The organism is Hymenobacter montanus (genome assembly GCF_014699115.1).
GTDB lineage: Bacteria > Bacteroidota > Bacteroidia > Cytophagales > Hymenobacteraceae > Hymenobacter > Hymenobacter montanus.
Window position 1 is genome coordinate 115344 of record NZ_JACXAD010000003.1, and the last position, 113144, is coordinate 228487.

Sequence of the window (113144 nt, forward strand, 5' to 3'; positions counted from 1 at the left end):
CGGGATGCGGTAAGTGACATTATGGGCTCCGCCAAATACCCCGAAGCCGGACTGTATGTTGGAGTACACCGGGGCGGGCTCGGTAAAAGGATTTTCCTTATTATCAAGATAACGCCGCTTAGACAGCAGAAAGCGGTAGGCATCCTGGGTGAGGGTACTGATGGTCACTTCCATGTAAGCCGGGCATCTTTGGTTTCGGTCACACTTGTCTTTGTCATACAACACGTTGGAAGCAAATGTGAAGCGCTGGCCATTGACATCGGTATCAGCATAAGGGAAAATGTTGGCATCATCACTGAAGGAGGTAGTAAGCTGGAGCCCGCCAACCTTAATAGGATTGTCCGGGCTCGTAAAGTCGGGGTCTACTCCCCAGAAAGGCCCGTAGTTGCCCTGGGCGTCGAGCAGGCGAGCGGTGGCCATGTAGTAATCGGTGGTCGCGGCATTGTCCTGAATCGTTACTGATAGGCGGGCTCGGGTACGACCGGGGGCCCTTGTTGAGCTAGGGAGGGGGGTGAGGCTGGCGCTCTCGACCACCGTGGGGAAAGGCATGGTTAGCTTACCTTCCACCGGCTCCAGCCCAGGCACCCTGGCCCGTAGCGTATACGTCTGGCCCGGCTGGGCCCGCAGCTTTCGCTCCGGTCGGTAGAAGCCCCGGCGCCCGAGGCCATAGTACGGGCTGGTAGGGGGCGCAACCGGTTGGAACTCCTCTATCGTCTGGCCCGTCTGGTCCACGATCGTAACGGTGGCATCGTCGCGGCCCAGATCGTCCTGAAGACTGAAGACTCCCTGGCTCGCGCCAACGTAGAGCCAGCCTTCGGAGCCCGAATACTGATCAACCATGGGCTCATTACGTAGCAGATACTGCAGCGACACGCTGGGGGTATGCGCGGGAGCAGGGACATTCACTGAGGTTTCGCAGCCCGTAACCAGCCCACCAATGACAGTGAGTAAGAGCAGAAAGCCGTGGTTTAATCGAAGCAGGTTCATGAGGTGAATTCCTTGAGGTTAAAATATTTGTAAGCAGGCAGTTAGCGCTTAAATTAGAATCGGAAGCTTTTGCTGAAGGAGGGAATAATCGGGAATAAGGAAACCTGCTTGTAGGTTGATTCCTCGAGGTTCCCGGCCGCGTCTACCTTACCTTCCTTAAGGTAGAGGTAATAGGGGTTGCGGCGGCTGTAGGCGTTGTAGAGGCTGAAGCTGTTCACTACTTCGCCCCACTTCTTCTTCTTGGTTTTGCTCAGGTCGAGGTCGAGGCGGTGGTAGGCCGCCATGCGGTAGTTGTTGCGGCCGCCGTAGTCCTGGTAGTTATCCTGCGAATTGCCGAGCGAGAAGCGGCCCTGGGCCAGGGTGGTGGCATTACCGGTGCCGTACACCCAGGAGCCCGACAGCGTCAGGTTGTCTTTTAGCTTGTGAATGATGACCAGCGAAGCGTCGTGCCGCCGGTCGTACTTGTAGGGGAAGAGGCGGCCCTGGTTCAGTTCCGGGAAGCAGCGCGTGCTCCAGGCCAGCGTGTAGCCGATCCAGCCGGTGGTGCGGCCCGATTTTTTCTGCAGAAACAGCTCACCGCCGTAAGCCCAGCCGTTGCCGCTGGTCACCTTGTCTTCCCAGTTAGTTTCGGTATTGCCTAAGAAGTTGGCCCCTTCCTGGTATTCAATCAGGTTGCGCATGGGCTTGTAGTAGCTCTCGAAGCTGAGCTCGTAGTCCTCACCTTTAAACCGCAGGGCGCGGGCCGCGCCCAGGCCAAACTGCTGGGCCTGCTGCGGCTTGATGCGGGCGGTGGCCGGCACCCACAGGTCGGTGGGCAGCCCGATGCCGCTGTTGGCGAGCAGGTGAATAAACTGGCTGGTGCGGGCGTAGGACGCTTTCAACGACCAGTCTTCGGTGAGCAGGTAACGGGCCGCCAGCCGCGGCTCCAGGGAGGGATAGAGCTTCTTGGCGATTACAAAGCTGTTGAACCGCAAGCCAACATTCACCTTCAGCCGCTCGCTGAGGCGGTAATCATCTTCCAGGTACAGGTTGGCTTCGTTGCCCAACTGCCGGTTTACCGTGTTGATTTGGCTACTCACACCGCCGATATTGTCGTTACTCTGCAGGGCGCCGGGCCGAAACACGTGCCGGATGAACTGCCCGCCGAAGCGGATATAGTGGTTGGGGTTGGGCGCGTATTCAAAGTCCGATTTCAGGCTCAGGTCCCGAATGTTGGAGAGGTAGCTTAGGCTAAACCGGTCGCTGCGCAACTCATCGTTAACGCGGTAGCGGCTGCTTTGGTCCACCCCCACGTCGAGTTGGTACTGACTGTAAGTGAAGTGGGTGTTCACGAATAGCCGGTCGTTGATAATCCGGTTCCAGCGCAGGGCGGCCGTCAGGTTGCCCCAGCCCAATTCCGAACTGCTTTGATCGAAGGTTTCACCAGCCTCCCGTCTGGAGTTGGAGTAGAACGCATCCTGGCCGGTATAGGCGCTCAGGTAAAGCCGGTCGCGGGGGCTGACCTTCCAGTTGAGCTTGCCATTCAGGTCGTAGAAATAATACCCCAGCGAACCTTCTTCCCCCTCTGACCGAAGCTGCGCCTTGATAATAGGGCGGGCCAGGATGTCGATGTAGGTGCGCCGGCCCGAGACGATGAACGAGGCCACGTCTTTCTTAATCGGGCCTTCCAGCGTGAGCTTCGACGCGACCAGGCCGATGGCACCCTCGCCGTGGAACTTCTGCATGTTGCCCTCCTTCATCGAGATGTCCAGCACCGACGACAAGCGTCCGCCGTACCGGGCCGGGAAGCCGCCCTTGATGAGGTCCACGTTGTTGATGGCATCGGCGTTGAACACCGAAAAGAAGCCGAACAGGTGGGCCGCGTTGTATACGGGCGCGCCGTCGAGCAGAATGAGGTTCTGGTCGGGCGAGCCGCCGCGCACGTACAAGCCGCTCTGGCCTTCGCTGCCGCTTTGCACCCCGGGCAGCAGCTGCAGCACCTTCAGCACGTCGGTTTCGCCAAAGAGCCGGGGCAGGCTCTTAATTTGGGTAATGGGCACGTTGATGGTGCCCATGCGGGTGCTCTGCACGATTTTCTCTTCCCGGCTGCCCACCACTTCCACGGCGGCCAGCTCGTTGGTGGCCACTGGCAGGCCGAAGTCGTGGCGCACGTTGCCGGTGCCCGAGGCGGTCCATTGCGCCTGCTGGTAGCCCAGGTACGAGACCAGCAGCCGTACCGTGTCGGCCGCGGGCAGCGTGAGCGAGTAGAAGCCGTAGGTGTTGGTGGCCGTGCCCAGGCCCGTGCCCGGCTGCACCACGGTCACCCCAATCAGGTTTTCGCCCGTGGCCGCGTCGCGCACGTAGCCGCTGAAGGTGATGGTTTTGGACTTGGTCGCCGCTGGCTTCTTCCGAATAATGATTTGCTGGTCCAGCAGCGTATAAGAGAGCCCTCTGGCCGAGAGCACCGCATCGAGAATGCTCTTGACCGTTTGAGGCCCGGCGGGAATTCGCACCGGCGCGGCAGCCGCAACCACGTCGTTGCTGTACCCGAAGCTTAGCCCGGTCTGCTGGCTGATTTCGGCCAGTACGCTGCCCAGCGTGCCGGTGGGGTTATTCAGGCGAATAGTCCTGGCCAGCGGCGAAGCCGGCGGCGCCTGGCCGAGCCCCGGGAAGCTGGCCCAGCAGCCCAGCAAAAAGACAAAGCAGACCAGCCTGCCCACTGCATTAGTGGTAGTAAACATAAAAACCAATTGATGATGAATGAATTAAAAACCGGGCGCCGCTACTGGCAGCTGCCGCCCTCAAGGGCAGTGAATCCGGGTTCGGTAACGGCCTTGGCGTCGAAGGCCAAGGCCAGGGTTTGCAGCACTTTATCGAGGGGTTGCCGCTCAAATGTGCCCGTGAAATGGCAGGTTCCCAGGGCCGAGGCCCGCAGGCGCAAGTCGTGGTGATAGTACTCGGTTAGGGTAGCAACTACTTCGCTTACGGGGGTGTTGCGAAAGGTGAGCACGCCGGTTTTCCACGCCAGAAAGTTTAAGTCACTGGTTGAGTCGCGTCGCACCTGCTGGGTAGCCGGATCGTACATGCCCGTCCAGCCCTTGGTGAGCAGCACCTGCTGGCCGGACCGGGCTAGCCTCACCCGCCCCGTAACCACGCTCACCTGCACGCCGCTCGTACGGGCCGTCACGTTAAAAGAAGTGCCCAACACGGTGGTTTCGGTGCCCTGGGCCTGAATCACGAACGGTTGGTGCTCGCGCAGGTGCACCACTTCGAAGTACGCCTCGCCCTCGAGCGTTACCTGGCGGCGCTCGGCGGCGAATGCGGTAGGGTAGGAGAGCCGGCTACCCTCATTGAGCCACACCCGGGTGCCGTCGGGCAAAGTCAGCACCTTTTGCTGCTGATTCTGCGTCTGCTGCGTTATCAGCGTGGGCTGCTGCCAGTAGTATACCCCCGTGCCCAGCCCCAGGGTAAGGAGGATCGAGGCGGCGATGCGCAGCCCCCAGTGTTGCCAGGCGGGCCGCTGCGGGCGGGCTATCGGCGCCGCCTGGGGGTTCACGTGCACGGCTACGAAAGGATTATCCCGCCGCATACCGGCTTGCAGGCGTTGCCAAAGGGCCGCCGAATCTGGCTGAGCCTGGGAGTAGTCCTGGCGCGACTGCTCCCACACCCGCGCCAAGTGCTCGAACAGGCGCTGGTTGCGGGCATCGGCTTGGCACCAGTCCCGTATTTGTTGCTGCTCCGCTTCGGTGCATTCGCCCGCCAGGTATTTGGTCAGCAGGTCCCAGTTGGCCTCGGTGTTCATGCCTGCCCGCGAGCAAAGGTGAGAAATCTAGAGCGGGCGAGTCTGAAAAAAGGATGGTAATTCATGAGCAGGCAAATAAGGTAGCGTGCAGATGTGAGAGTGAAGACGTCTTAAGCTGTTTATCCCGGGTTCTGTAGCTAAGGCGATAAAATGGACCGGCACCCCTAAGCCAGCTTTAATTTTTTTTGAGAAATCTGGCAGACTGCCCGAAAAACGTGTTTTCAATAGAGCGCTTACCCCCAAAATGGCAGCATTAATCCCCAGAGCAGCAGCAACTCATAGCCTCGTAGCCCCGCCCTGAGCTTACGCAGGGCAATGCCCATCTGGGCCTCCACGGTTTTAACGGAGAGATCGAGCTGAGCGGCAATTTCGTGGTAGGTAAGCTCCGCGTTGCGGCTTAGGTTATAAATGACCCGACACTTTTCGGGCAGCTCGGCCACGGCCCGGTGGATGGCTTCCGCCAGCTGCTGTACCTGCAGCGGCGTATCGGCCTGCATGGGCGCGGGCAGATCCTCCGGTAAGTCGCCAGCGGGCACCTGCTTGGCATACTGGCTTTTCAGGTAGTCCAGCGAGCGGTGCTTAACGGCCGCGTACAGATACGACTTGAGCGAAGCCGAAATGACCAGCTCCTGCCGGCGCTCCCATAAGTACAGCAACACATCCTGGATAATGTCTTCGGCGAGTGCGGGTAGCTGCACATATTTCAGCGCGAACCGGAATAGCTCGACGTGGTAGCGATCGAATATCAAGGCAAATGCCCGCTCACTGCCCTGTTGGAGCTGAACGAGCAATTCCGCCTCCGGATAATCAATGGCGTCGGACATTATCGCATAAGGATTTAGAAACGGAAAATGCTGAAATGCTGATAAGAGGGTAGTGGGAGTTGGCTGAGTATTCGTAGGAAGTCTTTGCCGGGTTATAACGGAAGTTCTGATAGCCAAGGCCCAGGCACGGTAAGCTGGAGCCGGAGTGCCTGGGCCAAAGAAATTACCTGAGCTACCTCGGCAACTCCTGTTAAATATAAGACTAAGAGGCTCTGATTTCCGTGCCCCGGTCGACTCCTGCGCTGCTCCTGGGCTTTGCGCCCTGAGCAAACCGGGAGCATACCCGGTAGGGCTCGCCCGGCCCACGGGACATTTCACCAGTCGGGCCCGAAACACGGAATAGAATAACTATCCCCGGGGCATCGACGTGCCTGGCTTGCCGGTTTTAGCCGCCGGGCGGAACATGGGGTCCACGGCATCCATGTCGAGGAAGTGCGAGAAGGTGTCGCCGCGCAAGCCCAGGCGGATGGTTTCGAGGCTTACCACTTCGTTGGGCGCGATGTTGCCCAGGTTCACGTTGGCCCCCAGCAGCTTGATAAACCACACCTGCTGCGCTTTTTGCGGGGCCTCCCACAGAATCTTCTCGGAGGGAATTTTGGTCAGAATCTCTTCGACCAGGCCCGAGCGCACCTCGCCGGTACTGCGAAACAAGCCCACGTTGCCGCCCTCGCGGGCTTCCCCAATGACCTTGATGGCCCCGGCCGAGAGCTCGGTTTCCATCTGAGAAATCCACTTGTAGGGGGGGATAATCTTCTCGGCATCCTTCGAGCCTACCTCGCTCAGCACCCGCACCGACTTGCTTAGCTCGCGGATGTACTCGCACTTACGCTCGTGGTCGAGGTCGATGCTGCCGTCGGATACTTCGGCGTATTCCATGCCCATGGTGTCGAGCAAGCGGCGATAATCGTCGAACTGATTCCGAATGATGAACGCCTCAAACAGCGTGCCGCCGAAGTAAACCGGGATGCCGGCCGCCCGGTAGATTTCGAGCTTACGCTTCAGGTTAGGCACCACGTAGGAGGTGGCCCAGCCCAGCTTTACCACATCGGTGTAGGTACCGCTCACTTCAATAAAGTCTTCCACTTCGCGCAGGCTCATGCCCTTGTCCATGACCATGGTATAGCCTTGCTCGCGCGGTTTGAGGGTGCGTTCCGGGAGTTGGGAAAGATCGTAATTCATTTGTGGGAGCGCTGATTTTAGGATGTATTAACAGGCTGATGGGCCGAACCGACCGTATGCTACGGAACAGCAAGGCATCCGCAAGCTCAAAAAAAACCGCCCGCGTTGGCGCGGGCGGTTGCAAAAGTAAGGCAATATTACGAGGTGGTATAGGATGAGTGCGGGTAAGGCTCCTTCACCGCACGAGGGCCTAGTCGTCAGAGCGAACGGCAACTCCTACGTGTCTTTTTGGAATTGCTCAATCAGTTTCTGCAGTCCGGGCTGGTTGCGGAGCTCCGGAAAATAGTCAAACAAGAGCACGTGCTGCTCGTAGTTGAGCGTGAGCGCCGTTTCCAGGGTAGTGTAGGCTTCGCGGAGGCGGCCATCCGCCAGCAGGTAAGCGCACAGCATGTAATGGAAATGCGCTTCGTGCGGGTGCAGGTTCACGGCGTGCCGCACGAGGTCCACCGCTTCGGAGTAGTGCCCTTGCTCGTAGAGAATGGCGCTCCAGCTAACCCAGCCCTGGACCTCGTCGGGGGCTACCTCCGTGGCCTTTTCGTACGATTCAAGCGCGCTAACCACGTTGCCCACCTGGTTCTCGGCGGCCCCGAGGGCCGACCAGTACTCGCCGCTTTCGGCGTAGAGCTCGGTGGCCTTGCGGAAGTAGTGAATGGCCTCGAACCACCGCCCTTGCTCTTGCAGCAGCACGCCCTGGCCAAACCAGGCCTCGTCCATCTCGGGGTTTAGCTCGAGGGCCTTGCGGTAGTAGCGGCGGGCGGGCTCCCAGTCGCGGAGCTTTTCGTAGCATTCGCCGATGTTGCACAGGGCCTCATCCGTGGGCTCGCCGGGGGGGTAAGCCAACTCAAACTCCGCGATGGCTTTCTGGTATTCCTGCTGGCACACGAAGGTATCGGCCAGCCAGTGGTGGGCATCGTGAAAATCGGGGCTGATGACCACCGCATAGTCGAACGCCTCGGCGGCCTTCGTAAAGTCCTCGCGGCGATACCAATACTGGCCCAGGTTGTACCAGGCCGTGGCCGAATACGGGTCATCATCGGTGAAGCGCCGGAAGAACTCCTCGTGCTCTTCGAGGCGGCCAGTCACCTCCAGGCAGTGCAGGAGCTCCTGCACCCCGGTTTCGTTGTCGGGGTTGAGGCGCAGGCTCTGCTTGTAGTGCTTCGCCGCGCTCTTGAATTTCTGCCAGCTTTGAAAAGCCAGCCCCAGGTTAAAGTGAATGTCCTCACGCTCGGGTTCCTGCTCCAGGCCCGCCCGAAAGAAGGCTACGGCCTGCGCGAACTCGCCCCGCTGCGTGCTGATGATGCCGCGCGTTACAGCCACATCCGCGTTGGTTGGGTCGAGGGCGGCCACTTCGTCGATCTGGCGTTCGGCTTCGGAGTAGTCGCCGCGCATGGCCGTTACCTGGGCCCGGTCAATCAGCAGCTCGGTGGAGAAAGGGTACTGGCCCAGGGCGGCCTCGCAGGCCTGCAGCGCCTTGCCAAATTCCGTACTCGTGACGTAGTGGTCAATGATGTTCTCAAAGTCCTCCAAATCGAAGAAAACAGGCTCTTGCTGTTCTACCATGCGCTCGAAACGGCGCACGATATCCAGCACGGCTCGATGGTTTTCAAAATGTTCGTTCATGCGCATAACATCACAATTAAGTGGATTAATCCGGTCTTGTGGGCTGCCCGATCCGGCGGCAGGGTCCGTAGTACCAAGCCACCCGATAAAGTCCACCCACTCCACTTTAGCGGTTCTCTATCAATAATAACAAATGTTAGTCAAAACCGTGCATTTCGACTGTTGCTAAGATACGATAACTGCCGCAGAGCCTGGCAAGTTTGCCGTTAATTCGGCCGCGCACCACGCCAGCGTATCGGTTAGCGGGCGAAAGCCAAGCCCGGTAACGCTTTGCACTTTAGTGTGCGAATACACCACGGGCAGCCGGCCGGCCCGGGCCGTGTCTTTGGTAATCAGGGGTCTGGCTCCCGTGACTACGGCGCGGGCGTGCTCCAGGCGCCAAATAATTTCGGCCGCCCAGTCGGGTACGGCCAGCAGCGGCGGCCGCCGCTGCATGGCGGCCGCTGCTTGTCGAAAAAAATCAGCCAGAGGCAGGGCTTCGGCGCTCAGAATGTACCGCTCGCCGCTCGGGGCGGGCTCGTCGAGCGCCAGGGCCAGGAGCTGGGCCACGACGTCGCGCACGTCCACGAAGTTAATCAGCCCCCGGGTGTAAAAGAGGTGCTGCTGGTGAGCGTAGCGCAACAGCCGCGTGCTGCTGCGGTCCCAGTCGCCGGGCCCCAGCACCACCGACGGGTTGACGATGACGGCCGACAGCCCTTCGGCCACGCCCCGCCACACTTCCAGCTCACCTAAGTACTTGGAAGTAGCATAAGCGGGGTGGGCGGCCCCGAGGTCCCAGGTGCTCGCTTCGGTTACGGTGAGGGGCTGAGCCGGCCCGGACTCCTTGTGTGTTGCCGGCCCACCCAGGGCCGCCACCGACGACACGTGCGCCAGCCGGATGCCGGGCTTTTCCAGGCAGGCATCAACCACGGCGGCCGTGCCCTGCACGTTCACGCTGAGCAGTAAATCCTCGTCTTGCGGCGCGTACGATACCAGCCCCGCACAGTGAAATACGTGGGTAACGTCGGGCGTGAGGGCCGCCCGCAGCAAATCGGTGTCGAGCAGGTCGCCGGCCAGCCATTCCACGCCCGGGGCGGCCTGGGGCGGCACGGCGCCCCGGTGCAGAGCCCGTACGGCGAGGCCCCGCGCCCGCAGCGCCCGCAACAGAAAAGAACCAATGAGGCCCGTGCCGCCGGTAACAAAAATCATGGGTTGCGTCTCTGACTGCCGGGGGCGTATTAAGAAAGTTCGGACAAAAGCCTGAGCTGACCCCGAGCCCCGGCCCGGCCAGCGGTTAAAGGGTAGTGTTTAGCAGCGGCAGCTTAAGCAGCTTCTCGGTGTAGAGCTGGGGCAGGGTCCGGTTTAGTAAGGTTTCGGTGTGCCGCAGGTGATGGGTATCGGTGCCGACAAAATCAACCAGGGCCGCGTCGATCAACTCTTCGGCTACTCTCTTAGCGGCCGGTGAGTAGTAGCCCGCCAGGGAGTTCAGGTTGAGCTGGAGCAGCACGCCGTGGTCGTTGCGGAGCTTCTCAAGCTCGGCCAGGCGTCCGTAGAGGTAGGTATAGCGCTCGGGATGAGCCAGTACGGGCCGGTAGCCCTGGGCCTTCATCTCGAAAATGATTTCGTACAGGTTAAGCGGCTCATTCATGTACGAGGTCTCGAACAGCAGATAGCGCTGGTCGGCCCCAAAGGTGAGCATCTCGGTACCGTCGGCCAGCTTCCGGCCCAGGAACTCGTCGAGGTAGTATTCCGCGGCACAGTCGAGCTCGACATCGGCCAGTCCGGCGCTGGTCGCGGCTTCGCTTAGCTGCTGCAGGGCTGCGCGAATGCCCTCCGGTGTGTTCTTATAAAAGTCGCCCATGATGTGGGGCGTCATAATCAACTTGCGAAACCCCAGGTCCCGCAGGGCCCGGAGCAGGTCCAGGGAGTGGGCTATGGTCTCGGCCCCGTCGTCGAGGCCGGGTAGCAGGTGGGAATGCATGTCGGCCCCCAAGCTCGCCAGCGTTGGCACCGGCGCTTGGATGGCCGGCTTACTCCCAAAAAGCCGTTGCAGAAACCCCGCCATTCCGATCGAGAAATAAGGTTAGTTGAAAAACTTCTTCAGCTTTTCGCTGAAGGTGAGCTCCCGGGCCTCGGGCTCTTCGTAGTACCCTTGGCCGCCGTAGCCGTACCCGTACCCGTAGCCATACCCATAGCCATATCCGTAGCCATAGCCCGAGCCAGCGGAATTAGCATCGTTCAGGATGGTGCACAGGCGCGTGAAGTTGTTGCTGCGCATGAGCCGATTCATGTTCTTCATAAAGGCTTTGCGCGAATACTCCGCCCGCACGATGTAGAGCGGAATGTCCGCCTTGCGCATAATCAGGATGCCGTCGGTGACCAAGCCCACCGGGGGAGTGTCAATCAGAATGACGTCATATAGCTGAAACAGCTCCTGAATCATTAGGTCGAACTTGTCGCTCAGAATCAATTCCGACGGATTAGGCGGCGTGGGCCCGGCCGAGATAAACTGCAGCGACTCGATGGAGGTCGGCTGAATACATTCCTGAATGCTGTGGCGCTCGATAAGGATGGTGCTGATACCCTTGACGTTACCCGCCCCAAAGGCCAGGTTTATCTTGGGCTTGCGCATGTCCAGGTCCAGGATGATAACCCGTTGCCCCGAGAGGGCGATGATGCCGCCCAGGTTAACCGTAACGAAGGTTTTGCCTTCACCCGAGATGGTGGACGTCACCGAAATAATTCGCTTTTTCTTTGCCGAGCTGATGAAGTCAAGGTTGGTTCGGATAGAGCGGATGGATTCGGAAATGGCCGACTTAGGGTTCTTGTCAACCACCAGCCGGGATACTTCCATCTTTTCCTTGTCGTAAGTCGGAATGATGCCCAGCACCGACGCGCGGGTGTTGCGTTCCAGCTCCCGCACGTTCGAGATCGTATTATGCATGAAGTAGCGGACCGTAATCAGCCCCAACCCCATAAATAAGCCGCCGGCCAAGCCAATGGCGTACACCAGCAGCCGATTAGGAGAAATCGGCGCGGCGGGTGGCGAAGCGGGTGATAAAATCTGAAAATCGGCCGTGGTACCCGCTTTCTCGATGTTGAACTGCACCTTGCGGTCCATCAGCTGCAGGAAAAACTTGTCGTAGAGCTCCAGCGGTCGTTGCAAGCGGGCCAACTCGGTTCCTTTGGCCGGTAAGTCGCGCAAGGTGCCGTTGAGCTCGCCGCGCTGCTGGTTGAGCCGGTTCAGTTCGCTGCGCAACAGCTTCTGGTTCTGCAGCAGCAGATTCTGCACGCTGGCCCGCACGAACTCGATATCGGCCTTATTGCGCTTTACCGGCTCAGTCTTGTCGGTATAAGAACGCAAAATCCGGCGCAGATTCCACTGCAAGTTGTTCAGTTCATTGAGCTGCTGCACCAGTTGCGGATCTTCGATGCCCGCAATGGTCGGCATGCTTTCCTCAACCGTTTGGTTTTCGTTGCTGGTAATGCGGTCTCGGCGGGCCATCTGCGCTATTTCGGCGAGGAGGCTCATCTTATCGACTAGCTTGAGCCGGTCGGCCTCCAGCTTTTCCATTTTCTCGGTAACCGTTGCCAGCTCGCCCTTGGTGTCGTACGTCCCCGTCTTTTGCACGAACTTCTGCAGGCGGTCCTCGGCCCGCTCCAGGTTCTGGCCGTTCTCGTCCAGGATCTGGTCCAGAAAACGAAGCTGGCGGGTGGTTGCTTCCGACTTGCGGGCCAGCTTTTCCGCCAGGTACACCGAGTCTATTTTGTTAACAATGTCCTGCGCTTTGCTGGGATTGAAGTCATTAAACGTAATCTGAATGGTATTGGCATCGGGGTTGACAATCTCAACCGTCAGATTTTTGTCCAGATACGCTTTTATCGTGTTGTCGTTCTGAATGGTGAAATGATAGTTGGCTTCCCGGGCAAGGTCGTTCAATTCGCTGGTGCCCAGTACTTGCAGGGTAATACCGGGTAACTTGATGGTTTGCCCCAGCTCGTATTCGCCGCTCACCGGCCGGTTCGGGCCGATAAACTCCAGACTGAACCGGTTGGGAGCGGTGAATTTCAAATCAAACTTGCGGCCGTATAGGGTTGGGTCGGTAATGCGGTATTTCACTTGAAAGGGCGAAACACCGTACAACTCCGATTCCAGCACCGTCCCTTGCACGTAGTAGTTTACGTCTAGGGCCAGAAAATCCTTGAGGCGCTGGTAGATAATATCCGACTTGATCAGCTCGACCTCCCCGGCTAGTTTGGTGGAGCGGGTTTTATCGGGCGTGGTAGGCACCATTTGGCCGGCCAAGCCGAGGGCCGTCCCCTCATTCCGCTCGTCAATTTTCAGCAGCGACGCCGATTTGTAAACCGGTTTGGTGTAGCGCAAATACAGCCAGGAGGCCGTTACGCCCAAGGCCAGCAACAGCAGCATCCATAGCAGGCTCCGGCGGGCCACCAGCACGAGGGTAGCAATATCCAGGCTGATGGCGTCGTCCTCGTCGTCGGTTCCGACTGCGGTGGGCGGCTCCGGAAGGCCGGACGCTCCGCCCGTGGCGTTGCGGATGAGCTCCTCTAGTTCCGTGTTTTCGTTTGTAGCCATTATGATGCTAGCGCCAATTTCAGGCCTTCAGTAAATATAGTAGCAATGGAGGGTTCACTGCTTTGCCTATCGACGGAGCTGACTGATAATAAAATAGGTAGTAGTTAAGAGTAACGAAGCAACGCTGAGAACAGGACCAAAATCCGCTAACGCATCGAGCAGCGGGCGGCGGATGGGTTCCACGTAAATTATATCATTCGGCTCTATCTGCAGGTTAGCCCGCCGCATGCCATCAAGGGTCGATAAGTCAATTTGCTGCACCCGGGGGTTCTTCAGGTCGCCCCGGATAATGCGAATGTTATTGGCCCGGCCGCCGTTGCGGTATAGGTTGCCGCTATTGCCACCCCCCCCGTCGATGCCGCCGGCTAAGGCCAGTACTTCCAATAGGTTCATGTTGTCGTTAGTGAGCGAAATAACCTGCCCACCAGGAGCCCCCAACACAAAAACCCGGTTGTTAGTTACGCGCGTGGTCACGAAAGCATCTTTGTAGAACTCGTTGTAGCGCAAGGCCAGCACGCTATCGGCTTCGAGCAGAGTCAGGCCGCTCACCCGCACCCGGTTGATGAGAGGCAACACCACCGTGCCGTTGGCTTGCACCAGAAAGTCGGCCCCGCCGCTGGCCGGGCCGGCGCCCTGGCCGACATTACGGGTACTGCCGCGCCCGGTAGTTGGCGCCGGGGCCGTTCCTCGGCTCGGCAGCCCGCCGCCGGGCTGGCCAAACTGCAGCTCGCCGTTGGGGTCAAGAATGCGCTCCCCTTTGTTGGTATTCAGGCGTACTTCCAGGAAATCGTTGGGCTGAATGACGTAATTGCGCTCGCTTCGGTTAATGGCCAGGCGCAGCTTGGCGCTATCGAGCTGCCGGCCCTTGCTATCGGTAAGCTGGAATAAGGTGCGCTGGTTATAGTATTTAGTCGTGACACACGACGAAAAAAGCAGCATGGCGGGCAGTAAGAGCAGCCCAAGGTGCCCGAGGCGACGAAAAAAAAGTTTCGGCATGAAGGCCAATTAGAGCGAAAACAAACGTGAAAACGGAAAAAGCGGTTAGCAGAACCAGATTTCCCTCCAAAAGGCCCAAAAGTAACCATTCTGTAGTGCCCATTCAAAAACAAGCCCTTAGGCACCCTGCCGCGGTAGCGGTTTACAACGGCGTTAATCGTAGTTTTACGGAGCCAAAACCAGCAGTTGATGGTTGTGCTAAACATCGCTCTTACTTTTTATCCCAAAATCCCACCCATTCTCTTTACTATGGAAGTTGTAGCCACCGAAAACCAAGCCATGATCGCGCAGATGGTGCGCGATTTTGGCGCCCAGCACATCAAGCCCAACATGATGAAATGGGACGAAAGCCAAGAGTTTCCCATCGACGTATTCCACAAGCTTGGGGAGTTGGGCCTGATGGGCGTGCTGGTGCCGCAGCAGTACGGGGGCTCGGGCTTCGGGTACGCCGAATACGTAACGGCCATTGCCGAGCTGGCGAAGATTGACGGTAGTATAGGCCTGAGCATGGCGGCCCACAACTCGCTCTGCACCGGCCACATCTTGCAGCACGCTTCCGAAGCCCAGAAGCACAAGTACCTGCCCAAGCTGGCCTCGGGCGAGTGGATTGGGGCTTGGGGCCTGACCGAGCCCAATACTGGTTCCGACGCGGGTAACATGCGCACTACCGCCGTACTCGACGAAAGCGGCGAATACTACATCATTAATGGCGCCAAAAACTTTATTACGCATGGCAAGTCCGGCCACGTGGCCGTGTTGATTGCCCGCACTGGCGAAGTGGGCGACTCCCACGGCATGACGGCTTTTATCATTGAGCGGGGTACGCCCGGCTTCGAGGGGGGGCGCAAGGAAGACAAGCTGGGCATGCGCGCTTCCGAAACCACGGAGATGATTTTTACTGATTGCCGCGTGCCCAAGGAAAATGTCATTGGCCAGGTGGGGGAGGGCTTCGTGCAGTCGCTCAAGGTCCTCGATGGGGGCCGCATCAGCATCGCGGCGCTCAGCCTGGGCATCGCGCAAGGCGCCTTTGAGGCCGCCCTGCAGTACAGCAAGGAGCGCCAGCAGTTCAACCAGCCCATCAGCAACTTCCAGGGCATCGCCTTCAAGCTGGCCGACATGGCTACCGAAATTGAGGCTGCCAGCCAGCTCACGTACCGGGCCGCCGACATGAAAGACCGCGGCCTGAACGTGAATTTGGAATCGGCCATGGCCAAGCTGTACGCTTCGGAGGTGAGCGTACGCGTAGCCAACGAAGGAGTGCAGATTTTTGGCGGTTATGGCTATACCAAGGACTACCCCGCCGAGAAGTATTACCGCGACGCCAAGCTGTGTACCATTGGCGAGGGCACCAGCGAAATCCAGAAGTTGGTAATTGCCCGGGCCCTGCTGAAATAAGATCCCTAGAGGTAACGGGACGTCCGCTCCTGGTCGCCGACACCCGTTAAATCTGTGATTCAGGGGGAAACCACAAAAAAATCTGCTTTTCCCGTCGCAATCCAGCAAATCTGTAGTTATCTTTGCGGCCCGATTTACTCGGCTTCCCTCTGAAAATCTCCCTCACTCCCTGATATGATTATCATTCAAATCAAAGACAACGAATCGGTTGACCGCGCCCTGAAGCGCTTCAAAAAGAAGTTTGAGCGCACCGGCGTGCTGAAAGAGCTGCGTCGTCGGACCTTCTTCCAGAAGCCCAGCGTTACGGAGCGCAAAATGAAGCAGAAGGCGGTGTACAAGCTCGCCACCTACGGCCAGCCGAACGAATAGTCTACTTTTTCGGGTGCCATTAGCCTGGTAAAACCGGCTGATTTGCCAGCAGAGCAAATCAGCCGGTTTTTTCGCGTTCGTACCGGAAAGATTTGCTTGCCGGAAAATAAAAAAGCACTACTTTGGATGCCCGGCCCAAACGCCGGGCATTTTCGGTGTTGGCATGGATGCTTTTTTCGATTTCCTGCGCTTTGAGCGGCGTTACAGCTCCCATACCGTCCTTTCGTACCAAACCGACCTCGGTCAGTTCGCGGCATACCTGAAGGCGGCCTACGACTTGGCCGACCCTGCCGAGGCTACGCACCCGCTCATTCGCGGCTGGGTAGTGGAGCTCATGCAACAAAATCTGGACCCGCGCACCGTAAACCGTAAGGTTGCCTGCCTGCGCTCGTACTATAAGTTTCTGCTGCGCGCCGGGCGCATTGCCACCAACCCGATGTTGCGCATCAAAGCCCCTAAAATGGCCAAGAAGCTGCCCGAGTTCGTGCCCGAAGAAGCACTGAATAGCCTGCTAAACTCGTTTGAGTTCGGCGACGACTTTGCCGGACAGCGCGACCAACTGGTGCTGGAAATGCTGTACGGCACGGGCATTCGCTTATCCGAGCTCATCGGCATTCACGCCGACGACGTGAGCCTGGGCGCCAGCACGGTGCGCGTTACCGGCAAAGGCAACAAGCAGCGGCTGGTGCCATTGAACCCGTCGTTGAAGGCAGTGATTGAGCGCTACCAGGCCCGGCGGGCTCACGAGTTTGGAGCGGTGGCCGGCCCGCTGCTACTCACTGACAAGGGAGAGCCCATGTACGAAAAGTTTGTTTACCGCACGGTGAAGCACTACCTGAGCCAGATTACCACGTCGAGCGCCCAGCAGCACCCGCACGCCCTCCGGCACGCTTTTGCCACTCACTTATTGGGCAAGGGAGCTGACCTTAATTCCATTAAAGAGCTGTTGGGCCACGCCAGTTTGGCGGCTACTCAGGTGTACACCCACCTGTCCGTCGACCGCCTGAAATCCGTATTTGAGCAAGCCCACCCCCGGGCGTAAGTTTCCTTTACCCTTTTACCTTCTTAATCAATTCCTTTATGAAAGTACAGATGCACTCGGTGCACTTCGACGCCGACAAGAAACTACTTGACTTTGTTCAGCAACGTCTCAATAAGCTCGAGACTTTTTACGATAAAGTAACCGGTGGCGAGGTAATTATGCGCCTTAACAACAAGGATGGTAATGAGAACAAAACCGTTGAGATAAAGCTCCTGGTGCCCGGAACGACGTTGTTCAGCCAGGAAGACGCCGCCTCGTTCGAAGCCGCCGCCGACGCCGCCGCCGAAAGCCTGCGCCGCCAGATTACCCGGTACAAGGAAAAAACACTGAGCCACTGATTCAGCCGTAAGTTAATTGCTACTAGCTAGTAGCATCTTGAAAAAAGCCCCGCCTGATCAGTCAGGCGGGGCTTTTTGTTTCGGAGGAGTAACCTCAGCTAGTGCCAGCTCAGTTACCAGCTACTTACAGCCCGAACTCGGCCTTGATTTGGGGCACGTAGTCCAGCTTTTCCCACGTGAAGGTTTCGAAGGTTTTTACGGTGCCGTCCTTCATCGTGGCCTGCACGGTGCCGGGCTGGCGGCCCATGTGCCCATAGGCCGCCGTTTGGGCGAAAATAGGGTTTTGAAGGCCGAAGCGCCGCACAATGGCGTAGGGCCGCAAGTCGAACAGCTTGTTCACCTTTTCGGCAATTTCGCCATCGGTGAGCGTGGTGTTATTAGCTCCCTGGGCTTTGGTTGTGCCGTAGGTGGTGACGAACACCCCCACGGGCTGGGCTACGCCGATAGCGTAGGCTACCTGCACCAGCACCTGGTCGGCCACGCCGGCCGCCACCAGGTTTTTGGCAATGTGCCGGGCCGCGTAAGCCGCCGAGCGGTCCACTTTCGAAGAGTCTTTGCCGGAAAACGCGCCTCCCCCGTGAGCACCCTTGCCGCCGTAGGTATCCACGATGATTTTGCGGCCGGTGAGGCCGGAGTCGCCGTGGGGGCCGCCGATAACAAACTTACCCGTCGGGTTGATGTGGTAGGTGATCTGGTCGGTGAACAAGGCTTGGGCGTCGGTGCTTAGGCCAGCCTTTACCCGGGGAATGAGGATGGCCTGCACGTCGGCCTTAATCCGGTCCAGCATCGCGGCTTCCGATGAGTCGAACTCGTCGTGCTGGGTGCTGATGACGATGGTATCAATGGCTTCGGGCCGGTGGTCGTCGGAGTAGCGAATGGTGACTTGGCTCTTGGCATCGGGGCGCAGGTAGGGCATGTCGCGGCCCTCGTGGCGGATGGCCGCCAGCTCCTGCAGTAACCGGTGCGAGAGGTCCAGGGCCAGGGGCATGTAGTTCGCCGTTTCGTGGCTGGCGTAACCGAACATCATGCCCTGGTCGCCCGCGCCCTGGTCTTCGTCTTTGGCGCGCTCCACGCCCTGGTTGATGTCGGGCGACTGCTCGTGCAGGCGGTTCATCACCTCGCAGGTGTCGGCGTTGAAGAGGTATTCGGCCTTATCGTACCCGATGCGGCGGATGGTTTCGCGCGCGATGGGTTCGGCATCGACGTGAGCTGAGGATTTGATTTCGCCGGCGACCAGGACAAAGTCGGTGGTCACGAGGGTCTCGCAAGCTACTTTGGCCGTGGGATCTTGGCGGAGGTATTCGTCGAGGATAGCGTCAGAAATCTGGTCGGCAACTTTATCGGGATGACCTTCCGAAACCGATTCGGAAGTGAACAGATAGGGCATTGAGAGAGCAAAAAGAGCGAAAAAGGAAAGAAAGGCGCCGGCTAAATGGAAGCCAACAGAGCGGGCACGAGGCAAAACTACGGAAATCTGGTTTATTAGCCACCAAAAAAGCGTACGGGAACGCCGGCGCTCTCAGCAATCAATGCCGGTCCAGTAATCAGTGGTTCCGGCTAGGGGTCATGCTCCTAGCTCCGCAGTTGGAGTTTGGGCGCTTCGACTAGCGAGCATAGGGAGTAAGTGAAATGGGCCGTGCTGCCGAGCGTAACGCCGCCTCGGGCGTATGGTCGTTGACCGACGGCAGCACGCGAGGTGCTCCGCTACATTCGGCAGAGCCGTCTAAACAGGCAAAATACTTTCCCAAGCAGCTCGTGTCCACCTCACCAGCTCAACAGCACGTTCGGGCTCTTACCGGCTGGGATGGCTTCCTTTAATCATCGTCATCTTTTCGGCGCTTTTGCTCGGGCATCAGGAAAGCTCCGCGGCGGGGGGCGGGCATGAGGGCACTCTCACCCTTCACCGATTTCCACACCACTTCGTTCAGGTCCAAATCCGGGGTGGCGTCTTCGCTAGCCAGGTTAAAGTGCTCGGACCGTTCCATGCTTGGGTTCCAGGCTACGTTGCGCTCCTCCAGGTTTACCCGGGCCGCCTTGGCGGCGTACGGGCGCAGGTCGGGCTGGGCCTGAAAGCAGTTGAACAGCGGCCGGGCGGCGGCATCGTACTGGCTCATGGGCGGCAGGCCCAGAATGAGTTCCATGGTGCGCAACACGCCCGAGGTCGAATACATAGTGTGTTCGACCGCTCCTCGCTTCGTGTAGGGGCTGATGACGAAGGCCGGCGAGCGGTGCGCGTCCACGTGGTCGGGGCCGTTTTGGGCGTCGTCTTCCAGCACGAAAATCACCGATTCTCTCCATAAGGAGCTTTGGGTGAGGTGCTCTACCAACTGGCCCAGGGCGAGGTCGTTGTCCGCTACGGCCGCGGTGGGAGTGATTTTACCCCGGCGCTGGCCGCTGGTGTGGTCGTTGCTGATCCGGATCGTGTTGAACTGCGGCACGGCGCCCCGGGCGAGGAGCGAGTCGAAGTCCTGGGCCCAGAGGCGCACGCGCTCCACGTCCTTAACATCCATATTGAAGCCGGGGTATTGGGGGCTAACATGGCCTTCCAGCGATTTGAGCGAGGTTTTGCCTAACTCACCAAACTCGCCGTAGGTGCGGTAGCTCAGGCCGGCCCGCTGGCAGTAATCCCAGATGTAGCCGTCGCGCGGGTAGGCAACTTTGCGGGTGCCCTCGTAGTCGTAGGTGCCGCCGCGCCCGCCGTAGCTGGTCGGCCAGGTTTTTTCGGTGTAGTCGGTAGCATAGGCCGCCGTGCTCCAGTTGTGGCCATCGGCGCTGACTTCGGCGTTGACGTAAAAGTTGTCGAGTAGCACGAACTCGCGGGCCAGGGCGTGGTGGTTGGGCGTCACTTTCTCGGGGAAGAGGCAGAGCGAGGCATCTCCGTTGCCTTCCTTCATATCGCCCAGCACCTGGTCGTAGGTGCGGTTTTCCTTGATCACGTAGAAAACGTGCTTAATGGGCGACTTTTCCCCACCGAGGCGAGGGACCGGGTTGCGGGGCGCGCCGGGCGCCAGGGCTGCAGCTTGGGGGTTGAACGGTGAGTTGGCGTATACCTGCGCCGAATAAGCCTTTAGCTGGCTTTCGGTGGGCGCATCGATAAACGATAAAGTGCCCTTGAACAAGCTGCCGATGTACTGCACGGCGGCCTTGGTCGTGCCCAGGTGCGAGCCGCTGTCGTCGGTTTTTTTCACGGGTTGGGGCCCGGCCGGGTTAGCCAACGAAGAAAAGCCCTTGCCGTTGGCCACCAAGATCTTTGAGTTGAGGGTTTTTACGCTGGTGGGGTACCAGCCCGTCGGAATGAACCCCCTGGATGAGCTCTTGCCCGGCACCGACACATTGAACACGGCCAGGCAGTTGTTGTCGGCATTGGCAATATACAGCGTTTTCTCGTCCGGCGACAAGGCCAGCGCGTTCGTTGTCGAACCGGTTAGCTTGGTAGGGTAGAGCGTCGTGGAAATGACTTCGAGCACCTTCCGGCTTTTTGTGTCGATAACCGAAACCGAATTATCGTTGGCGTTAGCCACGAACAAGTACCGGCCGTTCCGGGTCTGAATGAGTTCGTTGGGGTGGCTCTCGGTGGCCAGCTCGCCCGTGACGCGACCGGTTTGGGTGTCGTAGAGCACCAGCTTGTCGCCGCCCCAGAGCGTGATGTAGAGCGTCTGCTGGTCGGGGGCCAGCAGGCAGCCGTACGCCTCGTGGCCCAGGGCGAGCTTCGAGATGATGGCCTTGGTGCGCAGGTCCACTACGTACAAGGAGTTGTCTTCCTTGGTCACCACGTACAGTCGCTGCCGGGTTTCGTCGAGGTCCAGGCCCGTGGGGCTGATTTTCTCCTTGGGCCAGGCGGGCCCCAGCCGGAGCGTATCGGCCCCGGCGAACTTGCCCTGGGCAATGCGGTAGGCCAGAACGTTGTTGTTGTTGCCGCCGGAAGCGTAGAGCCGGCGCCCATCAGCGCTAAACTTCAGCCCGTACCAGGATTTGCCAATGGGCGTCTCGTCCAGCAGCCGGCCGGCGCGCGGGTCAATCAGTTGGATGCTTTGCTGGCTCTGCCCGTTGTTGGTGACGGCCAGCAGCCGGCCCGAGCGCGTGAGCTGCATGTTCAGCGGCAGGTCGCCCAGCGGCACGGCCGGGCCCGTACCGGCCGGGCTCAACGACCAGCCATTAGGCAGCAGGATGCGGGCGGCCGGCGCGGTGCCGGGCGCCGGATTGGTAGGCTGCTGCGCCAACGCGGGCAGCGCCGAGGCCAGCGCTACCAGCCGGATGGCCGCTTTCAAAACATGGATCATCGCGTACTAAAAATTGATTAGGAGCCTGCCGCAGTGGAAAACAAGGGTACGGCGGTTGGCTAGTCGGCTATCTGAAACGCCTAATTAAAACGCGTAGCGGGCCCCGAGCTGAATCTGGTAGGGCGTACCGTTTTTCTGAATGACGCCCACGCTGGGGTTGATGGCGTAGACGTAGCGCTGGGTAGCTTGGTCGAAGCCGGTGACGTTCAACAAGCTCTGGTTGCCCAGGTTGAAATTGCCGCCCCAGTTTTTGTTGAGCAGGTTGGCGAAGTTAAATACGTCGACCGACAGCTCCAGCGACTGACTGCTGAAGGTTTTGAACACCTTCATGAGGCGCACGTCCACGGTGCCCACCAGGGCCTTGTTTTCGCCGCCGTTGCGCTCGGCAATGTGGCCAAAGCTTTCCCGAATATAATCCTTGGCCCGGCTGTCGGACTCGTTCAACACCCGGTTGAGGTCGGTGCGCAGGTTGTTGGGGGTGTCGGGGTTATTGGGGTCGAAAACAAAGGCTAGGTCATTGCGGGTGCCGGTCTGGCCCACAAAATCACCGTTAATATCGGCATTTACCAGCAGGGAATAGCGGGTGCCGCTTATGCCGCTGAAGCGCGCGTTCAGGCTGAAGCCCTTCCAGACCGGCGACACGCCGTAGAGCACCAGCTTGTGGCGGAAATGATTATCGGAGTAATTCATCTCCGAGAGGCTGCGGGGGTCGCTCTTTACGGGGCGAAACGTGGAGGTATTGGCCACGTTGCCGTTGTAGGAGGTGTTGTCGCGGGCATCGTTCCAGGTGTAGCTGGCCGTGAACGCCCCGCCGTGGGGCAGCCGCACCTCGGCATCCAGCACTACGGAGACCGTGCGCAGCTTAGCGCCATTGGTCAGAACCAGTGTACGGCCCACCTGCTGCGAGCGGCGGTTGAGCACGTTGTTGGTCTGGCCCCGGCTGGAAATCGTGTTGGCCGGCACGAAGACGGCCCGGTTTTCCTCGTTCGTCAGCCGGAACACGGGGTCGCGTAGGTTGGCGTCGAGGTACACATAATTGTTGTCGGTACGGGCCCCGAGCACGTTCACGCCGACCCGCAGCCACTCGTTCACGATGCGGTTATAGCTCAGGTTGGCCTTGTACACCGTGGGTACTTCAAAGTTGGGGTCGGTCAGGTTGATGGTGGCCACCGGGGTGGTGCCCGCCAGCACGCCCGGCACGGTGGAGGGGTCGCGGCGGTAGCTGGGAAAGTCGGGCCGGGGCACGAGGTTGGGCACCGTATTATCGTTGGGCCGGGTCACGTCGACCGCCGCCAGTCGGGTGCCGTCGTTCTGGATGTTATTGAGCTGGGCGTAGTTTATGACGTAAGCGGAAAAGATGCCCCCGCCGAGGCGGAAGATATCCCGGTTTTTGCCACCCACGTCCCAGGTCAGCTGCAGGCGGGGCTGAATGTTGTCCCAGTCGGTAATCTGCGCGTCGGTACGCAGGCCCAGCTCCTTTTCCACCAGCGGGTTGTAGGCGGCCGGGGTCAGGTAGCTCGTCACGTCGTAGCGTACCCCGAACTGAGCGCTCACGTTGGGATGCGGGTTGAAGGAGGCCTGGGCAAACACCGAAGCATCGAGCACGCTGTGCCGCACGTCGGGGATGCCCTTGAGCGGCACCTCGCGGGCGTAGCGGCTGGGGTTGAGATTGTTGAACTCCTCCAGGCTGTTGAAGAAAAAGCGCCCGTTCTGCTCGTTCGACACGTAGTTGTACAGGCGTGTGAGCATGTTGTCGGTGCCGAAGGTGAAGTTGAAGCGCCCGGCTGTCAGGTAGCTTGTATTCACGAGCTGAAACTGGTTGACCTGCTGGGTCTCGGGCGTGAAGCGCTGCCCGCCGAGCTGCACGTCGGTGCGGCCCGTGCGCCCGTCGGGCAGCACGGAGCTCACCGTTACGATAGCCCGTGGAATGTTACTGGCTGGCAACTCCGGGTTGGGCTCAATCCCATTGCGCGAGTAGGTATACTGCACCTTGAGCTCGTTGAGCAGCTTGCTCGACAGCGCCGAGCGTAAGGACAGCGCCGTGCTGTTCTCGCGGGAGCTGAAGCCCGACCAGGTCTCGTAAAGGTTGATGGCCGAGTTGTCGTTGGTGTTGGCGGGCTCGTCGGTGTCGCTGTAGTTGTTGCGCAGGGTGAGGCGGTGCTTATTGTTAAGCTGCCAATCGAAGCGCGTGAAGAGGCTGTTCGATACGTTGCGACGGTCGAAGGAACCAGTTTGCGGCCCACTGCCCAGGCCGTATTTCTCCCGACCAATCCGAATCACGTCGTCGAGCGCGGCTCGGGTGATGCCCAGGGCCTGTTCGTCGGCTGGCTGCTGAATGTCGGCAATGAACAGCGGCGCGGCCTGCTGCTGCCGGTCCAACGCCACGAAAAAGTGCAGCTTGTCTTTGATGATTGGGCCTCCCAGGCTGAAGCCGTACTGCGTAGTGCTGAAGTTCGTGGTGCGCTTGTTGCCCCGGATGTCGTTGGGGCTGGCCAGCCAGTCGGTCCGCAGATAAGTGAAGGCCGAGCCCGCGAACGTATTGGTGCCCGACTTGGTAACCGCGCTGATCGTGCCCCCGCCCTGCCGGCCCTGGGTCACGTCGTACACGTTGTAGGCAACTTCAAACTCGCGAATGGCTTCCAGCGACAGCGTAAAAGTACCGCGGCCAATTGGCCCACTGGTGAGCATGTTGCGGGCGCTCAGGCCATCAATGAGGTAGTTGGTCGACGAAGCCAGCTGGCTGCCGATGTTGGTGCCGTTAGAAGTCGGGGCCAGGTTGGCTAAGCTGGTAAAGTCGCGGTTGAGGGCGGGCAGGCGCTTGACTTCCTGCGCCGTGATGGCGGTGCTGCTGCCCAGCCGGTCCACTCGGTTGGTCAGGCTGTTGCCCGACACCACCACTTCCTGCAGCTGCGCCGTAGCCTCGCTCAGCTGAACGTTGACCGTAATTCGGTCGCCCTGGTTAAGCATGTAGCCCGTGCGCTGCTGCGGCGCGTAGCCCACGAAGCTAACGTTGAGGTCGTAAGGACCGCCCAGCGGCAGCTGCTGAAACCCGTAGCGCCCGTCGGGGCCAGTGGCCGCGCCGGTCTGGAAGCCCGTCGACTTATTGCGCACCACGACTGTTGCGCCCGGTACGGCCGTACCCTTAGCGTCTACCACCGTGCCCGCGAAGGAAGCATCCGTAGATTGGGCCAGGACCGGATAGCTGAGCGGTGCTACCAGCAACGCCCAAACAAGCCCGGTCATCCAGGACAGCTGCCGGAAAGATAGTAAAGCAGTTTTCATGCAAATACGGGGAAGGTAGGTGAATTGACCCCGTAAAAGTATTCTTCATTCAAGCAGGATATTCTATAAAATATTATATTTTACAGAAGTATAATGCTGAGATAATGTTGCCCGTACATTACCAAAAAACGGATTAACTAAGATTTTTCTTAAAATATCGTGTTAGTTTTATTCTGTTTCTACCATGCAGAAGCCGCCTACTTGCTTCAGGGAAAGGAAATTTTTGGTTTGGGGCGGGCCTGCCGCAGGCGGGGAGGTTACATTAAGGTTATCGTACTAGGTCTGAATGGAATCGGTGCCAGGCTCGCTCTCTAGCTTTGCGTTGAGCTTCTGCGTTTCTTCCGGTTGCGGCGGCCTAGTCGTGGCCAGCTTGCTGGTGACACCCGCCGCCGTTGCCCAAATCCCTGCCGCACCTGACGCTACCCGCCGGGTCCGCCTCCCCGAACTCACCAATGGGCCCTAGCCAAACGGGCCTCGTATGGGGGCGGGTGTCGCCTTGCGGCGCGATGCCGAGTTAAGCTGAAACTGTGAGCTAAGGGTCCGCACCCGTGGGCGCCGCGGGCTGGAACTTGAAGCAACGGGCTTTCTTTAGCAAATGCTAATCAAGAGCTCTTGCCCGAGCCCAAAGAGCCCAAACGAGCTGCTAGTACTTGGGGCGACTTCGCCGGGAGTTGAACCATACCCGGTAGGGCTTGCGGCCCCTACCTGAAAACTCCTTTCCTAACTCACGAAAAGATTCGGCTCCATTTTCTCGCACACCAGTACTACGGGCCGGCTCCGCAGGTCAGTGGTGGCGAACAGATAAACCTCACCGCCCTCGCGGATGCCGGTTCGCCGCCGAAAATCAGCCACCGTATCGGGGAAATTACGCGTCGTAACGTGTGCCCGGGCTTCCGGGCCCAGGTAAGCTTTCAGGGCCGTCCCATCGGCCTTCTCTACGGCCAGCACGCGAAAAATGCGGCCCGGGAAATCCGTCCGGAGGACATCGGCGGTGTACAGGTGGCTGTGCTGGTGCAGCTTCAGCAGCTCGAAGGCCGTGCCCACGCTTCGAAATGCGCCCGCTTTGAGCACTGCCGCGTTGGGCTCGTACAGAAACTGCTGAGGTTCGGCGTAGCGGGGCGTAGCCCGGGCTTCGCGGGCCCGGTTAAGGCGGAACTCCTGCTGGCTGCCGTCGCGGCGCAGGTTGAGGGCATAGCGCTCGGGGTCGATGGCGGGCTCCTGGCCCAGCTCGTAAAGCACTTCTTTCACCTCGTTGTCGACGGCTACCACCCATAAGCGGCGCACGTGGCCGAGGCCCTGCACGGCGTGCTCAATGTCGAGCATAGGCGATGTCTTGAGCAGAATTCGGGTGGCTTTGTGCAGCAGCAGGGGCAGCAGCTTCACCACGTCGGGCTCGCAGTCGCGCAGCAGGAAAATCTTGCGGGCGGCCGTGTCGCGCCGGGCTGGGTCGAGGTACAGCCAATCGAAGTGGTGTGGCGTGTCTCGGAGAAACGTCACGGCGTCGGTCGGGTGCACTACCACGTTTTCCACCCCCAGCTGAGCCAGGTTGTAGCCGACGATGGCGGCCAGCTTGGGGTCGCGCTCCACGTAGTCGACGTGCGCCACGCGAGCGGCGAAGTGAGCCGTATCGGCCCCAAAGCCGCCAGTAAGGTCGGCCAGCTGCTGGCCGTCGACTAAGCCAGCTTTGAAGGCTGCCGTTCGGGCCGACGAAGCCTGCTCGACGGAGAGGGCCGGTGGAAAGATCAGGTCGGGGTTGTCGGCCCAGTCCGGCAGTTTAGTACGGGCTTTCTGGCGGGCCTGAATTTGGCGGACCAGTTCCGGCACGGGCAGGCTGGGATGACGGCGGGCTTGGAGGGCCAGATGTGCGGGGTCGTCGTGCAGATGCGCGGCCACGTAGCGCCGGGCCGCTTCGGGCAAAGGGTAGTCCATGAGGAAGACTATACGGAAAAGAGACGCGTTCAGCGAACCGACCAGTGTAGGCTCACCAAGGGCTGGCCCAGCGCGGCCTGGCTGAACCCTAGCTGACTGGGCCGTAGCCGGGGCCAGATGCCACCCTGGAATTTGCCAGAGCTGCTTAGGTCGGCATTGTAAGCATCTACCGCGCGCTGCAAGTAGTTATTGGTGTTGCGGTTGATGAAAATAGTCGCCAACAGGCTGGCCACGAACGCTCCGGCTGCCACTTGCTGAGTAGTGTTGAAGTACTGCGGGTCGCCGTGGGCGAAAATTTGCTGGCCGTACACGCCAAAAGAACCCACGGCGATTAGCCGATCAATCAGGAATTGCGTTTTTTGCCGTCTATAAAGATTCAAGTAGCTGAGCGCCTGCTGGTTGCCAGCTAGGTAGGGCCGCAGCTTTTGCCCAAAAAAGCCGGCCGTTTGGTAAGTGTCGCGCACTCCCGGAGCCAGGAAGTCGAAATTGTGCTGGGCGCCATTCAGGCCGCGCTGAGCATCTTCGGGCAGCAGGCGAATGGTGGCAGGAGCCGTTTGGCCCGCAACGGCGGCCGAAAGGCCAACCAACGCCGCCCCCGTAACCACGCCTCGTAACCACCAACGTGAAATAGCCAATCGGTTATTTTCGTACATATTACAAAGGTAAACTAGGCTTAGTGAAAGGTTAGCCAGTAGCTTTACCCGATATTTACTGCGCGAACTCTAACAAAGCATCCCTAGCGTGCGTTCAGGCCCGGTAGATTCAACTTTTTTCGGCGACCCAATTTCATTTTACCAAGAATTTTTAAAATTATGACCACAGCATTCGTTCTCCGTCGCGCTTTTCAAGCCGTTTTACCTGCCACGCTGCTGCTGGCCGCCTGCGGCAAAGATGACAAGCCCGCTGACCCCGTCCCCGTGGTCGACCAAGGTCGCATTAAAGTCCACCACGCTGCTGCCAGTGCCAACGTACCAGTCAAATTTTTATTTGATGACGTGGAAAAAGCGACGCTTAGCTATGAGTTGAACTCGAGCTATTCGGGCTATCAAGCTGTGAACACTGGTAGCCGCAGTATCAAGGTGAACGTTGCTGCATCGGGAACCACGGCTACGTCACAAAATGTGACGGTGGAGAAGGACAGGAATTACTCCTATTTTGCCTATGCAAATAGCGGTTCGGGCGTAGCAGGGTTGTTCATACCGGATGATCTTACCCCACCCGCTAGTGGAAAGGCTAAAATTCGGCTTGTGCATCTAGCACAAGGCACCTCAAATCCGCTAAAGCTGTCTTCCGAATCCATAGCTGGATTGATAGATGTGAACAACATCAACGTTGTTGTTGCAAATTATACCCCCATTCCCCCTGCTACAACTCCTCCAGCAGGGTCAACGGTGGGAGCTTCTTCTTTTGTGGAAATACCAGCTGGTCCTTATAACATTGCCATTACTTATGGAAGTCCATCTGTAGCTGTTACACACGTTGGAGACGGTTCTGGTTCTGGAACAGGGACAAAAAATTACGAGGCAGGCAAGATCTATACGGTTGTATTTCGCGGCAGCAGCGCTTTGTTAGATCCAGCTTTGCAGCCGAAAGCGGTCGTTATATCGAACAATTGAGGTCATAACGACCTGAATTGTTCATCGTAGGACCTAGAAAAGCCCGTGCCACTCAGGTGCGGGCTTTTCTAGGTCCTACGATGAACAAATCAAGTATCTTTGTAGTTAAACCCCCGTAACTATAAACTAACCCGCATCATGGTGGAAACCACGACGAAAACGTACGTTCCGTACAAAGTAAAGGACATGAGCCTGGCCGAATGGGGCCGCAAGGAAATCCGCTTGGCTGAGGCCGAAATGCCCGGGCTCATGAGCTTGCGAGAGGAGTTTGGCACCTCGCAACCCTTCAAAGGGGCCCGCATTGCCGGCTGCCTGCACATGACCATTCAAACGGCCGTACTCATCGAGACCCTCAAGGCGCTGGGCGCTGAGGTAACGTGGTCGTCGTGCAACATCTTCTCGACTCAGGACCACGCCGCCGCCGCCATTGCCGCGGCCGGTATTCCGGTGTATGCCTGGAAGGGCATGAACGAGGAGGAATTCAACTGGTGCATCGAGCAAACGCTGTTTTTTGGCGAAGACCGGCAGCCCCTGAACATGATTCTTGATGATGGCGGCGACCTCACCAACATGGTGCTGGACCGGTACCCGGAGCTGGCCGCGGGCATCAAAGGGGTTTCGGAAGAAACCACTACCGGTGTGCTCCGCCTCTACGAGCGAGTGAAAAACGGCACGCTGCCCTTCCCCGCCATTAACGTCAACGACTCGGTAACGAAGTCGAAGTTTGACAACAAGTACGGCTGCAAAGAGTCGGCCGTAGACGCCATCCGCCGGGCCACCGACGTGATGATGGCGGGCAAAATTGCCGTGGTCGCGGGCTATGGCGACGTGGGAAAAGGCACGGCCGCTTCGCTGCGCGGCGCGGGTGCCCGCGTTATCGTCACGGAAATTGACCCCATCTGCGCCCTGCAGGCCGCCATGGACGGCTACGCCGTGAAGAAACTCGCCAACGCGGTGAAGGAAGCCGACATCGTGGTGACGGCCACTGGCAACTGCGACATTCTCACTGAGGAGCATTTCCGCAGCCTCAAGGACAAAGCCATTGTCTGCAACATCGGCCACTTCGACGATGAAATTGACATGGCTTGGCTGAACAGCAACTACGGCCACACCAAGGACACCGTGAAGCCGCAAGTCGACATCTACACCATCGAAGGCAAAGAGGTGATTATTCTGGCCGAAGGGCGCCTCGTGAACCTGGGCTGCGCCACCGGCCACCCCTCGTTTGTGATGTCGAACTCCTTCACCAACCAGACCCTGGCCCAGCTGGAGCTGTGGCAGCGCGCGGACCAGTACGAAAACCAGGTGTACACCCTGCCCAAGCACTTGGATGAGAAAGTGGCCCGCCTGCACCTCGCCAAAATCGGAGTGGAGCTGGACGAGCTAACCTCCAAGCAAGCCGATTACATCAAGGTGCCGGTAGAAGGTCCCTTCAAATCGGACCTGTACCGCTACTAAGCCGTAATTAGCTTCCAGTAACAGCAAAAAACCGCTTGGCAGAGTGCTGAGCGGTTTTTTTGTGGCGTAATGGTAAGGACACCGGGAGCGGTAGCGCTCAGCAAGCCCGCAAACTTCCCGCCGGGGCTGGTGAATAAAGCCAGGCCAATTAGCCACCCCCAACATTCTTTTTCGCACTGGGTGGGCGGCCAACGGTGAACGCTATTGATGTACGTCTGGGGTCAGGCCCATGTTAGCGTAGCAGAAGCTCCACACGTCGGCCCATTCGGCAATCTGAAGCTGAGTGCTTTTGCCCGCGCCGTGGCCAGCGTTCACATCCACGCGGATGAGGGTGGGGTTGGGCCCGGCGTTGGCGGCCTGCAGGGCGGCGGCGAACTTGAAGGAGTGGGCCGGCACGACCCGGTCGTCGTGGTCGGCGGTGGTGATGAGCGTGGCGGGGTAAGCCGTGCCGGGCCGCAGGTTGTGCAGGGGCGAGAACTGGCGCAGGTTTTCGAATTGAGCCGGGTCGTCGGAAGTGCCGTACTCGGGCGCCCAGTTCCAGCCGATGGTGAACTTGTGGTAGCGCAGCATGTCCATCACGCCCACCGCCGGCAAGGCCACCTGGCAAAGGTCCGGCCGCTGGGTCATGGTGGCCCCAACCAGCAGGCCGCCGTTCGAGCCCCCGGCAATGGCCAGGTGGCTGGTATCGGTGTAGCTGTTGGCTTTGAGGTAGTCGGCGGCGGCGATGAAGTCGTCGAACACGTTCTGTTTGTGCGGGGTCATCCCGGCTTGGTGCCAGGCTTCGCCATATTCGCCGCCGCCGCGCAGGTTGGGAATGGCCAGGATGCCGTTGTTTTCGAGCCAGAGCAGCCGGGCCACCGAGAAGCCGGGCGTGAGCGAGACGTTAAATCCGCCGTAGGCGTAGAGGTAGGTTGGGTTCTTGCCATCCCGCACCACGTCGTTTTTATGGACGATGAACATGGGGATGCTGGTGCCGTCCTGGCTCGCGTAAAAGACCTGAGTAGTCACGTAGTCCAGCGGATTCACGTCGGTTTTGGGCGCGCGGAATATGGTGCTGGTGTTGGTAGCTAGGTCGTACCGGTAGATGGTGGTGGGATACGTAAAGGAGGTGAAGGCGTAGTACGTCACCTGGTCGCCGCGCCGGCCGCTGAAGCCGCTGGCGGTACCAATGGCCGGCAACTGCACCTCGTGCTGAAATAAGCCCGCCTCCGAATACACATTGATTTGCGAGCTGGCGTCGTGCAGGTAATTCGCTACGAGGTAGCCGCCCACCTGGCTCACGCCCTCCAGCTTGTTCGGGCTTTCGGGGAGCACCTCGTGCCAATTGGCTTCCTGCGGGTTCTTAGGGTCGATACGAACGACGCGGTAGCGCGGGGCTTGGTAGTTGGTCAGCACCAGGATCTCGCCATCCAGGCTGCCGATGATGCTGTTGTTGTATTCGTAAGAAGCAATGAGTGGAGTCCAGGCGCGGGCTGACCTGGGGTCGCGCAGGTCGCGCACCTCCAGGCGGTTGCCGTCCGACTTGCCATCGGTAAGATAGAGGCAGAGGAACTGCTCGTCTTCGGTGGCGTAGGCGATGCGGAAGCCCAGCGCCATTTGCGGGTTTTCGTACACTAGCTCGTCGGCCGACTGCGGCGTGTTCAGGCGGTGGAAGTACACCTGGTGGAACTCGTTCATGCCCGTCAGGTCGTTCTCCCCGGCTTTGGGCGCCTCGTAGCGGCTGTAGTAAAAGCCGTTTTTAGTCCACGAGGTGCCCGAGACTTTCACCCAATTCAATTCTTCGGGCAGGAGCTGGTCAGTGGTCAGGTCCAGGATGCGCACCTGGTGCCAGTCGGAGCCGCTGCTGCTGGTAGCGTAAGCCAGGTAGCGGTGGTCGTTGCTAAATTCGATGCCCGCGAGAGCCGTGGTGCCGTCGGCGGAGAACTGGTTGGGGTCGAGCAGGACGCGGGGTTCCTCAGCGCCGCGCTGGCGGTAGAGCACGGCTTGGTTCTGCAAGCCGTCGTTCTTGCTGAACACCAGCTCTTCGCCCACCTGCTCGGGCACGCCGTAGCGCTCATAATTCCACATGGTGGTGAGGCGGTCCCGAATTTTATCCCGAAACGGAAGCTGGGCCAAGCACCCGAAGGTGGTCTCGTTCTGGGCCGTGATCCAGGCCTTGGTTTCGAGCGAATCAAGGGCTTCGAGCCAGCGGTAGGGGTCCGGGACCTCGACTCCGAAGTACGTGTCGACAAAATCTGATTTAGGGGTGTTCGGGTAGCGCACGGCGGGAGGAGTCAGGAAGAGCCAGGCCGGCCCGGCGGGTGGGCTCGGCGTTCTCAGGAATAGTGGTTTCAGTCAGGGGCTGATGGCGCGGCAGGCTGTTGCGCGCGGGTGAAGTGGAAGCCCGGCAGGCTGCCAGGGCCGCTAAGGCGGCAAACAACCAAGCAGGGCTTTTCATAGCAAAGGAACAGAAGAAATAAAGTCGTATCGGCTAACCACCGGTTTTACTGCTGTTCACGCTGTCGCCCCGCCGCCGAGGCTGGACTAGCAGCCATCAGGCCGACTGCTATGGTTAGCCCAAATGCCCATCAGCAGCGCTGGAGGGGGCGGTATCTTCCGAAGCTGGCGGGGTGGCCGCGTTTTGCTCGGGGGCCGCCGTTGCCTGGGCTACGGCAGTAGCTATGAGCTCAGGTAGGTTGGCCCGCAGCCAGCGCAGCTCCTCATCTACGCGCTGGCTCACCAGGCGCTCTACTTCCAGGCGCTGGGCCGGGCTGAGGTTGTCGGCCGCGGGGGAGGGTGGCGGCGTGGTAAGGTCGGGGGTAGCGGCCAGCACCAGGGCTTCGGCGCGCTTCACGCGGGCCGCTGAGTCAGCCACGGCCGCGCTGGTCTCGGCGGCGGCCGCCTGGGCGGCTTGAGCTGCCTGCTTGGCGCTGAGGGTTTCGCGGCGCTGCTGCCGCCGCCACTGGCCCAGCGTCACGCGTAACATGATGTAGAGTACCAGGCTCAGAATACCCAGAATGAGAGCCAGCGGCGCGGCAAACTGATCGAGCAAATTGCGCGGGCCAGTAGCTGGCCCGGGGGCCGTCGGGGCGGGGGCCGCGTCGCGCTCCGCGGCGGCTTGGGCTTCCGCGGCTTCGGCAGGGCCCGGGGCGCCGGCCGAGGGCCCCGCCGCTTCGGCCGGGGCGGGAGCCATAGCTGCCGGGACGTCGCCCAAGGGGGTTCCGCTCACCACGTAGTTAGTCAGGGCTGTTTCGAGGGCGGCCACGCGGGCCATGCGTTCGGGGTCGCGGCGCCGGGCGGGCGAGCTTTTCAGCTTAGCGATGATGGCTTTGGCCAGGGCGGCGAGCCGGGCGGGGTTGTCTTTCTTGCCTTGGTAAATGGCGCCCCGGCCCTCAATGGCTTGGTAGAGCAAGCTGTACACGCGCAGGCTGTCGGGCCGGATGCTGCTGGCCAGGGCTTGCAGGTTACCATCTTCGCAGCGCACCGTGCTTTTCAGGTTGGGGCGGCCGGCGTCGTCGTACACGAAGCGGACGGTAGCGCACCAGATCTGCACCTTAGCCTCGTCCAGAGATGGCTGGCCCAAGGGAGTTTGGCCGCGGGAGGGGGCACTCAATCCGAAAAACAGGGCGGCAAGTAGCCCAACCCAAGCGTGGCGAAAAGTCATAAGCAGCACAATATCGGCCGAAAAGTACGGTTTCAAGCGCAATTTATTATAGGTTTGATACTAGGCTATAGGATAAAGACGGGCATTACCGCCGGGATAAGCAAGGAAGTAGTACGAGGGCGGACCCAGGACTTAACTGTAGTCAATTTCGGTATTATCTCCGATATTGAGCGAGTGGTTCATGCCCCGAAACGAAGCGTCGGAGCCCACGATGCAGTCGTGCATCACGGCTGAGCGTAGCTCCGAGTACGAGCCGATAATCGAGTCGCTGAGAATGGTGCTCTTGATGATGGTTTTGTCGCCAATGGCAACGTTGGGGCCGATAATGGACTGCGAAATCTGGCAGCCGCGCCCAATGCTGACCGGGGGAATAATCACCGAGTCGGGGAACTGCGAGTAATCCCGATTCTCCAGGAATTCGGGCTGGTTGAGGAGCCGGGCGTTGGCTTCGAGCAGGGTTTCCTTGCGGCCGCAGTCAAACCAGTTATCCACCGAGCAGGTCGTCATCACCTCGCCCTCCTCGATAAGGCGCATCAGCGCGTCGGTGAGCTGAAACTCGCCGTGGGTACGCACGTCGGCCTCGCGCAGCCATTCCAGGGCCCGGGCCAGCTGCTCGGGGTAGGCCAGCTTGTAGAGGCCCACCATGGCGTAGTTCGACTTCGGGATCTTCGGCTTTTCAACCACCTTGCTCACCCGGCCATTGGCCCCGGTTTCGACCAGGCCGAACATGCTGGGCGTCTTCACCTCCTTCACGGCCAGCACCGAGCCGGGCGTGGCCATGAGCATCGGCAGGTCTACGTCCACGATGGTGTCGCCCAGCAGGATGAGCACGCCGTCGGGGTCGTGGCGAAATTCCTCGCGGGCCAGCCACAGGGCGTGGCCCAGGCCCTCGCGGGGTTCCTGCACCACGAAAGTGGCCTTCAGGTCGGGGTAGTTACGGCGCACGTAGCTCACAATTTTATCGCCCAGGTACCCCACGATAAACACAAAATCGGTGAGGCCGGCCGCTTGCAGGCGGTCGATGATATGGCCCAGAATGGTGTTGCCGGCCACCGGCACCAAGCTCTTGGGCTGCGTATGGGTGTGCGGACGCAAGCGCGAACCAATGCCCGCGACGGGAATAACGGCTTTCACAGGGGTAATGGTCTGATAGAAGGATATATTGCGGGGGCGGTTGTTCGAAGTTCTTTACTGCCAGAAAGAATAGCGGTGCAGCTTGGTAAGCGAGGCAAGCTACAACCGCAAGTGCGAACCTGCGTACTTTGCCGCACCGGCCTAACCGTGCGGAGCGGTTCCGGGTTTGGTTTTCTTTTTTTATACTGGCGTCCCAGTATTATTTAGCTCCACCACCTCATCCCATTAAAATGAAACGCTTTCTTCTCTATTTCGCGGGTTTGGCCCTGCTGCTTACCCAGTCATCGTGCGGCTACAACGGCATGGTGCAGCGCGACCAAGCCGTGAAAGCCCAGGCCGGCAACGTGCAAAGCGCTTACCAGCGCCGCAACGACCTCATTGGTAATTTGGTGAATACGGTGAAAGGGGCCGCCAAATTCGAGCAGGGCACCCTCACCGCGGTTATCGAGGCCCGGGCCAAGGCCACCAGCGTGCAGCTGAATGCCGCTGACCTCACGCCCGAGAACATTCAAAAATTCCAAGCCGCCCAAAGCCAGGTATCAGCCGGCCTGGGCCGCTTGCTGGCCGTATCGGAAAACTACCCCGACCTGAAGGCCAACGCCAACTTCCAGGAGCTGCAAGCCCAGATTGAAGGCACCGAAAACCGCATTAACGTGGAGCGCAACAAGTTCAACGCCGCCACCAACGATTACAACACCTTTGTTCGCTCGTTCCCCAATAACTTGTTCGCGGGCATGTTCGGCTTTCAACCCAAGCCGTATTTCGAGGCCGACCCGGCCGCGAGCAAGGCCCCCACGGTTCAATTCTAATGAGGAGCAAAGCAGGGGAGGAAGGACAAACCCGGAAGCGGGACTTTGCTCACTCTTCCCTGTTGCTTACTCGGGCCTCACTTCTCACTGATCAAGATGAAATCTCCTCTCTCTCCCGCCGAAGACGCGGCCTTGGTGGCAGCCATCCGGCAGGCTGAGGTTACGACTTCGGGCGAAATTCGGGTGCACCTGGAAGATACCTGCCCCACGCCCGAACCTTTGGACCGGGCTGCGCAGGTGTTTGTCGAGCTCAATATGCACAAAACGGCCGCCCGCAACGGCGTACTGTTTTACCTGGCCTGGAAGAGCCGGCAGTTTGCCGTGATTGGCGACGCCGCCATCAATGCCGCCGTGCCCGACGATTTTTGGGAAGCCACGAAGGAAGCCGTGCTGGAGCAGTTCCGCCACGAACGATACGTGCTGGGCCTGGAGCGGGGCATTACGATGGTAGGGGAGCAACTGAAGCGCTATTTCCCCTACGACGCCACCACCGACGAGAACGAGCTGGACGATTCCATCTCCTTTGGCGGCGATAAACCGGCTTCCGACGCATGAAAAACGCCCCCGCTCCCGCTCGTTTGGTGAGGCCGCTCCGGCCGGCAGTTGACCCGGCCAACGCGGTGGGGCGCCCGTGGTGGCCCGTGCTGCTGGCGTGGCTGTGGCTGCTGCCCATCCTGGGAGCCAGGGCCCAGAACGTGCCGCCGCGCCCTAGTCCGCCGCGCCTGGTGAACGACCTCGCCCGCCTGCTGCAGCCGGGCGAGGCCGATGCGCTGGAGCGTAAGCTGGTGGCCTACAACGACAGCACCTCGTCGCAAATCGCCGTGGTAACCGTGCCCAGCCTCGACGGCAGCGAAATTGCCGACTACGCTCAAAGTCTCTACGAGAGTTGGGGGATTGGTCGTAAGGGCAAGAACAACGGCATTCTGGTGCTGGTGGCGCAGCAGGAGCACGTAGCCCGCATCCAAACCGGCTACGGCCTGGAAGGGGCCGTGCCCGATGCCATTGCCAAGCGCATCATCAGCAACACGCTGGTGCCCGCATTTCGCCAAAACCAGTACTACGCCGGCCTCGACCGGGCTACCGACCAGCTCATTGCCCTGGCCAAGGGCGAGTACCAGGCCGACCCGGCCGATGAGCGTCCGCAGGGCCGGCGCAGCGGGCGCGGGTCGGGCGTGCCCTTCTGGGTAATAATCGGCATTCTGGTGCTCATCTTCATCATGCTACGCAACCGCGGCGGGGGCGGGCGGGGCAACCGGGGCTTCGGCGGTGGGTTTGTGCCGCCCATCATCTTTGGGGGCGGGGGCTTCGGCGGCGGGGGCGGCTTTGGCGGTGGAGGCGGAGGCGGCTTCGGCGGTTTTGGTGGCGGCAGCAGCGGGGGCGGTGGCGCCAGTGGCAGCTGGTAGCTGGGTAGGCTGGCAATAATTGCTGAGCGAATGAGGAGCAGTCAACCTTTCGGGCGCGAGCTGAGTATCTGTTCCTATCCGGCGGTAAGCGCTGCGGGCATTTCCTTTTACCTTTCTCTTCACGCCATGAATGCTTCTCGAATTTCCCTGTTTGTTTTTCTGGGCACCTTGGCTACTACGCTCACGGGCTGCGAGGCCATCGGCACCATCTTCAAGGCTGGTGCCTATACGGCCATCATCGGGATATTTCTCGTGGTAGCGCTGCTGTGGTTCATTGTTAGCAAGATGCGCGGGCCACGTTCTTAGTCGGGCCCGAAAGAAAACCGGTCATCAAAAAGGCGGCTCCCAGTTCGGAGCCGCCTTTTTGATGACCGGTTTTCGGCAAGGCAATACTATTCCGCTTTCTTGTTCGGCATGGTACCAATGATGTGGTCCCACAGCGTACTCGACACGCCAAAGGCTACTTCGTCCTGCCGATAGTGGTGCTGGCTGTGGTGCGTCCACCACACTTTCAGAAAGTTCTTCGGGGGCGAGTAGGCGTGAATGGCGTAATGCACGAACAAGTACGTGGCGTACCCAAACGTGAAGCCCGCCAACAGCCCAAACGCATACGAGCCGAAGGCGAGCCGGAAAATGAAGAACAGCAGCGACGCCACGAACACCGTCACGATGGGCGGCATGGCCAGCCGGGTTTTATCCTTGGGGTACTCGTGGTGCACGCCGTGCAGGGTGTACTGAAACTTGGCCCGCGCCGGCGAGGTGGCCGGAATGTGGTACAAGTAACGGTGCACGGCATATTCGACAAACGTGAAGGCGAACAGCCCGAGCAGGAACAGCCCGAACGCCGAAAAGCCCGACATAAAGCCATGCGTAAGGCCGTAATACAGGCTCAGCACGGTGGTGAGGGCGAAAATGCCTACGGGCAACGCAATGTGCGTGTGCGAAAGGCGCTCCAGAATTGGGTTCTGGAAGAGTTGGGCCGAGCCTTTGTGCTTGGGCCGTACCGGTGCAGGGGTGGCTGGTAGGTTAGAAGCTACGGCCGGTTCTTCGGTGGATACTGGTTGCATGGAGAGAACGGGCAAACGAATCAAGTAACAAAATTACGCGTCGGGCGGTAATTCGCCCCTTGGCGTCGGGGTAAACCCCGCTGCGGCGAGCCGGGCCACCACGGCGGCCACCGTGCAGGCAGTGCCGCGGCATCGCACGCGGGCCTGGGAGTAAAACTGCTTCCGGGCTGCCAGGGTTTCATGCAGCCACTGTTCGGGGCGGTCGGCCGTAGCCACTAAGGGGCGGGTGGCGGTCTCGGTCGCGGCGGCCAGGCGGGCGGCAAGCACCGGCTCCGGCACGTCGAGCCAGAGCGTGCAGCCGGCGGCATTCAGCACCGTGAGGTTATCGTGGAAGCACGGCGTGCCGCCCCCGGTAGCCAGCACCAGGGGCCCCGGCCGGGCCGCCACTTCCCGCAGGACCTTCGCCTCTAACCGACGAAAATACGCTTCGCCCTGCCGTAAAAAGATGGCCGGAATAGCTTGTCCGCCCCGAGCCACGATTTCAGCGTCGAGGTCCAGAAAAGGCAGCCCGTAGTGGGCGGCCAGGGTCCGGCCCAGGGTGGTTTTTCCCGAGCCCGGCATGCCAATGAGAAAGAGCTTCAACGAGAATTAGAGCGGTTTAATGAATGATGGATGCCCCGCGCGTCAACCTTGCCCCCAGTTCCCGGTTCGCTTGATGCACGAAGCCACAGGAGCGGAGGAGCCAGGCGTACATCGGTGGTGAAACGGCTGTAAGGAGTGAGAAATATTGAGCTGGGTCAACCGAGCTTTACCCGCGGGTCGAGCAGGGCGTAGAGCACGTCCACGGCAATGTTTATTAGCACGAAGAGTGCCGCCACAAACAGGGTGGCCCCCATTACCACCGGCAAATCCAGGTTTTCGACGGCCCGCAGCGTTACCGTGCCCAGCCCCTTCCAGTTGAAGATGTATTCGATGAAGAACGCACCCGCCATAAGCGAGGCCAGCCAACCTGAAACTGCCGTTACCACCGGGTTGAGCGCATTGCGCAGGGCGTGGTGCACCACCGTGGCCGACCGGCTCAGGCCCTTGGCCCGGGCCGTGCGGATGTAATCCTGGCTGAGCACGTCGAGCATGCTGGAGCGAGTGAGCTGGGTGATGATGGCCAGCGGCCGGATGCCCAGGGCCACGGCCGGCAGCAGCAGGTTGCGCAGCACCAGATAGCTTTCACCCGTGAAGGGGTCGGTTTCGTACAGTTGCCCGGTGAGGCTCAGACCCGTCCAGGAGCTCCAGTAAAAGCCGAAGGTGACGGCAATGGCAATGGCCGCCACGAATGAGGGCACCGAGATGCCTAGCACCGACGTGCTGACCAAGGCCCGGTCCAGCCAGGAATGGGGGCGCAGGGCCGCCGCCACCCCGAAGGCCACGCCGCCGAGGCTGGCAATAGCCATCGCCGCCAGGGCTAGCCACATCGTGCCTGGGAAATAGTCGAGCAGGATGCGCAGCACATCCTTGTTGCTCTGGAAGGAACGGCGCAGGTAAGGCATTTTCAGCACCAGGGCGCGGTGGCCCACGGGCAGCAGGGCCAGCCCGCCGTAGCGGGCGCGGCCGGCCGAGTCGCGCGGGTGCAGCCCCAGCGGCGACACGTCGTTAAGGTAGCCGGCCAGGCGCAGGGGCAAGGGCTGGTCGAGGCCCAGGTCGGCGGTAATAGCGGCCTTAGTGGCCAGGTCGGTGCGCTGGCCCGCCAGCAGGGCCGCGGGGTCGCCGGGCAGCACGTTGAACAGCAGAAAGACCGTGCACGCCACCCCCACGAGAACCAGCAGGCCCTGGGCCAGGCGACGGAGAATGAAAGGAAACATAATGGCGGCGAGACCTCGCCTTGGTGGAGTGGTCGATGAGCGATAATTAGCGGAGCTATTTGAGGTAGCTTTTAGAACTCAGAAATTAGAACCCAGAACTTAGAACCTAGACCAAAGCAAGGAGCCGGGTGAGGGCTAAAAAAGCTTAGGTTCTAAGCTCTAACGCAGCATCCGTCGAAACAGAGAAGGCAGATAGCTTCTGATGAAGGCACGAATGCCCGCCGCCAGGGTGGCGGTGGCAGCTGGGGGTTATTGCAGCTTCTCCTCTACTTTGCCGATGCTGGGAATATCGTGGTAGTGGTACTTGCCCCGCACTACGCCGTCCTTCAGCAGCAGGAAGCCGGGGTTGGAGCGAATGATGGATTTGAGCACCGTGGCATCGGCGTAGTAGAAGGGCACGGCGAAGTTGGCGTTGTGCCGGAACACGTCGAACTCCGCTGGGCTGCTGCTGGTGATGATGAGCGGCAAAATGTTGGCGCGCGACTCCTTGGCATCAGCGAACAGTTTGTTGATGAGGTCGTAGCGGTCGCGGTCGGCCTTGTCGGTATTCTGAACGATGAGCACGAGCTTTTTGCCGCGCAGCAGCTCGGAGGTATAGTCGCCCTCGTCGTTCCACACCCGGAAGTCGGTGATCTTGGGCCCATCCTCGGGGTTGAGCGGCACCATGCTCTTGTAGGTCCAGGTCGAATCGGGGTAGGTCGTAAACTCCTGGGTTTGCCCATTTTTCTCCATGATGTACTTGTAGCGGAGCGGGGCACTGGGCTTCATCAGCTGGCCAATGTTGTTGCCGACTTTATAGGGTAGGAAATCAAAGTAGGGCAGGTGCCCCAGGGCCCGCACGCCGATGCCGATGGCAATGGCCGAAGCAAAGGTCATGGTCATGACGCCCGGGGTGCCCTGCACGAAGGAGTGGCGCAGGAACCGCTGGTTGAAAAACACAATGGACCAGAGCGCCAGTAAGAACAAGTCTTTCGTAAACGACGTCCACGGGGTCAGCTTAATGAAATCGCCGAAGCAGCCGCAGTCGGTTACTTTGTTGAAGGCCGCCGAGTAAAAGGTCAGAAAGGCAAAGAAGACCAGCAGGGCCAGCAGCGCCCGCAAGGTGTTGCGCAAGTACCAGCGCAACAGCAGGGCCACGCCCAGAATAACCTCCAGCGAGCTGATGACGATGGACAGGCTGCGCGAGCTGTTGGCCAGGGCCCTAAACAAGCCGCTCAGCAAAGGCACGTCGCGCGAGAAGACGTCGAAGTATTCCTCCAGCTTGTAGGCCGTGCCCACGGGGTCGTTGAGCTTGATGAGGCCGGAAAAAATGAACAAGGCCCCCAGCAAAAACCACGACACCCGCGTGAGGGTGCGTAAGCGGTGCTGGACAGAAGTGGCCGGGGGGAGGGAACCAGGAGTTGACATAAGACAAAGTAAACCGGTGGCAAACGGCTAGGCAACGCGCAAAGTTTGGGAGGCGATGAGCAGGACGTTCTTTCTGCTCATGGCTTTACCTCTATCCGGTCATTTTTTCTCTTCCTCCCTGCCTTCCCCTCGCAAAATCAAGGCGAAGACGGCGTAGTTCAGCATATCGCGGTAGCTGCCTTCCACACCTTCGCTTACGGTAGCCACTCCGCCATTATCTTCCAGCTGCTTAACGCGGTGCAGCTTCATCAGAATGAGGTCGGTGATGCTGGCGACGCGCATTTGGCGCCAGGCTTCGCCGTAGTCGTGGTTTTTGGCCAGCAGCAGGCGGCGGTTTTCCGCGGCCTCGTGGTCGTAGGCCGTGGCCACCGCCTCGGGCGTGAGGTCCAACGGGGTGTCGGGCGGCAGGTGCAGCTGCATCAGGGCAATAAGGCAGTAGTTGATGATGGCCACGAACTCCTCGCTCACGTCGTCGGCCACGAGCTGCACGCCGGTTTCCTGGATGGTGCGGATGCGGTTGGCTTTGATGAAAATCTGGTCCGTGACCGAGGGCAGGCGCAGGATGCGCCAGGCCGTGCCGTAATCGTGGGTTTTGGCCAGGAACAAGGCCCGGCAGCGGGCCAGCAGCAGGTCGTAGTGGTCGGGGGTGGTCAAGGGGAGGGAGGAAAGTAGTGGGAAGGGCCGCCGCGGCACCTTCGAGGCCGCAAGTTCGCCTTGCCGGATGGATATTGAGCGGCCGTAGCTCCCTGCCCCATTGTCCATGCCGTCCGTTCCCCTGCCCAGCCGCTCAGTGGCTCATGCCTCTCTCCATCCCTGCCCTCATGCGCTACTCAGTCCGCATGGGCGCTTGCTCGACTTGCATCGGCCGCAGGTAATGGGCATTCTCAACCTGACGCCCGACTCGTTTTTCGCCGACAGCCGCCTGGCCTCGGAGCGCGACTTGCTGGCCCGGGCCGAAGCCATGCTCGCGGCCGGGGCCGCCGTGCTCGACCTGGGCGCCTACAGCACCCGGCCGGGGGCCGACCACATCGCCGAAGCCGAGGAAGCCCAGCGGCTGCTGCCCGCCATTGCCCTGCTGCGCCGACAGTTTCCGCAGGCGTTCCTATCGGCCGATACCTTCCGGGCCTCCGTGGCCGCCGCGGCCGTAGAAGCCGGGGCCGATATGGTGAACGACGTGGCCGGCGGCACCCTCGACGCGGCGATGTTCGCAACCGTGGGCCGCCTGCGCGTGCCCTACGTGCTGATGCACCTGCGCGGCACGCCCCAAACCATGGCCCAGCTCACCGACTACGAGGACGACGTGGTGCTCACGCTGCTGCGCTACTTCCGCGACGCGCTGGCCGCCCTGCGCCAGGCCGGGGTGGTCGACGTGCTGCTGGACCCCGGCTTTGGGTTTGCCAAGACGGCTGCTCAAAGCCACGAGGTGTTGCGCCGACTGGCTGAGCTGCAGGTGCTGGGTCGGCCCTTGCTGGCCGGACTGTCGCGCAAAAGAATGGTGTATGGCCCGTTGGGGCTCCGTCCCGAAACGGCCCTGAACGGCACCACGGCCCTGCACATGGTGGCCCTGCAAGGCGGTGCCCGGCTGCTACGAGCCCACGACGTGGCCGAGGCGCGCCAAGCCATTGAGCTGTGGGAATTGGTCAGCGGGGAAGGAGAGGAGAAAGAAAGGAGCTAGAAATAGACTTAGCTCGCCAATAAACTGCGACGGACCGAAAAGCAGAGTCGCGCTCTGTATTTTCTGCTGAGCTCGCCAGCAAGATCTCTCCATGATTGGGAGCTTAGTGCATCTTTTTCGATTTTCTGGCTACTTTAGTACGAATGACCACTCGTATTACCGAAACCACTAACTGATTGGGATTACTTCGCAGCCGCGCCAGGTGACGACACTAGGCGACGACATTGGTTCGCCAGCTATTGCCGGCAGCATTGGCCACTTTTCAACGCCGCATGCGTTCGCCTTCGGCACGTCGCTCTTAGCTCAGCATTTGAATTGCGAACAGTGTTGCTACTCAACGAAAGACGGTATTATCGACGGTACACAAACCGATACCTCCTCGCGAACGTTAGATTACCTAATTAGCCTGGCCAATGAGTGAACCCGAACCCGAAAGGCACCCTTACAGAGGCCGTTTAAACAACATCCAGTTCACTGAGCCCGTTTTGACTACTCCGCGTTCCACGAGACCGGGTCCAATCTTTTCTTTATCCGCACTCCTGCCGCTTCAGCTTTTTTAAATTTCTGCTTCGGCGCTGCGATACGGGTAAGCTTTTGAAACACGCTCCTATCTGCCCCAACGCTCCTTTTTCCTTGTAAGATGACCGGCCCATTCCCCATCAATTTCCTGCAGTTTGGCTGGATTGACGCGGCCGATGTGCTTCTGGTTACGGTGCTGCTGTATCAGCTCTACAAGCTATTGCGGGGCTCGGTGGCGCTGAACGTGGCCTTGGGGCTGGTGTCGTTTTACCTGCTGTATCTGGTGGTGAAGGCTACCGGCATGGAGGTGCTGACCAAAATCCTGGGTCAGTTTATGAGTGTGGGGGTGTTGGCCAGCATTATTCTGTTTCAGCAGGAAATCCGGCGCTTCCTGCTGAGCGTGGGCAAGGCCACGGCCCTGGAACGGGTGCGGGGGTGGCGCTGGGGGCGTCCCTCCCTGGACGCGCCGCTGTTGGTGGGCCCCTTCGTCGAAGCGGCGAAGAGCTTGTCGGCTAAGTATACGGGGGCCCTGATCTGCTTTGCCCAGGCGTCGGACCTCACCGCCTTCGCCGAATCGGGCGACCGGCTCGATGCCGAAATCAGCAAGCGCTTGCTGCTGTCGATTTTCAACAAAACCAGTCCCCTGCACGATGGGGCCGTTATCGTAACCAACGGCCGTATTCAGGCCGCCCGCTGCATTCTGCCGGTGAGCGAAAACCCCGACGTGCCCGCCTCGCTGGGCCTGCGCCACCGGGCCGCCATTGGCTTGAGCGAAATTACCGACGCCGTAGTACTCGTGGTGAGCGAAGAAACCGGCGCGATGAGCCTCGTGTACCAGGGCGAGGTGTACCGCGACCTCTCCACCGCCGAGCTGCGTGCCCGGCTGAATGAGTGGCTATTACGTGGCGAAACTCAGCCTAAAAGCATGAGCCCCGAAACCAACGCCATCGCGTAAGGCGGTTGGCCATTGCTGATTAAGGGCTCATCTGCATAGGGATAGAAGAATCAACCAAGCACTTTGGGCTGGTCAGCCTACCAGCCTGGGCTGCTACCACGAACCGGAGTTCGCAGGGCACCTGATCGGTTAGGAGCTACCCACGCAACCCTGCCCCAATAGCCTCGTTAAAGCCAATAGATTTAGCCTGACTTTCCAATAAAATTAGCTACATGAAAATCGAAGTTTCCAAGGGCCAGGATAAGGGTTTTCTGCCCGACGGCCGCCACACGGTCGAAATTACCGATATTGAGGAAGGCGTAAGTGAGCACCAGCAAGTGCCTTTCTTCGCCGCTCGCATGGAGAATGAGGATGGCTTTGTAAGCCAGCGCTTCTACAACTCCGAAGCCGGACGCCCCATCATTCTGCAGTTGTATACAGCCGTTGGCATCAAGCCCGAAGAAGGCAAGACCCTTGATACCAAGCAACTCATCGGCAAGCGCCTTTCCGTGGAGGTTGGCGACCATGCCTATGCCGACCCCGCGACTGGCAACGAGCGCAGCATTCGGCAGGCCACGGGTTTCCGGGCTGCTTAGCCAGTTTTTTAACTGAAAAAGGCCACTGCCCATCGGGCTAGTGGCCTTTTTGTTGGCAGATGCTAATGCCAGGTTCCCCTTTCTCTTGGAGAGGGGGCCGGGGGTGAGGTTCCCCTCACGGGGTGTTCTGGACCACCTGTCCGGCGGGCGATTGCGCCGCGCCGGGCTCTTTCAGGGTTCCTAGTTCCCGGCCGACTTCCTTGAAAGCGGCAATGGCCTTGTCGAGGTGCGCGCGGGTGTGGCCGGCGCTGAGCTGCACCCGAATGCGGGCCTGGCCCTGCGGCACTACGGGGTAATAGAATCCGACCACGTAGATGCCCTTGTCCAGCATGCGGGCGGCGAACTCCTGGGCCAGCTTGGCATCGTAGAGCATAACGGGCACGATGGGGTGCTGGCCGGGGCGAATGTCGAAGCCGGCGGCGGTCATTTGCTCGCGGAAGTAGCGCGTGTTTTCCTCGAGCTGGTCGCGCAGGGCGGTGCTTTCGGTGAGCAGTTCGAGCACGCGCAGCGAGGCCCCCACGATGGCGGGCGCCAGCGTGTTGCTGAACAGATACGGCCGGCTGCGCTGGCGCAGCATGGCGATAATCTCCTTGCGGCCCGAGGTGAAGCCACCCATGGCCCCGCCCAGGGCCTTGCCCAGCGTGCCGGTAATGATGTCGATGCGGCCCATTACATCGCGCATCTCATGAGTGCCGCGGCCGGTTTTGCCCAGGAAGCCGCTGCTGTGGCATTCATCCACCATCACCAGGGCCTGGTAGTGGTCGGCCAGGTCGCAGATGCGGTCAAGCTGCGCGATGGTGCCATCCATCGAAAACGAGCCGTCGGTGACGATGATGCGGTGGCGGGTGCCTTTGGCCTGAGCAGCCTGCAGCTGTTTTTCCAGGTCCGCCATGTCGTTGTGCTGGTAGCGGAAGCGCTGGGCCTTGCACAGGCGCACGCCGTCGATAATGCTGGCGTGGTTCAGGGCGTCGGAAATAATGGCGTCCTGCTCGTCGAACAGCGGCTCGAACACGCCCCCGTTGGCGTCGAAAGCCGCCGCGTACAGAATAGTGTCTTCGGTGCCCAGAAATTCGGCCAGCTTCCGCTCCAGCTCTTTGTGAAGGTCCTGCGTGCCGCAGATAAAGCGCACCGACGACATGCCGTAACCGTGGGTGTCGATGGCCGCTTTGGCCGCCTTAATCACCTCGGGGTGCGACGACAGCCCCAGGTAGTTGTTGGCGCAGAAGTTCAGCACCTCCCCGGCTTCGTCGGTTTCGATTTCGGCGCCCTGGGGCGAAGTAATGATGCGTTCCTTTTTGAAAAGGCCGGCGTTCTGGATTTCCTGAAGCTGCCGTTCGAGGTCGGGCTGGAGCGTGGCGTACATAGTTGCGGGATGACTTTAATTACTAAACCAAAGATACAGGTTGGAAATACCACGTTGACTTAAGCGGCGCTTTTGCCTGGCCTACCGGTGATCCCACTACTTTTACCTTCGATGGCAATTCAGGAAACACAGGCCCCCAGTAGCTGGATTACCTCTTTTCAAGCGCCGAGCTGAGTGCCTGCTGGCGGTGCCCGCGTTATTTCCGCTCTCGCAAGGCCGTTGGCGGACACGCCAACGACGGCGACCAGTTGCTGGCAGCCCTGCGCTACGCCCACCCGGTTGACTTGTACAAGCTCTTGGTGCAATTGGGCCTACCCGTAGCCGCCGCCGAAAGTGATGAGGTTTTTTGGAGCCTGATAGGTCACGCTGGCCAATGAGCGAGCATTAATCTGGGTGCGAAACGTGCCCGTACAGCAGCTTGAAGTTGCCAGGGTCGATCTCCCCTTCACGAAGTGACTACGAACTCTTCGGGCTAAACAATCCGAAAATTAATGCTTTGATTAGCCAGGCGGAAATGAGCTTGTGCGCGGCTGAATACAATCCTTTGAACAGTACTCCACCAACAGTATTTTTGACTTTCTCGCAGGTAAAGGTAGTGCACCTGAAGTTGAGATCTCTAAGCCCTCAACTTGGATAATCACCTTACACTAGTTATCAGAAAATAATTACCTTTAAAACAGCGTATTTTTATGTTTTTCAAAACCTTAGTCGCAGCTTTCTTTCTTGAGAGTGAAGATAATAATGATTCATTAGAACAGTTGGTGACGCTGGCTGGAATGACAGACCAACACTACTTGAGTGAAGATAAAAAGGTAGCATTAGGTATCCATGACCCAGGCATAGAAATAATTTATGGACAATGGGGTGCTTTTGAAGATGCTTGGGCAAGGCTTGATAAACTTGCGTATCATAACTGCTTACAGATTTATTTTTCCATGAGCCACTTCCTCGATCTGTGCTCTGAAAACACGGATGATGAAAGTCTTCCTTTAGAACAAGATTCCTTACTGCCTTTGGCAACGACTTTCGGTAATGCCTGTGAACAATTACAAGCAGAAGTGGCTTTCTTAGATACCCATGCTCACTATGGTGATGAAACTTGGATAAACAAGCAAGGTAATCGGGATTGGGTTATAAATTATTACTCTATGCTGCTAGAATTTAACATCAACGCACTAGCTGATGAGCGATTCGGACTTCTTTATTTGAATGAGTACATGACTCAAATTTGGGACTCAAATCCGGTACGTGAAAATCGTGACATGATATTACTTAGTAAGGGACGTTTAACGTTTGCTCAGCAAGGAGTGATAAGGTGGTTGTAATATCAAATTACGATTTTTATGAGCATAAGTAATGAACATCCAAAAAGATGTTCTTCCTAAACCTAGAAAACCAGCAGGCCGCCATCAACCAGGACTTGCACCGGTTGGCCGGGCGCCGGGGAGCCGACAAGAACGTGGTTTTGCGCATCGAGGAGCACGGCCCGGAAATACAGCGGAATGCTCATGCTGATGCGCCCGGCGTCGGCCACGCGCATGTCGGGGGTGGTTTCGTAGCGGACACCTGCACGCGCTGGGTAGTGAGGTTAGTGCCGGTGGTGTAAAGGTCGCGGAAGCGGGTGGCGCCGCCCCGGGATGGTTGCTAGGCCAGTGCATGCAGCTCGCCCAGGGTGAGGTTGGGCTTCTGGGTTTTGCGCGCCACCAGCTCGCTCAGGTAGGCGGCAAACGCGTCGCTGCGGTACCAGCCGTACTGCTTCACTAAGCGGTGGCGGCCGCCGAAGAAGATAAATCGGCCATCGTTGAGGCGCTGCACCGGCGTGGCGTTTACTACATCGATAACCTCATTGGCCGAGTAGCCCACCGCCAGCAGCGCCGCCTGAATGGCGCCGGCCGAAGTACCACCCACGCGCTCAATGCCTTGCAATATTCCTTGCTGCTCCAGCTCCCGCAAGGCGCCGCCGTAGGCAATGCCGCGGATGCCCCCGCCCTCCATCACCAGGTTGCAGTAGCGCGGCTGGGCGCTGGTCGTGGTGATATACTGAGCAGGGCTATTGCAACGCCCCAGTTCCGGAGAAGACGAGCAAGGTTTGACATCCGGCCAAAGATACCGTCAGGCTCTGCTGCATTGGCTTTAGAGGGCAGCTGGACCGAGGCTTCCGGCGTAGGGAACGGCCGCGAAAAACGGGTTGCCCAGCTTGGCACTGCTAAAGCATTGGCAGACGCTAGAATGCGTACCCTCACCGGTATCTTTGTGCCTGCAACTCAATTCCCCATCCCACTCAACATTAAATTTTTCGCATGGCCACCACCTCTTCTGGCGACCCCGACACCCCTGTTTTACCCGGCTCCGTGCTGGTTATTGGCGCCTGTGGCCAATTAGGCCTGGAGCTGGTGGCGGCTCTGCGCCAGCGCTACGAGCCTACCTGCGTGGTAGCTGCCGACGTGCGCCCCCCCAAGAACCCCGAGCTGCTGGCTGGGGGCCCTTTCGAACTGCTCGATGTGCTCGACCGCACCCGCCTCGACAAGCTCATTCGCCAGTACCGCCCCAAGCAGATTTATCACCTCGCGGCCCTGCTCTCGGCCACGGCCGAGAAGAACCCGCTCTTCGGCTGGCAGCTGAACATGGATGGTTTGCTCATCGTGCTCGAAGCCGCCGTGGCCCACGGCGTAGCCCAGGTGTACTGGCCCAGCTCCATCGCCGTGTTCGGGCCGGACACCCCCCGCGATAACACCCCGCAAGTCACCGTCATGAACCCGAACACGGTGTACGGCATCAGCAAGCTGGCCGGCGAGCAGTGGTGCGAGTGGTACCACCGCAAGCACGGCCTGGACGTGCGCAGCCTGCGCTACCCCGGCCTCATCGGCTACAAGAGCCTGCCCGGCGGCGGTACCACCGACTACGCCGTTGATATCTACCACAAAGCCGTGGCTGGCGAGCGCTACGAGTGCTTCCTCGAAGCCGACACCTACCTGCCGATGATGTACATGCCCGACGCGCTGAAAGCCACCCTGGACCTGATGCACGCCCCAGCCGACCAAATCAAGGTGCGGACCAGCTACAACCTGGGGGCCATGAGCTTCTCGCCGGCCGAAATTACGGCCAGCATTCAGCGGCACGTGCCCAACTTCCAGGTGAGCTACCAGCCCGACGGCCGCCAGCAGATTGCCAATTCCTGGCCCGCCAGCATCGACGATTCCGCCGCCCGCCAGGACTGGGGCTGGCAGCCGGATTTCGACCTGGATAAAATGACTGCTGACATGCTGCTGCATTTGAAGCAGCTGCAGCCAGTATAAAGAAGCGGCTGAGGGTGGTGCCACGAATTCCGCGCAGCGGTTCGTGGTACCACTACTCCCAGAACGGTAATTGCCAGGGCAGCTCAACAGCTAGTGGTACCACGAACCGCTGCGCGGAATTCGTGGTACCACCCCCGTTCCGTACAGCGCGGATAACCCCTCGAAAGCAACAGGAAAATTGACCACCTCACCAGGTCTTCGTTCGCAACCCCGGCACCGTCGGCGGGCAACTCGGCGGCCAACATCCTGGGTTACCGCCCGCCGCTCATGCGCCGGGGGTAATTGAACAGGACTGAGGTGGCCCAGGGTACCAGAAACAGGGCTACTGTGAGCACGGTGAGGCCCACATCGGCAGTCTCGCTGGCCAGAAACACGCTCAGCGGGTGCTGCGGCCGGAAGTGCTCGAACAATGAGAGCAACAGCTTCAGCCCCAGCAACGCAATGATGGTGAAGGCCGCCGTTTCCAGAAAGGGGTACCGACCCATCAGCAGCACGAAAACCTGCGCCACCAGGCGCATGGCCAGGATACCAATAAATACGCCCACCACCACCAGAATGATGTTTTCGGTGAAGGCCACCACGGCAAATACGTTATCGATGGAAAACGCCAGATCCATCAGCTCAATCAGGGCGACCGTGGCCCAGAACTTTCCGACCAAGCCTAAGGTGCGCCGGTAAATCCAGCTTTCCTCTTTCACGATGTCCTCGCCGTCGTCCGTGCCGTTGGGCCGGAAATGGTCGTACACCAGGTACAGCAGGTAGAGCCCCCCCAGCGGCTTCAGAAACCAGAATTTAATCAGGAACGAGGCGAAGACCAGGCATATTCCCCGGAATATGTAGGCCCCGAAGATGCCATAGCGCAGGGCTTTTTTGCGTTCTCCCGGGGGTAGATCGCCCACCATGGTCGCCAGCACGGCGGCATTATCCACCGAAAGCAGACTTTCGATGACGACTAAGTTGCCCACCACCGCCAGAGCGGCCAGCGGGTTGTCGATGATTTGCTGAAGGGGCGCGTACATGTAGGCGTAAGACAGTGGAAAGTTAAGCCCGCGACGTGCGGGAAGGGTGCTCTGGATGATTGGCTGGGTCCAGCATCCTATCCATTACCTCCAAAGCTGCGGCCCGGTTTTTCCCATACAGCGTGTGGCCCTGGCCCGGTAGCCGTTGTACGGATGCGTTGCCCAGGCGGCTGGCCAGTCAGGCAATATTGCCGCAGCCCCGTGCGCCATCGGTGGTACCGTGCCAGAGGAGGACGGGAGCCCGCACGTCTTCGAGGACTAAAGCCGGCCGGTGGCACCAGGTTTGGGTATCGTCGTACACCCCGGCCATAGTTGGCGAAGTGTTGTCCCGCTGCCTTCCGGAGCAGCGCCCGGAAGGTGGGTTGCGTCGTCATGAGCCGCTTGGCCGGGCGCTGGTAAATACCCCACGGACCTATCCCCGGCAGGTCGGCCACCAGAGTCTGCCATCCCAGCCTGGCCAGTACCTGGCAGGTGGCAGCTAGCGCTAAGCCGGAAAAGCCGTGCTGAAATTCCACTATCCGCCGAGCGGGGCTGTCGGAGCGCTTTAAGCCCAGGGCCCGGCCACTGGGCAGCTTAACGGGGAGCGGCGGGGAGCTGGGTACGGGCATGGCGGTTGCATACGGCCGAGCTGCGGACTGGTTGGGCCCACCCACTCGCGCAGGAAGCTTCCGCTGCTAGCCGCATCGCCTTCGGGCGGCCGTTTGCGTAACATCCCGGCACACACTTCTGCCGCTGCTTCGCCCATTATGATAGTCAATTCCACTCCCGCCGGCTGGCAAATCATCTATCAGCAGGCCCACGCCCTGCTGGCCATGCAGCTGGCGTGGGCCTGGCCGCCCACCCTGCCTGCCGACCGCTGGGTCGGCCTGCTCGCCGCCATTGCTCAACACGACGACGAGCAGGAGGCCTGGCGCGACCGCGGGGGCCACCACGGCCTCACCGCCGCCGGCGCGCCGGCCAACTTTACTCAAAAGCCCTTTTCGCTGGCACAGGCGACGGGGGTACTGGCTGCCGCCCGCTTCCAGGGCCAATGGCGCAGCTTGCTCACCAGCATGCACCTGAGCTGCCTCTACGAAACGCTGCGGGGCAGCGACCCGAAAACAACGGCGTTCCTGGACGAGCTGCGGGCCGGACAGCAGCGCTGGCGGCGGGCCCTGAGAGTGAAAAAAGACGAAGCCCAGGCGGCCTACGACTTGCTGCACTGGGCCGACCGCCTGTCGCTCATCCTCTGCCGGCACGAGCTGCCGGAAATGGGCCGCGCCCTGGAAATATACCACGGCCCCGACCAACGGCGCTACGACGTGCGCCAATCCCCCGACGGTTCCATGCACGTGGAGCCCTGGCCCTTTGCCCCCGCCGAGCTAGTGGTGAGCGTCGAAGCCAGCGTGCTGACTCAGCTTCAGTTTGCCGATGATGCCGCGCTGGCCGCCGCGCTCCGTGCGGCTCCGGTCGAAACGCTCCGCTGGACGCTCCGCCGCGCGAAAGAATCGACCTGAAAAGCGGACGCTCGCCCCTTGCTGCCTGGCCTTATTCCAGTTGGCCACGATTGGGCGCGGCAGCCCTTGCGTTAGGAAAGAATCTGGGCGTTGGCGAGGGTAGTGCTGGTCCTGGCCGGACTGCTGCTCAACGGCTTTTGCGGTCTCCTGGTGGGCTCGGCCAGCATTTGTCCGGCTGCTTATCAGCCCCGGCCAGTGGCTTTTAAGTACGACCAGACGGTACCAGTGGCCGCCTACTCAGCCAACGCCGCCACGTCCGGGCCGTACTATCGTACTATAAGGCGGCATTCTACCTTTCCGCCGCTTATTTTTTTGTAGCATGGCACACTATACATTTTCTGATATTCTGACCGTTCTCAAATCTTCGGCCTCTGAGTTCAGCAACAACAACTCGTTCCGGCATTCGGCGGCGCTGTCGTACTACACCATTTTTTCGTTGCCGCCCCTGCTGCTCATCGTCATCACGATAGCCAGTACCGCGTTCGGAGGCGAGGCCATTACCGGCCAGGTTTATGGACAGATTAAGGGCCTGGTGGGGCCCGATGCGGCCAAGTTCCTGCAAGACAGCATTGCCAAGTTCACCCTGCAGGAGCGGGGACCCCTGGCCACGGCCATCGGCGTGGGTACGCTGATTTTCGCGGCCACCACCTTCTTCGTGACCCTGCAGGAAAGCATCAACGACATTTGGAACCTGAAGGTGAAAACTGCCGGCATCGGCATCGGCGAGTTCATCAAGCAGCGGCTGCTGTCGTTTGGCTTGATTCTGAGCGTGGCGCTGCTGCTGCTCATTTCCTTCGTGGTGAGTGCCGTGCTCAGCGCTTTCACCGGCTGGCTACAGCAGCAAATTCCCGAGGTTGGGGTTATCGCCATTCGCCTGGTTGACTTCGCCTTGTCGCTAGGGGTCACCACGCTGCTGTTTGCCCTCATCTACCGCTTCCTGCCCGATGCCATCATCCGCTGGCGCGATGTCGGCATTGGGGCCTTCATTACGGCGCTGCTCTTCGTGGTGGGGAAATTTCTCATTGCCTTCTACATCGCCAAGGCCAACCCTGGTTCGGCCTTCGGGGCGGCCGGCTCGGCCATCGTGCTGCTGGTCTGGATCAACTATTCCTCGCTCATCATCTTCTTCGGGGCCGAATTCACTCAGGAATTTGCCGACGCCTTCGGCCAGAAGGTCCAGCCCAAAGCCCACGCCGTGCGCGTACGGCTCGAAGAAGTGGCCCCCGGCGAATCAGAGGAGGAGCGGCCGACTGGCCGCCCCCACGCTACGGGCCGCTGGCGGTCCTAGCTGACTCGGCTGGCGAAATGTCCTTTTATTAGGCTTGAAAATAAAATTTAGTATAATTTATCTATCTGAAATTCAGTAAAATGTTATTAATTAGGGCAGATAAGTGATAAATTTTAGGGCGTTGCGAAAGGTCTGCTAACTCCAAATTTCGAGTTGCGACTATGCGCGAACAAGGGGCCATCTTTGGAGAAATTTATCCCCTCCATGAAAACACCCTTATCCTTTCGTTGCTGGAGCTTGGTCCTGGCCCTGGCCTTCGCCAACCGGCCGGCCCTGGGCCAAAGTCCTGCCGAGCGGGTGGTCGTGGTGAGTCCCACCGTGGGTGAGGTCATCGATGGGGCCGAAAAAGCCCGTTTCGGACTATTCCCCTATTATGCGGCCGATGACTTTGAGGAAGCCCGGTTCGTGCGCAGCTTGGCCGCCGACAGCGCCATCACCCTGCGTACGCGTCTGCGGGACGGCCGCCAGGTAGCACGGCCCTTCACATTGGCCGAGTTTGAGGCCGTGCGCGCTGGCATTGCCCGCCGCTTACAGGAAGTTGGCTCGCTGTCCCCCGAGCCAGTCGCTACCCGCAGCAATGCTAGCCCCTCCGGCAGTGCCGCCCTAGCTCCGGCTAGCAGTGGTACCCCCGAAATTATTGGCCGTACCTACAGCGTCGAATTGCGCTCAGGCAATCGTTTCATAGGGGTGCTGCGCTCGGCCACGGCCGAAGAGCTGGAGTTCGAAACCAAGGACCTGGGCCGCGTGCGCGTGCAGCGCGCTAACCTCATTGAATTTGTCCTGCTTAACCAAGGGCAGGCCCGGCGGGGGTATGATGACGTAGGTAATGGGACCCGCCTCTTTTTTGCCCCTACTGCCCGCAACCTGCGGCGCGGCGAAGGCTACGTGCAGGACATCGACATCTTCCTGCTGGGGGCTAACTACGGCATCACCGACAATTTTTCGGTGGGGGTGCTGGTGCCCGTCCTGCCAGGGTTGGGGCTGAGCGTATTCGCCTTCACCCCGAAGGTTAGTGTGCCCCTCACCGATAAATTCACCGTGGGCGCGGGGGTGTTATACGCCAGGGCGTTCGGCTACGGGGGCGGCATCGGCTACGGCGTGGCCACCTACGGCACGGCCGACGATAACGTAACCATGGGCTTGGGCTACGCTTTTGCCGGCGGCGAAGTCAGCAGTACGCCCGTGGTGGTGGTGGGTGGCGCCAAGCGGCTTTCCCGGCGCACTTCCCTCATCAACGAGACCTACATCGTGAACGGTGGGGTCGGCGGGTTATTTGGGCTGCGTATCGCGGCTTCCCGCGTCAGCGGCAGCCTCGGAGGCCTGTACTTTAGCGGCTCTGAAGGGGGCCTTTATCCCGCCTACGCCGAGGTTGCTTACCGCTTCGGAAAAATCAAATAGAGAATGTCGCAGCGGTCTTCATAAAGAAACTGCCCCGGGCGTGGCACCACTCGATACGAATCCCAGCCGAAAAGAAAACCGGGGCCAAAAGCAGCAGTCCACGCGCTGGCTGCTGCTTTTGATTACGTCCGACCGGCTTCGCTACGCGGCCAGGGGCTTTTCCTTCACCGCCAACTGCCCGCAGGCCGCATCAATGTCCTTGCCCCGGCTGCGGCGAATGTTGGTTTGCACGCCGCGGTCGGCCAGGTACTTGTGGAAAGCGGTGAGCTTGTCGTCGCCGGTGTTTTTGTAGTCAGCGTTTTCGATGGGGTTATACTCAATCAGGTTGACCTTGCACGGCAGCCATTTGGTGATTTTGAGCAGGTGCTCGGCATCTTCCGGGGTGTCGTTGAAGCTCTCGAATACGATGTATTCGTAGGTGACCTTGCGGCCGGTCTTTTGGTGGTAGTGCTGCAGAGCCTCTTTCAGCGCGGCCAGGGAGTTGGCTTCGTTGATGGGCATGATTTCGTTGCGCTTGGCATCGGTGGGCGCGTGCAGCGAGAGGGCTAGGTTGGCCTTCACGTCGTCGTCGGCCAGCTTCTTGATCATCTTGGCAATGCCGGCCGTGCTGATGGTGATACGGCGGGGGGCCATGTTCAAGCCGTCGGGTGCGGTAATGCGGCGCACGCTTTCCACCACGTTGGCATAGTTAAGCAGGGGCTCGCCCATGCCCATGTACACGATGTTGGTGAGCGGCGTGCCGTACTGGCTTTCGCACTGCTCGCGAATGCGCACCACTTGGTCGTAAATCTCGGCCGCGTCGAGGTTGCGCTTGCGGTCCATGTAGCCCGTAGCGCAAAACTTGCACGTGAGCGAGCAGCCCACTTGCGAGCTGATGCAGGCCGTCATGCGGGTGTCGTGCGGGATGAGTACGCCCTCCACGATGTTGCCGTCGTAGAGCTTAAAAGCCGACTTGATCGTCCCGTCGTTGCTGCGCTGGTGGTTCTGGACCGTCACCCCGTTGATGACGAAATGCGCGGCCAGCAGCTCACGGGTAGCCAGCGAAAGGTTATTCATCTCCTCAAACGAGGAGGCCGTATTTTTCCACAGCCACTCCAGTACCTGCTTGGCCCGGAAAGGCTTCTCGCCGTGCTCCACCATGAAAGCCTTCAGGTCGTCGGGCGAGGTTTTGCGAATGTCGCGCTTGATGGGCGCGGGGGCGAGGGGCAGTTCCAGAAGCATAGTACAAAGATACAACGGGCCAGAGGCCTGGGTTCCGATGGCCAGCAACTTGTGCCAGGGCTAAGTGCCTGTGCAGGTTGTAACGCGGACTCTGCGAGTCCGCGCCCGAGCAACTTGTGCCGGGGCTACGTGGCTCCGGAGGCGGCGCTGCTCCAGCCGACCAAACGCCCGTGCGGAGGCTAACGTCTCTTAATTGTGCGCAACACTCAGCGCATAAGCTGTAAAAGCGCGGTAGTCTATAGGCAATGCTGGTGGCCGTAGTGCCCGCCGCCCGGGCAGTGCGGAGGCAGTCGGGCCCAAGCTGGCTATCCTTGAGCCGAAGAGCCTGGTCGAAACGCAACAACGCGGGCGTGAAGAACCAGGCCGACCCGGATACGGCAGGCAGATGGCCACCCGAGCCGGAATTTGAGCAACCCAACCGAATATCCAGGCAAAGCACTCGTTCTCACTGGTCCCGCGCGTGGTTACGGGTTTCGGGTCATCCTACATTATTGGTCGTTGGGCCTAGCCGATACGGCGTTCATCCAACCTGACCCCGTGGTGGTTAGGACCCCACGCGATTACGACCTAGCTTCGTTACTGCTTGCTCGGTGGCCACCTGTAAAGCGTTTCCTCTTCCTTGGCCGGCTGCGGTCGGTTTCCACTCCATCTTTACTCTACTGCTTACCATGCGTACCCGCTCCGTTGCCGCCCGCGTTTTGCTGGGCCTTTCACTGACCGCTTTTTACGGTTGTCAGAAAGAATCACCAACCCCCGATAATGATAATACGGCCAATCCCGGCGTAGGGGTGGCCGATGCAAACACCTCCACCGTTACCATTAACTTCCCCGCGTCGGTTACGGTGGGGCAAGCGGTGACCTTCACGGGCACCGCCGGCGCCGATGTGGCCAAGGTCATTGTGGCGGTCGATGGGTACGTCATCAAAGACATGCCGGTTACTAATGGTGCCTACACGTTCGCTTACACCTTTAATGGAGTTGGCGCCAACCGCGCCCTCAACGTGAATGCATTTTCCGGCGCCGGCGCGATAATAGCCAACGCCAGCAGAACCATCAGTGTGACCAGCGGCACCACGCCACCCCCCGCGCAGGCGGTGCCTTATTTTTACCAGTACAACAACCGCTACAACCCCACCGGCTCGTGCCAGAACACCTCGACCGCTATGATGCTGAAGTATTACGGCATGAGCGGCGTTACGCCCGACGCGCTGTCGAATCAGTATGGTACCAACCTGGGGCAGAGTGTATCTGGACTGCAGCAGCTGTTTAATGAAAAAGCCGCGGCGGCTGGCTTGAAAGTCCGCGACCGTGGCACCACGACTGGTACCGTAACGAAGCTGCGCCAGCTGCTGGCCGCCGGCACCCCGGTTATTGTCCACGGCTATTTCACCAACTACGGCCACGTAATGGTAGTGACTCGCTTCGACGGCACTTACTACTACTGCAACGACCCGGCCGGCCGCTGGAGCCAGCAGTATAAATACGGGGGCTACAGCCAGAACAATGCCACCGAGGGCATCGGCGTGCGCTACGGCAAGGCGGCCTTCGAGGGGGCAGTGGCTCCCGACGGCTACGTGTGGCTCCACGAGTTTTACAAAATGTAACCTTAACCACTCTGGTTTGGAACTGCTCCGACGGTTACGGCCAAACGCAAAAGAGCCCCGCACAGCCTAGCGTGCGGGGCTCTTTTGCGTTTGGCCGAAGAAGGGCATAGTCGAAAAACAATGCATCCGTTTTAGTTCGGATGGTATTGTGGCCACCTGGTTTATTGTTTAAGCTGTTTTTATTACTTTACTTAGTACTTCACTTATTCTCTAGACCAATGCTAGCACTCATATCGATACTCCGTCAAAAGATTAGAATCCTAATGTGGGCGACGCTGATGCTGGGCTTGTTCCTGGTTATTTGGCCAGCAAAGGCTCAAACCCTGGCCAACATGGCCGTGCGAGCCAATGCCGTAGTACAAAAAAGTCCAGCTCGGATCACACTAACCTGGACCGCTGACGCCAATGCTATAGAATATAAAGTTTTTCGAAAGCTAAAGGCTGATAATACCTCCGCGTTTGCCTGGCTGAGCACCCTAACCACCGACGCCGCCACGGTTGTCAGCTACAACGATAATACGGTGTCGGTAGGCGTGGCCTACGAGTACAAGATTCAGAAAACTACGGCCAACCCGAATGCCAGTGGCGAAGGGTACGTGCTGGCGGGCATTGAAGTGCCGGCCACCGAATACCGGGGCAAACTCGTGCTGCTGGTGCGAGACACCCATGCGGCCGCCCTCGCCCCCGAGTTGAGCCGGTTGGAACAGGACCTGGTAGGGGATGGGTGGCAGGTGATCCGACACGATGTTGGCAACAACCAGACGCCTCCGCAAGTGCGGGCCCTTATTCAGGCCGACTATCGGGCCGCCCCCGCTCAAGTGCGGGCCGTGTTGCTGCTGGGCAACGTGCCAGTGCCCTATTCTGGGAACTTCACGGCAGATGGACACGATGATCACATAGGTGCCTGGGCCGCCGACGGCTACTACGGCGACGTGGATGGCAACTGGACCGACGTGTCGGTGAACAACCCCAGCGCCAGCCGGGCCGCTAACCGCAACGTGCCCGGCGACGGCAAGTTTGATCAGTCAACGCTGGCGTCTGATCTGGAGCTGGAAGTAGGCCGGGTAGATTTAAGTGATCTACCTGCATTCGCAGCCTCCGAAGTAGAACTGCTGCGGCGCTACCTCAACAAAGACCACCAGTACCGCCACAAGGTGTTTTCCGTAGCTGAGCGCGGCCTCATCGACAATAATTTCGGTACCGCCGGTGGGTTTGCCAACAACGGCTGGCGTAACTTTTCTGCCCTGCTAGGCGCGGCCCAAACGAGCGATGCCGATTATTTCAGTACCCTGCGTACCCAGGACCACCTGTGGGCGTACGGCTGTGGCGGCGGCAGTTACACCGGCGCCGGGGGCGTAGGTTCGACGGACGACTTCGCCAACGGCCCCGTGAAATGTGTGTTCAACATGTTCTTCGGGTCTTACTTCGGCGATTGGGATAGCCAGAACAACTTTCTGCGGGCCTGCATCGCCGCGGAAGGATATACTCTTACCGATTGCTCGGCGGGGGTGGGCAACTATCACTTTCATCACATGGCTTTAGGCGAGACCATTGGGTACGGCGCCCGCCTCAGCCAAAATAACAGCGGCGGCTACGCGGCCAACATCGCTCGTAGCATGCACATGGGCCTGATGGGCGACCCTACTTTGCGTCTCCACCCCGTGCGTCCGGTAACTAATCTGGCCATTGCCCCCAGCCCCGCCTTGCCAACCATAACCTGGACCGCCAGCCCGGAGGCCGGGCTGGGCTACTACGTGTACCGCGCCGCCAGCATGAGCGCGCCGTTTACCCGCCTCACCCCGGAGCCTCTTACGGCTACCTCTTTTACCGACCCGGTCCCGCTCGCCGGCACCAGTGTGTACATGGTACGGGCCGTGCGGCTCCAGAACAGTGCCTCCGGCTCTTACGTTAACCTCAGCCAGGGCGTCTTTGGCAGCTTTACGAACCCGGGCAGCCCGCTATCGGCGGGCCTGAATCGCTTCACGGCTCAGCGCGAAGGAGCCGACGCGCTGCTCAGCTGGACTACCTCCGGTGAGAAGAATCCCCGCGGGTTCAGGGTGGAAGTGAGCACCGAGGGCCGGTATTATCGTCCGCTGGGCTTCGTAGCCGCCGAAGCCGGGGACCCGCGCTCCGGTACCTATAGTTTCCGGGATGCAGAGCCCGCCAAAACGGGTACCCGCTACTACCAACTACGGCAGGAAAATACGGATGGCACGAGCCAGTACTACGCCCCACAGGCGGTGTTTTTCAGCCCTGCTACGGAACCACTCAGTGCCTACCCGACCCGCTTTGGAGCAAGCCAGCCCCTCACTGTGGAGCTGACCCTGGGGGTCCCTGCCACGGTACGTTTGCACCTGCGCGATGCCGTCGGCCGCACCTGCTGGCAAGCGAGTTATTCGGCTCACGCCGGGCTTAACCGCTGGGTGGTTTCTCCGACCACGGGCCCCGCTGGCACGTATTTGCTGGTAGTTGACCCAGGCGTTGGGATGAGCGTGGTGCACCAGCGGGTAGTGCGCGAGTGAGCCTTGGGCAACGGGCCCCTCAGCCATTGACTGCGCGGCCGTGCCGGGGGTAGCACGGCCGCGCAGTCAATGGCTGAGCTTTACAAGCCGCAAACCCAACCCACTACTTCGGACCTGCTCCGGCCGGGTGCCGCCTGTGGGCTTACGCGCTTACCTGCGCCGCTAAGTCGGCCGGTAGCAGGCGTAGCTTGCGGGTGTTGTAGTCGAAGCACAGCATGCCGGTTTTGGCGCGGGCTACCTCTTTACCCGCCTGGTTATGTACGTGGTACACCACGTCGAAGCCGTACTTGTTCTGCTCCACGGCGGCTACCTGCACTCGTAGCACATCGCCGTGAAAGGCCTCGCCCTTGTATTCCACGGCCGCATCCACCATAATCAGGCCTAGTTTGGTGATGGGGTCGTAGTCGTTAGACACGCCCAAGGAGCGCAGGAAGTGCACCCGTGCTTCGTGCAGAATGCCCAGCAGGGCATCGTTGCCGAGGTGGCCGCCGTAGTTGAGGTCGGTGATGCGAACCAGTATCTCGGTGGTAAAAGAGAAGGTATCGGGGAGGGCTACTTTTACGCGGGCCATGGTTTCGATAAAGGATTAGGAATGAAAATGCAGGAGTCTCTTAACGCAGCAAGGGCAGAATTAGAGCTACGCCGTACGGCCGATGGTTCGGCTACGCTGTACGTACCGGCGTTGGATGAGCACTACCACTCGCGCCACGGCGCCCGGCAGGAGTCGGAGCACGTTTTCATCCAGGCGGGGCTGCTGCCGCGGCTGGCGGCTGGACTAGGGCAGCCCGGTACCCCGCCGCTGCGTCTGCTCGAAGTGGGCTTGGGCACCGGCCTGAATGCGCTGCTCACGCTGGGCCGGACCCGGCAGACCGGCACCGCAGTAGTCTACGACGGTTACGAAACCCGGCCCTTGCCGGCCCAGGTGGTGGCCGCCCTGGCCCCCGAATGGGCCGCGCAGCCCGGTGCACCCCACGGCGAATTTGAGGCCCTGCACGCCGCACCCTGGGGCCAGCCCTACCCGTTAGCCCCGGGTTTTTTCCTTACCAAGCGGCTCCAACCTGTGCAGGACGCGACCCTGCCTACCGGCTACTACGACCTGGTGTACTACGACGCTTTCGCTCCCGAAAAGCAGCCCGAATTGTGGACCGAAGCCTTGTTCCAGCAACTTTACGAGGCCGCCGCACCCGGGGCGCTGCTGGTAAGCTACTGCGCCCAGGGCCAGTTTCGGCGCAACTTGCGGGCCGCTGGTTGGCTCACCGAAAAGTTGCCCGGCCCGCCCGGCAAGCGCGAAATGACCAGGGCAGTTAAAGCAATGGGGTAATGAAGGGCGGAGCTAATGGGCTGATGGGAGTGGATGTTGTTCTTTTGTACCTCATCGCCCATTACCTCTGCCCTTCATTACCAAAAAGTGAGTCGCAAATTCTTGGAAACCGAAGGCCCCGGTTGGGTAGCCGAAGGCATTATCAGCGAAGAGCAGCGGCAGAAGCTGCTGGCCCGCTACCCGCCCGAAGCGCGGGCGCTGGGCCTGTTGCCGCTGTTGGGCAGCATCCTGGTGGGCCTCAGCGCGCTGAGCCTAGTGGCCGCCAACTGGCAGGCCCTGCCCAACGTGCTACGGCTGGCTCTGCTGCTGAGCAGCTTGACGGGCGCCTACGCCGCGGGGGCGTATTTCCTGCGGCGCGGCAACCCCGATTTAGGTCACGGCCTTATTGGGCTGGGGCTGATTTTATTCGGGGCCAGCATCATTCTCGTGAGTCAGATCTACCAGTTGGTGGGCTACGACGTCAGCGGGCTGCTGGCCTGGGTGGTGGCCGGCGTGGGCCTGAGCTACGTGTACGGCTCCCGCCTGCTGGTGCTGCTTACCGTGCTCATTGGGGCGGCCGTTCAGACGTATTGCGTGGAGGCCCTGGGCAGCTTCAGCTACGCCACGGCGCTGCTGGTGGCCGGCGGACTGGGCTACTACTGGTGGCGCCGGCCCGAAGTGGTGAGTAGCAACGTGCTGGCCGTGGGCCTGCTTTGGCAAGCGGCCCTGCTGGTGGCCGCGACTCATTCAAAGATTACCTGGTTTTTTGTTCCGGCCATGCTTGTCTACGCCGTCGGCGACTGGCAGCCGCAGCGCGCCGGGGGCCGCGCGCTGCAAGGGCCCCCGTTGGTCGCGGCGTATCTGTTTATGTTCGGGTTGGCTACGTTTGGGGAAACCGATACCTACGCCAACGTCCTGCGGCCGCCGCTGCTGCCGTACCTGGCGGCCCTGGCGGCGGTGTTCGCGCTGTCGGTGGCCGGCAAGCGAGCCCGGGGCCGGCTCGATACGCTGCTCGACTGGCTGCTGCTGCTGCCGGGCTTTTACTTGCCGGGCGGCCTGCCGCTGGCGGTGGCCACTCTGGTAGTGCTGTACGCCCACGCCGGCTCGGTGCTGGCCCGCGCTCACCGCCACGAAGACCCGGGGCAACTTACCATTGGCGCGGTGCTGTTCGTCGCCGCTACTATGGTTGCCTACTTCAAGCTAACCTGGGCTTTTCTGGACAAGTCGTTGTTCTTCCTGCTTGGGGGCGTGCTGCTGCTGGGCCTGAGCTGGTATCTGCGCCGCCGCAATGCGCAGGTGCTGGCCGCGGCGGCTCCGCCCGTGGCCCAGCAAGCGGGTACGCCACCCATTACTCCTCCGGCACCTTCGGAAACCTCCTCGCTCAATGTCTGACCTGCTGACCTGGTCTTCCGCGCCGGCCCGCCGCCGGCTCTTGGCTCGCTTGCTGGTAGCGGCACAAGTGCTTTACGTGCTGGGCGTAGCCGGTGCGGGCTACGCCACGGCTGCGCTGGGCCAGCATATCGTGTTGGCAACTACGCCCGTCGACCCGCGCGATTTGCTGTACGGCGACTTCGTACGCCTGCACTACCACATCAGCGAAACGCCCCTGCGCCTGTGGCACGACGAGGCGGGCCCGCCGCGCCGTCGCCAGGGCGTATTCGTGCTGCTGGCTCCTGGCCCCGACAGCCTCAGCACCACGGTGGGCGTGTACGCCAAAGCTCCCCAGCCCGCCGCCAACCAGGCCGTGCTGCGCGCCTGGGTGACGGATGTGTACCGTACTTCTTTCACTCTGCGCTTCAATCTGGAGCGTTACTACGTGCCCGAAGGCAGCGGCCTGCGCCTGGAAGAGGCGGGCCAGCGGCATCCATTGCGGGTGCACGTCAGCATTGCCCCCTGGAGCCAGGCCCGCATTACCAAGGTGGAGGAGCAGCTAAAAGCCCCCGAACCCCGCCGCTAGGCAAAGTCCGGAGGATTCTCACAGGGCTATTTGCAGCGGGTAAGCTTACTGGATCTGGTAGGTAACGGGCACGATGAACGACACGCTGACCTGGCGGCCATTTTGCTTGGCGGGGATAAATCTGGGCAGTTTCTTGATGGCGCGTACGGTCTCTTCATCCAGCCCCGGGTCCAGGCCCTTGACGATTTTTACGTCGGTGACGTCGCCTTTAGGATCTACCGTAAACCTGGCGAAGATCTTGCCTTCTAATCGATTATACAGAGGCCGACGCGGATATTTCAGCGCTCGCTGAATGGCGGTCACGATGGCCATCTGCCCGCCCCCGCTGGGTAGTTCGGGCATCTGCTCCACGGGAAACATGCACACTGGCGGGTCATCGAATAAATCGCACCCTATTGTTAGTTCCCTCTCTTCGGGGGGAAGAACACACCCTTCATAAACGGGATCCACATTTAGCACTTCTGTAATGAGGAACGGGAGGGGAGGGGGTGGTACGTCGACGATGGGCGCGCTGCATTCTATGCCTTTAGGCTCCAGGCCCACCTTCAAATTCGGGCCGCTATAAAGGTCGCCTTCGCTATTCTTATTGCTAATAGCTTTTCCTTCCGGTTTCGCTTGGTTGAGCACTCCATTCTTCCCGGGAGCTTTTTTGTTTTCTACCACTACTTTATCTGCTGCCACGATGGGCACCAAAGCCTTGCCCGTAAACGACTCGGGCGGTACCACCAGTGGCTTGGTCGCAGGCGGGGGCAGCACTACCTCTTCGAGCGTTATTGGTAGCATGCCCATAACGTTAGGCTTAGCGATGACCACTGTTGGAACTGCCGTAAGCGCCTTGCTCCTGAGCTTCATTGCCAGCGGAAACACTACCAGGGGGGCGCACATGGTGATGGCGATGCCCAGGGCCCGGGTGACGTGGCGCCGGTACAGAACGCGAAGCTCATACGCCCCGTATTGCCGGTTGCGACCATCAAAAACCATGTCGTTAAGGCTGGCCGTGGCCAGTTGGGCATTAGTCATCATAGCGAATTCCTTTTGAGGAAGGTGAGGCCGGTTTGGGTAAGCTTGACGGGCACGCACTTTTTCGGTACGGGCTCATTGTGGGCAACAGAAACGCCACGTTCACTACTCAGGTCATGTTAATGCGAGGCTACCGCTTCTCGTCGCCAGCCGCTTCCGCTGGATTTCTGCTCTGTCGCGGTTAGCTCATAAAGGCTCCCGAACCCCGCCGTTAAGCGAAGTCCGGGAGCTTCCGGCAGGGTGGTTGCGGCACGTAGGCTTACCGGATCTGGTAGGTGACGGGCACCGTGAATGACACGCTCACCTCCCGGCCGTTTTGCTTACCGGGGATAAACCGGGGCAGGGTCTTGATGGCGCGTATGGTCTCTTCGTCCAAGCCTGAGCCTAAGCCCTTCACGATTTTTACGTCGGTGACCTCACCTTTGGGATCTACCGTGAAGCTGACGAAGACCTTCCCCTCTACCCCATTGCGTAGAGCCAGGTTCGGGTACTTCACGGCGCGCTGAATAGCGGCAACAATGGCCGTCTGCCCACCCCCGCCGGGCAGTTCGGGCATCTGCTCCACGTAGGTGTATGGGGCCGGCGGTGGCCCGGGGATGATGGGGTCGCCTTCTCCTGGGCCTTTAGGCTCAGGCTCCGTACTGGGCTTGGCATTAGGGTCGCCCTTTAGATTTTCTTGGCCACTTTCCTTTCCTTCCAGCTCCTTCTGATCGGGTACCTCATTATCCAGAGGAGCTTTTTTATCTTCTACCACTACCGGCACCAAATTCTTAACCGTGGATGGTTGGGGCGGTGGCGCCGGTGTTTTAACCACGGGAGGTGGTGGCACCACCTTTTCGGGCACCGCTATCGGTATGTCAAAATCAGTAGGATTGGCAAGTACCACCGTTGGGACTACCGCGGGCGTCGGGTCCTTGAGCAGCTTCGCTACCAGCGGAAACGCCATCAGCAGAGCACACATAGTAGTGGCAATGCCGAGCGCCCGGGTGACGTTGCGCCGGTACAGAACGCGGAGCTCATAGGCCCCGTACTGCCGGTTGCGACCATCAAAAACGATGTCGTTGAGGCTGGCCGTAGCCAGCTGAGCATTGGTCATCATAACAAATTAATTTTGAGGGGGTGAGGTCAGCTTGGATAATCCAAGCCCGACGAATGGGTACTTTTTCTGGGGGGGCTCACGGTCAGCCACAGAAACGCCCGGGCCACTATCAGAGTCAGGCGTATGCGCGGAGTCCGTAGACTTCTGGCGGAGTAGGGCCGGGGGTAAGCTTACTGGATCTGGTAGGTAACGGGCACGGTGAACGACACACTGACCTCGCGGCCGTTTTGCTTACCGGGGATGAACCTGGGCAAGCTCTTGATGGCGCGTACGGTCTCTTCGTCCAGGCCCGAGCCCAAGCCCTTCACGATTTTTACGTCGATAACCTCGCCCTTAGGGTCTACCGTGAAGCTGACGAAGACCTTACCCTCTACCCCATTGCGTAGGGCCAGGCTCGGGTACTTCACGGCGCGCTGAATGGCGGCCACGATGGCCATCTGCCCGCCCCCGCCGGGTAGCTCGGGCATCTGCTCAACCGAGATGTAGACTTTGGTATCTACCGTTTCACCGACGCTTTTAGGTCCTTCTACGACCTCCAGTTCGCTCAGATCGGCCTCGCTGGTGCTTTGGTGAGTAACGGTGGAAACGTGGGCATTAGCCAGGGCCGCTTGGTCGGGTACGTCTTCCGTGGGTTGCGTATTGGGCACTACTACCGGCGGGGTAAACCGGATGGTGGATGCTCTAGGCGGCTGGGTCCCGGGGGCGGCGGGGGGCGGGACCACGGGGGGTGGTGGAAGTACCCGCGGGTCGAGAGGGGGCGCGATGAGGGTTAGTTCTTTATTTATCTTAGGGGGTGCCGGCGGCGTTTTGTCCTTAAGCAGCTTGGCCACCAGCGGAGACGCTATCAGCAGGGCACATACGGTGGTGGCAATGGCCAGGGCCCGGGTAACGTGGCGCCGGTAAAGCAGGCGGAGCTCGTAGGCCCCGTAGTGTCGGTTGCGACCATCAAAAATGATGTCGTTGAGGCTGGCCGTGGCCAACTGAGCATTAGTCATCATAGCGAATTATTTTTGAGGAGGGTGAGGTCGGCTTGGGTAAGCTTGACGAGGGCGTACTTTTTCTGTTTGGTGATGCTCATCTCATCCAGGATGTCAACCATGTCCTGGTACTTGGAATCGGCGCTGGGCTTGATCAGCACCACCAGGCTGGGGACTTCCTGCTGCCAGGTTAGCACCACCAGCCGGATGCCGTCGGGAGCAAAAGAGGTGGTCCGGAGTGCCACCGGGGGCCTGGACCGGTCCTGGGGCGAGTTGAGCCCGAAGAAGTAATGCACGCGGTGCCCTTTGCCCAGGATAATGGTCAGGGCGTCGTGCGTGATGTCGGCCTCCGTCTTGGGTTTGGCCGGCAGGTTCAGCTCCATGGTGTAGGGCCTGGCGAAGGAAGTGGTGAGCATGAAGAAGGTGAGCAGCAGAAAAGCCAGGTCCACCATCGGGGTCATGTCGATGCGAGTCGACATCTTCTTTACTCGTCGCCTGCCGCCTTTGCTCGTTCGGGCCGGATTTTGCTGGATTTCTGCCATAATTTCCATCCTTTTTAGGTGAGAGGTACGCAAATAACGCGACTCTCGAGCAGATTATTGCAACGAAATTAAAATTAGATTAAAAAATAATTTATCGAAGCTCCAGGAAGCGGCACACGAGCCCGCCAACCGGTTTCGCAACCGCGTTATTTTACTGTAACAGATGGTTTAGCGGCCCAGGCCGCCAGAAAACGGCCACATTAAAAGTGCCACACCTGGCTTGGGGTTAAACAAGCATGCAGGGGTACATCTGTCGGCTGCACATCAGCAATGCTAGCCAGCGGTGCCTCATCCAGAATGCACAGCCCGATGAATTGGGTATTCGGCCCACATTGGGCTAGGAAACGGTCGTAAAACCCGCCCCCGTAGCCCACGCGGTGCCCCACTTCATCAACCGCTAGCAGTGGCACCAGCACGGCACTTAATACGGCTGGCGAAATTTCCGCGGCCGTCGCCAGGGGCTCTGGAATGCCCCAGCGGTTTTCGTGGAGGGGGGTGTCAGGCGTTAGCTCGTAGTGTTTGAGAGAAGCGCCATCGGGTTGTACTACCGGCCCGGCCAGGCGCACGGCCGGGGCTTCCGCCCAAATGCGGCGGATTACCAGCCAGGTATCGGGCTCGTTGCGTTTGGCCAGGGGCAGAAATACATGCAGCCAGCGCCACTCGGCCACGGGGAAGTGCCGGAACAACTGTTCGCTAAGCAAGGCGCTCCGGCGGGCTACTTCGGTCGCTGGTAAGGCTTGGCGGCGGGCTAAAGCAGCGCGGCGCAGGATGGCTTTAGCCGACATGGTCGTGACGTGTTATTCGCAGGCGCTCAGCTTGCGCTCTACCAGCTTGTGGCGTTCAGGGTCCAACACATAGCAATGCTTAGCCACTAGCACCATCCGGTTACGCACCACCTCATATGTCGCCGTGGTAACGTAGGAGCCGGCAGCAGATGAGCTCCGTTCATAAATGTGCTTCTTCTTATGGTCAAACTCCAGCGAAGTGCCCGAAAAGCTGCTTTTAGCGTATCTTTTTGTGGTCGGGTTGTACAAAAAATACAGGCTCGTAGTATTTGGCCCGGCAGAGCCCGCCTCGTACACCGAAAAGTCTGCGAGGCCGTCAAAATTGTAGTCATCCACATCCACGTTATTAAGGCCCAGCAACTGGCAGTTAACGCTAAACTCCTGCAGTAATCGGTCGGTCTTTTTATCCAGCAACTTCACACCCCTTACGCGAGGATAAGTATCAGCCGCTGATTTGGTGGTGACCAGCCTAAAATATATGGTTGGCAGGGAGCTGGCTTGCATAAGCTCGCGCTTTTCCCAACTCACGCTCTCCCCCGATTCCATTATAAAACGCTGATTGAGTTTTAACGGCAGCTCGCGTCCAGTAGCCAGGTTTTTCCAGGTTCCGGTGAGAGCACCGTGATTAACGGCAAAGGCCGGCACCGTCAGAGTTGCCGATGGCTTTCCAAGGGCATCTTTTTCGGTCAGGGTCAGCACCCCGGCCTTCAACGTGCCGCTCAGCGCAATGGGCGTATGGTATTTTGTGTAGGCATACACCCCACCTGCTTCACTTTCAGGCTCATAATAGCCCAGTACCAACTCAATGGGAGCCGTCCCCACCAAGCCTGAAAAAGCCGCTTGCGCCCGCACGATACCTGGTACAGAAATGCAAAGGAAGATCATCATTAGCCAGGTGAAGCGCATGTTTACTCAGGGCATCTTCTGCAATGATAGGACCTGGCTCGCAGCTTATTCTTCCTCCAGCACCGTGAATTCCAGGGCGAGCGGCTCAAACGCGTCCAGCAGCTGTCGGATGAATTCCGGGTTGTTAATCAGCACGCTGAGCACGTTCTCACTGCGTTCCTGCAGTCCTCCCCCGGGAAAGAGCTTTTCCTTGAGTGCGGCGAGCTGGGTGTACGCCGTTTCGTGCTTAGTTTCGGCCGCTTTGCTTAGGCGCTTTTCGAGAGCGGTGAGGCCGGCGGCGGCTTTCTGAGCTTCGGCCGCCACGGTGCGCACCAGCGTCGGGTCGAGGCGCTGGGCCAGGTCCTGCACCTGTTGGAAAGCGGCAGCCAGGGCCTGCTGCTGGTCTTGCAGGCTGATTTCCTCCTGGCCCAGGGTGGCCCCCACCTGCTTCTTGAGCTCCGGCAGCGGCTTAAAAATTTCGCGCCCGCTCAGGCCCAGCTTCTTCAGCTTGCCAGCGTTGGCCCGGCTGATGTACATGGCCGAGTTGCGGGGCAGCACGATTGGGTAAGGCACGCCAAACGCCGCGAATACGTCCTTCAGCTGAAACCAGTACGCTACTTCGGCCCCGCCCCCGATGTATACCAGGTTGGGCAGCAAGATTTCCTGGTACACCGGCCGTAGCACTACGTTGGGGCTGAACTGCTCCGGGTGCTGCCGGGCCAGGGCTAGTAGCTCCTGCTGGCTGTGGCAGCGGGCCGTGTTGCGGATGGTCACCTCCACGCAGTCGGCGCCGCTGGTATCGGGTTCCAGCCGCTCCCGCTTGCCCTCATCGGTGATGAAAAACAGGTTGATGGGCCGCGAATACACCTGCGGCTTGTAGCCCGCGTCCGTCAGCCGGGTATTAGTTGCCTGCACGGCGGCATTAGAAGCCTGCTCCTTGATCTCCTTTTCGAGCAGGGGCACCAAGGCCTGCTTCAGCGCGGGCCGGTCGGCGTCGAGCGTCACCAGGCCAAACTCCCCAAACAGCGTATCGGCCAGCTTGCGCGTAGCTTCCGCCAGCGTTTGCGATTCGGCATAAGCCTGCTGGAAAGCCGCCGGTACCTCGGGGGGCAGCTGGCTTAAGAACTGCTCAGCAAAACCGTCGAGCGGGAGCCGCCCCACGGGTCCGCCCGTATTGGCCGCGTCCCAGGAATACGTTTTGCCGAACAGGGAAAAGTGGTTGATTTCGGCAAAGTCGTGGTCTTCGGTGGCCATCCAGTACACCGGCACGAAATCATACTGCGGATAGGCGTCCTTCAACTGGCGGCTCAGCTTAATGGCCGACACGATTTTGTAGATAAAATACAGCGGCCCCGTAAACAGGTTAAGCTGATGCCCGGTAGTCACGGTAAACGTGGTGGGCTGCTCCAGCAGTTGAATGTTCGCCGACACACTCGGTTGTGAGCTATCAAGGGGGCGGTACTGGTCGCACAGGGCTGCCACTAAGAGCTGGCGGGCTTGGGGCGAGTAAGCCGCTTGCTTCTCCTCAATCTGAGCGGCGAAGCTTTCCAGCGTGGGAAAGCGGTTATAGAAAGTAGCCAACGCGGGCTTTTGGGCCAGGTAATCCGTCAGCAGGCCGGAGAAAGCGCCGGTTTCGGCGTAGGGGAGGGTACTACAGGTGGTGGGCATAAGGTAGGGGCGCGGACCGACGAGTACGCACGGCAAAAGTCCGCACAAAACCCGGCGCGCCCCCAAAAGTTGCCGGTTCAACTCAATCGGCTGCCCAAACCAACGTTTCAGACGAAGCTCGCTCGTCTGAAACGTTGGTTTGGGGTGGCGCGCAGCTACCGCGGCTAATGGGCCTGGTCATGAGGTAGCGTACTGTCCTCGTGCTGCTTAGCTGCTTACACGAGGCAGCCGTATAGGTCGAAGTCCGTGGCCGCGGTAATCTTCACGTTCGCGAAGTCGCCCAGGCGCACAAAGGTGTCGCGCTCAACCGGCACCAGCACTTCATTATCCACTTCGGGCGAGTCGAACTCGGTGCGGCCCACGAAGTGGCCGCTCTCCTTGCGGTCGAACAGCACCTTGTAGGTCTGGCCCACCCGCGCTTCGTTCAGCTCCATCGAGATGCCCTGTTGCAGCTCCATGATGGCGTCGGCGCGGGCCTGCTTCAGCTCGGCGGGCACGTCGTCGACGAGCGTGTGCGAGTGGGTGTTTTCCTCGTGCGAGTACGTGAAGATGCCCAGCCGTTCGAAGCGGGTCTGCTCCACGAAATCATACAGCTCCCGGAAGTCCTGCTCGGTCTCGCCGGGGTGGCCCGCGATGAGCGTCGTGCGCAGGGCAATGCCTGGCACCCGCTGCCGAATGGTATCCACCAGCTCCACGGTACGGCGTTTGGTGATGCCGCGGCGCATGGTTTTCAGCATGTGGTCGGAGCCGTGCTGCAAGGGCATGTCGAGGTACTTACAAATATTCTCCCGTTCGGCCATCACGTCCAGCGCGTCCAGCGGAAACTGCGAGGGGTAGGCGTATTGCAGCCGAATCCAGTCGATGCCGTTCACGTCGGAGAGGTGGCGGAGCAGGTCGGCCAGCCGGCGCTCGCCGTAAGCCTGCAAGCCGTAATAGGTCAGGTCCTGGGCAATGAGAATCAACTCTTTCGTGCCCATTCCGGCCAGGCGGCGGGCTTCCTTTACCAGATCTTCGATGGGCCGGTCCACGTGCTTGCCCCGCATCAGCGGGATGGCGCAGAACGAGCAGGGCCGGTTGCAGCCTTCCGCAATTTTAAAGTAGGCGTAGTGTCGGGGGGTGGTGATGAGGCGCTCCCCAACCAGCTCGTGCTTGTAGTCGGCATTCAGCACCTTGAGCATCTGAGGTAGCTCCAGCGTGCCGAAGTAGGCATCCACCTGCGGGATTTCCACCTCCAGCTCGTCTTTGTAGCGCTGCGAGAGGCAGCCCGTTACGTAGAGTTTCTCGAGGCGGCCGGCTTCTTTCTCATCCGCGTAGCGCAGGATGGTGTCGATGCTTTCCTGCTTGGCGTTGTCAATGAAGCCGCAGGTATTAATGATAACGATGTTCGCGTCGGACTTCTCCGCTTCGTGCGTCACGGTGAAGTCGTTGGCTTGCAGCTGGCCCATGAGCACTTCGCTGTCCACCAGGTTCTTGGAGCAGCCCAGGGTGATGACGTTTACTTTGTTGGTGGTCTGGTTTCTAACCTTCATGAATCACGGTTTTGTCGAACTCCGCCCCAATTCAGCGAATTTCGAAAGGGTAGCCGGGGCTGAAATAAAAACCTGAGTAAAATGCGCCAGGCGTGGCCAGTCTTCTCAGGCTAACAAATTTACGAAGCAGCCAGTCCCCACCAGTGGTTACGTCCGGGCTATGCCGTGCGCACCACCGGCCCCGGGCCCTCCCAGGCAGAGGCGAAAGTGGCAACTGTTCCGGTAGCACCGGCTTAGGAAGCCGAAGTGGAGCCGGCGTCTGGCGGCGCAAGGTCCATCAGCGCCTGCATCAACTCCTGGCCCCGGAGCAGTACCGGGCCGCCCATGGGGTCCTGAAATAGCGTAGCGAACGGCGCTTGGCCGAAATGCAGGCCACTGGGCGTAAGAATGTTGATGCGGGCCAAGCCGGCGGCGGGCGCGGGCAAGCGAGCTTCTTCCCAGGGGCCAATGGCGACGGCTACCGGCCGAGCCGCCGCCAGCAGTGCCTGAATCGGACTATTCTCCAGGTCGGTGCCGCCTTCCCACACTACGGCGGCCCCGCTATAGTTGAAGTAGCGCGCCGAATTGTCTTCATAAGCCGCCAGCAGGTCAAGCCCGCCGTCGAGGGCCACTTCCAGCACCACGCCGAACACGCGTTTGGCTTCGGCCGCGGCGGGCTGCTGGCCCAGGGCCCGCAAAAAGTGCCAGGCCTGCAGGTACTGCCGCGATTCCAGCCCGGGCGTCTCGAGCACTTGGTTCAGGGCGCGGATGGCCCCGACCGCATCGCCCGAGTGCTGGGCGTCCTGCGCCTTGGCAAATAAGACCCAGGGCATTTCCGTTCGGACTGAAGATTCAGGTCTGGGCCATTCCAGAATGGGCACATCACCAAAAAGAAACTCCCGAATCGGGGATGGCGGCTGCTCGGCCGGCTTTTTAGTGAACCACGAAAAAAGCGACATAGCCTAAGAGCCTGTTAAAATTTGCGGATAAGGTGTCGAAGATAAGTACATCGTTGCTTCGGCCGCAGTTGTTTCGGATTCGTAGCCACGGCTCAGGCGCCGGTCCCATTGCAACCAGCTGATGGAGCGCTCGACCACCCAGCGGGTGGGCACGGGCGTAAAGCGGCCTCTACCGGTCAGGCCGGGGGCCGTTTCGAGCCGCCAGCCGCAGTGGTCGCGGGTCCACTGGGTCAGAGGCAGGCCGTCGTAGCCGACCCGGTCGTTTTCGTGGGCTGGCCCGACGTGGCCCGCCAGCAGCAAGCCGCCGGTGTCGACCACGGGATGGCGTTTGCGGCCCTGGATTTTTTTGGGCCGTCAAAGCCTTTGTCCACCACGCCCCGCTCGCTGCATGTGATGGATTGCGCGTCGAGCACGGCCACGCGCGGGCTCGGTTGCTGGGAGGGCGCGGCCCGTTGCCGGTGGCGGCGCACCAGCGCCTGGTTCAGCCGGGCCCAGCGCCCGTCGGCCTGTCAGCGCCGGAAATAATAGTAGACCAGCGGGAAAGGCAGAAACTCACGTGGCAAGAGCCGCCACTGGCAGCCACTCTTGGTTAAGTAGAGTAACCCATTGACAATCACACGCAGCGAGGGCTTGCGGCGGCGCGTATCAGGTACAATTTCTTGGATAACTTGCCACTGGAAATTAGTCAGGTCCGTTTCGTACATCTTTGGTCAGATGAGGAAAAGGGCGACCCCGTCGAAGTGATGGGTTGGACTACCAGTAAAGAGATTATTAACTATTGCCCCTTTCCTTCGGCTTCGTATTTGAGCGCCGTGCACCGCTTCTGGATATTTTATCTCATCCGGGTAATTTCCTACCCCAATTTTTAGGGTTTCAGCTATCACCAGCACCCAGTACTTACTTCATTTTGGTGAGATTCATTTTGTAGACAGCGCCCACGGGCAGCTTGGCTCCGTTGATTACAACGTAATTGGCTGCTATCGTTGCCACTTTGTCTAAGGCAATCAAGTACGATTTGTGAATCCGGACAAACGATTGGGGAGGAAGCAGCGCCTCGAGGTTTTTGATCGAGTCCAATGAAACGATCAGGCGGTCTTTCAAGTGTACCTTTACGTAGCTGCCGTAGCTCTCTACGTAATAAATCTCCGAAAAATAGATCCGGTGGGTCTGTTTACCCGCCTTGAGCAGTAGATGGTCGGTTGCTGGGCTCTCTTCTACGGGCGAAGCCAGTGGTAACCGGCTAAGGGCTCGGTTAACGGATTTCAGGAACCGCTCAAAGCTGAAAGGTTTTAACAGGTAATCACAGACATCCAGTTCAAAGCCTTCCAATGCGTATTCACTGTAAGCTGTAGTAAGAATGATCTGCGGCTTCACCGGCAGTGTTCGGATAAGTTCGAGGCCCGAAATTTTGGGCATATCAATATCCAGGAAAATAATATCAATGGCTTGGGTGTGAATCACTTCAATGGCCTCCAGGGCGTGAAAGCACCCGTTAAGGAGGTGCAATAAGGGCAGGCTCCGGCTAAACTCTTCGATGACCGTGTGAGCAAACGGTTCATCATCCACAACCAGGCAATTAATTTTCATGGCTGGCAAGTTGGAGGGTGAGTTGCACCTGGTACACGGATGCTGGCGTGGTGATGGCAAGGCTGTGGCCCGCACCGTAGAGCAAATTCAACCGTTGCCGGACGTTGCGCAAGCCGATGCCCGGCTGATGAGTAGGGTCGGAGGGAGGCAGGCTATTGCGGATGCAAAAGGCCAGCGTCTGGTCTTGTACGGATAGGTGAATGGTTACGAAGGTACGCTTGTACTCGTTTTTTACGCCGTGCTTGAAGGCGTTCTCCACGAAGGTGATCAAAATCAGGGGGGCAATCTGCAAGTGGTGGGGCGAGCCTTCCACCGAGAGTTCAATGTGGGCCCGGTTGCCGCAGCGCAGCTTTTGCAAATCCACGAAATCCTCGATGTACTTGATTTCTTTGCTTAAGGGTACCCACTCCCGTTCACACTCATAAACCACGTAGCGCATAATATGGGAGAGCTTGAGTATTACCTCGGGGGCGGTTTGGGAGTGGGTAAGCGTCAAGGCGTAAAGGGTGTTGAGCGTGTTGAACAAAAAGTGTGGATTCAACTGGTTGCGCAGCGCCGTGAGCTCCGAACGCAACTGCTGACTCTCTAACTGTTCGATTTTACGTTGTTGCAAAAACCAACCCGTGGATAGCTTGATAATGGTACTGATGAGGATGACAAATGCCAAGCCCCCTACGTTGGCTACGTAGGAAGAGCTGCTTAAAACAATCATTCCGTGGGCACGGCTGGCCAGGATTACGGCCAGAACCTTGGCTACGGGGGCGTAGGCCAACAGCGTCAGCAGCAAGGCAAGCAGGTAGCGCCCGTATTTTCTCCGGGAAAGCAAGCAAGGAATGAGGTAAAGATTGTTGAAGTAGATCGGTGGCATCAAGATAATACCCACGAGAAAAAGCAATGTAAAATATTCTCCAAAGCTATATAGATTAAAAGAAGCACCGCTGAACGACATCCACCCGATTGGTAGCACCCAGGCGGCCAGGTTTATTCCTATTCGGACCCAAATGGTCTTTATCTTCATAGATGCTTATCTTGGAGATCTTGGAGATCTTGGAGAGAGTCTCTGATCAATCAGGGTATACCTGCACAAAGGTCGGTGATTTACCTACTTACACGAATGAAATTAAGTAAACAACGGATAAATTGGATGAACTGGGTTCAGCTCGCTGAGCGAAGCGTTCATTAAAAAAAAGAACTCGTTTATCCAAATCCTCTCTTTGTGTATATCCAAGCCCTTTTTCAAGCCGTTAGTTAGCGTGTATTGCCGATCCAGACCCTGGAATCATAAATGCTGGTATCCCCAAGCAGCACCATTGTCTGCAACAATCAGTAACGAAAACTTCATTGAACTATGAAAAAGACAGCAAGAGCGGCTTTCAAAGCCTTATTATACGCCAGTTGTATGTCAGGTTTGTTGCTCACAGCTTGTAAAAAAGATAAAGAAGCCCCTGGGCCCGACACCTGCACCCTCACCCAGGAGCAGCAGCAGGTAATTGCCGAGGTAAACCAGTACGCCATTCCCTTTACCACCGCCGACCCGGCGGCCTCCCCTACCGACTTGGCCCCGCTAGACCCGATGCTAAGAAACGCCAAGATCGTAGGAATGGGCGAGGCGACGCACGGCACGAAGGAATTTTTTCAAATGAAAGACCGCCTGTTTCGCTACATGGTCACCCGGCACGGCTACAAAGCCATCGCCTTTGAAATGTCCTGGGGCGATGGGATCAACATCAACCGATACGTAACCCAGGGAACAGGCGGTAACGCAAAGGAAGTACTTAAAAAAGGGAGTTATGGAATATGGAAAGCCGAGGAAGTAGCGGCACTGATTGAGTGGATGAAGACGTACAATGCAGGCAAGTCACCTGAAGACCAAATTTATTTTTACGGGTTTGACCTAAATGAGTACGCCACTTCCTTCGCATTACTGGAAGAATACATCCAGCAGGTTGATCCAGCGTGGCTTCCCCAAATGATTGAGTTGTATAAGCCTTTCAAGGACATCGGGCCGGACAACTATCGAAATACCGAGGAGGCTTTCAACGCCAATGTTCGCCAGCGCTTGCAGCAGGTATACGACTACGTGGCTGGTCGGCAAGCGGCTTATTTGAGCAAGTCCGACAACCGCACTTATCAGGAAGCGCTGCAAACTGTCAGAGTGCTCAAGCAAGCCGAAGAGCTTTATAGAGATGCAGAGCCTTTACATTTTATTAATGTTAGAGATAAATCCATGGCCGAAAATGCCCAATGGATTCAAACCCATGTAGGCACTAACTGCAAAATAGCTTTATGGGCACACAATGAGCACGTAGGCAAGACTAGCTCGGACGGAGTTCAAAGACAAGGCTGGCATTTAAAAAATGCCCTGGGAGAAGCCTATCAAATTCTGGCTTTCGCATTTGCTACCGGACGTTTCAACGCCGTGGAGATAAAAGTAGGTGCCAACAACCAGGTAACTTATGGAGAAAGGAAGGCTTTGCAGGCAGGCGAACCCTTGTGTGCCTCTTCCAATGCACTGCTTCACCGGGCTACTCCTAAAAACTTCTTCCTGTCTACCAAGGCAGTACCCACTACTATTTCATTACACAGCTGGCTCTTTGCTGATAGATTGGTATTAGAAGTAGACGCTGGGTACATAGAGCAATACCCGGAGCAGAGTTATGGCTCTAAAAATTTAGGGGAAGCGTACGACGTACTTATTTACTTCGACACCACCACTGAATCAACGCTATTTCGCTAGACTGCCATCTCACCTAATTCACCTATTAACTGCCTGAAAAAATGGCTATAAGAACAAAAACGCGGCTTGCCGTACTAGTAGGCCTGCTGGCCCTGTCGGCGTGTAAAAAAGAGCAGGAGGGCGTAGCGCCCTCAGCGGAAACTCTTACGGAACTGAATCAAGTAGCTATTCCCATTCAAGGCAGCAGTCCTTCGTTACCTGAGAATGATTTAGCTACTTTCGATGCTTTGCTTAGCAGGTCCAAAATGGTGGGTTTAGGTGAGGTATCTCACGGGTCTAAAGAATGTTTTGAGATGAAACACCGGCTTTTTGCTTATGGAGTAAAAAATCATAATTATAAAGCCATTGGCTTTGAAACACCTTACCTTCGCGGCTATTTTATCAATCGTTATATCCAGGGGCAGGATATAATCTTTGAGGGTCGTAGGCTTGAAATAAATGAGGTGCTACTAAACCCCTGGGCAACCCAAGAAGTGCTAGCCCTTGTTAATTGGATGCGGAATTATAACTTAAACCATCCGGATAAAATATACTTCTTTGGATTTGATATTCAGTATTTTACCTCCAATAATTATGCTGTCCTGGAAAACTATCTCACTCGGGTAAATGATGCCCCTAATTGGTCATCTACCCTTGCTACTTTGAAAAGGTACACTTCTAGCCTTGAGTACGTAGCTTTTGAGTACCATAAGCTCCCTGAGTCGGAAAAAGGCGCATATCGGCAAGCAATCCAAGCAGCAAAAACCAGATTGCAGCAAAACAAAGAAGCCTACGTTGCTGCTTCCTCTCAAGCTGAGTTCAATGAAATGGCTTTTTTACTAGAAGTGGCTCAGAAGGCGGAAAACTATTACGCTTCCGCTACTGAACCTACTGAATTACAAACTTCGGCAGAATTTATTGCTGTAAACAACAAACGCGACAAATTGATGGCTGAAAGTGCGGAATACTATATACAAAATATACTGGCAGGAGCAAAAACGATGCTTTGGGCCCATAATTCTCACGTGTTCAACCAAAACGAAAATTCTCGATATGTAAGGATGGGTTATCACCTTCGTAGTAAGGCCGAGAATCAGTACGGAATTATCAGCTTTGCGCTTACGAAAGGAGAGATAAGAGCCGTTGCTAACGCCGGTGGCTATACGCCAGTACAAATTGCCAATACCACTCCTAGCAATTCTCTCAATGCCTTATTCACCAAGGCGGTCTTAAAGCGATTTGTACTGAGTACTGCCAATGCACCGACAACCTTGCGGTCGTTTCTATCAAATACCACTATGTTCAATACGGGGGCCGGTTATTCCCCGCAATATCATAGCAGTACCTTTGACAAGGTAAATTTGGTCGAATTTACAGATGCTGTCATTTACTTCGATACTACTCAGGCAGCGGCTGGCCTGTAAGCACCCGGGTGAGCACAATACGAGCTCAGTAACGTACGTGACGAGTCTCCCGCTAACCTCCGTTGGGTACCCACCCGCGAATCATTAAAATAATTACCAAGCCTAAACCCTTAACCTTAGGAACGAGAACGAAATAAAGTATCACTGTAGAATGCTATCCACCTATTGTCATGCTGACGAAGGAAACATCCCTCGGTATAGAGTCCGGAAGAGATGATTCCTTCGTCAGCATGACAGCGGGGGAGCTTGACCTACTTAAACAAAATGTTACTTTATTGTATGCCTATCCCTTATTATGAAAACCATTGAAAAAGTGGTGGTCTAATTAGCGATGGTTCTTTGGCTATGCTGGTCAATACAGATTTTAATTCGCGCGGCGTGCATGGCCAAGGCTTTGCTGAACGAGCAGGATTTGCGCACCAACACGCCGCAACATTGACGCAAGGAGCAATTCAAGGCTTCGACGACGGTGGTTTGGCCTTCGCCTTTGGGGCACTGCGATGCGGCCCGGCTGGCAAGGCCTGGGCATAGGCCGGAAACAGGTCGGTAAAGTACCAGCAATGCCGCCGGTAGCGCTTGGGCAGAGGCCACCACAGGCCGCCGGGCCGTAGCCGCGTCGCGCCGGCCCAGGCTACCACGCGCCGGCTGGCGCGCTCGACGGCCCGCCACAACCAGACTTTGCGCCGCCGTTGGCCCCCGAACGTCCACATCTCATCGAGTGCCAACGCTTATCAGTGCCGGCGTTGCGCTTTTTGCGGGCGCAGCCGCGGCAGCAGAGGGCTGGCCGCTTGCGCTTTTTTTGCCAGTTTGGCCACAGCCATGCGCGAAACGCCTCTCACGCGCACGATGCTGCGCTACGAGTTGCGCTCGACCAACAGCTTCGCCACTTGGACGTAGCCCGCCGCTGCCGACGCAACCAGCTAGTTAGCCAGCATTCGACACCTTATTCGCAAATTTTAACAGGCTCTAACTCTAAGAGGCTGTTTGGATTAGATTTGCGTTCTAACTAAATTCCAGTCATTTATGGGTCGCAAGCGGTACAGTTCAGATGTCGGCATTCGGGACTGGCAGCGGTTGGAGCCGTTGCTGATGGTGGAGTGTACTAGCAAATGGCCGTTGTCGGAAGTGGTGAATGGCATTTTGTACGTGCTGAAAAATGGCTGCGTCTGGCGCGACGTACCCGGCGATTTTCCGCCCTGGCAGACGCTCTACTAGTACTTTGCCAAGTGGGAAACGGACGGCACCTGGGAGCGGGTAACCGCTTGTTTGGTAGGGGACTGTCGAGTAGGCGAGAAAAAAAGCCCCTGTCCCAGCGCCGTCATTCTGGACACGCAAAGCGTCAAGAACACGCCCACCAGCACCCAAGCCGTAGGCTTCGATGCGGGCAAAGGCATCAAGGGGCGGAAACGGCTGGTGGTGGTCGACACGCTGGGCAACCTGCTGGTGGCCCAGGTCGTTTCGGCCGACCCGCACGACGGGGCCATCGGCGTGGCGTTTTGGGACCGGTACGGCCCGGCCCACCCGCTCTTGCACGCCGTGCAAGTCGCCTACGTGGACGGAACGTTCCTGGGCCGGTTTCGCGACCACTTGGCCTTGGCGTATCAAATTCGGGTAGAAAAACCGGCTCAGATCGTCAAACAATTGACTAATTTCTGCTTGCATCAAAAGCGGTGGATAGTGGAACGAACGATTGCCTGGCTGAACGTGAACCGTAGATTGTCAAAGGATTACGAGCGATGCACAGCTCGCGCATCCGCTTGGCTATATCTGGCCAACATCCGGCGAATCCTTAAATTTTGCTAACCCAAACAGCCTCTAAAGAGTGCTCAACTAAAAGCGCTCCTACAGCGCCTCGAACTGCCGCAAGAACCGCAGGTCGTTTTCCGTGAACAGCCGCAGGTCCTTGATCTGGTACTTGAGCATGGCAATGCGTTCAATGCCCATGCCCCAGGCGTAGCCCGAGTATTTATCAGAATCAATTTTGGCGTTTTCGAGCACTGCGGGGTCTACCATGCCGCAGCCGCCAATTTCGACCCAGCCCGAGTACTTGCAAATGTTACAGCCCGCGCCTTTGCAAATGAGGCAGGTAATGTCGATTTCGGCGCTGGGCTCCGTGAAGGGGAAGAAGCTGGGCCGGAAACGGATGTTGATGTCCGCTCCAAACAGCTCCTGCACGAAGTAATACACCGTCTGCTTGAGGTCGGCGAAGCTCACGCCTTCGTCAATGAAAATGCCCTCGACTTGGTGGAACATCATGTGCGCCCGGGCCGAAATAGCCTCGTTGCGAAACACCCGGCCCGGCATCACCCGGCGAATGGGCAGGGGCTCCGTTTCCATCACCCGCACCTGCACGGTGCTGGTGTGGGTTCTCAGTAAGTACTCCGGTGACGAGCTGCTGGGAGAATGGAGCTCCCGGGCCTCGCCGTCGGCCATGCTCACTTCCTCACCTGCCGCCGTCCTGCTCTGCACGAAAAACGTGTCCTGCATGTCGCGGGCCGGGTGGTTTTCGGGGAAGTTGAGGGCCGTGAAGTTGTGCCAGTCGTCCTCGATTTCCGGTCCCTCGGCCACGGCGAAGCCGATGCGCGCAAATACGCGCAGCATTTCTTCGCGTACCAAGCTCAGCGGATGGCGGGTACCCAAGGCCTGAGGTACAGCCGGTAAAGTATAGTCGAAATCAGGATTTTCCGGGGCGTTATCGGCCGCCTCAGCGATGGCTTGCTGGGCCTCATCGAAGCGGGCCTGGGCCTGCTGCTTGAGGGTGTTAAGCTGCTGGCCAACAGCGCGCTTATCGTCGGAGGGTACTGTTTTGAGCTGATCGAACAAATCGGCCAGGCGACCTTTGCGGCCAAGGTAGCTGATGCGAAACGCATCGAGGTGGGCGGCGCTGCTAAGGTCGGCTGACGTAATTTCGGCCGCGAGGCGAGCAATTGATTCCTGCATCATATGCTACAAAGTTAGGGCAACCGGCCCGCCTTCGCTGAACGATTCACGAGTGGCCCGGAACTTATTGCGGCTACCTCGTCTTCCTCCAACCACCATATCACTTAACCCTCTTTCTACAATGAAACGTACTTTGCTCTCCTTATTGCTCAGCTCGGCGCTCGCTACCAGCGCCGCCGCACAGGCTGGTGGCTGGGACTCTCCCGGCTCCGGATGGGATACGCCGAAAAAAAGCGCACCCAAGAAAACTACCTCGAAGAAAGCCACCACCAACGGCCAGTCCCAAAACGCCGGTAATACCGGGTCGCCCATGCCAGCTGAGCCCGCTAAATCCGAGCCCACCCCTGGCAGTACCGTTTCGACGACGCCCGGCACCAGCTCCGACGCCGGCAATAGCGGCGGGGGCCGTATCGGCAACGATACCCAAATCCAAGGCATGTCGGCGGCTCCCGGTACGCCGGTCATGATGCAAAGCGGCCGCAACGTTCTTATCAACGACGCCATAGCGGCCCGGGAGCGGCGCCTCCGCCATCAAGCCGGCCGCCACCGTGCGGCCCCCGCCGGGCCCACGCTCGTAAGTGCCGAAGGCAGCGTCCCATCCATGGGTACAGGCTCGGAATCGGGCGCCCGCAACAACGCAGAGGGCCAGGAAGCAGCTAGCTCTCCCTCGAGCTCCGGCGGCGCCACTGGTTCCAAAGCCGGTAGCGCTACCAAGCCTGCTTCCGGGAAGTCGGCGCCCAGCAAAAGCCCCAAAAAGGCCGCTCCCGAGCCTTCGGGCTGGTAGCTGATGCTGGTGGTAGGCGGAGGGCCTGAGTTATCATAGCCTTAGTACTTTGCCAAGATCGATTTCGACGTGTAGGGCGAGCTAGCCCAGCAATTCTACGGCCCGGCCGACTCAGTAAAATGGGTCTGCCGGGCCTTTTTGCGTGGTTTAGGTTCCGCTAACTGGAATCGGCACGGTTTTCGTCTTTCGCTCAAACAGCTAGTCATTAATTTATCTTCCAGCCATGTTCCGTTCAGTAGTTACGCTCGCTCTATCATTGTTTCTGGTCGCTGAGGCCCGCGCCCAAACCACTCCCGTCGCCCCGACCAAAACGACGGCTAAATCCGCGAAAGCCCTGGCCCGTACCGACCGCCGCGCCGCCAGAAAGGCCCGCCGCCTGGCCCGGAAATCAATGCCTGCTACCCCCCGCGTAAATGACGGCTGGCCCGCGCTAGAAGATTCACAATCCGCTGTTGCCGCTACCGCTCCTTTCGACGCCGTCGCTTATGGCGCGCCCGCCGCAAGCTCCCGCGGCGAAATCGACAACGCCAACGTGTATGCTGCTCCCGGTATGCCGGTGCACGTGCGTACCAGCAAAGGGATGGTGCCGTACAGCGTGCGCCCCGCCCGCAAGCCCGCCGGCCCACAAACGACGCTCACGCCCGGCAACTAATAACGCCGTGCGTACCCGGTTTAAGCAAGCTCAGCCCTAGCTGCTCAATCATTCTCTGTTGGCTTCTGTTATACGTGCATACCCGCTCCTGGCAGCTATGCGTATGACGGAAGCCAATTCGTTTTTAGCCGGGCTGCCGTAGTCCGGACCCAGTATTTACTCAGAGGGGTTCTTAAGTCAGTATACCGTTTTCTAGGAATTAAAAATGAAGAATTAAAAAATTGACCAGCAGATTTTTAATTCTTCATTTTTAATTCTTTTCCCAAAACTGCTCTAACTAACCTGAATATTCCCTTAATTCATTAACTTATCTCATCCTCAATATGTACCGCTATATCTTTCCGGTGCTGCTGCTCGCATTCATTTCAGGCGATGCGGCTGCCCAAACCAAGCCGGCCCGCCGCGCGACCCGAAAAAAAACTGCGCTGTATTCACCCCGGCGGACCCGCAGGGCTCCCAGCATCAACCCACATACCGGCAAGCCTTATGGCGCGGGAGTCTCGCAGGATCTCAAGGATGGCAATTACTATTTAGCCCCCAGCATGGCCATGCGCAAGCAAGTGGGCTACAGCGGCAACGGCGGCTATAACGACAACCGTACCCGGCGCGCCTCCGGTAAAAAACCTACCAACACCTCTCTTAGCCGCGACAATTCTACGCCTACGGCAGCTTCGGCAAAAAAATAAACTACCCGGCGGAATCCCCACAAATCCCCAGCCTATCATCCAAAACCACGTATGATGGGGTTCTTCTTCCAACGGGGCAGATTTACACGCTAAGGAATTACCCTTCTAAACGATGCCTACGGTTGCCGCAGCGGCCGCCGATGTAGCGGGCCGGCCTGCGCCGGATTCTCGAAGGAATACTTGCCTAGCCGGTTGATATGCTCGTATCGGCTGGGCAAGAGGTACTCAAAGTGGGCTTCGTCCACCGGATAACCCTCCGCCTGGAGCTGCTGCAACACCTCCTGCATGTACACCATGTTCCAGAGCAGCACGCAGTTGGTGAGCAGCGTCAGGCACCGGGCGGCTTCTGCCTGCTCCTCTTGCTGTTTGCGCCGGATTACGCCCTCACTGCCAAACCAGAGCTAGGCTCGCAGCGCGTGCAGCTCCTCACCTTTGTTGTTTTTGATAAACTCCTTGCGAAATCTATGTTGGTATAGTGAAAATGAGGATTTATCTCCTTATCGTGTAAGTCCTCCCAATACAAAGAAGAACCCCTACATGATTTGCCCCCAAACGGGCCGGCGGGCTACCATCCTCTACCTGCGTTCTGGTACCGGCATCTTCGCGCACCGGGAAGCCTTTACCCAGGAACACCTTTACTACGATTCCCGACTTGAGGCAAAACGGTTTCGGGGCCTGGCCAGATACTTCGCGGTGGATAGGATTTGGGAAGAACAGTACCGCAAAGGCCGCAAAACCTCCTACCGGGGCAAACCAACCAAGTGGTACGCTGCGCTGCTGCAGCTGGAGCAACGGAGTGCCGCAACGGTTCCCAAACTGCTGCGGATGTTGAATGGCTATTAATTTGAACCACCGTTTGCGTGAACTCTCGGTTATCCTTCGGGCTATACTTATAATAGGGCGCTTATCTTATCGCTTTATAGCCTTTCCTGTTCTTATGCTGCCTATTTCACAAGATGTAGCGCTGTTTAATGGCCAAGGGGGATTCTTCTAATCCAGAACTACTTGCGCTCATTCAAGACTTGGTCCATTCGGCTATTACGGATTTTGTAATGCCCCGTTATTCTTTGTACGAGGTCTATAAGAACCGTCTGGGACTGGATTGGGACCTCACTGCTCAAGACGTCATCGCTCAAGACATCACAGAGGAATACTACGAGGGACTGATACAAACTGTAAAAGCAATGGCTGCCAGCTCGCTGGCTAATATCCATTTTATCGAAGTCGAATGCCTGGAGGACGATTGCGCTCTATTTGTAGAGGAACATTTGAAGGAGGTACTTGGCATTATCTACTACTCGCATAAGAATGAACTCGAGTAAGCTTCATTAAACGCTCCTTTCGGTAAACCACTAGCAGCCCGCTACTAGGTGCCGGCAAGCTACTGCGGTACCTGTGAGTTTACAAAACTCGTCTACAAATCAAAGTTTACGAAACGCGCCAAGTAGACGAAACGCGCCAAGTAGATGAGTTTTCTAAACTCCAGTAACAGCGCATTTCCGACGAAACGGCCCGCCCCCGAACGGCAGTTTTTTTTGTGCCCTTTGAGAAGCCTCACCAGTTAAAGCCACCACAATTACCAATACTCTGCCCGCTCCATTGTAGTGCCCAAAAGACACCGTTCCTTTGATGAGCAAAGAGTTACAACGGGCATACGGCACCAGCAGCAAGCGGCTCGACACCAAACGGAAGATACGTTATAGCCTTACTCTTGGAATCGCACCGGGTGTGCTCCTTCGCGCCCGTTTGCACTTTGCCGGACTGTGCCGTACTAGTGCAGATGATTCAGTAACTTGAGGAGAAGCCTCTGACTGAAACTACCTCGCCTCTATACCTCCTAAACCAACCAGTGCACCCCGCCTTTCGGCCCGGGGTGGTACTGGTTTTTTTTGCCCCATCCCCATCAAGCGCTATAGCCAGCGTAAGTTTTACCCTAAACACCCTACCCGGTAGCTACGAAGCTGTGTTCTGCTCATCATACCCTAAACCCTACCCAACCCCATCAACTTTTTTCTGCTCCTAGCCTTACTCACTAGCCTGCACCTGTCCTACATTCTGCCGGTAGCCTGTGGCTGCTGAACTATACCCAACCCTTCGCGCTGGAGTATTACAAAGACTGGTTGGCCAACCGGCGCAACAAGTAGGGTGTTATTAAACAAATAGGGTAAACCCTCCGATTCCTTAGCGTGTAAATCCGCCCCATTGGAAGAAGAACCCCATGATGAGCTGGGACTATTTCCGAGCTGTCTGCCCCTGAGCCGGCGCTTGAGCGCTACCTCGCTTCGTAGTACAGCGTGCTGCAGTTTTCCGGGCGCAACACGCTTTGGGCTGCGTTGCGCACGTCGGCCACGGTCACGGCCTGAATACGGCCGCTCTCCTCGTTCACCAGGTTGGCGTCGCCCTGCAGCTTGCTGTAAGCCAGGTTTAACGCCCGGTTCAGCAGATCGATTTCGCCAAATACCAGGCTGCTTTCGGCTTGGTTTTTTACTTTTTCCAGTTCCTGCGCATCCACATCCTGGGCCAGAAACTCCGCTACCACGGCCTCTACCGCCGCATCGGCGGCCGATAAGTCCACCCCTTCGTTCAGCTTGCCGCTGATGACGAGCAGGCCGGGATCGAGCGAGCCGGTGAGCGAGGCTGAGATATTATTGAACAAGGCCTGCTCTTTTACCAGGCGCTGGTGCAGGCGAGCCGACTTGCCCCGGCCCAGCACGTCGCTCAGCAGGTCCACGGCGTGGTAGCGGTCGTCGGCGCGGGCGGGCATGTGGTAAACTTTGTACAGGGCACTCAGCGGCACGGGGGCCGTGGTGCGCAGGTAGCGGGCTTCCTGCTGCGCGGGCTCGGCGGGCAAGTGGCGCTGGTAGGCCGGGCCACCGGGAATGGGGCCGAACCATTTGTCGGCCAGCCGGCGTACCTCCGCGGCGCTTACGGCGCCGGCCACCACCAGAATGGCATTTTGCGGGGCGTAATGCTTCTGAAAAAAACCGCGTACGTCGTCCATCACCGCGTTTTCGATATGCGAAATCTCCTTGCCGATGGTGTTCCACTGGTAAGGGTGGGTGCGGTAGGCCAGGGGCTTGAGCTTGAGCCACACGTCGCCGTAGGGCTGGTTGAGGTAGGTCTGCTTGAACTCTTCGACCACCACCTTGCGCTGCACCTCCAGCCCATTCTCGGAGAAGGCTAGGTTCAGCATGCGGTCGCTCTCCAGCCAGAAGCCGGTTTCGAGGTTGGCCGCCGGCAGGGAGAGGTAGTAGTTGGTGACGTCGGCACTGGTGAAGGCGTTGTTTTCGCCACCCACGCGCTGTAGCGGCTCGTCGTAGCTCGGGATGTTAACTGAACCCGAAAACATCAGGTGCTCGAACAAGTGCGCGAAGCCGGTGTGGTCCGGATCCTCATCGCGCGAGCCCACGTCGTACATCACGTTGAGCACCGCCATGGGAGTGGAAAAATCTTCGTGGACGATACAGCGCAGGCCGTTGTCGAGGGTGAATTCGGTGAAATGAATCATGAAGGAAACGGAAGAAAGCGCGGCCTTGAAAAGCGGCCGGCAAGGCGTCGACTTGTAAGAGCCAACTGCTGGCCCTGGGTGCTGACGCGAGCGCGACCACCTTTCATGGGCTTTGGTCTTAATAAAGTCACGAAGGCGAAGATACGCGAACGTAGTTTCTTGAGACCGATGGAATAAGCCATTTTTCTGGTAACTTATCCCACCTTCGACCGAACTGCAATTTCTTCACTCCACCGGTTGGGAGGATTTAGCCTGAAGATAAGAAGTTAAAACAGGGCTTTCAGCTTATTCCCCTGGATACGCAATGGCCTGGACGCGGCCCATTAAGCGTAGCAGAGGGGCGGGCCTGGGTAGAGTCGCCAAGGCGTCAGAACGTGACCTTCTGAATGGCAAACTGCGTAACAGGCGGGTTCTGGCCGCTGAGCAGCGCCCCAATGTGCGACTGTAGCACATACACGTCAGCACCGCGGCGGGCCATGGTGGTAGGGAAGACATCGCCAGTGGCGAAGGTGCCGGCCGCGGTGGCGGTGGTCCAGCCGTCGGTAGTGCGCATTCGAAACACGGTGTTGGTGGGCCTATTGGCCGACACTAGCAGGGTGTTGTTATCGCTTAATAGTAGGCCGTCGGCACTGGCGAGCACCTGAGCGGTAGCCACGCGGGTGAAGGCCGTGGGGTTAGCCAAGGGCACTTTGTACAGTGTGCCGTCGTCGTACTTGCCGACCAGCAGGTAACCGTCGGGATGGAACACAATGCCATTAAGGCCAAAGGAACCAGCTGGGGCAGCCAAGCGACTATCTTCTAAGAAAACACTAGCCGTGCCCTGGGCATCGATTTTATAGATGATGGGCGCGAAACTATCGGTCACGTAGGCGTTGCCCTGGTTATCCGCGGCAACGTCGTTGGCAAAATGCGGCAGGTTGGGGCGCAGGCTGCTCAGGTCGACGTAGGCTAAGCGCTGGCCGGTGCTACGGTTGTAGCTGGCCAGGGCCGCCAGCTTGCCTTGGGTAGCAGTGGCGGTGCGGCTGCCAGCGCCGGGGTCGGCTATGGCGACCAAAAGACGGTTGCGGGGTACGTCCAGGAAAAGGCCGGTGGTGCTAACCAACTGCGCATCGTCGGCAAAGGCCGAGTAAGTCCCATCGTCCTTTACCTGCCCGACAACTCCGGCCGTGAAGGAGCTGACCAGGAACCGGCCATTGGCCTCATCATAAGCCAGGCCTTCCGGGTAGAGCGCCGGGCGGCTGATGGTAATGGTGGCGGGTATAGCCGGCGCCGCCTCGTCGGTTTTCTTATTCGAGCACGCAGCCAGCACGGCCAGCAGCGCCACCGACGTCGGTGCGGTAAATTGACGGAACAAAGGAAGGGTTCGTTTCATGATAGAAGAAAGTAGAGGGTGGTCAACTTTGATTAGGGGCCGGAGGCATAAGACTGAAATAGGCCTCCGGCGGTGCAGGTTAAGTGGAGCCGGAAGGGCAGCCCATGGTGGATGGCCCCGAGCGCTTTCAGCCAGGTTTTAAGCAGGAGGGAACGATGTGGCCGAGCTGGACGGCGGCTTTTCCTCGTCGGTGGGGGTGGAGCCAGCCTTGCCCTTTATCGGCACTCGCCATTTTAGCCGCGCAGTCGTGCGGGTTCACGCGCTAGGACGCGAGAGAATTGGTGATTTTCTGCTGGGTCGTGGCGCCGGCCCCGAAGCAGATACTCACTGGGTGGGTCAGCTGGTCAGATTGTCGCCGGCCATGGGTGACTTGCTGCCCCGCGGACTGAAGAAGTCAGCGGATAACCGAGCTCGGGCAGCATGGCCCACGGGTAACTGCCCTGAGACAGCTGGTAGCCGGTCGGCTGGCCGATATCGCTCTTCCGGCGTTGGCTGGTAATAACAAAATAATACTCGGGAGCATTCAGGGTAGAGCTTTGTGTCTGCTAAAGCCAGCGAAGCTGCTGCCGCGCCGGGCGTCCCCGGTTTAGCAAGTCAAGGGTCCGCGGGGTGCTTTGACTGGACAAACCTACGAGCCGCGCTTACCGAAGTAAAATCAGGTGTTTTATGGGTTCCCATAAGGAAATTTATAACGGACAAATGCGGGCTAACCGGCTTCGACGAGGGGCATAATAATGGCGACACCCCTTGGTGCCCGTAAGTATCGTGATGGGCCTTAGCCCGAACGCGCAGCCAGCCCGGTGTGGTGGGCAAAGACTACCTATACCGGAATGCGGGTTGGGTTACCTTTGGCATTTGCCCTGATATATGAACCGTTAGAAAGGGTAAGCGGGACCCTGTTACCTTTGCCGGGTTTCTAATTTGCTCCCCCTCCCGTCCATGACTCCTGCCACCGTTGCCCTGCAATTCGACCGCCACGACCACTCCAACGAAATCCTGCTCCACCTCTACCAGCACCTGCTGCGCCCGCGGCTGATTGAAGAAAAAATGCTAATTCTGCTGCGCCAAGGCAAGGTCAGCAAGTGGTTTTCCGGCATTGGGCAGGAGGCTATTTCGGTGGGCAGTACCCTGGCGCTGGCGCCCGACGAGTACATTCTACCCCTGCACCGCAACTTGGGCGTGTTTACCGCCCGCGAAGTGCCGCTGGGCCGCCTGTTCGCCCAATGGCAGGGTAAGCGGACGGGCTACACCAAGGGCCGGGACCGTAGCTTCCACTTTGGCACCAACGAGCACCATATCGTGGGCATGATTTCACACCTGGGGCCCCAATTGGCCGTCGCCGGTGGCATTGCCCTGGCTGATGTGCTCAGCAACCAGCCCAAGGTGACGCTCACCTACAGCGGCGATGGTGGCGCCAGCGAAGGCGATTTCCACGAGGCCCTGAACGTGGCGGCCGTGTGGCAGCTGCCCGTCATCTTCATGATTGAAAACAACGGGTACGGCCTTAGCACGCCCAGCAACGAGCAGTTTCGCTTCCGGTCCTTCGTCGACAAAGGCCCGGCCTACGGCATGGAAGCCGTGCAGGTCGATGGCAACAACGTGCTCGAAGTGTACAAGACCGTGAAAAAGCTGGCCGAAGACCTGCGCCAGAATCCGCGCCCCGTCCTGGTCGAGGCAGTCACGTTCCGAATGCGCGGCCACGAAGAAGCCAGTGGCACCAAGTACGTGCCCCAGTCCCTGATGGAAGAATGGGCAGCCAAAGACCCCGTGGAGAATTACGAAAGGTGGCTGCTCAAAGAAGGCATCCTCACCGAAACCGCTCGCCACAGCATTCGCGAAACCATCAAGGCGGCCATTGAAGCCGGCTTGCAGGAGGCCGACGCCGTGCCCATGCCCACCCCCGACGTGCAGGAGGAACTGGCCGACATGTACGCCCCCGTGGCGCTTAATGCTCAGCGCTCAGCGCCTGACAACACCGACGAGTCCCCCGCAAGTCCGACCGACCCCCAACAACCAAGCACCAAGCACCAAGCACCAAGCACCAAAGACTTGCGCTTTGTCGACGCCATTCAGGAGGGGCTGCGGCAGAGCATGGAGCGCTATCCGGAGCTGGTGCTCATGGGCCAGGACATTGCCGAGTACGGCGGGGTTTTCAAAATCACGGAAGGCTTTGTGGCCGAATTTGGCAAGGCGCGGGTCCGCAACACGCCGCTGTGCGAGTCGGCCATCGTCGGCGTGGGCCTGGGGCTGAGCATCAAGGGCAAGAAGAGCATGGTTGAGATGCAGTTCGCCGATTTTGTGACCTGCGGGTTCAACCAGATTGTGAACAACCTCGCCAAAAGCCACTACCGCTGGGGCCAGAATGCCGACGTGGTGGTGCGCATGCCTACCGGCGCCGGCAGCGCCGCGGGTCCTTTCCACAGCCAGAGCAACGAAGCGTGGTTCACGCACGTGCCCGGCCTGAAAGTGGTGTATCCCAGCAACCCGCACGATGCCAAAGGGCTGCTGTGCGCTGCCATTGAAGACCCTAATCCGGTGATGTACTTCGAGCACAAGATGCTCTACCGTAGCCTCAGCGGCCCGGTGCCGACCGCCTACTACACCACGCCCATTGGACAGGCCGCGCTGGCCGCCGAAGGAGAGGAGCTAAGCATCATCACTTACGGCATGGGCGTGCGCTGGGCCCTGGAAGTGTGCGAAGAGCTCAACATCTCGGCCGATGTGCTCGACTTGCGCACCCTGCTGCCTTGGGACACGGAAGCCGTGCGCAAAACCGTGGAGAAGAACGGCCGCGTGCTCGTGCTGCACGAAGACACCCTGACCGGCGGCATCGGCGGCGAAATTGCCGCCTGGATAGCCGAAAATTGCTTCGAGTCGCTCGATGCGCCGGTGCGCCGCGTGGCTTCGCTCGACACTGCCATTCCCTTCGCCCCCCCGCTGGAAGCCGCTTTCTTGCCCCAGCAGCGGCTGCGCGAGCAAGTACAGGCTTTGCGTAACTATTAAGGTCGAGGCTAGTCGTTGCCAGGCGGCGATCGAATACGTAAGCTGGCTGGCAATGCCCAAGGAGCAGGAGGCTGGTTGGCGTGGTTTTCGCGGTTCTTTTCCGTATCTTTCTTTGGCTTACCTTCTCTGACTTCGCCCGTTTTACGGTGATATACCGCTTATCCGCTATCGTTCCTCGTACCGTGTTTTGGGCGCTGCTGCTGGCAGTGCTGGGTGGCTGCACCATTTTTCACCCCTACCGCCTCCCCACCCCCAAGCCGTCGCCAGAGTTTCTGGCTCAGCAGAAAGCGAAGAAGGCCAAGGAGAAAAAGAACCGTCAGGAGATGCGCGAGGAGATTCGCGGGAACAAAAGGTCCTTGCTCGCGTTGGGCCGCCGCAAGAAGAAAAACGGCGATTCGGATGATGACCCTGTCGTGGAAGCAGCCACCGATGCTGCTTCCCCCACGGCGGGGCCCGCGCCGGCCAGCGCGGTAGCGCCAACCGCCGCCCCCGAAGAAGCCCGCACGCTGCCGGAGCGCGCCACTGTGCGCTACGACAAGCAGGGCTTGATGAAAAAACCCAAGCTGATGCGGCGACGCGTCCACAAGCCCGCGGGCCAACCATTTCGCCCCTGGAAAGCCATTCGTCACTTCTTCAAGTTTAATCTCCATGCCAAGCCTAACTACAGCCCCGACCATCGGCCAGCGGCTCCCGTGCCCGCCGCCGAGCCCGATGCGGCCCCTGGCACTGCGCCTGATAGCAAGCCCTAGCGCCTTGCTGGCCTTAGGACTACTGCTGGGAAGTACTCAGGCTGCCAATGCCCAAATCGTGCCCCAGAAACCGGCCCAGGTGAAAGCCGCAAACCGCCGGGCCCTGCGCGAGACCCGGCAAACCGATTCGCCTTATAAAGACAGCCACCTGGGCGTCACCGCCGACCAGCTTAAGCGCGGTGAAAGCACCCAGCCTCAGCCCGAAACCAACAAAAGCGTCAACTATCGGAAAGGCACGGCCCCGAACGTAAAAGGCCCCGGGTTTCTGGGTTTGCGGCGCAGAAAGAAGGTTTAGCCAGCCTTAGCGGTATTTACGCCGCTACTTTTGAATGACTTTGCGGGCATTCGATGTTGTAGCGCTGTCGTTCCTTATTCACCGCTTGGTTAGCCTTGGCACGCTATGGTCCGTAACGATTGTTGCCGGTGCTGCCACGACCATGAGCCCGCTAGTCTTCGGCCATCGTTCCCTGCTAACTGCATAAATTATTGAAATGTCCACCCCCTGGCTTCCCCTCACCCAACCCGAACAGATAACCGACCTGGCCCAGGCTTCGCACGAGCGGCCGGTACTTATCTTTAAGCACAGCACTAGCTGCTCCATCAGTGCGGCCGCTAAAAGCAAGATTGAACGCCAATGGGCCAATAGCGGCCTCACCAACGTTCCCATTTATTACCTCGACTTGTTGCGTTTTCGCCCGCTTTCGGCTCAGATTGCTGAGCAGTTCGGTGTTCGCCATGAGTCGCCTCAGCTCCTGCTCATCCAAGACGGCAAATGCCGCTACGATGCCTCGCACATGGGTATTCGCCTCAGCGATGTATCAGATAGGGTGATGAAAGACTGAAAGACAGATCTTTAGCTCGACTGCCTTATTGCTCGTAAGTAAATACCAGGTTTTGCTTGATGTCCGGGTGCAGGCTCAGCGCTACCGGGCAGGTAGCAGCCGAGCGCTCCAGCAAGGCCCGATCTGCTGCCGACAGGGCTGCGGGAAGGGTAAAAGTCACGTCAATCTGCGCAATGCGGCGCGGCGCTTCCGCACTCATGTGCTTCCGCACAACAAAAGTGCTGTCGACCAGGTTTAACTGGCGACGCTCGGCCACGATGCCCATGATGGTCATCATGCACGAGCCGAGTGCCGCGCTTACTAAATCAGTAGGCGAGAAAGCTTCGCCCCGGCCGTGGTTGTCGGTGGGCGCATCGGTTTGGACGACGTTGCCTGAGGCTACGTGGGTGGCTTCGGTCCGGAGTTGGCCCAGGTAGCGGGCAGTAGCGGTGTTCATCAAGTCAGAGAGTTACCTTTACGAGGTTGTTTCTTGGTTAGCTAATTTACGTACTACTTAGTGCGCCGCACGAGCGGCAATACAGTTGGGCTCCTTTTAGGTTGATTATGCGTTCCCTCACTCCTCGTTTCTTTGGCTTGCTGGCAGCTGGTTTGCTGGCCGGCGTCACTGCGTGGGCCCAGGCACCCGTGCGTTCCGTCCCGATGGCCACGGCGCCTTCCGACGAGCAGTCGTACAGCAAAGAGTTCGTGTACGGCGTCAATTTTAATACCCAGGGCGGCTTGCTGGGCGGCGTGTCCGTGCGCTCGGCACGCGTACTCGACGACCGGCTGCTGCGCTTCTGGAGCATTGAGGGCGTTATGCTAAAGAATGCCAAAGAAGACCAGGTCACCTCGGTAGTGGGCGGTAGCTACATCCGGCAAAAAGTCAACTACGCCTTCGCGCTCCGGCCCTCGGTGGGCCTGCAGCGCGTGCTGTTTCGCAAGGCGGCCGATGCCGGAGTCCAGGTGAATGGCTTGGTGAGCGCGGGGCCCACCATTGGCTTGCTTATGCCTTATTACATCAGCTTCGACCGCACATATGCACAATCCGGGTCCGTGCCTAGGGTTCCCCCCAATGTGGCCACCGACGAAATCGTGAATGAGCAGTACGATCCCTTTAAACACAATCAAGAATGGGCCATTCTCGATCGCGGCCCGCTCTTCAGTGGGATTGGCGAAACCAAGATTGTGCCGGGCTTCCATATTCGGGGTGGTCTCAGCTTCGAATATGGCCGTTACCGCGAGGCTGTTACGGGTATGGAAGTAGGCTTTTTAGTGGAGGCCTATACCAAGCGCCTGCTTATTCTGAGCCCTAGTAGCTTATCCGACGCCGACGCCCTGAATCGCCAGTTCTTCCCATCGGTATATCTGACCCTTTATTTTGGCCATCGGTCGTAAAGGGCAGGTTAGTGGTTGGCAGGGAGTAGCTAAGGTCCGATAACGGGCTGAGCGGACTGCTGGGGCCGGAGCGCGGGATTCCTTGATTAATTTTGCGTGGCTCGTTCTTCGAAACGATTTGGCTGCGAATTGCTTTTGCGTAGGGCCAACGGTTCATCATCGGCTGCTAAACTGTCCCTGAAAATGATTGATTTGCCCGTTATTCAGCCCCAAGCGGCTGCTCCTGCCCGCCCCCGGAAGCCTGATTGGCTGCGCGTGAAGTTGCCCGTGGGCGAAGAGTACGCGGCCGTACGCCGCCTCGTCGACGAGCACAAGCTTCATACTATCTGCGAGAGTGGTAATTGCCCCAACATGGGCGAATGCTGGGGGGCCGGCACGGCCACGTTCATGATTCTGGGCAATATCTGCACCCGCTCGTGTTCGTTTTGCGCCGTGGCCACTGGGCGGCCTACGGAGTACGACCTCGATGAGCCCCGCCGCGTGGCCGAGGCCATCAAGCTCATGAAGGTGAAGCACGCCGTCATCACCAGCGTGAACCGCGACGAGCTCAAGGACCGTGGCGCCAGCGTGTGGCGCGAAACCGTGGTGCTCACCAAGCAGCTCAGCCCCAACACGACCATCGAGACCCTGATTCCCGACGTGAAAGCCAACTGGGAGGCATTAGAGGTCATGATTTCCGGAGGGCAGGAAGTGATTTCGCACAACATCGAAACCGTGGGAAGCCTCTACCGCCTGGTGCGGCCCCAGGCCCGCTACGACCGCAGCCTGGAGCAAATTCGGCGCACCAAGCTGGCGGGCCACCGCACCAAATCGGGTATTATGCTGGGCCTGGGCGAAAAACCCGACGAGCTGTATCAAGCCATGGACGACCTCGTGGCCAATGGCCTCGACATCCTCACCCTGGGCCAGTATCTGCAACCCACCAAGCGCCACCTCGACGTGGCCGAGTTCATCACTCCCGACCAGTTTGCTCACTACAAGGAGGAAGGCCTGAAGCGCGGCCTGAAGTACGTGGAAAGTGGCCCGCTGGTGCGCAGTTCCTACCATGCCGAGCGTCACGTGAACGTGCCGGTGTAACCAACCCGTCATTCCATTTGGTTGGAGCTATTACTGAAACGTAATAAGGCTCTTGCAAATGCGGCAAGAGGTGGGGTTTGGGCATGCGGCTGAACTTGCATAGAGATAGGTTTTGGCAACGCTCGGGAAGAACGCATTGGCAGGGAGGAAAACGATTGCTAAGTCCATCGGTTTTCCTCCTTCTATGGCCAGGCGCCTGCGGATTCATTGGGGCAAGGAACGCGAGTTGTACGAGTAGTCTTCACCAAAAGCCCGCGGGACAAATCCCGGCCCGGGTCTTTGCCCAAACCCCTTCCTTTAGCCACAACCAGCGTATTCAACCGGCCGTGTTAGTCTGTTCAGTTTTCGGGGAGTTAGGTGAAAGACAGCCGCTTGTGCGTAGTCCTGAACACGCCAAATGTTACGTGAACGGGCCGGTGTAATTCCACTGTATATTAGGCCAAAAATTGCGGCATGGCCTTTTTTACTGCCAATGGACGCTTACGGCGTCGGAGTTATTTCTTGCGGGTGCTGGGGCTGTACGCCCTGGGAATTATCATCTATGCCACGCCAGGCCTGCTATACGCTACCGAAGTGCCGCCTACTGTGGCGGTGGCCGCATCAGTGGGTTTTATAGTGGTGATGTACTTAGTAATGGTTCAGGTTGCGCTGCGATTGCACGACCTGGACCTGCGAGCTTGGTGGTGGCTGGTCGGCTTACTGCCTGGGGTGAGCTACGTACTAGGGGCGGGGCTCCAGTTTGTTCAAGGTACCATTGGACCAAACCGTTTCGGCCCCGATCCTAAACGGCCCACCCTGCTGCCCCCATCACCCGCTGAGGAAACAGCCATTCAAGAATGAGCGTAACTATTATCAAGCAAAAAGGCCACTCCCGAATCGGAGTGGCCTTTTGCTTGGGCGATGTACCCATCTAGTGCAGTGCTTTCGCTTAACGCCGGGCATTGTGATCTTGCGGCGGGTAGGTACTCAGAATACCGCTCACAATGCGGGTAGTTTCCAACTCGTCAATGGTATTCTGATTCACCTGAGCCTGGCCGGTGCCGCGCCACGCCAACTCTTTGCGGCGAGCGTCAATGATGTCAATTACCACGGTGCCGGCTTTGTATTGGGTCACGGGTGCGATACCCCGGCCGTAGTAGCCGTAGCCATACCAGGGATACCCCAGGCCGTTGTAATACGGCGACACCTGCTGTTTGTCTTCTACGCGGGCACTGTAGGCCACGTAAACATCAGGCGACGTCGTTGATTCGACCAGCCCTTTGCGGGTCATCTCGGCCCTAACGGCCGCGCGCATGCGCTTATCCAGAAACGATTCGTACCCTTTTGCCGGCCCCCCTTCGGTGTCGGTAGGCTGCTGCGGGTACCACGCCCAGGTTTTAAAAGCGCGAAAATTAACCGCGTGGTCGAAGTCGTTCGTCACGCCCACACGGGAAGCAGTGCTGCAGCCACTCGGGCCCACTAGCAGCACGAGGCTCAGGGCTGCCAGGGCAGCAGGACGAGCCAGGAAACGGGTGATGGAATTCATATGTCTTGAAAAAGGCAGGTTGATTGAGAGCTCAAAATGCTGGTTTTCGTAACGAGCGGAGCAATTTGAAAGCTGTCGGTATAACGAAAAAATCCTTTCTGGCGTTCCCCGCTACCAGCACCGCGCACATGGCAGCTAACGGGCCATAACGGCCCGTTAGTGTACTATGATGAAGTTTTATCCTAGTCAGCGCAACCTCAAACGATGTTCTTTCCTGCGTCGTTAAAGACCAGTAGTAATCTACTATTGATTCCGGCCGCTTCCTGCTTACTCGTTCATTCGTAATGGCCGACTAGCCGTGGCGCACCACGTTCGTGAGCATTACTAATAAGAGGGGCCTTTGTCGGCTTGCACCAGCTCTTCTTCCTTGTCGACGTACTGCTCAATCGGGGTGCAGCTGCAAATCAGGTTGCGGTCGCCGTAGGCCGAGTCGATGCGGCTGACGCTGGGCCAGAACTTGGCGGCGCGCACGTACTCCATCGGGTACACGGCCTGCTCGCGGGAGTAAGGACGGGTCCAGTCCTGCGCTAACACGGTAGCGGCAGTGTGGGGTGCGTGCTTCAGTACGTTGTCCTTGGCATCGGCGCGGCCGGCCTCTACTTCCGCAATTTCCTTGCGAATCGAAATCATAGCGTCGCAGAAACGGTCCAATTCATCCTTGCTCTCGCTTTCGGTGGGCTCCACCATCAGCGTACCAGCTACCGGGAACGAGACCGTGGGCGCGTGGAAGCCGTAGTCCATCAGGCGCTTGGCAATATCCTCTACCTCAATGCCAGCCTTTTTGAAGTGGCGGCAATCGAGAATCATCTCGTGGGCGCACCGGCCATGGCGGCCCGAGTACAGGACTGGGTAGTGCTGCTCTAAGCGGGCTTTGATGTAGTTGGCGTTGAGGATGGCCAGTTGCGTGGCCCGCTGTAAGCCGTCGCCGCCCATCATCGAAATGTAGGCATAGCTGATGGGCAGGATGCTGGCCGAGCCCCACGGCGCGGCCGAAACTGAACCATCGGTGCGGCCTTCAACCGGAACCAGGGTGTGGCCGGGCAGGTAAGGGGCTAAATCAGCCACTACGCCGATGGGGCCAACGCCGGGGCCACCGCCGCCGTGCGGGATGCAGAAGGTTTTGTGCAGGTTGAGGTGGCACACGTCGGCCCCGATGTTGGCGGGCGAGGTGAGGCCAACCTGGGCGTTCATGTTGGCGCCGTCCATGTACACGCGACCCCCGTGGCGGTGAATAGTCTCGCAGATCTCGATGATGGTTTCCTCGTACACGCCGTGCGTGCTGGGATACGTCACCATCAGGCAAGAGAGGCGGTCGGCGTACTTGTCGGCTTTCTCGCGCAGGTCCTGCACGTCGATGTTGCCATCCTCCGTGCTCTTCACCACCACTACTTCCATGCCGGCCATCACGGCCGAAGCAGGGTTGGTGCCGTGGGCCGAAGCCGGAATCAGCGCCACGGTGCGGTGCTGGTCGCCCCGCGCCTCGTGGTAGCCGCGAATGGCCAGCAGGCCGGCGTACTCGCCCTGGGCGCCTGAGTTGGGCTGCAGGCTAACGGCCGCGAAGCCCGTGATCTCGCAGAGCCACGTTTGCAAGTCCGCAAAAATCTGCTGGTAGCCTTTGGCTTGCTTCAGCGGAGCGAAGGGGTGGAGCTGACCAATCTCGGGCCAGGTCACCGGAATCATTTCGGCGGTGGCGTTCAGCTTCATGGTGCACGAGCCGAGCGGAATCATGCTGTGGGCCAGGCTGAGGTCCTTGTTTTCGAGCTGCTTCATGTAGCGCAACAGCTCGTGCTCGGCGTGGTGGGTATTGAAGACCGGGTGGGTGAGGTACTCGCTGGTGCGTACCAGCGCCGTGGGCCAGGTTAGCTCCACGGTTTCGGGCAGGCTAACGAGCTGGTCGGCTTCCTTGCCCAGCACCTTGGCGAAGACGTCGAGGATATCGGCCACGTCGTGCAGCTCGGTATTCTGGTTGAGCGAAATGCCCACGCGGACCTCGTCGAAGTAGCGGAAGTTGAGCCGGGCTAACTCGGCCTCTTTGCGCAGGGCCTGCTGCATTTCGGCGCTTTCCAGGCGCAGGTTCAGGGTGTCGAAGTAGTGCTCGTTGGTTTGCTCTACTCCCAGCACCTTCAGGCCGGCGGCCAGGGTCTGGGCCAGGCTGTGGGTGTTCACGGCGAACTGCTGAATGCGGCGGGGGCCGTGGTACACGGCGTACATGCCGGCCAGCACGGACAGCAGCACCTGCGCGGTACAGATGTTAGAGGTTGCCTTTTCGCGGCGGATGTGCTGCTCGCGGGTCTGCAGGGCCATACGATAGGCCTTGTTGCCGGCCGCGTCGACGCTCTGGCCGATGAGACGGCCGGGAATCACCCGCTTGAATTGGTCTTTGGTGGCGAAGAAGCCGGCGTGCGGGCCCCCGTAGCCCATGGGCACGCCGAAGCGCTGGGAGTTGCCCACGCACACATCGGCGCCCAGCTCGCCGGGCGAGGTGAGCAGGGTAAGGGCCAGCAAATCGGCCGCCATCACCACAAACACGTCGTGGCGGCGGGCCTGGCTGATGAAGTCGCGGTAGTCGAACACCTCGCCGTCGGCGGCGGGGTACTGCACCATGGCCCCGAAGAACCCTGCGCTGCCGAGGTCGATTTGCCGGTGGTCGCCCACCACCACCTCAATGCCCACCGGCGTAGCGCGGGTGCGCAGCAGGTCGATGGTTTGAGGCAGTACCTGCTCGGAAACGAAGTACTGGTGGGCACCTTTTTTCTTGGTCTGGCTATGCAGCATGTGCATGGCCTCAGCGGCGGCGGTGCCTTCGTCAAGCAAGCTGGCGTTGGCAATCTCTAGTCCGGTCAGGTCAATTATCATCGTCTGATAATTGATGAGGGCTTCGAGGCGGCCCTGGGCAATTTCGGCCTGGTAAGGCGTGTAGGCCGTGTACCAGCCCGGGTTTTCGAGGATGTTACGCTGAATAACCGGCGGCAGGGTCGTGTCGTGGTAGCCCAAGCCGATGTAGCTTTTAAACACTTGGTTCTGGCCGGCAATCTGCTTGAACTTGGCCAGGAAAGCGCGCTCACTGAGGGCTTCGGGCAACTCCAGGGCCCGCTTGAGACGGATGGCCGGGGGCACGGTTTCGTCGATAAGCTGCTCGATGCTGCTCACGCCGATGGTGCGGAGCATGGCCGCCTGCTCGTCGGCCCCGGGCGCGTTATGGCGGTCTTCAAAAACGTCGGCGGGCTGGGGTTTCAGCGTCATAAAGGCGAGAAGTGGGGGAGAGGGAAACGATTTTGATGGTTTAATTTTCCGATTCTTATTTCCTTAACAAAGGTAAGCTTGAAATGGTCCGGTGGACTGCCCTCTAAGCCGTAATTTTGCTCAGCCACCGTTCAGCTAATGAGGAGGGAAGCTGCGGCACTCCCATCGATATCTCATCATTATTTCTTCTTTATCTCTCATTCTCTTCCATGTCCTTTACCATCGGTCTTATTCGCGAAGGCAAAACGCCCCCCGACAAGCGCGTGCCCCTCACCCCTAAAAAGTGCGTGGAAGCCCAAGCCAGCTTTCCTAACCTGCGCATTGTGGTGCAAAGCAGCCTCGTGCGCAGCTATAGCGACCAAGAGTACCGCGACCTGGGCCTGGAAGTGCGCGACGACGTGTCGGACTGCGACGTCCTCATGGGAGTGAAGGAAGTGCCCCGCGAGCAGCTCATTCCCAACAAAACGTACTGCATCTTTTCGCACACCGTCAAGAAGCAGCCGGCCAACCGCGGCCTGCTGCGCGAAGTGCTCAAAAAAAACATCACCCTTATCGACTACGAGCTGCTAACCAATGCCCGGGGTGAGCGAATTGTGGCGTTCGGACGCTACGCCGGCATCGTGGGGGCCTACAATGGCCTGCTTACTTACGGCCGCAAGCACGAGCTGTTCGCCCTGAAGCCGGCTCACGAGTGCCTGGATATGGACGACATGCAGGAGGAGTTTTTCAAGGTGAAGAAGCTGCCGCCCATTAAAATAGCCGTTACCGGCTCGGGCCGGGTGGCCCAAGGGGCCCTCGAAGTGCTCGACCGCATGGGCATCCGGCGGGTGAGCGTGTACGACTACCTCTACCTTGATTTCGAAGAGCCGGTGTACACGCAGCTGCGCAGCTCCGACTACAACCGCCGCCGCGATGGCCGCGTGTGGGACACCGTCGATTTTCATAACAACCCGCAGGAATACGAATCTACGTTTGGCCTGTTTCTGCCCGTAACCGACCTGCTCATTGCCTGCGCCTACTGGCACCCGGCGGCCCCCCGCCTATTCGAAGAAGCCGACACCCGGCGCCCGGATTTCCGCATCAACACCATCGCCGACGTCACCTGCGACGTGGACGGCTCGCTGCCCACTACCAAGCGTAGCACCACCATTGCCGCGCCGGCTTTCGACTACCACCCGCCAACCGGCGCCCTGGAGCCGCCCTACTCGCGGCCCGAGAACATCACGGTAATGGCCGTCGATAACCTGCCCTGCGAGCTACCGCGCAATGCCAGCCGCGACTTCGGCCGCCAGCTACTCGATAACGTGCTGCCCCACTTGCTGGGTGCCGACCCGGAAGGCGTGATCGCGCGGGCCACCATCGCCAGGAACGGCGAGCTGCTGCCGCGCTACCAATACCTGGCCGACTACGTCGCCGAGACCGTCGGGGCGTAGGCAGGCTTCGGGTTCCTGCTCAAGGCCCGGGCGGGGAAGCAGCGCCTAAATGCCGCGCAATACCGGATATTGGGCCTGCACCAACGCGTACAGGCCATAGGCTACCAGCCCGGCGGCAACCGCGCCCAAAGCAGCCGGTCCCATGGTCATTAGCAGGTCGAATGCGTCGCCGGTATTGCCCACGGCCGCCGCCTGCGACTGCTGCCCGGCCTGAATGAGAAAGTAGCCGATGATGCCCAGCACGATGCCCCGCGCCGTGGAACCAACTTGCCCGCCCCGGTACACCAGCCGCTGCTGGGAAGCCGATAAGCTGCTGGCGTTGATATCCTTCTGAAATTGCCCCGCGTAATCCTGGTAGACTTGGTAACAGGGTTGAGGTAAAAGCAAGAGAAAATGCCTGATATCCCTCGATTGGGCAAAACGGGTCTGGTCCTGAATCGGTAGGCAGTTGAACACAAAAAGCCCCTTCGGTTATCCGAAGGGGCTTTTGTAGTGAGGTAGCAGCGTGTGGAGGGCGCCCTACCTAATTGGTAATGCAGCGGGCTAGAACGTCCGGCTGAACCAGTTTTTAATGTCTTCGACGGCGTGGCCGGTTTTCTCCTGCAAGCGGCCGAACCATTCGTCCTGCTTGCCGTCCTCATAGTCCAGGTCATTATCGGTGAGAGTACCCCACTTCTGCTTGGCCTGTCCTTTGATTTCGTTCCAGTTGCCACGAGCTTTTAGCTCGGTTTGATCGTTGATGTTATTCTGGTTGATATCCATGGCTCTACGGAAATATAAGTGGAAGGGGAAGGATGAAGTTTCTGCTTGTTTATACGCCTTGCCGGTGGCCAGGGTTGAGTCAGGTTCGGCAATGCCCGAATCTTATTGTTTTCCGGAGCTGTCCGGGTCGCCTCCTGGCCCAGAGCAGATTGCCCGGCAGTAATCCGAAGTACCGGTTTGCTGCTGCGAAGAGTGAGCGTGGCCACAAAAAAGCCCCGCTATAATGGTAGCGGGGCTTTTTTGTGCCAAGGGTAGGGCCCCTTACTTCTGTTTCGCGGGCATTTCTTCCACTATTTTATTGGCGGGCTGGTTGCGTACTACGGCGGTGTCGCCGGGCTCGCGAGCAATGTCAGCCTTGGCACTGTCCACGGCGTTTTCGATGGCGTTACCAGCGTTGGTAGCGGTGTTTTCAGTGGCCGTAGCCGCGTTGTCGGCCTTTTTGTCGGAGCAAGAAGTGGTGGCGAAGGCACCGAAGGCCGCCACGGTGAACAGGGTCTGGATGGACAGTTTCATGGATTTTGAAAGGAAATGATGGAAAACATCCTTAATCAGTTTCTTTTCAAAAGGTAACCCGCAAAACAATAGTGCCGATCTTGCTGGGGGCCCCGAATGGCAGCAGCTTGGCTACAGGCCCTTGGAATTGCCTACCTGAGCCAGTGCTGCACCGGGCTCCGCCCACCACTCCTCGTTCTCCCAGTAGTTCTCCCAACCCAGCTTGGCATATTTGGGGTTAAGTTCCAGGTCTCGTTCGCCAATGCTGAAATCCTCGAGCACTTCGTTGGCTATCTCATCAAATTGAGCAGCGAACATAACGGGTTTCGTTTTGTTGGTCGACTTGCTAGCCCAGTTCCCGGTAAACCGATAGCCAGCGCCCCGCGCGCCGTATTTCCCGCCTGAAAATGGGTATACCTCCAGGTTTCCGTTTTTATTGAAAAAGAAATCCAGGGCCATGGTGCCCCGGAAGATGCCGTCCGTACGGGTACCCAACTGCTCGGAAAATTCAAAGGTGCCTAGCGCGACGCGTACTACGTCTTCCTGCAATTCTATATCGGGGGTGCTGGGCTGCTCATTGAGTAACTGCGTTATGCGGATACTCCCCGTAAAAGGGCTAATGGTTTTCTTGTAGCGGTTCTTGCCCGTCACTAGAAAGAGGGCGGGGTCGGTGGCGTCGCGGGTAATAGAGGTGAAGACGAATTCTATCCGATAGTTGTCGACGCCGAAAAAGCCGTTGTGGACGGCAAGCTCATGCTCCTGGTGCTGAGCGAGGTTTCGCCACAGAGGTGATAAGTCATTGTCTTGCAGAAAGGCCAGCATATCCGGCGTGAGCTTCGTACTGGATGTTCTCAGGGCCACTGCTCCAGGAGTTATTTCCGCCGGCGTGGCTGTGGTAACGGTAGCTACTGTTGTCGCGACAGTGGCCTGCCTGGGCGACTGCTGCTGGCAAGCACCGGCCAGCAAGGCTAGTAGCGGTAAAAAAGGAAGCAGTTTCATGCGCTGAGAATTTAAGGAAGTTGCTGAGCCTGGCGGGTGGCCTAACGTAAATATATTCACTCATGTTATCACACCGGCCTTGCAAAATTATTTTTAATCTTTGAAATATTTCAACGGTACGGGTGGCGCCAAGGCTTGCGCGTACCATCGGCCTAAGCCTGCCTGCACCAGCACCTCGGCCAGTAGCAGATTGCCGGTCCAGGAAAGCCAGGTTACGGTAAGGTAGGTTTCAATGGGCTTAGTGTGAAACACGTAGTAGAGCCCGTAGCTTTCCAGGCGTAGGCTCATGGCAGCCAGCGTGATGGCGTAGGCCCGCAGCATCCATTCGGCGTGGAGCAGCCAGCGGCGCTGCCGGGCCATTCGGTAGGCGTGCCCCGTAGCCAGCCACCATACCAGGCACTGCATCGTAAAGCCTATTTTGGCCGCCAGCCCGCCGTTGGCGAACGCGGCCAGAATCAGGCCCGAGGGCGCGGCCAGGGCCAGGATGGAAACCACGTAGACTTTGCCCAGCGTGCGATGCAGCCTGGGCCGCCAGCGGTAAAGCGCTGGTACGAACTGCAAAAGCCCGGCCACCAGTGCCCATAAGCTGCTGGTGATGTGCACGTAAAAGCCGAGTCGGAACAGGCTGTTGTCGTTCGTGGCGGCCGACTTGGTGGTCAGAAACAGAATGCCTTTCTCAAAGCTCAGATAGGGAAGCACCTTCGAGAGCATGAGCGCGCTAAAGACTCCCACGGCCAGAAAGGCTAGCAGCTGGGCGATGCGCGAAGCAAGGGGAAGCGAAGCGGGCATAGGGAAGTAAATGTACCTGTCTAGCAGTCCATTCTGCGCGGCAAGCGGTAACGCAGGACCTCCGCATAGCAGAACAATTGCCGGAGCAACAACCTGATTTATTGATATAAGTCCCTGCACACTGCTCAGGATAGTCGGTTAGGGCTTCACCTTACCCTTGCCCGGGCCAGGAGTAGGGAGGTCGGTTTGCACGGTGGAGGCACCTTACCTCTGTTTTGCGGATATTTCTTCCACTATTTTAGTAACGGGTTGGTTCTGTACCATTGCGGTGTCGCCGGGCTCGCGGGCGACGTCAGCCTTGGCGTTACCGACGGCGTTTCCTGTGGTATTACCAGCGCCAGTAGCGGTATTTTCGGTGGTGGCGTCGGCGACCCTTTTTTCGGAGCAGAAGCAGAAGGTAGTAGTGAAAGCAGCGAAAGCTACCACTGCGAACAAGGTAATGATAGGTAGTTTCATGGACTCAGGGGAGCAGTGGAAAACATCCTTAATCGATTTCCTTTCACAAGGTAACCCACAAAATGATGTTGCCGAACTCGCTTAGCAATGGTCCTACCCAGCTGTGAAGTAGGCCATTGGGCATGACTGATGCGGTTGCCAGCAGGTTGCCGGAAAGGAGAAGACGGCCCACCCTTACCGGATTTTCTGGTAGTCAAAAAGCCGCGAGGGCGTAATTTGCTGCCATGGACGACCTGCGGACAACCCTTTTAACGCTGAGCCCCGGTGAGCAGCGCGAATTTGGCGAGTTCATTCAGCGCCAGCGCCGCAAGTCGGCGGGGCGGCAAGATTCGCGGCTCTACGAACTGCTGGTGCAGCCCAAGGAGCTTACCACCCCGCAACTCATTGCCAAGCTCTACCCCGGCGAGCCCAATCCCATAGCGTATTACGCACTCCGCAAGCGCCTGATGCGCCACCTGACCGATTACCTGGTGCTGCGCCAACGCCAACTCGACACCACGGCCGCGGCCTCGGTGTGGGGGCTGCTCACCCTGGCCCAGTACCTGTTCGAAACCGGCATTCCGCGCCTGGCGTGGAATACGCTGCGCAAGGCCGAAAAGCTGGCCCGCGACAACGGGCAGTACGAGCCCCTGAACGCGGTGTACAACTTGCAAATCCAGCACGCCAACTCACCCTACGCCGAGCCGCTGGCCGAAATTATTGCCCGGCGCCACGCCAATAAAAAAGCTGCCGACGAAGAGGAGCGCGCCAATATCGCCGACAGCCTGCTGCGGCAACGCCTGCGCGAGGCGCGCAAGAAGGGCCGGGCCGCGGCCCCCCTCGATACCATCATGCACGACATTCTGGTTGAGTACGACCTGCAGGAAGCTTTCGCCCGCTCGCCGTCGCTGCTGTGTCGGCTCTTGTCCATTGCCCGCAGTGCCATGCTGGTGCGCCGCGACTTCGCCTCCTTTGCCGTCTTCACCGAGCGTTGCTACCGGCTTATGGAGCGGCGCCCCGGCTTCGCCCCGGCCCAGCGGGGCTACCAGCTCCGGCTGCTCTATATGCTCGCGCACGCCCTCTACCGCTCGCGCCATTTCGCCGAATCCATTGCTTACCTCGAGCAGGGGCAGGTGCTGTTGCAAGGCGCATCGGCCCGCAAATACGCCGAATTAGCTCCCCGCTTCACTTTTCTTCTGGCGGCCAACCTGGGGTTTATTCGCCGCAATGCCGAAGGCATTGCCTTGCTGGAACAGGCGCTAAAAGCGTCTCCCGCCCTGCCGCTGGGGGAGGAGCTCACGGCCCGCCTCCAACTTGTGTTCCACTATTTTGCCGAAGGCAACTTTAGCAAAGCCAACCAGGCCCTCCTCCGCCTGGGCCGCACCGACCATTGGCTGGAAGAACACCTGGGCCTGGAGTGGCTGCTGAATAAAAACATGGCCGAAATGTTCATCCAGCTGGAATTAGGCTATGAAGATCTGGCCCTGGCCCGCCTCAAATCCATTGAGCGCAGCTTGCGCGAGCAGTTTCCCGCCGGGCCCGCCGTTGCCGGCTCGGCTACTGCGCCCGCCGCCGAAGCCGGGCCGGTCGGCGGGCCTTACCAGTATATTCTTCGTTTCCTGGAGTTGGTGCACAATGTTATCAACGACCCCGCCGCGGCTCAACGTCCGGCGTTCGCGGCCCGGGTGGCCGACCTGCCTACGTTCTTGCCGCTGCAGCGCGAAGACCTACAAGCGCTGAGTTTCTACGCCTGGCTGCGGGCGCGCATGCTCGCCCGCCCCTACTATGAGGTGTTGCTGGAGGTAGCCAGCCGATAGCTGCTGGCAAAAAAAGCCCGTGCATCGTACGCACGGGCTTTTTAGAATAAGTTGATCTGGTTTGAAGCAGAAGCGAGCTTACTAGCGGTTGGCTTCTTTCAGGTTCTCTTTGGTTTGCTTCGCGGAACGCTCAACCGCGTTGCCGAGTCGTTCCAGCTTGGCGTCGACCTTGGCCCCGGCGGCATCAAGCTTGGCATCTGCTTCGGCTACTTTGGCGTCCATTTTCTTGCCGGCCGCGTCGAGTTTAGCGTCGAGCTTATCGGCGGCGGTGTCCAGCTTGTTGCTGGCTTTGTCGGCCGCCGACTCTACTTTTTCACCAGCCTGGTCGAGGGCGGCATCGGCCTGGTCGATGGTCGCATCGGTCTTGGCTTCGGCGTTCTTCTGCTCGGTTTCGGTGCAGGCAGTAGTACTCAGGGCCACGGCAGCAGCAACAAACAAGGTTTTAAGCGACATTTTCATGGGAAAAGTGAGTGTGGTGAATGGAATGCTGTTTAATCAAGGTCAACCCAAAAGGTAACCCATCCCACCCGGCCGTTCTTGAGTAGCGGCCCACCCCCGGCTAACTTTTTAGCCTCCGCGCTAGTATAGCCCTTACCGAACTCCTTACCTCACTTCCCCATGGACTCCACCGCCACCACTCCGCAAACGCCCGTCATGCCCGAAGTCCCGATGGCCGTGACCGATCAGCAAAATACCGCCCTTCTCGACGATACAATAACCTTTCTCACGGCGAGTACGCCCACCAACTCCGGCCCCCAGGGCCTTGCCGAAGTTGAGCGGTGGACCGCCGTGCTGTCGGCTTCCGACCGGCCCGGCCTGGCTAAAATCAAGCAGGAGCTCAACCAGCTCGGGATTTTCCTGGCCGACCCCAAAACGCCGGCCCACGACGTGGCCGAGGTGTTGGCCAGCCTCGGCGCCGAAACCGCTAAAGTCGCCGACGATGCCGGGGCCTACAGCGACCCCCTCAGCAACCTGAGCAAGCTACTCATCCGGGCCGGCAACACCTTGTCGCGGTAGTGCGGCACTCCGTAACCAGCGTAGCGCGAACTTTGCGGTTCACATCCTCACCCCACCTGGAAATTGTTCCGGTGGTTTGTGCTGATGCGAATACCACTGTTCGCGCTATTGTTTCATGGCTCCCTACACTCCCGCCGACCTGCTGCCCTACGACCCCTTCCAAGGCATGCGATTTGGCCCCGATACCTGCTTTCTCAGCGGTCAGCCCGTCGGCTCTGACGATACCATCCCCGTCTTCGCCGACTGGCTGCAAGCCCGCTACAGTCTGGCCGACCGGCCCATCCAGCTACTGGACCAGCGCACTGTGCTCATCCGCGAGCTGCGCCTGCCCGCCAGCCCGGCCGTGCGCCAGCGCATCGAGGAGCTCGAAAGCTGGGTCGAAGCGGCGGCGGCGCAGGGGCCCGCCGCCCTCCGGGCGCTTGGCGACGACACCTTGTTTCTGTGGCTGGGCAAGATGTTCTACGGCGTTTTTATCACGGAGCTGCTAAACGAGCTCGAGCCACTGATAAAGCCCAAGTACCCCCTAGCCGAAAATGCCGCCTTGGTTCGCCGGTTTCAGGCATTTTTTCAGTTGTTGCAGGGCCTGCGCGTGCCCACCGAATACGCCGACTTTGTGCCGGGCTCCGTTTTCGTGCTGGAAGCCGACCCCACCGAAGATGCCCAGCCATTTGAATACGACGACGACTTAAATACGCTCGTCTTCAGTATCAAGCTTGATAGCGCCGTGCTGGTGGCCTGCCTGGTCGACATCGGCCTGATTGGCCAGGCCATGGGACGGGTTTACCAGGACGCCCAGCGCCCGCTTCACCCCGTGCAAATTGCCGAGTTTAAGGCTCGCGTGTACTACGCGGCTCACCTGCTGCACGTCGTGCCCGACCTCTACCCGCGGGCTCCCCGGGCCGGCGACACCAAGCTGGTGTTCGATGCCTTGATTGATGACGTGACCGCCTCCATCTTCAACCCCTGGGAAAACGGGGCTTACGCCCAAACCTTGGCTGAGATGTGGCAGCGCTGGAACATCACCCTCGCCGACGTAGTCCGCAACCCCGCCGAGCCCCTGAGTTTGTTGTACGACGAAGCCAGCCAGCCCCGGCAAATCAAGCATTGGCCGTTAACGCCCCCGGCAGAATGAGCAGACCGTCATTTTTCATGGATTATTATTCTTGCCAGCGAGAGCGCAGGTCGTGCCTAAAGCAGCCGTGGGGCCGGGTGGCAAGGCTGGCCAGCTGCGCTCTGCTAATGGCTTTGCCGCTCACATCCTGCCTTAAGCTAATCGAGCCGCGCCGCGATTTCGCCACCTACACCCCTGCTGCCGGTCCCGACTACGCTCAGGACAGCTACTGGGCGGCCCTGCCCACGCGCCGGGACTCCGCCGATGCCGTGCCCCGCAACACCCACCTGCGCGACGAGCAAGCTTCCGCCGTGGCCGACGTTTTCTTTGTGCATCCTACCACGTTCTATCGTTCGCAGGCTTGGAATGCGGATTTAGCCAAACCCCGGCTGAACCGCTTCACCGACCGCAGCACCATCCGGCACCAAGCCAGTGCTTTCAATGCCGCGGGTCGCATTTACGCCCCGCGCTACCGGCAGGCTACCCTGTATTCGTTTTTCGACGAGCAAACACCTAACGGGCAGGCGGCCCTCGACCTCGCTTACTCCGACGTTAAAGCCGCTTTCCGCTACTATCTGGCGCACTACAATCAAGGGCGCCCCATTATCATCGCGGGCCACAGCCAGGGCACTGCCCACGCCACGCGCCTGGTTCACGACTTCTTCGACAACGACCCCGGGCTCCGCCGTCAGCTCGTGGCCGCCTACCTCATCGGCTATAAAGTGAAGCCCGATGAATACCTGTCCATTCGGCCCTGCGCCGATTCGTTGGCTACCGGCTGCTTCGTGACGTATAACGCGGTTGCCAAAGGCAACGAATACCCGCCCTTTCGTGGCTTGGCCGTAACCAACCCCCTCACCTGGACGATGGATACGCTGCTGGCGTCCGCCAGCCTCAACCGGGGTGGCGTCAGCCAAGCGTTCAAGCGCATCGACCCGCACGTCACCGACGCCAAAATCCATCGGGGGCTGCTGTGGGTGACCCCGCCCAAGCCCGGCCGCTACCCGCGCTTCCTGCTGCCCGGCCGCCTCGAGCTGCGCCACTCCTTTCACATCGCCGACTACGGTCTGTTCTACCTGAACATTCGCGAGAATGCCAAGGCCCGGGTACGGGCCTGGCAGCTAAATAATAAATGAAAGCAGGCTGCTGTTGGCAACGAGATACTTTTCAGCGGGGTGATAGGTCATACTCAAATCGGACGCGAAAATGAGTGAGGGGAGTATCGGGGTTTCTACTGTTAAATGATTCGATTGAATTCCAAAATTGGGCTTCGTCAAAATCAGCAAAGTCGTTTACTGAGGCCAGCGCCAAGTTGTGTAATTGATAAGCCACTGGCCCCGCATACCGGCCAATACTGATGGCTCGGGTATCATCATGTGTAGTTAAAGGCACCGGACTGGTTCTGATATCTAATAGAAATTGATAGATAATGCCACGGTAGGCCGCTTTTCGTAAGTCATCCATTCCGCAGAATCAAGATAAAAAAAAGCCCGTCGGCACAATGCCGACGGGCTTACAATTTAGCTAAAAGGGGCAATTAAGCGCCGATAGCGACCCGCTTGAAGTCCGAAACCGTCATGCCTTTCGACTTGCTGTCGAGCAGGGCGGCAATGGTCAGGGAGTTGTCTTTCACAAACTCCTGGTTCAGCAGCGTGTTCTCTTTGTAGAACTTGTTGAGCTTGCCTTGCGCAATTTTCTCCAACATCGCTTCCGGCTTGCCTTCGGCGCGTGCTTGCTCTTTGCCGATTTCGATTTCGCGTTCCACCGTGGCCGAGTCTACTCCGTCTTTGTCAACGGCTACGGGCTTCATGGCCACGATTTGCATGGCCACGTCGCGGCCCACGGCAGCAGCGTCGGCCGAGCCTACATTCTTCAGGCCCACGAGTACGCCCTTCTTGCTATCGGAGTGAATATAGGAAGCTACCTTCTCCGCGGTCAGCGTGGCGTAGGTCAGGTCCAGCTTCTCGCCGATTTTGCCCATCAGGTCAGTGATGTGCTCCTGAATGGTCAGGCCATCGTCTTCCTTCACGGCCAGCAAGTCTTCCTTGGTCGCGGCGTTGGTACGCACGGCGGCATCCAGGGTGCGTTGCACCAGCTCGCGGAAGCTAGCCACTTTGGCTACCGATTCGGTTTCGCAGGCCAGGGCGACCAGCTTGCCGCTGGTGCCGTCTTCGCTTACGCTAACGGCTACAAAGCCTTCCGATGTTTCGTTCTCGGCCCGCTTGTCGGCGATTTTCTGACCGGCCTTGCGCAAAATGTCGCGGGCAGCTTCGAAGTCACCATCGGCTTCGGTCAGGGCTTTTTTGCAATCCATCATGCCCGCACCAGTCATGGTGCGGAGCTTGTTTACGTCTGCGGCGGTAATAGCGGCCATTTGAAGTAGCGCGGACTTTAAGCCCGCGAATTAAGTGGAGGTGTAGGGTTAAAATAGTCGCGAACCCCAGGTTCGCGTTACAGAAAAAGGGAACCTCCGGAGCCTAGCTACTCGAAGGTTCCCTTCTTTCAAAGAGCGAAAAAAGCGCTTATTCTTCGTCAGCAGCGGTTTTCTCAGCGATGGCTGCCTCATCGGCTTCCTTGCGCTCAGCGTCTTCTTTGTCGACTTTGCGCTCCGACAGACCGTCTTCGATGGCCTTGCCAATCACGCCCACGATGAGCTGAATCGACTTCGAGGCGTCGTCGTTGGCCGGAATCGGGAACTGTACCAACTCGGGGTTGGAGTTCGTGTCGCAGATGGCAAACACCGGGATGCCCAGCTTATGCGCTTCCTTTACGGCAATGTGCTCGCGCTTCACGTCCACCACGAAGAGGGCGGCGGGCAGGCGGCCGAGGTCGGCAATACCCCCCAGCACGCGGTCCAGCTTGGCCCGCTCCCGCGACATCATCAGCTTTTCGCGCTTGGCGAGTGCGGCGTAGGCCGTGTTCTCTTTCACCATTTTGTCGATGGTGGCCATTTTCTTCAGCGACTTGCGCACCGTGGCGAAGTTGGTGAGCATACCTCCCAGCCACCGGTCGGTGACGTAGGGCATCTTCAGGCGCTCAGCTTCGGTGGTTACAATTTCCTGAGCCTGCTTTTTCGTGGCGACGAACATCACCTTGCGGCCGCTCTTCGCGATGTTGCGAATAGCCTGGGCGGCGTAGTCGAGCGAAACCAGGGTTTTGTTGAGGTCGATGATGTGGATGCCGTTCTTCTCCATGAAGATGTACGGCGCCATTTTGGGGTCCCACTTGCGCGTGAGGTGGCCAAAATGGGCACCTGCGTCGAGCAGGTCCTTATAAGTAGTCTGAGCCATGATAGGTTTCTTCCTGGTTTAGCGTTTCGAGAACTGGAACGAGCGGCGAGCCTTGCGCTTGCCAAATTTCTTGCGTTCCACCATGCGCGGGTCGCGGGTCAGGAAGCCTTCCTTCTTCAAAGCAGGGCGACTTTCCTCGTTGTCGCTCACGAGCGCCTTGGTGATGGCCAGCCGGATGGCCTCGGCCTGGGCCGAAATGCCGCCGCCGCGCACGTTCACCTTAATGTCGTACTGGCCGACTTGCTCGAGGATTGCCAGGGGTTGGTTCACGACGTTTTCCAGCAACTCGTTGCTGAAATACGACTTCATGTCCCGGTCATTGATAGTGATATTCCCTTGCCCGGCCTGCATGTAAATGCGGGCCACCGAGGTTTTTCTTCTACCAGAAGTGTTGGTAATTGCCATTTAGGTTAAAAAATTGTGAAAATGTGCTGGATGTGAAAAATGTGAAAAATGAGAACAGTGGTTAATCTCCACATTTTCACATCTCCACATTTACCCACCTATTAAAGGTTTTTGAGTTCGATAGCCACGGGCTGCTGGGCCTCGTGGGGGTGCTCAGTGCCCGGGTACACGTACAGGTTGCGGTACTGAGCCGAACCCAGCTTGTTGTCTTGCAGCATGCCTTTCACCGCGTGCTCGATTACCCGACGCGAGTCACGGTTCATTTGCTCGCGCACCGTGCGACGCTTCTGGCCACCGGGGTAGCCCGAGTGGGTGATGTAAACCTTTTCGGTCATCTTCTTGCCCGTTACGCGCAGCTTGTCAGCGTTGATAACGATGACGTTGTCGCCGCAGTCCGAGTTAGGGGTGAACGAAGGCTTGTGCTTGCCCCGCAGAATGTTGGCAATCTGCGAGCAAACGCGGCCCAGCGGGGCTACGCTGGCGTCTACGATAACCCAGCTCTTCTGGGCGTTGGCCTTATTGACGTGGGTCGTCTTGAAGCTCAGGTGGT

Annotated in this window: 106 protein-coding genes and 1 pseudogene (2 of these 107 cut by a window edge); 44 read left to right on the forward strand and 63 right to left on the reverse strand. The window is 58.9% G+C overall.

Features of this window, described 5'->3' with window-relative positions; all coding sequences use genetic code 11:
• From IC235_RS03460 to IC235_RS03505, 10 genes are all read right to left on the reverse strand, one after another.
• On the reverse strand, positions 1-987 hold the 5' portion of the coding sequence (locus tag IC235_RS03460) for a DUF4249 domain-containing protein (RefSeq protein ID WP_191003780.1). The gene continues 9 nt to the left of window position 1, outside the view; 987 of the gene's 996 nt are visible here — the first part of the coding sequence; the start codon lies at positions 985-987; its stop codon lies beyond the left edge, outside the window.
• A gap of 53 nt (positions 988-1040) precedes the next feature.
• The gene (locus tag IC235_RS03465) at positions 1041-3707 is read right to left on the reverse strand and encodes a TonB-dependent receptor (RefSeq protein WP_191003781.1); all 2667 of its coding nucleotides are present in this window, start codon (positions 3705-3707) and stop codon (positions 1041-1043) included.
• 41 nt (positions 3708-3748) lie between these two features.
• Positions 3749-4768, reverse strand: coding sequence for a FecR domain-containing protein (locus tag IC235_RS03470; protein ID WP_191003782.1), 1020 nt, complete (start codon positions 4766-4768; stop codon positions 3749-3751).
• A gap of 233 nt (positions 4769-5001) precedes the next feature.
• The gene (locus tag IC235_RS03475; protein ID WP_191003783.1) at positions 5002-5592 is read right to left on the reverse strand and encodes an RNA polymerase sigma-70 factor; all 591 of its coding nucleotides are present in this window, start codon (positions 5590-5592) and stop codon (positions 5002-5004) included.
• A gap of 348 nt (positions 5593-5940) precedes the next feature.
• Positions 5941-6771: a phosphosulfolactate synthase gene (locus IC235_RS03480; protein WP_191003784.1), complete on the reverse strand. Its 831-nt coding sequence runs from the start codon at positions 6769-6771 to the stop codon at positions 5941-5943.
• A gap of 216 nt (positions 6772-6987) precedes the next feature.
• Positions 6988-8391 (reverse strand): tetratricopeptide repeat protein, encoded by a 1404-nt coding sequence (locus IC235_RS03485; protein WP_191003785.1) that lies wholly within the window; start codon positions 8389-8391, stop codon positions 6988-6990.
• Between the two features lie 165 nt (positions 8392-8556).
• Positions 8557-9579: an NAD-dependent epimerase/dehydratase family protein gene (locus tag IC235_RS03490; protein ID WP_191003786.1), complete on the reverse strand. Its 1023-nt coding sequence runs from the start codon at positions 9577-9579 to the stop codon at positions 8557-8559.
• 85 nt (positions 9580-9664) lie between these two features.
• Positions 9665-10351, reverse strand: a complete 687-nt coding sequence (locus tag IC235_RS03495; RefSeq protein WP_240540697.1) for a tyrosine-protein phosphatase — start codon at positions 10349-10351, stop codon at positions 9665-9667.
• A 102-nt stretch (positions 10352-10453) separates the two neighbouring features.
• Positions 10454-12967 carry a polysaccharide biosynthesis tyrosine autokinase gene (locus tag IC235_RS03500; protein WP_191003788.1) on the reverse strand — a complete coding sequence of 838 codons (2514 nt, stop codon included), beginning with the start codon at positions 12965-12967 and terminating at the stop codon, positions 10454-10456.
• 66 nt (positions 12968-13033) lie between these two features.
• Entirely contained in the window at positions 13034-13963 is a 930-nt protein-coding gene (locus IC235_RS03505) for a polysaccharide biosynthesis/export family protein (protein ID WP_191003789.1), read from the reverse strand.
• A 249-nt stretch (positions 13964-14212) separates the two neighbouring features.
• Between IC235_RS03505 and IC235_RS03510 the strand changes: the two genes are divergently transcribed.
• The 4 genes from IC235_RS03510 to hpf all read left to right on the forward strand — a co-directional run bounded on the left by IC235_RS03510 (position 14213) and on the right by hpf (position 17107).
• Complete coding sequence (locus IC235_RS03510) at positions 14213-15358, forward strand: acyl-CoA dehydrogenase family protein (protein ID WP_191003790.1); 1146 nt, start codon at positions 14213-14215, stop codon at positions 15356-15358.
• A gap of 174 nt (positions 15359-15532) precedes the next feature.
• Entirely contained in the window at positions 15533-15727 is a 195-nt protein-coding gene (rpsU, locus tag IC235_RS03515; RefSeq protein WP_191003791.1) for a 30S ribosomal protein S21, read from the forward strand.
• 163 nt (positions 15728-15890) lie between these two features.
• Positions 15891-16769 carry a tyrosine-type recombinase/integrase gene (locus tag IC235_RS03520; RefSeq protein WP_191003792.1) on the forward strand — a complete coding sequence of 293 codons (879 nt, stop codon included), beginning with the start codon at positions 15891-15893 and terminating at the stop codon, positions 16767-16769.
• Positions 16770-16807: 38 nt separating this feature from the next.
• Positions 16808-17107: a ribosome hibernation-promoting factor, HPF/YfiA family gene (hpf, locus tag IC235_RS03525; protein ID WP_191003793.1), complete on the forward strand. Its 300-nt coding sequence runs from the start codon at positions 16808-16810 to the stop codon at positions 17105-17107.
• 124 nt (positions 17108-17231) lie between these two features.
• Here the strand turns inward: hpf and metK are convergent, their stop codons facing one another.
• The 5 genes from metK to IC235_RS03550 form a co-directional block, all read right to left on the reverse strand.
• Positions 17232-18494, reverse strand: a complete 1263-nt coding sequence (gene metK / locus IC235_RS03530; RefSeq protein WP_191003794.1) for a methionine adenosyltransferase — start codon at positions 18492-18494, stop codon at positions 17232-17234.
• A gap of 427 nt (positions 18495-18921) precedes the next feature.
• Entirely contained in the window at positions 18922-21387 is a 2466-nt protein-coding gene (locus tag IC235_RS03535) for a bifunctional YncE family protein/alkaline phosphatase family protein (RefSeq protein ID WP_191003795.1), read from the reverse strand.
• A gap of 84 nt (positions 21388-21471) precedes the next feature.
• On the reverse strand, positions 21472-24669 hold the full coding sequence (locus IC235_RS03540) for a TonB-dependent receptor (protein WP_191003796.1): 3198 nt from the start codon (positions 24667-24669) through the stop codon (positions 21472-21474).
• 720 nt (positions 24670-25389) lie between these two features.
• On the reverse strand, positions 25390-26598 hold the full coding sequence (locus IC235_RS03545; RefSeq protein ID WP_191003797.1) for a class I SAM-dependent methyltransferase: 1209 nt from the start codon (positions 26596-26598) through the stop codon (positions 25390-25392).
• Positions 26599-26627: 29 nt separating this feature from the next.
• Complete coding sequence (locus IC235_RS03550; protein WP_191003798.1) at positions 26628-27251, reverse strand: hypothetical protein; 624 nt, start codon at positions 27249-27251, stop codon at positions 26628-26630.
• 159 nt (positions 27252-27410) lie between these two features.
• Here IC235_RS03550 and IC235_RS03555 point away from each other — a divergent pair, with 159 nt between their 5' ends.
• Complete coding sequence (locus IC235_RS03555; RefSeq protein WP_191003799.1) at positions 27411-28214, forward strand: DUF4397 domain-containing protein; 804 nt, start codon at positions 27411-27413, stop codon at positions 28212-28214.
• Between the two features lie 138 nt (positions 28215-28352).
• Positions 28353-29672, forward strand: a complete 1320-nt coding sequence (ahcY, locus tag IC235_RS03560; RefSeq protein ID WP_191003800.1) for an adenosylhomocysteinase — start codon at positions 28353-28355, stop codon at positions 29670-29672.
• Positions 29673-29873: 201 nt separating this feature from the next.
• Here ahcY and IC235_RS03565 read toward each other — a convergent pair whose 3' ends face one another.
• The 4 genes from IC235_RS03565 to IC235_RS03580 form a co-directional block, all read right to left on the reverse strand.
• Positions 29874-31934 (reverse strand): prolyl oligopeptidase family serine peptidase, encoded by a 2061-nt coding sequence (locus IC235_RS03565; RefSeq protein WP_317173528.1) that lies wholly within the window; start codon positions 31932-31934, stop codon positions 29874-29876.
• Positions 31912-32109: a hypothetical protein gene (locus IC235_RS03570; RefSeq protein ID WP_191003801.1), complete on the reverse strand. Its 198-nt coding sequence runs from the start codon at positions 32107-32109 to the stop codon at positions 31912-31914. Before IC235_RS03570 ends, IC235_RS03565 begins: the two co-directional genes overlap by 23 nt.
• Before the next feature lie 114 nt (positions 32110-32223).
• Positions 32224-33234, reverse strand: coding sequence for a hypothetical protein (locus IC235_RS03575; RefSeq protein WP_191003802.1), 1011 nt, complete (start codon positions 33232-33234; stop codon positions 32224-32226).
• 213 nt (positions 33235-33447) lie between these two features.
• On the reverse strand, positions 33448-34449 hold the full coding sequence (locus IC235_RS03580; RefSeq protein WP_191003803.1) for a sugar phosphate nucleotidyltransferase: 1002 nt from the start codon (positions 34447-34449) through the stop codon (positions 33448-33450).
• Positions 34450-34679: 230 nt separating this feature from the next.
• On the opposite strand from IC235_RS03580, the gene IC235_RS03585 reads away from it, so the two are divergent.
• The 4 genes from IC235_RS03585 (at position 34680) to IC235_RS03600 (ending at position 36967) form a co-directional block, all read left to right on the forward strand.
• Entirely contained in the window at positions 34680-35258 is a 579-nt protein-coding gene (locus tag IC235_RS03585) for a LemA family protein (protein WP_191003804.1), read from the forward strand.
• Between the two features lie 96 nt (positions 35259-35354).
• Positions 35355-35813 carry a TPM domain-containing protein gene (locus IC235_RS03590; RefSeq protein ID WP_191003805.1) on the forward strand — a complete coding sequence of 153 codons (459 nt, stop codon included), beginning with the start codon at positions 35355-35357 and terminating at the stop codon, positions 35811-35813.
• The gene (locus IC235_RS03595) at positions 35810-36661 is read left to right on the forward strand and encodes a TPM domain-containing protein (protein ID WP_191003806.1); all 852 of its coding nucleotides are present in this window, start codon (positions 35810-35812) and stop codon (positions 36659-36661) included. The genes IC235_RS03590 and IC235_RS03595 overlap by 4 nt, the downstream gene beginning before the upstream one ends.
• A 126-nt stretch (positions 36662-36787) precedes the next feature.
• Complete coding sequence (locus IC235_RS03600; protein WP_191003807.1) at positions 36788-36967, forward strand: hypothetical protein; 180 nt, start codon at positions 36788-36790, stop codon at positions 36965-36967.
• 86 nt (positions 36968-37053) lie between these two features.
• Here the strand turns inward: IC235_RS03600 and IC235_RS03605 are convergent, their stop codons facing one another.
• From IC235_RS03605 to IC235_RS03625, 5 genes are all read right to left on the reverse strand, one after another.
• The gene (locus IC235_RS03605) at positions 37054-37728 is read right to left on the reverse strand and encodes a sterol desaturase family protein (RefSeq protein ID WP_191003808.1); all 675 of its coding nucleotides are present in this window, start codon (positions 37726-37728) and stop codon (positions 37054-37056) included.
• 33 nt (positions 37729-37761) lie between these two features.
• Positions 37762-38310, reverse strand: a complete 549-nt coding sequence (locus tag IC235_RS03610; protein WP_191003809.1) for a shikimate kinase — start codon at positions 38308-38310, stop codon at positions 37762-37764.
• 155 nt (positions 38311-38465) lie between these two features.
• Complete coding sequence (locus IC235_RS03615) at positions 38466-39524, reverse strand: ABC transporter permease (protein WP_191003810.1); 1059 nt, start codon at positions 39522-39524, stop codon at positions 38466-38468.
• A 249-nt stretch (positions 39525-39773) separates the two neighbouring features.
• Entirely contained in the window at positions 39774-40931 is a 1158-nt protein-coding gene (locus IC235_RS03620) for a BT_3928 family protein (protein ID WP_191003811.1), read from the reverse strand.
• A gap of 99 nt (positions 40932-41030) precedes the next feature.
• Positions 41031-41585, reverse strand: a complete 555-nt coding sequence (locus IC235_RS03625; RefSeq protein ID WP_223847061.1) for a DUF1599 domain-containing protein — start codon at positions 41583-41585, stop codon at positions 41031-41033.
• A 106-nt stretch (positions 41586-41691) separates the two neighbouring features.
• On the opposite strand from IC235_RS03625, the gene folP reads away from it, so the two are divergent.
• From folP to IC235_RS03640, 3 genes are all read left to right on the forward strand, one after another.
• Positions 41692-42606 carry a dihydropteroate synthase gene (gene folP, locus IC235_RS03630; RefSeq protein WP_191003813.1) on the forward strand — a complete coding sequence of 305 codons (915 nt, stop codon included), beginning with the start codon at positions 41692-41694 and terminating at the stop codon, positions 42604-42606.
• A 640-nt stretch (positions 42607-43246) separates the two neighbouring features.
• Positions 43247-44080: a diadenylate cyclase CdaA gene (gene cdaA / locus IC235_RS03635; protein ID WP_191003814.1), complete on the forward strand. Its 834-nt coding sequence runs from the start codon at positions 43247-43249 to the stop codon at positions 44078-44080.
• 212 nt (positions 44081-44292) lie between these two features.
• Complete coding sequence (locus IC235_RS03640) at positions 44293-44655, forward strand: hypothetical protein (RefSeq protein ID WP_191003815.1); 363 nt, start codon at positions 44293-44295, stop codon at positions 44653-44655.
• Positions 44656-44770: 115 nt separating this feature from the next.
• Here IC235_RS03640 and kbl read toward each other — a convergent pair whose 3' ends face one another.
• Complete coding sequence (kbl, locus tag IC235_RS03645) at positions 44771-46018, reverse strand: glycine C-acetyltransferase (protein WP_191003816.1); 1248 nt, start codon at positions 46016-46018, stop codon at positions 44771-44773.
• 689 nt (positions 46019-46707) lie between these two features.
• Here kbl and IC235_RS03650 point away from each other — a divergent pair.
• Positions 46708-47343, forward strand: a complete 636-nt coding sequence (locus IC235_RS03650; protein ID WP_191003817.1) for a hypothetical protein — start codon at positions 46708-46710, stop codon at positions 47341-47343.
• Positions 47344-47405: 62 nt separating this feature from the next.
• Here IC235_RS03650 and IC235_RS03655 read toward each other — a convergent pair whose 3' ends face one another.
• The gene (locus IC235_RS03655) at positions 47406-47558 is read right to left on the reverse strand and encodes a hypothetical protein (RefSeq protein WP_191003818.1); all 153 of its coding nucleotides are present in this window, start codon (positions 47556-47558) and stop codon (positions 47406-47408) included.
• A 104-nt stretch (positions 47559-47662) separates the two neighbouring features.
• Positions 47663-48013 carry a patatin-like phospholipase family protein gene (locus IC235_RS03660; RefSeq protein WP_223847076.1) on the reverse strand — a complete coding sequence of 117 codons (351 nt, stop codon included), beginning with the start codon at positions 48011-48013 and terminating at the stop codon, positions 47663-47665.
• A gap of 305 nt (positions 48014-48318) precedes the next feature.
• Between IC235_RS03660 and IC235_RS03665 the strand changes: the two genes are divergently transcribed.
• Positions 48319-49314 carry an NAD-dependent epimerase/dehydratase family protein gene (locus IC235_RS03665; protein WP_191003820.1) on the forward strand — a complete coding sequence of 332 codons (996 nt, stop codon included), beginning with the start codon at positions 48319-48321 and terminating at the stop codon, positions 49312-49314.
• Positions 49315-49565: 251 nt separating this feature from the next.
• On the opposite strand, the gene IC235_RS03670 is transcribed toward IC235_RS03665, so the two are convergent.
• Together IC235_RS03670 and IC235_RS22430 are read right to left on the reverse strand one after the other, a co-directional pair.
• Entirely contained in the window at positions 49566-50333 is a 768-nt protein-coding gene (locus tag IC235_RS03670) for a TerC family protein (RefSeq protein ID WP_191003821.1), read from the reverse strand.
• 178 nt (positions 50334-50511) lie between these two features.
• Complete coding sequence (locus tag IC235_RS22430; protein ID WP_262892810.1) at positions 50512-50643, reverse strand: hypothetical protein; 132 nt, start codon at positions 50641-50643, stop codon at positions 50512-50514.
• 436 nt (positions 50644-51079) lie between these two features.
• Between IC235_RS22430 and IC235_RS03675 the strand changes: the two genes are divergently transcribed.
• From IC235_RS03675 to IC235_RS03685, 3 genes are all read left to right on the forward strand, one after another.
• On the forward strand, positions 51080-51829 hold the full coding sequence (locus IC235_RS03675) for a DUF3891 family protein (RefSeq protein WP_191003822.1): 750 nt from the start codon (positions 51080-51082) through the stop codon (positions 51827-51829).
• A 319-nt stretch (positions 51830-52148) separates the two neighbouring features.
• Positions 52149-53117, forward strand: a complete 969-nt coding sequence (locus IC235_RS03680) for a YihY/virulence factor BrkB family protein (RefSeq protein ID WP_191003823.1) — start codon at positions 52149-52151, stop codon at positions 53115-53117.
• A 204-nt stretch (positions 53118-53321) separates the two neighbouring features.
• Positions 53322-54515, forward strand: a complete 1194-nt coding sequence (locus IC235_RS03685) for a hypothetical protein (RefSeq protein ID WP_191003824.1) — start codon at positions 53322-53324, stop codon at positions 54513-54515.
• Between the two features lie 141 nt (positions 54516-54656).
• Here IC235_RS03685 and rlmN read toward each other — a convergent pair whose 3' ends face one another.
• Complete coding sequence (gene rlmN / locus IC235_RS03690) at positions 54657-55736, reverse strand: 23S rRNA (adenine(2503)-C(2))-methyltransferase RlmN (RefSeq protein WP_191003825.1); 1080 nt, start codon at positions 55734-55736, stop codon at positions 54657-54659.
• Between the two features lie 668 nt (positions 55737-56404).
• On the opposite strand from rlmN, the gene IC235_RS03695 reads away from it, so the two are divergent.
• Positions 56405-57340: a C39 family peptidase gene (locus tag IC235_RS03695; RefSeq protein WP_191003826.1), complete on the forward strand. Its 936-nt coding sequence runs from the start codon at positions 56405-56407 to the stop codon at positions 57338-57340.
• Positions 57341-57603: 263 nt separating this feature from the next.
• The gene (locus tag IC235_RS03700) at positions 57604-59862 is read left to right on the forward strand and encodes a fibronectin type III domain-containing protein (RefSeq protein ID WP_191003827.1); all 2259 of its coding nucleotides are present in this window, start codon (positions 57604-57606) and stop codon (positions 59860-59862) included.
• A 142-nt stretch (positions 59863-60004) separates the two neighbouring features.
• Here the strand turns inward: IC235_RS03700 and IC235_RS03705 are convergent, their stop codons facing one another.
• The gene (locus IC235_RS03705; protein WP_191003828.1) at positions 60005-60433 is read right to left on the reverse strand and encodes a thioesterase family protein; all 429 of its coding nucleotides are present in this window, start codon (positions 60431-60433) and stop codon (positions 60005-60007) included.
• Positions 60434-60460: 27 nt separating this feature from the next.
• On the opposite strand from IC235_RS03705, the gene mnmD reads away from it, so the two are divergent.
• The 3 genes from mnmD to IC235_RS03720 all read left to right on the forward strand — a co-directional run bounded on the left by mnmD (position 60461) and on the right by IC235_RS03720 (position 63119).
• The gene (mnmD, locus tag IC235_RS03710) at positions 60461-61183 is read left to right on the forward strand and encodes a tRNA (5-methylaminomethyl-2-thiouridine)(34)-methyltransferase MnmD (RefSeq protein ID WP_191003829.1); all 723 of its coding nucleotides are present in this window, start codon (positions 60461-60463) and stop codon (positions 61181-61183) included.
• A gap of 87 nt (positions 61184-61270) precedes the next feature.
• On the forward strand, positions 61271-62554 hold the full coding sequence (locus IC235_RS03715; protein WP_191003830.1) for a DUF2157 domain-containing protein: 1284 nt from the start codon (positions 61271-61273) through the stop codon (positions 62552-62554).
• Positions 62547-63119: a GDYXXLXY domain-containing protein gene (locus IC235_RS03720; RefSeq protein ID WP_191003831.1), complete on the forward strand. Its 573-nt coding sequence runs from the start codon at positions 62547-62549 to the stop codon at positions 63117-63119. The genes IC235_RS03715 and IC235_RS03720 overlap by 8 nt, the downstream gene beginning before the upstream one ends.
• A gap of 45 nt (positions 63120-63164) precedes the next feature.
• On the opposite strand, the gene IC235_RS03725 is transcribed toward IC235_RS03720, so the two are convergent.
• The 13 genes from IC235_RS03725 to IC235_RS03785 form a co-directional block, all read right to left on the reverse strand.
• On the reverse strand, positions 63165-64142 hold the full coding sequence (locus IC235_RS03725; RefSeq protein WP_191003832.1) for an energy transducer TonB: 978 nt from the start codon (positions 64140-64142) through the stop codon (positions 63165-63167).
• Between the two features lie 256 nt (positions 64143-64398).
• Positions 64399-65238 (reverse strand): energy transducer TonB, encoded by an 840-nt coding sequence (locus IC235_RS03730; protein WP_223847063.1) that lies wholly within the window; start codon positions 65236-65238, stop codon positions 64399-64401.
• Positions 65239-65408: 170 nt separating this feature from the next.
• Complete coding sequence (locus IC235_RS03735; protein WP_223847064.1) at positions 65409-66236, reverse strand: energy transducer TonB; 828 nt, start codon at positions 66234-66236, stop codon at positions 65409-65411.
• Entirely contained in the window at positions 66233-66757 is a 525-nt protein-coding gene (locus IC235_RS03740) for an ExbD/TolR family protein (protein ID WP_191003955.1), read from the reverse strand. The genes IC235_RS03735 and IC235_RS03740 overlap by 4 nt, the downstream gene beginning before the upstream one ends.
• A gap of 200 nt (positions 66758-66957) precedes the next feature.
• Positions 66958-67542 carry a 5-formyltetrahydrofolate cyclo-ligase gene (locus IC235_RS03745; RefSeq protein WP_191003833.1) on the reverse strand — a complete coding sequence of 195 codons (585 nt, stop codon included), beginning with the start codon at positions 67540-67542 and terminating at the stop codon, positions 66958-66960.
• Positions 67543-67554: 12 nt separating this feature from the next.
• Entirely contained in the window at positions 67555-68430 is an 876-nt protein-coding gene (locus tag IC235_RS03750) for an XAC2610-related protein (protein WP_223847065.1), read from the reverse strand.
• A gap of 63 nt (positions 68431-68493) precedes the next feature.
• Entirely contained in the window at positions 68494-70095 is a 1602-nt protein-coding gene (gene bshC / locus IC235_RS03755; protein ID WP_191003835.1) for a bacillithiol biosynthesis cysteine-adding enzyme BshC, read from the reverse strand.
• 215 nt (positions 70096-70310) lie between these two features.
• The gene (gene rimO, locus IC235_RS03760; RefSeq protein ID WP_191003836.1) at positions 70311-71624 is read right to left on the reverse strand and encodes a 30S ribosomal protein S12 methylthiotransferase RimO; all 1314 of its coding nucleotides are present in this window, start codon (positions 71622-71624) and stop codon (positions 70311-70313) included.
• A 233-nt stretch (positions 71625-71857) separates the two neighbouring features.
• Positions 71858-72436 (reverse strand): hypothetical protein, encoded by a 579-nt coding sequence (locus tag IC235_RS03765; RefSeq protein ID WP_191003837.1) that lies wholly within the window; start codon positions 72434-72436, stop codon positions 71858-71860.
• A gap of 129 nt (positions 72437-72565) precedes the next feature.
• The gene (locus IC235_RS03770; RefSeq protein WP_191003838.1) at positions 72566-72880 is read right to left on the reverse strand and encodes a hypothetical protein; all 315 of its coding nucleotides are present in this window, start codon (positions 72878-72880) and stop codon (positions 72566-72568) included.
• 191 nt (positions 72881-73071) lie between these two features.
• The gene (locus tag IC235_RS03775) at positions 73072-73266 is read right to left on the reverse strand and encodes a transposase (protein ID WP_191003839.1); all 195 of its coding nucleotides are present in this window, start codon (positions 73264-73266) and stop codon (positions 73072-73074) included.
• A gap of 193 nt (positions 73267-73459) precedes the next feature.
• On the reverse strand, positions 73460-74149 hold the full coding sequence (locus IC235_RS03780; protein WP_223847066.1) for a LytR/AlgR family response regulator transcription factor: 690 nt from the start codon (positions 74147-74149) through the stop codon (positions 73460-73462).
• The gene (locus tag IC235_RS03785) at positions 74139-74975 is read right to left on the reverse strand and encodes a sensor histidine kinase (RefSeq protein WP_191003840.1); all 837 of its coding nucleotides are present in this window, start codon (positions 74973-74975) and stop codon (positions 74139-74141) included. The genes IC235_RS03780 and IC235_RS03785 overlap by 11 nt, the downstream gene beginning before the upstream one ends.
• A gap of 522 nt (positions 74976-75497) precedes the next feature.
• Here IC235_RS03785 and IC235_RS03790 point away from each other — a divergent pair.
• Together IC235_RS03790 and IC235_RS03795 are read left to right on the forward strand one after the other, a co-directional pair.
• Positions 75498-76886 (forward strand): erythromycin esterase family protein, encoded by a 1389-nt coding sequence (locus tag IC235_RS03790; protein WP_191003841.1) that lies wholly within the window; start codon positions 75498-75500, stop codon positions 76884-76886.
• A gap of 41 nt (positions 76887-76927) precedes the next feature.
• Positions 76928-78289 carry an erythromycin esterase family protein gene (locus IC235_RS03795; RefSeq protein WP_191003842.1) on the forward strand — a complete coding sequence of 454 codons (1362 nt, stop codon included), beginning with the start codon at positions 76928-76930 and terminating at the stop codon, positions 78287-78289.
• A gap of 452 nt (positions 78290-78741) precedes the next feature.
• On the opposite strand, the gene IC235_RS03800 is transcribed toward IC235_RS03795, so the two are convergent.
• Positions 78742-79014 carry an IS1 family transposase gene (locus tag IC235_RS03800; RefSeq protein ID WP_191003843.1) on the reverse strand — a complete coding sequence of 91 codons (273 nt, stop codon included), beginning with the start codon at positions 79012-79014 and terminating at the stop codon, positions 78742-78744.
• Positions 79015-79312: 298 nt separating this feature from the next.
• Between IC235_RS03800 and IC235_RS03805 the strand changes: the two genes are divergently transcribed.
• A complete protein-coding gene (locus tag IC235_RS03805) occupies positions 79313-79504 on the forward strand; it encodes a transposase (protein WP_191003844.1) in 192 nt (63 codons plus the stop codon).
• Positions 79505-79555: 51 nt separating this feature from the next.
• The gene (locus IC235_RS03810; protein WP_191003845.1) at positions 79556-80092 is read left to right on the forward strand and encodes a transposase; all 537 of its coding nucleotides are present in this window, start codon (positions 79556-79558) and stop codon (positions 80090-80092) included.
• Between the two features lie 39 nt (positions 80093-80131).
• Here IC235_RS03810 and pheS read toward each other — a convergent pair whose 3' ends face one another.
• Positions 80132-81232, reverse strand: coding sequence for a phenylalanine--tRNA ligase subunit alpha (gene pheS, locus IC235_RS03815; protein WP_191003846.1), 1101 nt, complete (start codon positions 81230-81232; stop codon positions 80132-80134).
• A 118-nt stretch (positions 81233-81350) separates the two neighbouring features.
• Here pheS and IC235_RS03820 point away from each other — a divergent pair, with 118 nt between their 5' ends.
• The 3 genes from IC235_RS03820 (at position 81351) to IC235_RS03830 (ending at position 83351) form a co-directional block, all read left to right on the forward strand.
• Positions 81351-82013, forward strand: coding sequence for a hypothetical protein (locus tag IC235_RS03820; protein WP_191003847.1), 663 nt, complete (start codon positions 81351-81353; stop codon positions 82011-82013).
• 223 nt (positions 82014-82236) lie between these two features.
• Positions 82237-82665 carry a hypothetical protein gene (locus IC235_RS03825; RefSeq protein ID WP_191003848.1) on the forward strand — a complete coding sequence of 143 codons (429 nt, stop codon included), beginning with the start codon at positions 82237-82239 and terminating at the stop codon, positions 82663-82665.
• A gap of 323 nt (positions 82666-82988) precedes the next feature.
• Positions 82989-83351 carry a hypothetical protein gene (locus IC235_RS03830; protein WP_191003849.1) on the forward strand — a complete coding sequence of 121 codons (363 nt, stop codon included), beginning with the start codon at positions 82989-82991 and terminating at the stop codon, positions 83349-83351.
• A gap of 116 nt (positions 83352-83467) precedes the next feature.
• Here the strand turns inward: IC235_RS03830 and IC235_RS03835 are convergent.
• Positions 83468-83737 (reverse strand): annotated as a pseudogene (locus IC235_RS03835) (Tn3 family transposase); the annotation flags it as partial.
• A gap of 151 nt (positions 83738-83888) precedes the next feature.
• Between IC235_RS03835 and IC235_RS03840 the strand changes: the two are divergent.
• Both IC235_RS03840 and IC235_RS03845 read left to right on the forward strand, forming a co-directional pair.
• Complete coding sequence (locus IC235_RS03840; RefSeq protein ID WP_191003850.1) at positions 83889-84194, forward strand: hypothetical protein; 306 nt, start codon at positions 83889-83891, stop codon at positions 84192-84194.
• 209 nt (positions 84195-84403) lie between these two features.
• Positions 84404-84673 carry a hypothetical protein gene (locus IC235_RS03845; protein ID WP_191003851.1) on the forward strand — a complete coding sequence of 90 codons (270 nt, stop codon included), beginning with the start codon at positions 84404-84406 and terminating at the stop codon, positions 84671-84673.
• 950 nt (positions 84674-85623) lie between these two features.
• Here IC235_RS03845 and IC235_RS03850 read toward each other — a convergent pair.
• Together IC235_RS03850 and IC235_RS03855 are read right to left on the reverse strand one after the other, a co-directional pair.
• Positions 85624-86859: a M16 family metallopeptidase gene (locus tag IC235_RS03850; RefSeq protein WP_191003852.1), complete on the reverse strand. Its 1236-nt coding sequence runs from the start codon at positions 86857-86859 to the stop codon at positions 85624-85626.
• 367 nt (positions 86860-87226) lie between these two features.
• Positions 87227-88231, reverse strand: coding sequence for a hypothetical protein (locus IC235_RS03855; protein ID WP_191003853.1), 1005 nt, complete (start codon positions 88229-88231; stop codon positions 87227-87229).
• Between the two features lie 939 nt (positions 88232-89170).
• Between IC235_RS03855 and IC235_RS03860 the strand changes: the two genes are divergently transcribed.
• The 4 genes from IC235_RS03860 (at position 89171) to ytxJ (ending at position 92825) form a co-directional block, all read left to right on the forward strand.
• Positions 89171-91234 (forward strand): alpha-ketoacid dehydrogenase subunit alpha/beta, encoded by a 2064-nt coding sequence (locus IC235_RS03860; protein ID WP_191003854.1) that lies wholly within the window; start codon positions 89171-89173, stop codon positions 91232-91234.
• Between the two features lie 182 nt (positions 91235-91416).
• Positions 91417-91983, forward strand: coding sequence for a hypothetical protein (locus tag IC235_RS03865; protein ID WP_191003855.1), 567 nt, complete (start codon positions 91417-91419; stop codon positions 91981-91983).
• Positions 91946-92278 carry a hypothetical protein gene (locus IC235_RS03870; protein ID WP_223847067.1) on the forward strand — a complete coding sequence of 111 codons (333 nt, stop codon included), beginning with the start codon at positions 91946-91948 and terminating at the stop codon, positions 92276-92278. The genes IC235_RS03865 and IC235_RS03870 overlap by 38 nt, the downstream gene beginning before the upstream one ends.
• Before the next feature lie 196 nt (positions 92279-92474).
• The gene (ytxJ, locus tag IC235_RS03875; RefSeq protein WP_191003857.1) at positions 92475-92825 is read left to right on the forward strand and encodes a bacillithiol system redox-active protein YtxJ; all 351 of its coding nucleotides are present in this window, start codon (positions 92475-92477) and stop codon (positions 92823-92825) included.
• Positions 92826-92850: 25 nt separating this feature from the next.
• On the opposite strand, the gene IC235_RS03880 is transcribed toward ytxJ, so the two are convergent.
• The gene (locus IC235_RS03880) at positions 92851-93261 is read right to left on the reverse strand and encodes an OsmC family protein (protein ID WP_191003858.1); all 411 of its coding nucleotides are present in this window, start codon (positions 93259-93261) and stop codon (positions 92851-92853) included.
• A gap of 107 nt (positions 93262-93368) precedes the next feature.
• Between IC235_RS03880 and IC235_RS03885 the strand changes: the two genes are divergently transcribed.
• From IC235_RS03885 to IC235_RS03895, 3 genes are all read left to right on the forward strand, one after another.
• Positions 93369-94199 (forward strand): hypothetical protein, encoded by an 831-nt coding sequence (locus tag IC235_RS03885; RefSeq protein ID WP_191003859.1) that lies wholly within the window; start codon positions 93369-93371, stop codon positions 94197-94199.
• Between the two features lie 183 nt (positions 94200-94382).
• A complete protein-coding gene (lipA, locus tag IC235_RS03890) occupies positions 94383-95276 on the forward strand; it encodes a lipoyl synthase (protein ID WP_191003860.1) in 894 nt (297 codons plus the stop codon).
• A gap of 453 nt (positions 95277-95729) precedes the next feature.
• Positions 95730-96116, forward strand: a complete 387-nt coding sequence (locus tag IC235_RS03895) for a DUF805 domain-containing protein (RefSeq protein ID WP_191003861.1) — start codon at positions 95730-95732, stop codon at positions 96114-96116.
• A gap of 88 nt (positions 96117-96204) precedes the next feature.
• Here IC235_RS03895 and IC235_RS03900 read toward each other — a convergent pair whose 3' ends face one another.
• Both IC235_RS03900 and gcvP read right to left on the reverse strand, forming a co-directional pair.
• Positions 96205-96801 carry a DUF4136 domain-containing protein gene (locus tag IC235_RS03900; RefSeq protein WP_191003862.1) on the reverse strand — a complete coding sequence of 199 codons (597 nt, stop codon included), beginning with the start codon at positions 96799-96801 and terminating at the stop codon, positions 96205-96207.
• A gap of 324 nt (positions 96802-97125) precedes the next feature.
• Entirely contained in the window at positions 97126-100044 is a 2919-nt protein-coding gene (gene gcvP, locus IC235_RS03905) for an aminomethyl-transferring glycine dehydrogenase (RefSeq protein ID WP_191003863.1), read from the reverse strand.
• Positions 100045-100253: 209 nt separating this feature from the next.
• On the opposite strand from gcvP, the gene IC235_RS03910 reads away from it, so the two are divergent.
• Positions 100254-101477, forward strand: a complete 1224-nt coding sequence (locus tag IC235_RS03910) for an NAD(P)-dependent oxidoreductase (RefSeq protein ID WP_191003864.1) — start codon at positions 100254-100256, stop codon at positions 101475-101477.
• Positions 101478-101522: 45 nt separating this feature from the next.
• Here the strand turns inward: IC235_RS03910 and IC235_RS03915 are convergent, their stop codons facing one another.
• The 6 genes from IC235_RS03915 to IC235_RS03940 form a co-directional block, all read right to left on the reverse strand.
• Entirely contained in the window at positions 101523-101864 is a 342-nt protein-coding gene (locus IC235_RS03915; protein WP_191003865.1) for a DUF1206 domain-containing protein, read from the reverse strand.
• A 156-nt stretch (positions 101865-102020) separates the two neighbouring features.
• Positions 102021-102239: a CsbD family protein gene (locus IC235_RS03920; protein WP_191003866.1), complete on the reverse strand. Its 219-nt coding sequence runs from the start codon at positions 102237-102239 to the stop codon at positions 102021-102023.
• A 261-nt stretch (positions 102240-102500) separates the two neighbouring features.
• A complete protein-coding gene (locus tag IC235_RS03925) occupies positions 102501-102752 on the reverse strand; it encodes a hypothetical protein (RefSeq protein WP_191003867.1) in 252 nt (83 codons plus the stop codon).
• 111 nt (positions 102753-102863) lie between these two features.
• Positions 102864-103730 (reverse strand): hypothetical protein, encoded by an 867-nt coding sequence (locus IC235_RS03930; protein ID WP_191003868.1) that lies wholly within the window; start codon positions 103728-103730, stop codon positions 102864-102866.
• Positions 103731-103823: 93 nt separating this feature from the next.
• Positions 103824-104519: a DUF2306 domain-containing protein gene (locus IC235_RS03935; RefSeq protein WP_191003869.1), complete on the reverse strand. Its 696-nt coding sequence runs from the start codon at positions 104517-104519 to the stop codon at positions 103824-103826.
• A 204-nt stretch (positions 104520-104723) separates the two neighbouring features.
• Positions 104724-104975 carry a hypothetical protein gene (locus IC235_RS03940; RefSeq protein WP_191003870.1) on the reverse strand — a complete coding sequence of 84 codons (252 nt, stop codon included), beginning with the start codon at positions 104973-104975 and terminating at the stop codon, positions 104724-104726.
• Between the two features lie 224 nt (positions 104976-105199).
• Between IC235_RS03940 and IC235_RS03945 the strand changes: the two genes are divergently transcribed.
• Positions 105200-106771 (forward strand): hypothetical protein, encoded by a 1572-nt coding sequence (locus IC235_RS03945; RefSeq protein ID WP_191003871.1) that lies wholly within the window; start codon positions 105200-105202, stop codon positions 106769-106771.
• 81 nt (positions 106772-106852) lie between these two features.
• On the opposite strand, the gene IC235_RS03950 is transcribed toward IC235_RS03945, so the two are convergent.
• Positions 106853-107230, reverse strand: a complete 378-nt coding sequence (locus tag IC235_RS03950; RefSeq protein ID WP_191003872.1) for a hypothetical protein — start codon at positions 107228-107230, stop codon at positions 106853-106855.
• 159 nt (positions 107231-107389) lie between these two features.
• On the opposite strand from IC235_RS03950, the gene IC235_RS03955 reads away from it, so the two are divergent.
• The 3 genes from IC235_RS03955 to IC235_RS03965 all read left to right on the forward strand — a co-directional run bounded on the left by IC235_RS03955 (position 107390) and on the right by IC235_RS03965 (position 110035).
• Complete coding sequence (locus tag IC235_RS03955) at positions 107390-107788, forward strand: hypothetical protein (RefSeq protein WP_191003873.1); 399 nt, start codon at positions 107390-107392, stop codon at positions 107786-107788.
• A 115-nt stretch (positions 107789-107903) separates the two neighbouring features.
• Positions 107904-108920 carry a hypothetical protein gene (locus tag IC235_RS03960; protein WP_191003874.1) on the forward strand — a complete coding sequence of 339 codons (1017 nt, stop codon included), beginning with the start codon at positions 107904-107906 and terminating at the stop codon, positions 108918-108920.
• A 107-nt stretch (positions 108921-109027) separates the two neighbouring features.
• Entirely contained in the window at positions 109028-110035 is a 1008-nt protein-coding gene (locus IC235_RS03965) for a DUF3089 domain-containing protein (RefSeq protein WP_191003875.1), read from the forward strand.
• Between the two features lie 401 nt (positions 110036-110436).
• Here IC235_RS03965 and tsf read toward each other — a convergent pair whose 3' ends face one another.
• The 4 genes from tsf to rplM all read right to left on the reverse strand — a co-directional run.
• The gene (gene tsf / locus IC235_RS03970) at positions 110437-111273 is read right to left on the reverse strand and encodes a translation elongation factor Ts (RefSeq protein ID WP_191003876.1); all 837 of its coding nucleotides are present in this window, start codon (positions 111271-111273) and stop codon (positions 110437-110439) included.
• Positions 111274-111421: 148 nt separating this feature from the next.
• Positions 111422-112189, reverse strand: a complete 768-nt coding sequence (rpsB, locus tag IC235_RS03975; RefSeq protein ID WP_191003877.1) for a 30S ribosomal protein S2 — start codon at positions 112187-112189, stop codon at positions 111422-111424.
• Between the two features lie 18 nt (positions 112190-112207).
• On the reverse strand, positions 112208-112594 hold the full coding sequence (gene rpsI / locus IC235_RS03980; protein ID WP_191003878.1) for a 30S ribosomal protein S9: 387 nt from the start codon (positions 112592-112594) through the stop codon (positions 112208-112210).
• A 101-nt stretch (positions 112595-112695) separates the two neighbouring features.
• Positions 112696-113144: the 3' portion of a 50S ribosomal protein L13 gene (gene rplM, locus IC235_RS03985; RefSeq protein WP_191003879.1), read on the reverse strand. It continues 4 nt past the right edge of the window; 449 of the gene's 453 nt are visible here — the last part of the coding sequence; its start codon lies beyond the right edge, outside the window; the stop codon is at positions 112696-112698.

Bases quoted from the DNA above. Each gene is read 5' to 3' on its own strand.
- IC235_RS03465 (WP_191003781.1), bottom strand. From the start codon at position 3,707: ATGTTTACTACCACTAATGCAGTGGGCAGGCTGGTCTGCTTTGTCTTT.
- IC235_RS03470 (WP_191003782.1), bottom strand. From the start codon at position 4,768: ATGAACACCGAGGCCAACTGGGACCTGCTGACCAAATACCTGGCGGGC.
- IC235_RS03475 (WP_191003783.1), bottom strand. From the start codon at position 5,592: ATGTCCGACGCCATTGATTATCCGGAGGCGGAATTGCTCGTTCAGCTC.
- IC235_RS03480 (WP_191003784.1), bottom strand. From the start codon at position 6,771: ATGAATTACGATCTTTCCCAACTCCCGGAACGCACCCTCAAACCGCGC.
- IC235_RS03485 (WP_191003785.1), bottom strand. From the start codon at position 8,391: ATGAACGAACATTTTGAAAACCATCGAGCCGTGCTGGATATCGTGCGC.
- IC235_RS03490 (WP_191003786.1), bottom strand. From the start codon at position 9,579: ATGATTTTTGTTACCGGCGGCACGGGCCTCATTGGTTCTTTTCTGTTG.
- IC235_RS03495 (WP_240540697.1), bottom strand. From the start codon at position 10,351: ATGCATTCCCACCTGCTACCCGGCCTCGACGACGGGGCCGAGACCATA.
- IC235_RS03500 (WP_191003788.1), bottom strand. From the start codon at position 12,967: ATGGCTACAAACGAAAACACGGAACTAGAGGAGCTCATCCGCAACGCC.
- IC235_RS03505 (WP_191003789.1), bottom strand. From the start codon at position 13,963: ATGCCGAAACTTTTTTTTCGTCGCCTCGGGCACCTTGGGCTGCTCTTA.
- IC235_RS03510 (WP_191003790.1), top strand. From the start codon at position 14,213: ATGGAAGTTGTAGCCACCGAAAACCAAGCCATGATCGCGCAGATGGTG.
- rpsU (WP_191003791.1), top strand. From the start codon at position 15,533: ATGATTATCATTCAAATCAAAGACAACGAATCGGTTGACCGCGCCCTG.
- IC235_RS03520 (WP_191003792.1), top strand. From the start codon at position 15,891: ATGGATGCTTTTTTCGATTTCCTGCGCTTTGAGCGGCGTTACAGCTCC.
- hpf (WP_191003793.1), top strand. From the start codon at position 16,808: ATGAAAGTACAGATGCACTCGGTGCACTTCGACGCCGACAAGAAACTA.
- metK (WP_191003794.1), bottom strand. From the start codon at position 18,494: ATGCCCTATCTGTTCACTTCCGAATCGGTTTCGGAAGGTCATCCCGAT.
- IC235_RS03535 (WP_191003795.1), bottom strand. From the start codon at position 21,387: ATGATCCATGTTTTGAAAGCGGCCATCCGGCTGGTAGCGCTGGCCTCG.
- IC235_RS03540 (WP_191003796.1), bottom strand. From the start codon at position 24,669: ATGAAAACTGCTTTACTATCTTTCCGGCAGCTGTCCTGGATGACCGGG.
- IC235_RS03545 (WP_191003797.1), bottom strand. From the start codon at position 26,598: ATGGACTACCCTTTGCCCGAAGCGGCCCGGCGCTACGTGGCCGCGCAT.
- IC235_RS03550 (WP_191003798.1), bottom strand. From the start codon at position 27,251: ATGTACGAAAATAACCGATTGGCTATTTCACGTTGGTGGTTACGAGGC.
- IC235_RS03555 (WP_191003799.1), top strand. From the start codon at position 27,411: ATGACCACAGCATTCGTTCTCCGTCGCGCTTTTCAAGCCGTTTTACCT.
- ahcY (WP_191003800.1), top strand. From the start codon at position 28,353: ATGGTGGAAACCACGACGAAAACGTACGTTCCGTACAAAGTAAAGGAC.
- IC235_RS03570 (WP_191003801.1), bottom strand. From the start codon at position 32,109: ATGAAAAGCCCTGCTTGGTTGTTTGCCGCCTTAGCGGCCCTGGCAGCC.
- IC235_RS03585 (WP_191003804.1), top strand. From the start codon at position 34,680: ATGAAACGCTTTCTTCTCTATTTCGCGGGTTTGGCCCTGCTGCTTACC.
- IC235_RS03590 (WP_191003805.1), top strand. From the start codon at position 35,355: ATGAAATCTCCTCTCTCTCCCGCCGAAGACGCGGCCTTGGTGGCAGCC.
- IC235_RS03595 (WP_191003806.1), top strand. From the start codon at position 35,810: ATGAAAAACGCCCCCGCTCCCGCTCGTTTGGTGAGGCCGCTCCGGCCG.
- IC235_RS03600 (WP_191003807.1), top strand. From the start codon at position 36,788: ATGAATGCTTCTCGAATTTCCCTGTTTGTTTTTCTGGGCACCTTGGCT.
- IC235_RS03605 (WP_191003808.1), bottom strand. From the start codon at position 37,728: ATGCAACCAGTATCCACCGAAGAACCGGCCGTAGCTTCTAACCTACCA.
- IC235_RS03615 (WP_191003810.1), bottom strand. From the start codon at position 39,524: ATGTTTCCTTTCATTCTCCGTCGCCTGGCCCAGGGCCTGCTGGTTCTC.
- IC235_RS03620 (WP_191003811.1), bottom strand. From the start codon at position 40,931: ATGTCAACTCCTGGTTCCCTCCCCCCGGCCACTTCTGTCCAGCACCGC.
- folP (WP_191003813.1), top strand. From the start codon at position 41,692: ATGCCGTCCGTTCCCCTGCCCAGCCGCTCAGTGGCTCATGCCTCTCTC.
- cdaA (WP_191003814.1), top strand. From the start codon at position 43,247: ATGACCGGCCCATTCCCCATCAATTTCCTGCAGTTTGGCTGGATTGAC.
- IC235_RS03640 (WP_191003815.1), top strand. From the start codon at position 44,293: ATGAAAATCGAAGTTTCCAAGGGCCAGGATAAGGGTTTTCTGCCCGAC.
- kbl (WP_191003816.1), bottom strand. From the start codon at position 46,018: ATGTACGCCACGCTCCAGCCCGACCTCGAACGGCAGCTTCAGGAAATC.
- IC235_RS03650 (WP_191003817.1), top strand. From the start codon at position 46,708: ATGTTTTTCAAAACCTTAGTCGCAGCTTTCTTTCTTGAGAGTGAAGAT.
- IC235_RS03655 (WP_191003818.1), bottom strand. From the start codon at position 47,558: ATGCGCGTGGCCGACGCCGGGCGCATCAGCATGAGCATTCCGCTGTAT.
- IC235_RS03660 (WP_223847076.1), bottom strand. From the start codon at position 48,013: ATGGAGGGCGGGGGCATCCGCGGCATTGCCTACGGCGGCGCCTTGCGG.
- IC235_RS03665 (WP_191003820.1), top strand. From the start codon at position 48,319: ATGGCCACCACCTCTTCTGGCGACCCCGACACCCCTGTTTTACCCGGC.
- IC235_RS03670 (WP_191003821.1), bottom strand. From the start codon at position 50,333: ATGTACGCGCCCCTTCAGCAAATCATCGACAACCCGCTGGCCGCTCTG.
- IC235_RS22430 (WP_262892810.1), bottom strand. From the start codon at position 50,643: ATGGCCGGGGTGTACGACGATACCCAAACCTGGTGCCACCGGCCGGCT.
- IC235_RS03675 (WP_191003822.1), top strand. From the start codon at position 51,080: ATGATAGTCAATTCCACTCCCGCCGGCTGGCAAATCATCTATCAGCAG.
- IC235_RS03680 (WP_191003823.1), top strand. From the start codon at position 52,149: ATGGCACACTATACATTTTCTGATATTCTGACCGTTCTCAAATCTTCG.
- IC235_RS03685 (WP_191003824.1), top strand. From the start codon at position 53,322: ATGAAAACACCCTTATCCTTTCGTTGCTGGAGCTTGGTCCTGGCCCTG.
- rlmN (WP_191003825.1), bottom strand. From the start codon at position 55,736: ATGCTTCTGGAACTGCCCCTCGCCCCCGCGCCCATCAAGCGCGACATT.
- IC235_RS03695 (WP_191003826.1), top strand. From the start codon at position 56,405: ATGCGTACCCGCTCCGTTGCCGCCCGCGTTTTGCTGGGCCTTTCACTG.
- IC235_RS03700 (WP_191003827.1), top strand. From the start codon at position 57,604: ATGTGGGCGACGCTGATGCTGGGCTTGTTCCTGGTTATTTGGCCAGCA.
- IC235_RS03705 (WP_191003828.1), bottom strand. From the start codon at position 60,433: ATGGCCCGCGTAAAAGTAGCCCTCCCCGATACCTTCTCTTTTACCACC.
- mnmD (WP_191003829.1), top strand. From the start codon at position 60,461: ATGCAGGAGTCTCTTAACGCAGCAAGGGCAGAATTAGAGCTACGCCGT.
- IC235_RS03720 (WP_191003831.1), top strand. From the start codon at position 62,547: ATGTCTGACCTGCTGACCTGGTCTTCCGCGCCGGCCCGCCGCCGGCTC.
- IC235_RS03725 (WP_191003832.1), bottom strand. From the start codon at position 64,142: ATGATGACTAATGCCCAACTGGCCACGGCCAGCCTTAACGACATGGTT.
- IC235_RS03730 (WP_223847063.1), bottom strand. From the start codon at position 65,238: ATGATGACCAATGCTCAGCTGGCTACGGCCAGCCTCAACGACATCGTT.
- IC235_RS03735 (WP_223847064.1), bottom strand. From the start codon at position 66,236: ATGATGACTAATGCTCAGTTGGCCACGGCCAGCCTCAACGACATCATT.
- IC235_RS03740 (WP_191003955.1), bottom strand. From the start codon at position 66,757: ATGGCAGAAATCCAGCAAAATCCGGCCCGAACGAGCAAAGGCGGCAGG.
- IC235_RS03745 (WP_191003833.1), bottom strand. From the start codon at position 67,542: ATGTCGGCTAAAGCCATCCTGCGCCGCGCTGCTTTAGCCCGCCGCCAA.
- IC235_RS03750 (WP_223847065.1), bottom strand. From the start codon at position 68,430: ATGATGATCTTCCTTTGCATTTCTGTACCAGGTATCGTGCGGGCGCAA.
- bshC (WP_191003835.1), bottom strand. From the start codon at position 70,095: ATGCCCACCACCTGTAGTACCCTCCCCTACGCCGAAACCGGCGCTTTC.
- rimO (WP_191003836.1), bottom strand. From the start codon at position 71,624: ATGAAGGTTAGAAACCAGACCACCAACAAAGTAAACGTCATCACCCTG.
- IC235_RS03765 (WP_191003837.1), bottom strand. From the start codon at position 72,436: ATGCCCTGGGTCTTATTTGCCAAGGCGCAGGACGCCCAGCACTCGGGC.
- IC235_RS03775 (WP_191003839.1), bottom strand. From the start codon at position 73,266: ATGTACGAAACGGACCTGACTAATTTCCAGTGGCAAGTTATCCAAGAA.
- IC235_RS03780 (WP_223847066.1), bottom strand. From the start codon at position 74,149: ATGAAAATTAATTGCCTGGTTGTGGATGATGAACCGTTTGCTCACACG.
- IC235_RS03790 (WP_191003841.1), top strand. From the start codon at position 75,498: ATGAAAAAGACAGCAAGAGCGGCTTTCAAAGCCTTATTATACGCCAGT.
- IC235_RS03795 (WP_191003842.1), top strand. From the start codon at position 76,928: ATGGCTATAAGAACAAAAACGCGGCTTGCCGTACTAGTAGGCCTGCTG.
- IC235_RS03805 (WP_191003844.1), top strand. From the start codon at position 79,313: ATGGGTCGCAAGCGGTACAGTTCAGATGTCGGCATTCGGGACTGGCAG.
- pheS (WP_191003846.1), bottom strand. From the start codon at position 81,232: ATGATGCAGGAATCAATTGCTCGCCTCGCGGCCGAAATTACGTCAGCC.
- IC235_RS03820 (WP_191003847.1), top strand. From the start codon at position 81,351: ATGAAACGTACTTTGCTCTCCTTATTGCTCAGCTCGGCGCTCGCTACC.
- IC235_RS03825 (WP_191003848.1), top strand. From the start codon at position 82,237: ATGTTCCGTTCAGTAGTTACGCTCGCTCTATCATTGTTTCTGGTCGCT.
- IC235_RS03830 (WP_191003849.1), top strand. From the start codon at position 82,989: ATGTACCGCTATATCTTTCCGGTGCTGCTGCTCGCATTCATTTCAGGC.
- IC235_RS03840 (WP_191003850.1), top strand. From the start codon at position 83,889: ATGATTTGCCCCCAAACGGGCCGGCGGGCTACCATCCTCTACCTGCGT.
- IC235_RS03845 (WP_191003851.1), top strand. From the start codon at position 84,404: ATGCCCCGTTATTCTTTGTACGAGGTCTATAAGAACCGTCTGGGACTG.
- IC235_RS03850 (WP_191003852.1), bottom strand. From the start codon at position 86,859: ATGATTCATTTCACCGAATTCACCCTCGACAACGGCCTGCGCTGTATC.
- IC235_RS03855 (WP_191003853.1), bottom strand. From the start codon at position 88,231: ATGAAACGAACCCTTCCTTTGTTCCGTCAATTTACCGCACCGACGTCG.
- IC235_RS03860 (WP_191003854.1), top strand. From the start codon at position 89,171: ATGACTCCTGCCACCGTTGCCCTGCAATTCGACCGCCACGACCACTCC.
- IC235_RS03870 (WP_223847067.1), top strand. From the start codon at position 91,946: ATGCGGCCCCTGGCACTGCGCCTGATAGCAAGCCCTAGCGCCTTGCTG.
- ytxJ (WP_191003857.1), top strand. From the start codon at position 92,475: ATGTCCACCCCCTGGCTTCCCCTCACCCAACCCGAACAGATAACCGAC.
- IC235_RS03880 (WP_191003858.1), bottom strand. From the start codon at position 93,261: ATGAACACCGCTACTGCCCGCTACCTGGGCCAACTCCGGACCGAAGCC.
- IC235_RS03885 (WP_191003859.1), top strand. From the start codon at position 93,369: ATGCGTTCCCTCACTCCTCGTTTCTTTGGCTTGCTGGCAGCTGGTTTG.
- lipA (WP_191003860.1), top strand. From the start codon at position 94,383: ATGATTGATTTGCCCGTTATTCAGCCCCAAGCGGCTGCTCCTGCCCGC.
- IC235_RS03895 (WP_191003861.1), top strand. From the start codon at position 95,730: ATGGCCTTTTTTACTGCCAATGGACGCTTACGGCGTCGGAGTTATTTC.
- IC235_RS03900 (WP_191003862.1), bottom strand. From the start codon at position 96,801: ATGAATTCCATCACCCGTTTCCTGGCTCGTCCTGCTGCCCTGGCAGCC.
- gcvP (WP_191003863.1), bottom strand. From the start codon at position 100,044: ATGACGCTGAAACCCCAGCCCGCCGACGTTTTTGAAGACCGCCATAAC.
- IC235_RS03910 (WP_191003864.1), top strand. From the start codon at position 100,254: ATGTCCTTTACCATCGGTCTTATTCGCGAAGGCAAAACGCCCCCCGAC.
- IC235_RS03920 (WP_191003866.1), bottom strand. From the start codon at position 102,239: ATGGATATCAACCAGAATAACATCAACGATCAAACCGAGCTAAAAGCT.
- IC235_RS03925 (WP_191003867.1), bottom strand. From the start codon at position 102,752: ATGAAACTGTCCATCCAGACCCTGTTCACCGTGGCGGCCTTCGGTGCC.
- IC235_RS03930 (WP_191003868.1), bottom strand. From the start codon at position 103,730: ATGAAACTGCTTCCTTTTTTACCGCTACTAGCCTTGCTGGCCGGTGCT.
- IC235_RS03935 (WP_191003869.1), bottom strand. From the start codon at position 104,519: ATGCCCGCTTCGCTTCCCCTTGCTTCGCGCATCGCCCAGCTGCTAGCC.
- IC235_RS03940 (WP_191003870.1), bottom strand. From the start codon at position 104,975: ATGAAACTACCTATCATTACCTTGTTCGCAGTGGTAGCTTTCGCTGCT.
- IC235_RS03945 (WP_191003871.1), top strand. From the start codon at position 105,200: ATGGACGACCTGCGGACAACCCTTTTAACGCTGAGCCCCGGTGAGCAG.
- IC235_RS03950 (WP_191003872.1), bottom strand. From the start codon at position 107,230: ATGAAAATGTCGCTTAAAACCTTGTTTGTTGCTGCTGCCGTGGCCCTG.
- IC235_RS03955 (WP_191003873.1), top strand. From the start codon at position 107,390: ATGGACTCCACCGCCACCACTCCGCAAACGCCCGTCATGCCCGAAGTC.
- IC235_RS03960 (WP_191003874.1), top strand. From the start codon at position 107,904: ATGGCTCCCTACACTCCCGCCGACCTGCTGCCCTACGACCCCTTCCAA.
- IC235_RS03965 (WP_191003875.1), top strand. From the start codon at position 109,028: ATGGCTTTGCCGCTCACATCCTGCCTTAAGCTAATCGAGCCGCGCCGC.
- tsf (WP_191003876.1), bottom strand. From the start codon at position 111,273: ATGGCCGCTATTACCGCCGCAGACGTAAACAAGCTCCGCACCATGACT.
- rpsB (WP_191003877.1), bottom strand. From the start codon at position 112,189: ATGGCTCAGACTACTTATAAGGACCTGCTCGACGCAGGTGCCCATTTT.
- rpsI (WP_191003878.1), bottom strand. From the start codon at position 112,594: ATGGCAATTACCAACACTTCTGGTAGAAGAAAAACCTCGGTGGCCCGC.